At 66.5% G+C, this 115,343-nt stretch carries 96 protein-coding genes and 1 tRNA gene (2 of these 97 cut by a window edge); 28 read left to right on the top strand and 69 right to left on the bottom strand.

Features of this window, described 5'->3' with window-relative positions:
• Both AC6BOR_RS01950 and AC6BOR_RS01955 read left to right on the top strand, forming a co-directional pair.
• Nucleotides 1-400 carry the final stretch of a glutamate carboxypeptidase gene (locus tag AC6BOR_RS01950; RefSeq protein WP_498059548.1) on the top strand. The gene continues 830 nt to the left of window position 1, outside the view, so 400 of the gene's 1,230 nt are visible here — the last part of the coding sequence; the start codon falls outside the window, past its left edge; its stop codon occupies nt 398-400.
• A 34-nt stretch (nt 401-434) separates the two neighbouring features.
• A complete protein-coding gene (locus tag AC6BOR_RS01955) occupies nt 435-1,331 on the top strand; it encodes a DMT family transporter (protein WP_498059549.1) in 897 nt (298 codons plus the stop codon).
• Here the strand turns inward: AC6BOR_RS01955 and AC6BOR_RS01960 are convergent.
• The 12 genes from AC6BOR_RS01960 to rpsB form a co-directional block, all read right to left on the bottom strand.
• Nucleotides 1,300-1,737 (bottom strand): hypothetical protein, encoded by a 438-nt coding sequence (locus AC6BOR_RS01960; RefSeq protein WP_498059550.1) that lies wholly within the window; start codon nt 1,735-1,737, stop codon nt 1,300-1,302. The genes AC6BOR_RS01955 and AC6BOR_RS01960 overlap by 32 nt on opposite strands.
• A gap of 67 nt (nt 1,738-1,804) precedes the next feature.
• A complete protein-coding gene (gene fabZ / locus AC6BOR_RS01965; RefSeq protein ID WP_498059551.1) occupies nt 1,805-2,281 on the bottom strand; it encodes a 3-hydroxyacyl-ACP dehydratase FabZ in 477 nt (158 codons plus the stop codon).
• Complete coding sequence (locus AC6BOR_RS01970) at nt 2,281-2,889, bottom strand: OmpH/Skp family outer membrane protein (protein ID WP_498059552.1); 609 nt, start codon at nt 2,887-2,889, stop codon at nt 2,281-2,283. Before AC6BOR_RS01970 ends, fabZ begins: the two co-directional genes overlap by 1 nt.
• Entirely contained in the window at nt 2,889-5,465 is a 2,577-nt protein-coding gene (gene bamA, locus AC6BOR_RS01975) for an outer membrane protein assembly factor BamA (RefSeq protein ID WP_498059553.1), read from the bottom strand. Before bamA ends, AC6BOR_RS01970 begins: the two co-directional genes overlap by 1 nt.
• A 121-nt stretch (nt 5,466-5,586) precedes the next feature.
• Nucleotides 5,587-6,720 (bottom strand): RIP metalloprotease RseP, encoded by a 1,134-nt coding sequence (gene rseP, locus AC6BOR_RS01980; RefSeq protein WP_498060689.1) that lies wholly within the window; start codon nt 6,718-6,720, stop codon nt 5,587-5,589.
• Between the two features lie 11 nt (nt 6,721-6,731).
• The gene (locus AC6BOR_RS01985; RefSeq protein WP_498059554.1) at nt 6,732-7,892 is read right to left on the bottom strand and encodes a 1-deoxy-D-xylulose-5-phosphate reductoisomerase; all 1,161 of its coding nucleotides are present in this window, start codon (nt 7,890-7,892) and stop codon (nt 6,732-6,734) included.
• Complete coding sequence (locus AC6BOR_RS01990; RefSeq protein ID WP_498059555.1) at nt 7,889-8,686, bottom strand: phosphatidate cytidylyltransferase; 798 nt, start codon at nt 8,684-8,686, stop codon at nt 7,889-7,891. Before AC6BOR_RS01990 ends, AC6BOR_RS01985 begins: the two co-directional genes overlap by 4 nt.
• Nucleotides 8,686-9,420: an isoprenyl transferase gene (locus tag AC6BOR_RS01995; protein ID WP_498059556.1), complete on the bottom strand. Its 735-nt coding sequence runs from the start codon at nt 9,418-9,420 to the stop codon at nt 8,686-8,688. Before AC6BOR_RS01995 ends, AC6BOR_RS01990 begins: the two co-directional genes overlap by 1 nt.
• Nucleotides 9,417-9,986, bottom strand: a complete 570-nt coding sequence (gene frr, locus AC6BOR_RS02000; RefSeq protein WP_086116379.1) for a ribosome recycling factor — start codon at nt 9,984-9,986, stop codon at nt 9,417-9,419. Before frr ends, AC6BOR_RS01995 begins: the two co-directional genes overlap by 4 nt.
• Entirely contained in the window at nt 9,979-10,713 is a 735-nt protein-coding gene (gene pyrH, locus AC6BOR_RS02005) for a UMP kinase (protein WP_498059557.1), read from the bottom strand. Before pyrH ends, frr begins: the two co-directional genes overlap by 8 nt.
• 131 nt (nt 10,714-10,844) lie before the next feature.
• A complete protein-coding gene (gene tsf, locus AC6BOR_RS02010) occupies nt 10,845-11,771 on the bottom strand; it encodes a translation elongation factor Ts (protein ID WP_498059558.1) in 927 nt (308 codons plus the stop codon).
• 115 nt (nt 11,772-11,886) lie between these two features.
• The gene (gene rpsB / locus AC6BOR_RS02015; RefSeq protein WP_498059559.1) at nt 11,887-12,678 is read right to left on the bottom strand and encodes a 30S ribosomal protein S2; all 792 of its coding nucleotides are present in this window, start codon (nt 12,676-12,678) and stop codon (nt 11,887-11,889) included.
• A 191-nt stretch (nt 12,679-12,869) separates the two neighbouring features.
• Between rpsB and AC6BOR_RS02020 the strand changes: the two genes are divergently transcribed.
• Nucleotides 12,870-13,211 carry an ArsR/SmtB family transcription factor gene (locus AC6BOR_RS02020; protein ID WP_498059560.1) on the top strand — a complete coding sequence of 114 codons (342 nt, stop codon included), beginning with the start codon at nt 12,870-12,872 and terminating at the stop codon, nt 13,209-13,211.
• Nucleotides 13,201-13,671, top strand: coding sequence for an SRPBCC domain-containing protein (locus AC6BOR_RS02025; RefSeq protein ID WP_498059561.1), 471 nt, complete (start codon nt 13,201-13,203; stop codon nt 13,669-13,671). Before AC6BOR_RS02020 ends, AC6BOR_RS02025 begins: the two co-directional genes overlap by 11 nt.
• Nucleotides 13,672-13,674: 3 nt before the next feature.
• Here AC6BOR_RS02025 and AC6BOR_RS02030 read toward each other — a convergent pair whose 3' ends face one another.
• The 13 genes from AC6BOR_RS02030 to glmM all read right to left on the bottom strand — a co-directional run bounded on the left by AC6BOR_RS02030 (nt 13,675) and on the right by glmM (nt 26,971).
• Nucleotides 13,675-14,841, bottom strand: a complete 1,167-nt coding sequence (locus AC6BOR_RS02030; RefSeq protein ID WP_498059562.1) for a PQQ-dependent sugar dehydrogenase — start codon at nt 14,839-14,841, stop codon at nt 13,675-13,677.
• An 80-nt stretch (nt 14,842-14,921) separates the two neighbouring features.
• On the bottom strand, nt 14,922-15,425 hold the full coding sequence (locus tag AC6BOR_RS02035; protein ID WP_498059563.1) for a DUF1993 family protein: 504 nt from the start codon (nt 15,423-15,425) through the stop codon (nt 14,922-14,924).
• 332 nt (nt 15,426-15,757) lie between these two features.
• Nucleotides 15,758-17,200 (bottom strand): NAD(P)(+) transhydrogenase (Re/Si-specific) subunit beta, encoded by a 1,443-nt coding sequence (locus AC6BOR_RS02040; RefSeq protein ID WP_498059564.1) that lies wholly within the window; start codon nt 17,198-17,200, stop codon nt 15,758-15,760.
• Nucleotides 17,201-17,215: 15 nt separating this feature from the next.
• Entirely contained in the window at nt 17,216-17,527 is a 312-nt protein-coding gene (locus AC6BOR_RS02045; RefSeq protein ID WP_086116386.1) for a proton-translocating transhydrogenase family protein, read from the bottom strand.
• Between the two features lie 13 nt (nt 17,528-17,540).
• The gene (locus tag AC6BOR_RS02050) at nt 17,541-18,668 is read right to left on the bottom strand and encodes an NAD(P) transhydrogenase subunit alpha (RefSeq protein WP_498059565.1); all 1,128 of its coding nucleotides are present in this window, start codon (nt 18,666-18,668) and stop codon (nt 17,541-17,543) included.
• Between the two features lie 22 nt (nt 18,669-18,690).
• Nucleotides 18,691-18,816 carry an aa3-type cytochrome c oxidase subunit IV gene (locus tag AC6BOR_RS02055; RefSeq protein WP_498059566.1) on the bottom strand — a complete coding sequence of 42 codons (126 nt, stop codon included), beginning with the start codon at nt 18,814-18,816 and terminating at the stop codon, nt 18,691-18,693.
• A gap of 105 nt (nt 18,817-18,921) precedes the next feature.
• Nucleotides 18,922-19,914: a dihydropteroate synthase gene (folP, locus tag AC6BOR_RS02060; protein ID WP_498059567.1), complete on the bottom strand. Its 993-nt coding sequence runs from the start codon at nt 19,912-19,914 to the stop codon at nt 18,922-18,924.
• Nucleotides 19,908-21,935 carry a M13 family metallopeptidase gene (locus tag AC6BOR_RS02065; protein ID WP_498059568.1) on the bottom strand — a complete coding sequence of 676 codons (2,028 nt, stop codon included), beginning with the start codon at nt 21,933-21,935 and terminating at the stop codon, nt 19,908-19,910. Before AC6BOR_RS02065 ends, folP begins: the two co-directional genes overlap by 7 nt.
• Nucleotides 21,936-22,325: 390 nt before the next feature.
• Nucleotides 22,326-23,462, bottom strand: coding sequence for a site-specific DNA-methyltransferase (locus AC6BOR_RS02070; protein ID WP_498060690.1), 1,137 nt, complete (start codon nt 23,460-23,462; stop codon nt 22,326-22,328).
• Nucleotides 23,463-23,672: 210 nt separating this feature from the next.
• On the bottom strand, nt 23,673-24,242 hold the full coding sequence (gene rnhB, locus AC6BOR_RS02075; protein ID WP_498059569.1) for a ribonuclease HII: 570 nt from the start codon (nt 24,240-24,242) through the stop codon (nt 23,673-23,675).
• On the bottom strand, nt 24,239-25,408 hold the full coding sequence (thiD, locus tag AC6BOR_RS02080; RefSeq protein ID WP_498059570.1) for a bifunctional hydroxymethylpyrimidine kinase/phosphomethylpyrimidine kinase: 1,170 nt from the start codon (nt 25,406-25,408) through the stop codon (nt 24,239-24,241). The genes rnhB and thiD overlap by 4 nt, the downstream gene beginning before the upstream one ends.
• On the bottom strand, nt 25,398-25,625 hold the full coding sequence (locus AC6BOR_RS02085; RefSeq protein ID WP_498059571.1) for a DUF1272 domain-containing protein: 228 nt from the start codon (nt 25,623-25,625) through the stop codon (nt 25,398-25,400). The genes thiD and AC6BOR_RS02085 overlap by 11 nt, the downstream gene beginning before the upstream one ends.
• Complete coding sequence (glmM, locus tag AC6BOR_RS02090; RefSeq protein ID WP_498059572.1) at nt 25,625-26,971, bottom strand: phosphoglucosamine mutase; 1,347 nt, start codon at nt 26,969-26,971, stop codon at nt 25,625-25,627. The genes AC6BOR_RS02085 and glmM overlap by 1 nt, the downstream gene beginning before the upstream one ends.
• 47 nt (nt 26,972-27,018) lie before the next feature.
• On the opposite strand from glmM, the gene AC6BOR_RS02095 reads away from it, so the two are divergent.
• The 3 genes from AC6BOR_RS02095 (at nt 27,019) to AC6BOR_RS02105 (ending at nt 28,819) form a co-directional block, all read left to right on the top strand.
• Nucleotides 27,019-28,011 carry an aldo/keto reductase gene (locus AC6BOR_RS02095; RefSeq protein ID WP_498059573.1) on the top strand — a complete coding sequence of 331 codons (993 nt, stop codon included), beginning with the start codon at nt 27,019-27,021 and terminating at the stop codon, nt 28,009-28,011.
• 79 nt (nt 28,012-28,090) lie between these two features.
• Nucleotides 28,091-28,696: a bifunctional transcriptional activator/DNA repair enzyme AdaA gene (locus AC6BOR_RS02100; protein ID WP_498059574.1), complete on the top strand. Its 606-nt coding sequence runs from the start codon at nt 28,091-28,093 to the stop codon at nt 28,694-28,696.
• A 33-nt stretch (nt 28,697-28,729) separates the two neighbouring features.
• Nucleotides 28,730-28,819, top strand: a tRNA-Ser gene (locus AC6BOR_RS02105).
• Nucleotides 28,820-28,904: 85 nt separating this feature from the next.
• On the opposite strand, the gene AC6BOR_RS02110 is transcribed toward AC6BOR_RS02105, so the two are convergent.
• The 6 genes from AC6BOR_RS02110 to efp all read right to left on the bottom strand — a co-directional run bounded on the left by AC6BOR_RS02110 (nt 28,905) and on the right by efp (nt 57,261).
• Nucleotides 28,905-32,063 carry a CHAT domain-containing protein gene (locus AC6BOR_RS02110; protein WP_498059575.1) on the bottom strand — a complete coding sequence of 1,053 codons (3,159 nt, stop codon included), beginning with the start codon at nt 32,061-32,063 and terminating at the stop codon, nt 28,905-28,907.
• Nucleotides 32,063-52,099, bottom strand: a complete 20,037-nt coding sequence (locus tag AC6BOR_RS02115) for a beta strand repeat-containing protein (protein WP_498059576.1) — start codon at nt 52,097-52,099, stop codon at nt 32,063-32,065. Before AC6BOR_RS02115 ends, AC6BOR_RS02110 begins: the two co-directional genes overlap by 1 nt.
• A complete protein-coding gene (locus AC6BOR_RS02120) occupies nt 52,099-53,835 on the bottom strand; it encodes a ShlB/FhaC/HecB family hemolysin secretion/activation protein (protein WP_498059577.1) in 1,737 nt (578 codons plus the stop codon). Before AC6BOR_RS02120 ends, AC6BOR_RS02115 begins: the two co-directional genes overlap by 1 nt.
• Nucleotides 53,836-54,056: 221 nt before the next feature.
• The gene (katG, locus tag AC6BOR_RS02125) at nt 54,057-56,261 is read right to left on the bottom strand and encodes a catalase/peroxidase HPI (protein WP_498059579.1); all 2,205 of its coding nucleotides are present in this window, start codon (nt 56,259-56,261) and stop codon (nt 54,057-54,059) included.
• 93 nt (nt 56,262-56,354) lie between these two features.
• Nucleotides 56,355-56,702, bottom strand: a complete 348-nt coding sequence (locus AC6BOR_RS02130; protein ID WP_498059580.1) for a hypothetical protein — start codon at nt 56,700-56,702, stop codon at nt 56,355-56,357.
• A complete protein-coding gene (gene efp / locus AC6BOR_RS02135) occupies nt 56,689-57,261 on the bottom strand; it encodes an elongation factor P (RefSeq protein WP_086116401.1) in 573 nt (190 codons plus the stop codon). The genes AC6BOR_RS02130 and efp overlap by 14 nt, the downstream gene beginning before the upstream one ends.
• Nucleotides 57,262-57,340: 79 nt before the next feature.
• On the opposite strand from efp, the gene epmA reads away from it, so the two are divergent.
• A complete protein-coding gene (epmA, locus tag AC6BOR_RS02140; RefSeq protein WP_498059581.1) occupies nt 57,341-58,348 on the top strand; it encodes an EF-P lysine aminoacylase EpmA in 1,008 nt (335 codons plus the stop codon).
• On the opposite strand, the gene AC6BOR_RS02145 is transcribed toward epmA, so the two are convergent.
• The gene (locus AC6BOR_RS02145; protein WP_498059582.1) at nt 58,314-58,757 is read right to left on the bottom strand and encodes a hypothetical protein; all 444 of its coding nucleotides are present in this window, start codon (nt 58,755-58,757) and stop codon (nt 58,314-58,316) included. The genes epmA and AC6BOR_RS02145 overlap by 35 nt on opposite strands.
• 131 nt (nt 58,758-58,888) lie before the next feature.
• Here AC6BOR_RS02145 and AC6BOR_RS02150 point away from each other — a divergent pair, with 131 nt between their 5' ends.
• Together AC6BOR_RS02150 and AC6BOR_RS02155 are read left to right on the top strand one after the other, a co-directional pair.
• Nucleotides 58,889-59,710, top strand: coding sequence for a helix-turn-helix domain-containing protein (locus AC6BOR_RS02150; RefSeq protein WP_498059583.1), 822 nt, complete (start codon nt 58,889-58,891; stop codon nt 59,708-59,710).
• Between the two features lie 90 nt (nt 59,711-59,800).
• A complete protein-coding gene (locus tag AC6BOR_RS02155; RefSeq protein WP_094475147.1) occupies nt 59,801-60,583 on the top strand; it encodes a helix-turn-helix domain-containing protein in 783 nt (260 codons plus the stop codon).
• A gap of 136 nt (nt 60,584-60,719) precedes the next feature.
• On the opposite strand, the gene AC6BOR_RS02160 is transcribed toward AC6BOR_RS02155, so the two are convergent.
• The 11 genes from AC6BOR_RS02160 to AC6BOR_RS02210 all read right to left on the bottom strand — a co-directional run bounded on the left by AC6BOR_RS02160 (nt 60,720) and on the right by AC6BOR_RS02210 (nt 70,610).
• A complete protein-coding gene (locus tag AC6BOR_RS02160; RefSeq protein ID WP_498059584.1) occupies nt 60,720-61,676 on the bottom strand; it encodes a zinc-binding dehydrogenase in 957 nt (318 codons plus the stop codon).
• A gap of 10 nt (nt 61,677-61,686) precedes the next feature.
• Complete coding sequence (locus AC6BOR_RS02165) at nt 61,687-61,983, bottom strand: YciI family protein (RefSeq protein ID WP_498059585.1); 297 nt, start codon at nt 61,981-61,983, stop codon at nt 61,687-61,689.
• The gene (locus AC6BOR_RS02170) at nt 61,983-62,876 is read right to left on the bottom strand and encodes a hypothetical protein (protein WP_498059586.1); all 894 of its coding nucleotides are present in this window, start codon (nt 62,874-62,876) and stop codon (nt 61,983-61,985) included. The genes AC6BOR_RS02165 and AC6BOR_RS02170 overlap by 1 nt, the downstream gene beginning before the upstream one ends.
• On the bottom strand, nt 62,873-63,628 hold the full coding sequence (locus AC6BOR_RS02175; protein WP_498059587.1) for an enoyl-CoA hydratase/isomerase family protein: 756 nt from the start codon (nt 63,626-63,628) through the stop codon (nt 62,873-62,875). Before AC6BOR_RS02175 ends, AC6BOR_RS02170 begins: the two co-directional genes overlap by 4 nt.
• A 135-nt stretch (nt 63,629-63,763) precedes the next feature.
• On the bottom strand, nt 63,764-64,633 hold the full coding sequence (locus AC6BOR_RS02180; protein WP_498059588.1) for a polysaccharide deacetylase family protein: 870 nt from the start codon (nt 64,631-64,633) through the stop codon (nt 63,764-63,766).
• Nucleotides 64,633-65,430, bottom strand: a complete 798-nt coding sequence (locus AC6BOR_RS02185) for an SDR family NAD(P)-dependent oxidoreductase (protein ID WP_498059589.1) — start codon at nt 65,428-65,430, stop codon at nt 64,633-64,635. Before AC6BOR_RS02185 ends, AC6BOR_RS02180 begins: the two co-directional genes overlap by 1 nt.
• Nucleotides 65,430-65,735, bottom strand: a complete 306-nt coding sequence (locus AC6BOR_RS02190) for a RedY/HapK family protein (RefSeq protein WP_498059590.1) — start codon at nt 65,733-65,735, stop codon at nt 65,430-65,432. Before AC6BOR_RS02190 ends, AC6BOR_RS02185 begins: the two co-directional genes overlap by 1 nt.
• A 6-nt stretch (nt 65,736-65,741) precedes the next feature.
• The gene (locus tag AC6BOR_RS02195) at nt 65,742-66,881 is read right to left on the bottom strand and encodes an amidase (protein ID WP_498059591.1); all 1,140 of its coding nucleotides are present in this window, start codon (nt 66,879-66,881) and stop codon (nt 65,742-65,744) included.
• On the bottom strand, nt 66,878-68,233 hold the full coding sequence (locus AC6BOR_RS02200; protein WP_498059592.1) for a phenylacetate--CoA ligase family protein: 1,356 nt from the start codon (nt 68,231-68,233) through the stop codon (nt 66,878-66,880). Before AC6BOR_RS02200 ends, AC6BOR_RS02195 begins: the two co-directional genes overlap by 4 nt.
• Nucleotides 68,230-69,501: an MmgE/PrpD family protein gene (locus AC6BOR_RS02205; RefSeq protein WP_498059593.1), complete on the bottom strand. Its 1,272-nt coding sequence runs from the start codon at nt 69,499-69,501 to the stop codon at nt 68,230-68,232. Before AC6BOR_RS02205 ends, AC6BOR_RS02200 begins: the two co-directional genes overlap by 4 nt.
• 5 nt (nt 69,502-69,506) lie before the next feature.
• Nucleotides 69,507-70,610 (bottom strand): MmgE/PrpD family protein, encoded by a 1,104-nt coding sequence (locus AC6BOR_RS02210; protein ID WP_498059594.1) that lies wholly within the window; start codon nt 70,608-70,610, stop codon nt 69,507-69,509.
• A 170-nt stretch (nt 70,611-70,780) separates the two neighbouring features.
• On the opposite strand from AC6BOR_RS02210, the gene AC6BOR_RS02215 reads away from it, so the two are divergent.
• The gene (locus AC6BOR_RS02215; protein ID WP_086116839.1) at nt 70,781-71,524 is read left to right on the top strand and encodes a GntR family transcriptional regulator; all 744 of its coding nucleotides are present in this window, start codon (nt 70,781-70,783) and stop codon (nt 71,522-71,524) included.
• A 5-nt stretch (nt 71,525-71,529) separates the two neighbouring features.
• Here the strand turns inward: AC6BOR_RS02215 and AC6BOR_RS02220 are convergent, their stop codons facing one another.
• Genes AC6BOR_RS02220 through AC6BOR_RS02240 form a run of 5 tightly spaced genes read right to left on the bottom strand, consistent with a single transcriptional unit; the run spans nt 71,530 to nt 76,375 of the window.
• Entirely contained in the window at nt 71,530-72,615 is a 1,086-nt protein-coding gene (locus tag AC6BOR_RS02220) for a CaiB/BaiF CoA transferase family protein (protein ID WP_498059595.1), read from the bottom strand.
• 8 nt (nt 72,616-72,623) lie between these two features.
• Nucleotides 72,624-73,826 (bottom strand): CaiB/BaiF CoA transferase family protein, encoded by a 1,203-nt coding sequence (locus AC6BOR_RS02225; RefSeq protein WP_498059596.1) that lies wholly within the window; start codon nt 73,824-73,826, stop codon nt 72,624-72,626.
• A complete protein-coding gene (locus AC6BOR_RS02230) occupies nt 73,826-75,019 on the bottom strand; it encodes an acyl-CoA dehydrogenase family protein (protein ID WP_498059597.1) in 1,194 nt (397 codons plus the stop codon). Before AC6BOR_RS02230 ends, AC6BOR_RS02225 begins: the two co-directional genes overlap by 1 nt.
• Nucleotides 75,020-75,033: 14 nt before the next feature.
• Nucleotides 75,034-75,543, bottom strand: coding sequence for a MaoC family dehydratase (locus AC6BOR_RS02235; protein ID WP_086116417.1), 510 nt, complete (start codon nt 75,541-75,543; stop codon nt 75,034-75,036).
• Nucleotides 75,536-76,375 carry an HpcH/HpaI aldolase/citrate lyase family protein gene (locus AC6BOR_RS02240; protein WP_498059598.1) on the bottom strand — a complete coding sequence of 280 codons (840 nt, stop codon included), beginning with the start codon at nt 76,373-76,375 and terminating at the stop codon, nt 75,536-75,538. Before AC6BOR_RS02240 ends, AC6BOR_RS02235 begins: the two co-directional genes overlap by 8 nt.
• A gap of 137 nt (nt 76,376-76,512) precedes the next feature.
• Between AC6BOR_RS02240 and AC6BOR_RS02245 the strand changes: the two genes are divergently transcribed.
• Nucleotides 76,513-77,439: a DUF1838 family protein gene (locus AC6BOR_RS02245; RefSeq protein ID WP_498059599.1), complete on the top strand. Its 927-nt coding sequence runs from the start codon at nt 76,513-76,515 to the stop codon at nt 77,437-77,439.
• Nucleotides 77,440-77,506: 67 nt separating this feature from the next.
• On the opposite strand, the gene AC6BOR_RS02250 is transcribed toward AC6BOR_RS02245, so the two are convergent.
• Together AC6BOR_RS02250 and AC6BOR_RS02255 are read right to left on the bottom strand one after the other, a co-directional pair.
• Complete coding sequence (locus AC6BOR_RS02250) at nt 77,507-80,137, bottom strand: TonB-dependent receptor (protein WP_498059600.1); 2,631 nt, start codon at nt 80,135-80,137, stop codon at nt 77,507-77,509.
• 144 nt (nt 80,138-80,281) lie between these two features.
• Nucleotides 80,282-80,959, bottom strand: coding sequence for a hypothetical protein (locus AC6BOR_RS02255; RefSeq protein ID WP_498059601.1), 678 nt, complete (start codon nt 80,957-80,959; stop codon nt 80,282-80,284).
• Nucleotides 80,960-81,209: 250 nt separating this feature from the next.
• Here AC6BOR_RS02255 and AC6BOR_RS02260 point away from each other — a divergent pair, with 250 nt between their 5' ends.
• From AC6BOR_RS02260 to AC6BOR_RS02295, 8 genes are read left to right on the top strand one after another with little or no spacing between them, the layout of a single operon-like run.
• Nucleotides 81,210-83,726 carry a TonB-dependent receptor gene (locus tag AC6BOR_RS02260; protein ID WP_498059602.1) on the top strand — a complete coding sequence of 839 codons (2,517 nt, stop codon included), beginning with the start codon at nt 81,210-81,212 and terminating at the stop codon, nt 83,724-83,726.
• Nucleotides 83,727-83,731: 5 nt separating this feature from the next.
• On the top strand, nt 83,732-84,760 hold the full coding sequence (locus AC6BOR_RS02265; protein WP_498059603.1) for a hypothetical protein: 1,029 nt from the start codon (nt 83,732-83,734) through the stop codon (nt 84,758-84,760).
• Between the two features lie 4 nt (nt 84,761-84,764).
• The gene (locus AC6BOR_RS02270; protein ID WP_498059604.1) at nt 84,765-85,472 is read left to right on the top strand and encodes a hypothetical protein; all 708 of its coding nucleotides are present in this window, start codon (nt 84,765-84,767) and stop codon (nt 85,470-85,472) included.
• Nucleotides 85,469-86,701 carry an MFS transporter gene (locus AC6BOR_RS02275; RefSeq protein ID WP_498059605.1) on the top strand — a complete coding sequence of 411 codons (1,233 nt, stop codon included), beginning with the start codon at nt 85,469-85,471 and terminating at the stop codon, nt 86,699-86,701. The genes AC6BOR_RS02270 and AC6BOR_RS02275 overlap by 4 nt, the downstream gene beginning before the upstream one ends.
• Nucleotides 86,698-88,245: an FAD-binding oxidoreductase gene (locus tag AC6BOR_RS02280; RefSeq protein ID WP_498059606.1), complete on the top strand. Its 1,548-nt coding sequence runs from the start codon at nt 86,698-86,700 to the stop codon at nt 88,243-88,245. Before AC6BOR_RS02275 ends, AC6BOR_RS02280 begins: the two co-directional genes overlap by 4 nt.
• On the top strand, nt 88,242-89,288 hold the full coding sequence (locus AC6BOR_RS02285) for a nitrilase-related carbon-nitrogen hydrolase (protein WP_498059607.1): 1,047 nt from the start codon (nt 88,242-88,244) through the stop codon (nt 89,286-89,288). Before AC6BOR_RS02280 ends, AC6BOR_RS02285 begins: the two co-directional genes overlap by 4 nt.
• Complete coding sequence (locus AC6BOR_RS02290; protein ID WP_498059608.1) at nt 89,285-90,010, top strand: DUF3108 domain-containing protein; 726 nt, start codon at nt 89,285-89,287, stop codon at nt 90,008-90,010. Before AC6BOR_RS02285 ends, AC6BOR_RS02290 begins: the two co-directional genes overlap by 4 nt.
• A complete protein-coding gene (locus tag AC6BOR_RS02295) occupies nt 90,007-91,158 on the top strand; it encodes an FAD-dependent monooxygenase (protein ID WP_498059609.1) in 1,152 nt (383 codons plus the stop codon). Before AC6BOR_RS02290 ends, AC6BOR_RS02295 begins: the two co-directional genes overlap by 4 nt.
• A gap of 395 nt (nt 91,159-91,553) precedes the next feature.
• On the opposite strand, the gene AC6BOR_RS02300 is transcribed toward AC6BOR_RS02295, so the two are convergent.
• The 8 genes from AC6BOR_RS02300 to AC6BOR_RS02335 all read right to left on the bottom strand — a co-directional run bounded on the left by AC6BOR_RS02300 (nt 91,554) and on the right by AC6BOR_RS02335 (nt 98,024).
• Complete coding sequence (locus AC6BOR_RS02300; RefSeq protein WP_498059610.1) at nt 91,554-91,814, bottom strand: hypothetical protein; 261 nt, start codon at nt 91,812-91,814, stop codon at nt 91,554-91,556.
• Nucleotides 91,814-92,992: a class I SAM-dependent methyltransferase gene (locus tag AC6BOR_RS02305; RefSeq protein WP_498059611.1), complete on the bottom strand. Its 1,179-nt coding sequence runs from the start codon at nt 92,990-92,992 to the stop codon at nt 91,814-91,816. The genes AC6BOR_RS02300 and AC6BOR_RS02305 overlap by 1 nt, the downstream gene beginning before the upstream one ends.
• Nucleotides 92,989-93,459 (bottom strand): DUF1330 domain-containing protein, encoded by a 471-nt coding sequence (locus AC6BOR_RS02310; RefSeq protein ID WP_498059612.1) that lies wholly within the window; start codon nt 93,457-93,459, stop codon nt 92,989-92,991. The genes AC6BOR_RS02305 and AC6BOR_RS02310 overlap by 4 nt, the downstream gene beginning before the upstream one ends.
• Complete coding sequence (locus AC6BOR_RS02315) at nt 93,459-93,911, bottom strand: hypothetical protein (RefSeq protein WP_498059613.1); 453 nt, start codon at nt 93,909-93,911, stop codon at nt 93,459-93,461. Before AC6BOR_RS02315 ends, AC6BOR_RS02310 begins: the two co-directional genes overlap by 1 nt.
• Entirely contained in the window at nt 93,908-95,326 is a 1,419-nt protein-coding gene (locus AC6BOR_RS02320) for an aldehyde dehydrogenase family protein (RefSeq protein ID WP_498059614.1), read from the bottom strand. The genes AC6BOR_RS02315 and AC6BOR_RS02320 overlap by 4 nt, the downstream gene beginning before the upstream one ends.
• On the bottom strand, nt 95,323-96,240 hold the full coding sequence (locus tag AC6BOR_RS02325) for a polysaccharide deacetylase family protein (protein ID WP_498059615.1): 918 nt from the start codon (nt 96,238-96,240) through the stop codon (nt 95,323-95,325). Before AC6BOR_RS02325 ends, AC6BOR_RS02320 begins: the two co-directional genes overlap by 4 nt.
• A gap of 103 nt (nt 96,241-96,343) precedes the next feature.
• Nucleotides 96,344-97,210: a polysaccharide deacetylase family protein gene (locus tag AC6BOR_RS02330; RefSeq protein WP_498059616.1), complete on the bottom strand. Its 867-nt coding sequence runs from the start codon at nt 97,208-97,210 to the stop codon at nt 96,344-96,346.
• Between the two features lie 130 nt (nt 97,211-97,340).
• Nucleotides 97,341-98,024 carry an isochorismatase family protein gene (locus AC6BOR_RS02335; RefSeq protein ID WP_498059617.1) on the bottom strand — a complete coding sequence of 228 codons (684 nt, stop codon included), beginning with the start codon at nt 98,022-98,024 and terminating at the stop codon, nt 97,341-97,343.
• An 86-nt stretch (nt 98,025-98,110) separates the two neighbouring features.
• Between AC6BOR_RS02335 and AC6BOR_RS02340 the strand changes: the two genes are divergently transcribed.
• Genes AC6BOR_RS02340 through AC6BOR_RS02370 form a run of 7 tightly spaced genes read left to right on the top strand, consistent with a single transcriptional unit; the run spans nt 98,111 to nt 104,520 of the window.
• Complete coding sequence (locus AC6BOR_RS02340; RefSeq protein ID WP_498059618.1) at nt 98,111-99,475, top strand: alpha/beta hydrolase; 1,365 nt, start codon at nt 98,111-98,113, stop codon at nt 99,473-99,475.
• Nucleotides 99,462-99,944 carry a DUF3598 domain-containing protein gene (locus AC6BOR_RS02345; protein WP_498059619.1) on the top strand — a complete coding sequence of 161 codons (483 nt, stop codon included), beginning with the start codon at nt 99,462-99,464 and terminating at the stop codon, nt 99,942-99,944. Before AC6BOR_RS02340 ends, AC6BOR_RS02345 begins: the two co-directional genes overlap by 14 nt.
• Nucleotides 99,944-101,302: a 3-isopropylmalate dehydratase large subunit gene (locus AC6BOR_RS02350; protein ID WP_498059620.1), complete on the top strand. Its 1,359-nt coding sequence runs from the start codon at nt 99,944-99,946 to the stop codon at nt 101,300-101,302. Before AC6BOR_RS02345 ends, AC6BOR_RS02350 begins: the two co-directional genes overlap by 1 nt.
• Entirely contained in the window at nt 101,299-101,883 is a 585-nt protein-coding gene (leuD, locus tag AC6BOR_RS02355; protein ID WP_498059621.1) for a 3-isopropylmalate dehydratase small subunit, read from the top strand. Before AC6BOR_RS02350 ends, leuD begins: the two co-directional genes overlap by 4 nt.
• Nucleotides 101,880-102,791, top strand: coding sequence for a hydroxymethylglutaryl-CoA lyase (locus AC6BOR_RS02360; protein ID WP_498059622.1), 912 nt, complete (start codon nt 101,880-101,882; stop codon nt 102,789-102,791). The genes leuD and AC6BOR_RS02360 overlap by 4 nt, the downstream gene beginning before the upstream one ends.
• A complete protein-coding gene (locus AC6BOR_RS02365) occupies nt 102,788-103,969 on the top strand; it encodes a CaiB/BaiF CoA transferase family protein (RefSeq protein WP_498059623.1) in 1,182 nt (393 codons plus the stop codon). The genes AC6BOR_RS02360 and AC6BOR_RS02365 overlap by 4 nt, the downstream gene beginning before the upstream one ends.
• A complete protein-coding gene (locus tag AC6BOR_RS02370; protein WP_498059624.1) occupies nt 103,966-104,520 on the top strand; it encodes a VOC family protein in 555 nt (184 codons plus the stop codon). The genes AC6BOR_RS02365 and AC6BOR_RS02370 overlap by 4 nt, the downstream gene beginning before the upstream one ends.
• On the opposite strand, the gene AC6BOR_RS02375 is transcribed toward AC6BOR_RS02370, so the two are convergent.
• The 9 genes from AC6BOR_RS02375 to AC6BOR_RS02415 form a co-directional block, all read right to left on the bottom strand.
• Nucleotides 104,521-105,201 carry a hypothetical protein gene (locus AC6BOR_RS02375; RefSeq protein ID WP_086116440.1) on the bottom strand — a complete coding sequence of 227 codons (681 nt, stop codon included), beginning with the start codon at nt 105,199-105,201 and terminating at the stop codon, nt 104,521-104,523.
• A 42-nt stretch (nt 105,202-105,243) separates the two neighbouring features.
• Nucleotides 105,244-105,603, bottom strand: a complete 360-nt coding sequence (locus tag AC6BOR_RS02380) for a hypothetical protein (RefSeq protein ID WP_498059625.1) — start codon at nt 105,601-105,603, stop codon at nt 105,244-105,246.
• Complete coding sequence (locus AC6BOR_RS02385) at nt 105,600-106,811, bottom strand: class I SAM-dependent methyltransferase (protein ID WP_498059626.1); 1,212 nt, start codon at nt 106,809-106,811, stop codon at nt 105,600-105,602. The genes AC6BOR_RS02380 and AC6BOR_RS02385 overlap by 4 nt, the downstream gene beginning before the upstream one ends.
• A gap of 109 nt (nt 106,812-106,920) precedes the next feature.
• Complete coding sequence (locus AC6BOR_RS02390; RefSeq protein WP_498059627.1) at nt 106,921-107,727, bottom strand: alpha/beta fold hydrolase; 807 nt, start codon at nt 107,725-107,727, stop codon at nt 106,921-106,923.
• The gene (locus AC6BOR_RS02395; protein ID WP_498059628.1) at nt 107,724-108,272 is read right to left on the bottom strand and encodes a VOC family protein; all 549 of its coding nucleotides are present in this window, start codon (nt 108,270-108,272) and stop codon (nt 107,724-107,726) included. The genes AC6BOR_RS02390 and AC6BOR_RS02395 overlap by 4 nt, the downstream gene beginning before the upstream one ends.
• 25 nt (nt 108,273-108,297) lie before the next feature.
• Nucleotides 108,298-108,900: an NAD(P)H:quinone oxidoreductase gene (gene wrbA, locus AC6BOR_RS02400; protein ID WP_498059629.1), complete on the bottom strand. Its 603-nt coding sequence runs from the start codon at nt 108,898-108,900 to the stop codon at nt 108,298-108,300.
• 16 nt (nt 108,901-108,916) lie between these two features.
• Nucleotides 108,917-111,088 carry a TonB-dependent receptor gene (locus tag AC6BOR_RS02405; RefSeq protein ID WP_498059630.1) on the bottom strand — a complete coding sequence of 724 codons (2,172 nt, stop codon included), beginning with the start codon at nt 111,086-111,088 and terminating at the stop codon, nt 108,917-108,919.
• Between the two features lie 181 nt (nt 111,089-111,269).
• Nucleotides 111,270-112,067, bottom strand: coding sequence for an IclR family transcriptional regulator domain-containing protein (locus AC6BOR_RS02410; RefSeq protein WP_498059631.1), 798 nt, complete (start codon nt 112,065-112,067; stop codon nt 111,270-111,272).
• 36 nt (nt 112,068-112,103) lie between these two features.
• Nucleotides 112,104-113,258 (bottom strand): CaiB/BaiF CoA transferase family protein, encoded by a 1,155-nt coding sequence (locus AC6BOR_RS02415; RefSeq protein ID WP_498059632.1) that lies wholly within the window; start codon nt 113,256-113,258, stop codon nt 112,104-112,106.
• 231 nt (nt 113,259-113,489) lie between these two features.
• On the opposite strand from AC6BOR_RS02415, the gene AC6BOR_RS02420 reads away from it, so the two are divergent.
• On the top strand, nt 113,490-114,257 hold the full coding sequence (locus AC6BOR_RS02420; RefSeq protein ID WP_086116448.1) for a citryl-CoA lyase: 768 nt from the start codon (nt 113,490-113,492) through the stop codon (nt 114,255-114,257).
• A 414-nt stretch (nt 114,258-114,671) separates the two neighbouring features.
• Here the strand turns inward: AC6BOR_RS02420 and AC6BOR_RS02425 are convergent, their stop codons facing one another.
• Entirely contained in the window at nt 114,672-115,025 is a 354-nt protein-coding gene (locus tag AC6BOR_RS02425) for an endonuclease domain-containing protein (protein WP_498059633.1), read from the bottom strand.
• A 103-nt stretch (nt 115,026-115,128) separates the two neighbouring features.
• A protein-coding gene (locus AC6BOR_RS02430) for a cobalamin-independent methionine synthase II family protein (protein WP_498059634.1) crosses the window boundary here: on the bottom strand, nt 115,129-115,343 show its 3' end. 919 nt of this gene lie beyond the right edge of the window; only the last 215 of its 1,134 coding nucleotides appear in the window; the start codon falls outside the window, past its right edge; its stop codon occupies nt 115,129-115,131.

Here is a 115,343-nt window from a genome sequence, read left to right on the forward strand (position 1 = left end):
GTCGCTGATCGGCGATCTGCGCATCGTCGACATGGCCGAATTCGAGCCCTTCAAGCGGGCGCTGGGCCAGCGGCTGGCGGTGCCGTCACAGCCGGGCGCGGTGGTGAACTACGAGGTGCGGCTGAACCGACCGCCGTTCAATGTGACGCCGGCCAGCATGGCCCTGATCGAGGAAGCCCAGGCAACCTATGCCCGGCTCGGCCGCAAGCTGAAGCTGATGCCGCGCACCGGCGGCGGCACCGATGCTGCCTTTGCCGCCCTGGCCGGCGTGCCGGTGCTGGAGGCGCTGGGCCTGCCGGGCGCCGGCTATCACACCACCGATGCCGAATATGTCTATCTCGAAGCGGTGCCCTCGCGCCTCTATCTCGCCGCCAGCCTGATCCGCCGCCTGGGACGGTAGACGGCCCCGCCAGCCGCCGGTAAGGCTGGCCGCCATGTCTGGCCAGCCCCCTTCGCGCCTTTCGGCCATCATCCTCGTGCTGGCGGGGATTGGCGCGCTGTGCGTGCTCGACGCCTTTGCCAAATATCTGGCGCTGCGGCACGGCGCTGGCGTTGCCACCTTCGGCCGCTATGTCAGCGGCAGCATCATCGGCCTGGCCGTCTGGCAATGGCAGGGCCGGCCGTGGGTGGCGCCGGGTGGGCTGAAGCCCAATCTGGTGCGCGGCACGCTGATCGCGGCAATGGCCCTGGCCTTCTTCTGGTCAATCTCCAAACTGCCGATGGCGCTGGTCCTCACCCTCACCTTCGTCGGCCCGCTCACCGTGCCGTTCATGGCGGCGCTCTATCTGAAGGAACCGGTGCAGCCGCGCTATGTCGCGGCCGGTGTTGTCGGCTTTGTCGGCGTGCTGGTCACGGTTGGCGGCATGCCGGGCCTGTCGGGGGATCATCTGCTCGCCGCTGCCGCCGCGGTGTTTGCCGCCATCCTCTATGGCGCCAGTGCGGTGATCCTGCGCTCACGCGCCGCCGCCGATGGCGCAACCGTCATCACGCTGATCGCCGCCGTGGTGCCGATGCTCTGGCTGTCCCCCGTGCTGCTCACCCTGCCGGCGCTGCCGCCGATGGTGGATCTGGGCCTGATGATGGCCATGGGCCTGGCCGGCAACATCGGCGTGCAGCTGATGGCGCGCGGCTATGTCCATCTCGAAGCGCAGGTGTCGGCCGTGATGGAATATAGCGCCCTGCCCTGGGCTGCGCTGTTCGGCTGGCTGCTGTTTGACGAGGCGGTGGCCGCCACCACCTTGGCCGGCGCTGCCATCATTGCCGGCGCCTGCCTGTGGGCAGCGCGCGCACCCAAAGCGGTCAGCGCGACGCCGCCTGCGCCAGTTCCTTGAGGCACAGCGCCTTGGTCCGGCCCACCGCCGCCACATCGGGCAGCAGGTCCAGCGCCTCACGCACATCGGCCGCCGCTGCGACCGCGGCCGGCGCACCGCACACGGCCTGAACGCCCAGCACCGGGCCGCGGCGCACGTCCACCACCGCCAGCACTTCGGCCGGGGCGCGCGGCAGGGCGCCGGCAAGCGCAGCGGTCAATTCCGCGCCATGGGCGGCATCGGCACCGGCAGCCAGTTCGGGCGCCAGCGCGATCCAGTCGGCGGCGCCGGCCCTGATTCCTGCCATCACGCGCGGCCAGTCACCGCCCGCCACCAGCTGCTGCACGGCGGCACGCGGGTTCTGCGCCTGCACGCTTGCCGCGAACTGGCTGGCCGACAGGATGGAGGCAACAAGAAACGCGATCATCACGGCTGATCCCTTCCCCACCAATGTGGGGAGCCATCCGGCCGCCCGCAAGTGGCCGGACTGCCCATCAGGCCGGCGGATCGGCGATCATCGCGGTGAAGCTGGCTTCGGCCGCCAGCTTGCCGTCGATCTCGGCGCGGCCGCTGAACTTGGCGATGCGGCCACGGTCCTGCACCACCTCCACCTTCAGGTGCAGCAGGCAGCCCGGTTCCACGGGCGCGCGGAACTTGGCGTTCTCGATCGCCATGAAATAGACGAGCTTGTCGCCTGCATCCGGGTCTTTCGCCCGGGCGGTGTGGATGGCCAGCACGCCGGCCGTCTGCGCCAGCGCCTCCACGATCAGCACGCCGGGCATGATCGGGCGGGCCGGGAAATGGCCGGCAAAGAAGGGCTCGTTGATCGTCACCGCCTTGATGCCCGTGGCCGATTGACCGGGGATCATGTCGATCACCCGGTCAACCAGCAGCATCGGGAACCGGTGCGGCAACAACGCCATCACCGCCAGAACATCGGCGGTGCTGGCAGTGGCAGCCTCGCTGCTCATCACTTGCGCGGCGGAGCAGCAGCCGGGGCCGGAGCGGCAGGCGCCGGCGCAGCCGGGGCGGCCGGCGGGGTGATCGACACCTTGGGCAGTGCCTTGTCCAGGCGGGCCAGCACATCGGCGGTGATGTCCACGGCCGGGGTGTGCTGGATGGTCACGCGCTCGTCCATCGCCATGGTGGCGCCGCGTTCACGCATGATCTGGCCGATGATCGGCTGGGCCGCATCGTTGATCTGCTTGATGATCCACTGGCGCGACGCTTCGATTTCCTGCTGGCGCCGCTGCACTTCCTGTTCGGCTTGCTGCTGGCGGTTCTGGAAATCCTGCACCTTGGCCTGCCAGGCCTGGATGGCGGCCGGCGCGGCGCCCTGCTGCGGCTGGGTATCGCGCAGGGTCTTTTCCTCGGCGGTCAGGCTGGTGCGCAGCGTGTTGACACGGGCCTGCAGGGCATCGGCCTTCGGCTTCAGTTCCAGCGCGGCGGCCTTGGCAGCGGCCGAGGTGTCGATCATCTGGTTCTGGTCCACCAGCACGATCACGGCGGCGGGCAGCTGCTGGGCGGCGGCCGGAACGGCAACGCTGGCCAGCGCCAGGGCAATCAAGGTCTTCTTCATCAGAATGCGGTCCCTACGTTGAATTGGAACAATTGCGGGTCGTCGCCCGGTTGGGTGACGAGTGCCTTGGCAAGGTCAAAGCGGAACGGCCCGAACGGCGAATTCCAGTTGACCCCGATACCGACCGAAACGCGCGGCTTCGGCGTATTCCCCAGATATTCCTCGACAAAGCCCGAGGAGATGCCGTCGGTAGCAAGGCAGGGCGCCACCTGCCCATTGACGCGCGGCGCTGCCACTGTCGGCCCGTTCTGGCAGGTCAGGCTGGGCGCGCGCAGGCTCCAAAGCGCGCCGACATCGGCAAAGATCGACGGCCGCAGGCCCAGTTCGGACCCGGCCGAACCAATGGGGATGCGGATTTCGGCGCGCGCCAGATAATAAGCGCGGCCACCCAGCGCGTCATCCAGCGACTGGCGGCGATCGGTGTTGATCGTGCCATCCAGGTTCAGCGCCCGGCGCAACACGCGCGGACCAACGCCGCGGATGTTGAAGCCGCGGAACTGCGGCTGACCGAGGAAGAAGCGGTTGGTCAGGATCACGTCCTGCCCGGAATAGCCGGTCACATAACCGCCTTCGGCGCCAAGGTTGAGCACGAAGCCCGAACCGAACAGCGGGGTGAAATAATCATAGTTCGCCCGCGTCGTCAGGAACTTGATGCCGATGGGCACGCCGGCCAGATCCTGGCTGAAGGTGAAGCGCTGGCCCGCCGACGGCAGCCGGATGTTGTTCAGGCTGTTGAAGATCAGCGAGTAGCCGATGCTCGACACCGTGCGGTTGCCCAGCTGTTCGCACAGGAAGCGGCCGGCGCGCAGCGGATCGCAAACGCCGTTGGTGAAGAAGGTCGCCTGATCCAGGCCGATTTCTTCACGGCTGAGGCCATAGCGCAGCGAGGCCGCCCAGAATTCGGTGATCGAGAAGCCGGTGCGGACCTGGAAGCCGGTCGACACCTGGGTGTAGGTCGTGTCGCGCGTGTTGTTGCCGGTGAAACGGAACGAGCGGAAATCGCGGCGGAACACGTCAAAGCCCAGCGCCAGGTTGCGCCCGGCCAGATAGGGCTCCGTAAAGCCGGCCTCCAGCGAACGGGCAAAGCTGGAGATATTGCCCGACAGGCGGATTTCCTGGCCACGGCCGCGGAAGTTGCGCTGGCGCACACTGGCCGAGAAGATGAAGCGCTCGATGCTCGAAAAACCCGCCGACAGCTGCAGTTCGCCGGTCGGACGTTCCTGCACATTGGTCTCGAGGATGATGCGGTCAGGCGTGCTGCCCGGCTTCTGCTCGATGTCGAGCTTTTCCTGGAAATAGCCGAGGCCGAGCAGACGGTCCTTGGAGCGCTTGACCTTGATCGAGTTGAAGGCATCGCCTTCGACCAGGCGGAATTCGCGCCGGATCACATTGTCCTGCGTGATGGTGTTGCCGTTGATCGCCACCCGCTCCACGTAAACGCGCGGCACCTCCGCGACCTGGAAGGTGATGTTCATCTTCAGGTCGTCTTTGTTGCGCTCGAACTGCGGGCGCACATCGGCAAAGGCATAGCCCAACAGGCCGGCCGTCTCGGTCAGCGTCTCGACCGTGTTCTCGATCTTTTGCGCGTCATACCAATCACCTTCCTTGATGCGGATGATCGATTTGAATTCATTGGCCTTCACGTCGCGCAGCTGGCTGACCAGATCGACCTTGCCAAACTTGTAACGCTCGCCTTCCTCCACCACATAGGTGACGATGAAATCCTTCTTGTCCGGCGTCAGTTCGGCCACCACCGACGACACACGGAAATCGGCATAGCCCTGAGTCAGGTAGAATTGCCGCAGCTTCTGCTGGTCATAGGCCAGACGGTCAGGATCATAAGTGTCGTTGGACGTGAAGAAGCGCCAGGCGCGGGCCTGCTTGGAGGCCATCTGCTTGCGGATCTCGCCTTCCTTGAACTTGGCATTGCCCAGGATGTTGATCTGGCGGATCTTGGACTTGGCACCCTCGCTGATCTCGAACACCACGTCGACTCGGTTCTGCTCGAGTTGGATGATCTTGGGCTCGACACTGGCGGCAAAGCGGCCGCCACGGCGATAGAGTTCGAGAATGCGGGCCAGATCGGCGCGGGCCTTGGACCGGGTGAAGATCTGGCGCGGGGCAAGGCGGATTTCCTCGCGGATCTTCTCCTCCTTCACCCGCTTGGCGCCTTCGACGATGATCCGGTTGATCACCGGATTTTCCTTCACCTCGACAATCAGGGCGCCATTGTCATCACGGATGGTGGCATCGGCAAAGAGTTCGGAGGCATAGAGCGCCTTCAGCGCGGTATCGAGCGCGTCACGGTCATAGCGGTCGCCGATGGCGAGGTTGAGATAGGAGCGGACGGTTTCCGCCTCCAGACGCTCCGTGCCGCGCACGATCACCGATCGCACCACGCCGGCATTGGCGGCGGTGGCCGGCAATTCGCTCGCGTTGCGGCTTTCGGCGGCGCGGGCTTCGGCTTCGGCCGACGGGCGGGCCGGTTCGGCCATCGGGCGGCGCGGGCGCTGCTGCGCCACGGCCGGTGCGGCCAGCGCAGTGGTCAGCAACAACAGCGACAGCGGCCGGATCATCCCCGCCCTGCCCCTGCCCGGCTTGTCCTGCGCTGCTTGCATCAACCCCACCACTTTTCCTTACATCCCGTGCCCGCCGGTTCGTCCGGCGGTGCGCTTTCTTGGTCCGGCCGTCAGCCGATCATCCCAGCAGTCCAGACAGGCGGGCCCACAGGCCCACCGATCCGAAATCATGCCAGGTCAGCACGGCCATCAACGACATCAAAGCGGCAAAGCCCGACATGAAGGCCCATTGCTGCACCTTTTCTGCCAGTGGCTGCCGGCGGACGGCCTCGATGCCGTAAAGCAGAAGATGGCCGCCGTCCAGCGTGGGGATGGGCAACAGGTTGATGAAGCCGAGGTTGATCGAGAAGAAGGCCATGAAGGCAATCGCCGACACCAGGCCAAGGCTGGCCTGCTGGCCGGCGATCTGCGCCGTCTTCACCGGGCCGCCCATATCGGCCAGCGAGCGTTCACCCAGGATGACCTGGCGCAACGTGCGGCCGATGGTGGCGATGATGCTGCCGGTGTCCACCAGCGCCAGCCGGAACGCATCGACCAAACCAACATTGGCGATCACCTCGGCCGGGCGCACGATGCCCAGCTGGGGATGGCGGGTAACATTGCCGAAGCGGTCCACCGTCTCGACCATCTTCGGCACGACGCTGATATCGCGCGGCGCCCCGGCGCGCACGATGTTGAGCAGCACCGGCTTGCCAACGCCCGTCACCACCTCGGTCACGATATCCTCGAACCGCTCAACGCTGGTGCCGTTCACGCTCAGGATGCGGTCGCCTACCTGCAGGCCGGCAGCGGCGGCGGCACTGCCTTCCACCACCTTGTCCACCACCGGCGGTGAGGCCGGGTGGCCCAGCGCCAGGTTGAACCCGGCCAGGATCAGGATGGCAAAGACGAAATTGATCAGCGGCCCGGCCGCAACGATGATCGCCCGCTGCCACAGCGGCAGAAAGGCAAACAGCCCGCGGCGCTCCCGCTCCGGCAGCGCCATGATCGCCGGATCGATCTGGCTCACCTCGTTCATGTCGCCGACGAACTTGACATAGCCGCCCAGCGGAAGGGCGTTGACCCGCCAGCGCACACCGCGCTTGTCGGTCCAGCCAAACAATTCGCGGCCAAAGCCAACACCAAACGCCTCGATCCTGGTGTTGAACAGCCGACCCGCCAGATAATGGCCGCCTTCGTGCACCACCACCAGAACGGCGATCATCGCCACAAAGCTGGCGAGGGTGAACAGCAGGCCCGGCTGCTGCAGCATCGGCAGCGGGTTCATGCCGCCCGCCTGCGCACCAGGCCGCGCGCCACGTCGCGGGCGGCGGCATCCACCGCCACCACCTCTTCCAGCGTTTCAACCCGGCCCGATGGCACCATCGCCAATGTCTCCGCCACAATGGCGTCGATATCAAGGAAGCCGGCTTGCCCTTCGATGAACGCCGCCACGGCGATTTCGTTGGCGGCGTTCAGGATGCAGGGCGCGCTGCCGCCGGCCCGCATCGCAGACCAGGCCAGCGCCAGACAGGGAAAGCGTTCGAGATCAGGCTTTTCGAAGGTCAGCTGCGCGACCGCGGCAAAATCGAGCCGCTGCGCCGGCGTGGCAATCCGCTCCGGCCAGCCCATGGCATAGGCGATGGGGATGCGCATGTCAGGGCTGCCGAGCTGGGCCAGCACGCTGCCGTCATTATACTCCACCATCGAATGGATCACCGATTGCGGATGGATGATCACGTCCAGCTGATCGACCGACACCGGGAACAATTGCCCGGCCTCGATCAGCTCCAGCCCCTTGTTCATCAGGGTGGCGCTGTCGATGCTGATCTTGGCGCCCATGCTCCAGGTCGGGTGCTTGCAGGCATCCGCCACGCTCACCCCGCGCATCGCCTCGCGGCTGCGGCTGCGGAATGGGCCGCCGCTCGCGGTCAGGATCACCCGCTCCACCTGGGCCGGATCATTGTGCGGAAACACCTGGAAGATCGCGTTGTGCTCGCTGTCCACCGGCAGCAGCGTGGCGCCATGGGCCTTGGCTGCCGCGGTCACCACCGGGCCGGCGCAAACAAGGGTCTCCTTGTTGGCAATCCCGATCTGCGCCCCGCGCCGCACGGCGGCCATGGTCGGCGGCAGGCCGGCGGCGCCCACAATGGCGGTGATCACGATCTCGGCATCGCGGGCGGCGGCCTCCACCACCGCCTCCGGCCCGGCGCCGCTCTCGATACCGCTGCCGGCCAGCGCCTCCTTCAGCGCCTGCCCCAGCTGCGCATCGGCCACAGCGGCAAAGCGCGCGCCACAGGCCCGGGCCGCTTCGGCCAGCCGCACCACGTCGCTGCCGGCGGTCAACGCCTCCACCCGCCAGCGGCCGGGGTTGCGCGCCACCAGATCCAGCGCCTGGCTGCCCACCGAACCGGTGGCGCCCAAAATCGTCAGACTGCGCGTCATCCCGCCCACCCTGTCACAGCAAAAATTCCGGCCCCGGCCACCGCCACCGGCACCAGGCCATCCAGCCGGTCCATCACCCCGCCATGGCCGGGCAGGATCGTGCCTGAGTCCTTCACGCCGCAGCGGCGCTTCAGCCAGCTTTCATACAGATCACCCAGGATGGACAGGATGGCCAGCGGTACCGCCAGCATCGCCAGCCGCAGCGCGCCGGCCAAACCGGCATAGCCCGGCCACCACAGCATCAGCAGCAGCGACGCCGCCACCGCGCCCAGCAGGCCGCCAATGGCGCCGCTCCACGTCTTGTTCGGACTGATCGCCGGGGCCAGCTTGGGGCCGCCAATCGCCCGCCCGGTGAAATAGGCGACGATATCCGCGCCCCACACCACCAGCAACAGCAGCAACGTCGCCCATATGCCCCAGCCCTGCCCGCGCAGCCAAATGAGCGCGATGCCCGGCAGCCCACAATACAACAGACCGATCGCCGCCGGCCGCCCGGCCCCACGCGCCAGCTTGCCAGCCAGGATCATCACCATGCCGGCCGCACCGCCCAGCAGCATCAGGCCTTCATCCGGCTTTTGCAGCACGGCGGTGATCCACAGCATCAGCGCCAGCACAGCCAGACCAATGCGGCGCACGATCAGCGGCAACCGGTGCATCGCCGCCCATTCCGCCCACATCAGCAGCACCGCAACGGCCGCCAGCCCGGCAAAGGCGATGCCGCCCGCCCACAATGCCGCCACGGCCGTTGCCACCAGCGGGATGCCGGTGGCGATGCGTTTGCCCAGTTCGCCCATCAACGCCCGCCGAACCGGCGTTCGCGCCGGGCAAATTCAGCCAGCGCCGCACCCAGCGCCGCCGCATCGAAATCCGGCCAAAGCGTCTCGGTCACCAGGAATTCGGCATAGGCCGATTGCCAGAGCAGGAAGTTCGACAGGCGCAATTCGCCCGAAGTGCGCAGCACGGCATCGGGCAGCGGCCATTGCGCCGTGTCGAGCCGCGCCTCCAGCGCTTCGGCCGTCACATCGTCGGCGCTCAGGCGGCCGGCGGCAACATCCACGGCCAGGCCGCGCGCCGCGCGCACCAGTTCATCCTGCCCGCCATAGTTCAGCGCCATCACCAGCACCAAGCCCTGGTTGCCGGCCGTCCGTTCCCGCGCCCGCTCCAGCAGCGCCACCAGATCCGGCTTCAGCGCCCGCCAGTTGCCGATGAAATCCAGCCGCACGCCATTTCGGTGCAGATCGTCGATCTCGCTCTGCACATAATGTTTGAGCAGCCCCATCAGGTCGCTCACCTCGTCGGCCGGGCGCTTCCAGTTCTCGCTGGAAAAGGCATAGAGGGTGAGGACATCCAGCCCCAGCCCCGGCGCTGCCTCCACCACGCGGCGCACCGCCTCCACCCCGGCGCGGTGGCCGGCGATGCGCGGCAGCCGGCGCGCCTTGGCCCAACGGCCATTGCCATCCATGATGATCGCCAGATGCCGGCAACCACCGGCACCATCACCAGCCAACGGGGCGGCCGTCGCGCTCACTTGCCCAGGATTTCCTTTTCCTTGGCAGCGGTGGCGGCATCAATGTCCACCATCGCCTTGTCGGTGATCTTCTGCACATCGGCTTCGAGGCGCTTCTGCTCGTCCTGGCTGATCTTGCCCTTCTTCTCGGCGGCCTTCAGCGCCTCCATGCCGTCGCGGCGCACGTTGCGGGCGGCGATCTTGGCCTTTTCGGCATAGCTGCCAGCCAACTTCACCATCTCCTTGCGGCGCTCTTCCGTCATGTCCGGGATCGGCAGGCGCAGCGTCTGGCCATCGGTGATCGGGTTGAGGCCCAGGCCGGCCGAGCGGATCGCCTTTTCCACCGGCGTCACGTTGGAACGGTCCCACACCTGCACGGCCAGCATGCGCGGTTCCGGCACCGTCACGTTCGCCACCTGGTTCAAGGGCATCATGGAGCCATAGACCTCCACCTGCACCGTATCCAACAGGCTGGTGTTGGCGCGACCGGTGCGCAAAGACCCCAGATCATGCTTCAACGCTTCGATGGCGCCAGCGGTGCGGCGCTCCAGATCGGCCTTGAACGGGCCGGGCTCGAAATCAGCCATGTGCTTGTCCTTCCTCGGTTGCGCCAACCGTGGTGGAAACACCCTCGCCGGCCAGCACGCGGGCCAGGTTGCCGGGTTCACGGATGTTGAACACCACGATCGGGATATTGTTGTCACGGCACAGCGAGACGGCGGCCGCGTCCATCACCTTCAGATTGTCGGCCAGTACCCGGTCATAGCCGATGCGGTCGAAACGGATGGCAGCCGGGTTTGTCTTGGGATCGCTGTCATACACGCCATCCACGCTGGTGCCCTTCAACAGCGCATCGCATTTCATTTCCGAAGCGCGCAGCGCCGCCCCACTGTCGGTGGTGAAATAGGGATCACCCACGCCGGCGGCAAAGATCACCACCCGGCCCTTTTCCAGATGCCGTTCAGCCCGGCGCAGGATCACCGGCTCACACACCTTGTTCATTTCCACGGCCGATTGCACGCGGGTCGAAACGCCAATGGCTTCCAGCGCATCCTGCATGGCCAGCGCATTCATCACCGTGGCCAGCATGCCCATATAATCGGCGGTGGTGCGGTTCATGCCCTTGGCGGCGCCGGCCATGCCGCGAAAGATGTTGCCGCCGCCGATCACCAGGCAAATCTCGTGCCCGGCATCCTTGGCGGCCTTCACCTCGCCTGCCACGCGCGCCACGGTCGGCGGATCAATCCCGAACGATTGGTCGCCCATGGCGGCCTCGCCCGAAAGCTTCAACAGGATGCGTTTGAAACTGGCCATGGTCCCCCGATAATCCTGCCGTCTGCTGCCGCTAGGTCACTAGCGGCGCGCAGCCCCACTGCCAAGCGCCGCCGCGCAAAAAAGGCGGGCCAAGGTCACCCCCGGCCCGCCCCATTTGTTCAGCGCTGCAATTACAGGCCGGCGGCAGCAGCCACTTCGGCAGCGAAATCGCTCTGCTGCTTTTCGATGCCTTCGCCCAGCTGCATGCGCACAAAGCCCTTCAGCGTGATGGCGGTGCCGGCGGCCTTGGCGGCGGCGGCGACGACATCGGCAACCTTGGTCTTGCCGTCCATCACGAACAGCTGGTTCACCAGGGTCGATTCCTGGGCAAATTTGCGCACGCCGCCTTCGATCATCTTCTCGATGATTTCGGCCGGCTTGCCGCTGGTGGCAGCCTTTTCGCGGGCGATGGCGCGCTCACGCTCCACCAGGGCCGGGTCCAGGCCGGTTTCGTCCAGCGCCAGCGGGTTGGCGGCGGCGACATGCATGGCCAGCTGTTTGGCCAGCGGTTCCAGCACGTCGGCCGGGGCAGCCGATTCCAGGCCCACCAGCACACCGATGCGGCCGATGCCCGGCGCCACGGCGTTGTGGACATAGGCGGCAACCGTGCCCTGGCTCACTTCCAGGGTGGCGGTGCGGCGCAGGCTCTGCTGCTCACCGATGGTGGCGATGTTGGCGGTCAGCTTTTCCGCAACCGTGCCTTCGCCGCCCGGGAAGGGCATGGCGGCCAGCGCTTCGGCATCGGCGCCGCTGTCCAGCGCCAGGCCGGTCACGGTGCGCACGAACGCCTGGAAAATGTCGTTCTTGGCGACAAAGTCGGTTTCGCTGTTCACTTCGACAGCGGCGCCCTTCGTGCCATTCACGGCCACGCCCACCAGGCCTTCGGCGGCGGTGCGGCCGGCCTTCTTGGCAGCAGCGGCCAGGCCCTTGGCGCGCAGCCAATCGACGGCGGCTTCCATGTCGCCAGCGGTTTCGGCCAGCGCCTTCTTGCAATCCATCATGCCCGCGCCGGTCTTGTCGCGCAGGTCCTTCACCATGCTGGCGGTCACTTCAGCCATGGGATGCTCCTTTCAGGTTGAACTGGCGGGCCCATGCCGCGCCAGTGTGTAATCAGTGTGACAAGAGGCCGGATGCGCCTGCACCCGGCCTCCCGCGCATTGGGGGATGGAAGCCTCAGGCTTCCGGCTGGGCTTCTTCGGCCACCGAAGCGACCTCTTCAGCCAGATATTCCACCGGGGCTTCGTCCATCGCGCCCAGGTCCACGCCCATGTCGGCAGCGCGGCCCTGCTTGGCATCGATCACGGCATCGGCAATGGCGTTGACATAGAGCTGGATGGCCCGGCTGGCGTCGTCATTGCCCGGCACCGGGAAGGCGATGCCGCTGGGATCGGTGTTGGAATCGAGGATGGCCACAACCGGAATGCCCAGCACATTGGCTTCCTTGACGGCCAGCTCTTCCTTGTTGACGTCGATGATGAAGATCACGTCCGGCAGGCCGCCCATGTCGCGGATACCGCCCAGCGAGGCTTCGAACTTGTCGCGCTCGCGGGTCAGCTTCAGCACTTCCTTCTTGGTGAAGCCGGTGGTGTCGCCCGACAGGGTTTCTTCCAGCTGCTTGTACTTGCGGATCGAGCCCGAAATGGTCTTCCAGTTGGTGAGCATGCCGCCCAGCCAGCGATGGTTGACATAATGCTGGCCGCAGCGGCGGGCAGCTTCGGCGATCGGGTCCTGCGCCTGGCGCTTGGTGCCGACAAACAGCACCTTGCCGCCGTGCTGCACGGTGACGCGCACGAAATCCAGCGCGCGGGCAAACAGCGGCACGGTCTGCGACAGGTCGATGATGTGCACGCCATTGCGGTCACCAAAGATGTACGGCTTCATCTTCGGGTTCCAGCGATGGGTCTGGTGACCAAAATGGGCGCCGGCTTCAAGCAGTTGCGCCATGGTGACGACGGGAGCCGCCATAAATATCTACCTCCGGTTGGGCCGCCGCGGGGGAGTGGTCGGGAACGGATCCCGGCACCGGATATGTCCCCCCGCGTGGGGTTTTTGGAAGGCGCGCCATTAGCGGGCGCGCACCCGCCCGTCAAGTCACTGCGCGTGCCCCTTCCCCGCCCCCCTTGCAATGCCGCGCCATTCGCGCAATACTGAACCATATGGTTCACCATAGCCTCGATCACAGCTTCGCCGCCCTCGCCGATGCCACACGGCGCGGCATCCTTGCCCGCCTGGCCCAGGAGGATGCCTCCATCACCCGCCTCGCCAGCCAGTTCGACATGACGCTGACCGGCATGAAGAAGCATGTCGCCGTGCTGGAACGCGCCGGGCTGGTGACCACCCGGAAGGCCGGCCGGGTGCGCACCTGCACACTCGGCCGCAATGGCCTTGCCACCGAAGCCGCGTGGATCGCCGCCCAACGCGCCCTGTTCGAAGCCCGCTTCGCCGCGCTCGATACGCTGATCACCGAACTGCAGCAGGAGACCCAGCATGACCCATGACCAGGGCAGCACCCACGTGACCCGCCGCGGCGACCGCGAGCTCGTCGTGACCCGCCGCTTCGCCGGCCCGCCGGCCCTGCTGTTCCGCGCCTGGAGCGAGGCGGCCCTGTTCCGCCGCTGGTGGGTGCCGGCCTCGTTCACCGGCGCGCGCCTGGTTGATTGCGCCATGGATGCCCGCACCGGCGGCAGCTATCGCCTCGTCTATGGCACCGATGATGGCGCCGAAATGGCGTTCCACGGCCGCTATCTCGATGTCCTGCCCAACCAGCGCCTGGTCTGGACCAACGAGGAAGACAGCGACGGCGCCATCACCAGCGTGACCTTCATCGCAGACGGCGATGCCACGCTGGTGACGTTCAGCGAAACCTTTCCCAGCGCCGAGGCGCTGGAAGAGGCCATGCAGGGCAGTGCCGCCGCCCTGTCCGAACAGTTCGACCAACTCGCCGAACTGATTGCCTGAGCCTCACGGGGCCGGCGTCACCTTCAGCAGCTTGCCGTCGGCATCGTCGGTCACCAGGTAAAGCTCGCCGGCCGGGCCTTCCACCACGTCGCGGATGCGCTGCTTGCGGTCGGTGAGCAGCCGTTCTTCGCCCACCACCCGGTCATTCTTCAGCACCAGCCGCACCAGCGCCATGGAACGCAGACCGCCAATCAGGATATTGCCCTTATACTCCGGCATGGCCTTGCCGCTGTAGAAGACCATGCCCGACGGCGCGATCACCGGATCCCAATAATAGACCGGCTGTTCCATCCCGGCCTTCTGGGTGGCGTTGTCGCTGATCGGCTTGCCCGAATATTCCTCGCCATAGGTGATGCTGGGCCAGCCATAATCCTTGCCCTTGGCGATCAGGTTCAGCTCGTCGCCGCCCTGCGGCCCATGCTCCACTTCCCACACACGGCCCTTCTGGTCGATTGCCGCGCCCTGCACATTGCGGTTGCCATAGGTCCAGATTTCCGGCCGGGCGCCGGGCGTCTTCACGAAGGGATTGTCCTTGGGGATGGATCCATCGCGGTTCAGCCGGACGATCTTGCCGAGCAGGCTGTCCAGCTTCTGGGCCTGCATGCGGCCGGGCAGGATGGAGCGTTCGCCCAGCGTGATGATGATGCTGCCATCCTTGGGAAACAGCATGCGGCCGCCATAATGCTGGGTCGCGTCCAGCGTCGGCATCTGGCGGAAGATCACCTGCACATCGCGCATTTCGGCGCCCACCAGATGCCCGCGCGCCACCGCCGTGCCATTGCCGCCCTCACGCGGCTCGGCATAGCTCCAGTAAATCCAGCCATCGCCCGGATTGGCCAGGCCCAGCATGCCGCCCTGGTTGCGCGCGTCGGTCGCCGGCGTGCCGGTCACCGGCGTCTTGGTGCCATCGGCGCCCACGATGGTCAGCCGCCCGGCCGCCTTCTCGCTCACCAGGAAGCGCCCGCCCTCCAGCAGCGCCACCGCCCACGGCCGATTGAGCCCACGGGCCAGCTCGGTCACCTGCAGCCTGGTTTTCGAAACCACCCCTTCGGCGCGGGTCTGCCCGGCAAAGGCCGGCGACTTTTCCGGCACATTGGGCGGGCCCTGCACCACCGGGGCGGCAACGGCAGGGGCAGCGATCAGGGCGGCAAGCAGGATGGTGCGGGTCATGATGATCTCTCCTCGCCGCAGGCCATAACCTTCCTGCTCCCCTCCCTGCAAGGGAGGGGTCGGGGGAGGGTGTCTTCCGCTCACATCGCGATGCGCGGCCTGCCCATATAATCCATCTTGCCCAGCGCCACCCCGGCGTTGCGCAGGATGGCGTAGACCATGGAGGCGTGGAAATAGAAATTGGGCTGGCTGAAGCTCAGCAGGAAATCCTCCGATTTGAACGGCATCTTGCGCTCCCCAAACACGAACAATGTCGTGCCGCCGATGAAGCCCTCCATCTCGGCTTCGCTCACGCTGGCCAACGCTTCATCCGCTTCCCTGAGGGCCGCCGCGAAGGCCGCATAGCTCGCCTCCAGCGGCGCGCCGCCGGGGCTGAACTGGCCCACCCGCACCGCCGCAATCGCCCCGGCGCTGTGCATCGCCACCTGCTTCACCTGGAAGCCCAGCGGATACATGTCCGGCGCCAGCCGCGCCTCGGCCGGATCACAGGCGCCGGCGGCTTCCGCCTTGGCCAGAACCTGCAAGCAGCCGCCAATAATCTGGCGGCAAGACGGAACAAAGGCGGCGTGAAGCGAGATCGGCATGGCGGGCTCCCCTGTCTGTTTCAGGATTTGAGTGTGGCGCGGTTTTGGGAACGGGGCAAGCAACATCCTCCCCTCCAAGGGGAGGTGCCGAGCATCGCGAGGCGGAGGGGTGAGGCCAGGAGCGAACGTCGCCGGTCTGACCCAGCACGCGCGGCCGTCGGCGGAGCCGCCGAGTCCGCTTGGCGAGAGAGGTAGGAAGAAAGGAAGAGCGCGGCAAAGCCGCGCCGTCAGACGACACAAAAAAGGCGGCTTGAAAGCCGCCTTTTTCGGTCGCTGGCCGTGCTTGCGCGAGTCGGTGGATAGTGCTGCGCACTATCCACGCGCCGCGCTGCTCAATGCCCACCCCCATTCAGCCCCTTCACAATATTCTCCACCATCTTCTTCGCATCGGCCAGCAACATCATGGTGTTGTCCGCATAGAAGACCGGGTTGTCCACACCGGCATAGCCCACACCGCCCATGGAGCGCTTCACGAACAGCACGGTCTTGGCCTTCTCGACGTCCAGGATCGGCATGCCGTAAATCGGCGACGTCTTGTCGGTCTTGGCCAGCGGGTTGGTCACGTCGTTGGCGCCGATCACGAAGGCGACATCGCACTGGCCGAACTCGCTGTTGATGTCCTCCAGCTCGAACACCTCGTCATAGGGCACATTGGCTTCGGCCAGCAGCACGTTCATGTGGCCCGGCATGCGGCCGGCGACCGGGTGGATGGCGTATTTCACCGATACGCCTTCCTTCTTCAGCAGATCGCCCATCTCGCGCAGCGCGTGCTGCGCCTGGGAGACGGCCATGCCATAGCCCGGCACGATGATGACGCTTTCGGCATTCTGCATGATGAAGGCGGCATCGTCGGCGGAACCCGCCTTGTAGCTCTTGGCCGGGCCGCTGGCCTTGGGGCCACCGGCATCAGCCTCGGCACCAAAGCCGCCGGCGATCACGCTGATGAAGCTGCGGTTCATCGCCTTGCACATGATGTAGGAAAGGATCGCCCCCGACGAGCCGACCAGCGCACCGGTGATGATCATCGCGGTGTTCTGCAAGGTGAAGCCCATGGCCGCGGCCGCCCAGCCCGAATAGCTGTTCAGCATCGAGATCACCACCGGCATGTCCGCCCCGCCGATCGGGATGATCAGCGTGACGCCAATCAGGAACGACAAGCCCAGGATGATCCACAGCAGCGGCCCCTGCCCTGCAGCAGCGCCGGAGTCGGTGGCGAAGATGCCGGTCAGGATCAGGATGCCGGCCAGCACGCCCAAATTGAGCACATGGCGGCCCGGCAGCAGGATCGGCGAGCCCGACATGCGGCCCGACAGCTTCAAAAAGGCGATGATCGAGCCCGAGAAGGTGATCGCCCCGATGGCGACACCCAGGCCCATTTCCACCCGGCTCACGCCGAGGATCGCGCCAGCGGCATCGGTGATGCCAAAGGCGACCGGGTTCAGATAGGCGGCACAGCCCACCAGCACGGCGGCCATGCCCACCAGGCTGTGGAAGCCGGCGACCAGTTCCGGCATCGCCGTCATCTGGATGCGCTGGGCAATCACCCAGCCGATGCCGCCACCAATGGCGATGGCGCCGATGATCAGCGGCAGGCCGGTCGGGTGCAGGGCCAGCGTGGTGCCAACGGCGATCAGCATGCCGATCATGCCGTTGCGGTTGCCCGCCTGGGAGCTTTCCGGCGAGGACAGGCCGCGCAACGAGAGGATGAAGAGGACGCCCGAAACCAGATAGGCCAGAACGGCCCAGGCCGGGGTGGCGGCGACTGCGTGTTCCATGGTTTTGCCCCTGCCTTACTTCGAAGCCGCCGGCTTCTTGTCTTTCTTCTTGTACATGGCGAGCATGCGCCGCGTCACGGCAAAGCCGCCGAAGATGTTGATGCTGGCCAGCACCACACCCAACAGGCCCAGCCATTGCGATATGCCGCCGCCTTCGGTGATGGCCCCGGCCGCGGCCGCAATCAGCGCGCCCACGATGATCACCGATGAAATGGCGTTGGTCACCGCCATCAGCGGCGTGTGCAGCGCCGGCGTCACCGACCAAACGACATAATAGCCGACGAACACCGCCAGCACGAAGATCGACAGGATCGACAGGAAATCCATGGCGCGCGCCCCCTTAACCCAGCAGCCGTTCGTGGACGATTCTACCGCCCTCGGTCAGCTTGATGCCCTTCACGATGTCATCATCGGCGGGCCATTCGGCAGCCTTGGCCTCCTTGTTCCAGAAGGCCGAGATCATGTTGAAGAAGTTGCGGCTGAACAGCGCCGAGGCATCGGGCGCAATCCGGCTGGCCGGGTTGGAATGGCCGATGATTTTCACACCATGCACTTCCACCACCTGGCCGGCGACCGCGCCTTCGACGTTGCCGCCGCTGTCCACCGCAAGGTCAACCACCACGCTGCCTGGCCGCATGCTGGCCAGCTGCGCATCGGTGATCAGCCGCGGAGCCGGGCGGCCGGGGATCAGCGCCGTGGTGATGACGATATCCTGCTTGGCGATGTGGCTCGACACCAGTTCCGCCTGAGCGGCCTTGTACTCGTCGCTCATCTCGGTGGCATAACCACCGGCGCCCTCGCCCTCGATGCCCTTCACCTTGTCGACAAAGATCGCCTTGGCGCCCAGAGATTCAATCTGTTCCTTGGTGGCCGACCGCACGTCGGTGGCCGACACGACCGCGCCCAGGCGGCGGGCGGTGGCAATGGCCTGCAGGCCGGCAACACCCACACCCATGATGAACACGCGCGCGGCCGAAATGGTGCCGGCCGCCGTCATCATCATCGGGAAGGCGCGGCCATAGGCTTCGCCGGCATCGATCACCGCCTTGTAACCGGCGAGGTTCGACTGGCTGGACAGCACGTCCATCGATTGCGCCCGCGTCGTGCGCGGCATGAATTCCATGGCATAGGCGACCAGACCCGCCCCGGCATAGGCCTCGATCTTGGCGCGATCGTTGAAGGGGGACATGATGGCCGCCACGATGGTGCCGGCGGCAATGCCGGGCAGATCAGCGAGCTGCGGCGCCTGGATGCCCAGCACCATCTGCGCGCCGGCAATCACCTCGCTGCGCGATGCCACGGTCGCCCCGGCGGCGGCATAATCCGCATCGGAAATGCGCGCGCCAAAACCGGCGCCGCTTTCCACCGCCACGCTGGCGCCCAGCCCGATCAGCTTCTTCACCGTTTCCGGCGTCGCGCCGACGCGGCTTTCATTCGCCGCAATCTCTTTCAGCACCGCAATCTTCATGGCCGCCCCCTTGCCGCGTCAATCAGACCAGGAACACATAGAGCGCGACCACCACGGTGACGACAAAGATCGTCCCCCACTTGGCGGCGGCGGTGAAGCCCGAATAGGTCGATTTGTGACCGTCCATCGGATGATTGTTGCTGGCCATGGCTGGCAAAACCCTCAAAAATTGCGTGTTCACGTTGCACTGCCGCAAAGGCTGCGTTTCGCCTGTTAGCAGAGTATTCGCGGCTGTGAAGGGGCAGAAGCCCTCTCAGCCCAGACAGGGCTGCGCCGCCGCCCACAGCTTCAGGGCCTGCACGGTTTCCGGCACATCATGAACGCGCAGCATCTGCACGCCGGCACTGGCCCCGGCCAGCGCGATGGCAAGGCTGCCCGGCAGCCGCCGTTCCACCGGTTCATCAGCAGAAAGCTTGCTTATCAGGGACTTGCGGCTGGCCCCCAGCAGGATCGGCACCCCCAGCCCGTGCAGCAGTGCAAGGCCTTTCAGCAGCGCGACATTGTGGTTGACCCCTTTGCCAAAGCCGATGCCGGGATCGGCAATGATCCGCTCCCGCGCCACGCCGCCGGCCACCACTGCGGCAATCCGCCCCTCCAGCCAGTCAAACACATCCAGCAACGCATCATCATAATGCGGGGCCTGCTGCATCGTCTCCGGCGTGCCCTGGTGATGCATCAGCACCACCGGCGCCTGCGCGTCCGCCACCACGGCCAGCGCGCCGCGATCATGGCACAGCGCCGACACATCGTTGATCAGGCCCGCGCCAGCCCCCAAGGCTGCCCTCATCACCCCGGCCTTGCGCGTGTCGATGGACCAGGGGCAGCCGGCCAGCGCCGGAAACAGCCCTTCGATGCGCGCCAGTTCGTCCGCCACCGGCAGTTCGCGCGCGCCCGGCCGGGTGGATTCCCCGCCCACATCGATGATCGCCGCGCCATCGGCCAGCATGGCCTGCGCCACCGCGCCGGCCAGCGCCGGATCATCATGCCGGCCGCCATCGGAAAAACTGTCGGGCGTCACGTTCAAGATGCCCATCACCAGCGGCAACTGGCGATACCCCCAGCGCGCCAGCACCGGGCGCGGCGCGGTCAGCCGTGCCAGCCAGTCCGCCGGCACCTGTTCGGCGGCAATCATGCCTTCGCTGCCGGCGCGGGTCAGCACTTCGGCCCGCGCAAAGGAAAAGGGGCCGCCGGCCAGCGGCAGCCCCTCCCCTTGCGTCAGGATCGGGCGATAATAACGTCTTACCACACCTTGATCCGCTCTTCCGGCTTCAGATACAGCTTCTCGCCGGGCTTCACGTTGAACGCCTTGTACCACACATCGAGGTTGCGCACGACATAGGGGCGGAAGTGGCTGGCGGTGTGCGGATCGGTCACCAGCTGCTGCTGCAGCGCGGCGTCGCGATACTTGGTGCGCCAGCTCTGGGCAAAGGCCAGGAAGAAGCGCTGATCGCCGGTGAAGCCATCGATCACCTTGGCCTTCTTGCCCTTCAGGCTGCGCTGATAGGCATCATAGGCGATGGTCACGCCAGCAAGGTCAGCCATATTCTCGCCCAGCGTCAGCTGGCCGTTGATCTTCTTGCCCGGCAGCGGCTCATAGGCGCCATATTGCGCCACCACCTTGTCGGTGCCTTCCTTGAAGCGGGCCACATCGTCGGCAGTCCACCATTCGGCCAGGCGGCCGGTCTTGTCATATTTGCGGCCCTGGTCGTCGAAGTGGTGGGTGATTTCATGGCCGATCACGCCGCCGATCGCGCCATAGTTCACGGCATCATCGGCATTGGGATCAAAGAAGGGCGCCTGCAGGATCGCGGCCGGGAACACGATCTCGTTCCAGGTCGGATTGGCATAGGCGTTCACCGTCATCGGCGTCATGAACCACTCGCTGCGGTCCACCGGCTTGTTCAGCTTCTCCACATCGTCGTTGAATTCGAACTCGGCGAGGCGGCGGGCGTTGCCGATCATGTCGCCGCGCACGATGGTCAGCTTGGAATAATCGCGCCACTTGTCGGGATAACCGATCTTGGGCGTGAAGGCGGCCAGCTTCTCCCGCGCGGCAGCGCGGGTCTTCGGGTCCATCCAGGCCAGCTTGTCGAGCCGGGCGTCAAGCGCGGCGATGATGTTCTTCACCAGCTCGTCAATCTTGGCCTTGGCCGCCGGCGGGAAATATTCGGCGACATAAAGCTTGCCGATGGCCTCACCCAGCGCATTGGAGGTGAAATCCACCCCGCGCTTCCAGCGCGGCGCCTGCTCCGGCTGGCCACCCAGCGTCTTGTTGTACATGTCGAAGGTGGCATCGCCAAAGGCCTTGGGCAGGCCCGACGAGGCGCTGCGCAGGATCTGGAAGGCCATATAATCCTTCAGCACATTCAGATCGGCGCCATCGATGATCTTGGCAATCGCCTCCACCGAGCTCGGGGTGGAAATGATCACATCGCCCTGCACCGGAATGGTGCTGGCCTTGAAATAGGCGGCCCAGTCAAAGCCCGGAAAGCGCGTGCCCAGCTCGCCGACCGGCACCGGGTTGTAGGTCTTTTCGGCCTGGCGGCGCTCAACGCGGCTCCAGTGCACCTTGGCCAGCTGCATTTCCAGCGCAAAGATCCCATCGGCGCGGGCGGCGGCATTGTCATACCCGGCCAGGCCCAGCATGGTCGCGACATAGGCCTTGTACTTCACGCGCGCCGCGGCAAAGGCCGGGTTCTTCTCATCCAGATAATAATCCCGGTCGGGCAGGCCCAGGCCGCCCTGGCCGCCCTGCACGACAAAGCGATCCGGGTTCTTGCGATCCGGGCCGATGCCGAACTGGATCGGGCCACCCTGGCCCAGGCGGAGATAGCTGCCGATCAGTGCGGCATAGCCGGTCTTGTCCTTGATGGCGGCAACGGCATCCAGATCCGGCTTGATCGGCGCGATGCCCTTGGCCTCGATGGCGGCCTCATCCATGTAGGTGGCGAAATAATCGCCAACCTTCTGGGCCTCGCTGCCCGGCGCTGCATTGCTGGCCGCGGCCTTCTCGATGATGGTGCGCGTGCGCTCGCGGCTCAGATCCGAAAGCCCGCTGGACATGCCAAAGGCGGTCTTGTCGGCCGGGATCTGCAAGTTGGCGAAATATTTTCCGTTGGCATAGGCAACGAAATCGTCACCCGGCTTCACGCTGGTGTCCATGCCGGCGGTGTCGAAACCGAAACTGCCGATCTGCGGCTTGCTGTCGGCGGCCAGGGCCGGGGTGGCCAGCGCAATCAGGCTGGCAGAAATCAGGAAAACGCGCATCACTCACTCCCATCAATGCGGATGGGCAGTGTCCTATCCAGTCAACACGGGGGCCGCAAGGGGTGCGGCAGAATTGCTGTCATTTTGGCGCGGCCCGCCAGCTGGCACCGGAAACCAGACCCGCCACCACCGGCGCGCGGGCCGCGGTCACCGCCGCACCAACTGCGGTCACCGCGCGCGCAGTTGCGGGCACAAAACAGGGCGGTTTTGCCACGCCGGCACGGCCATCGACTCGTGCCCTGTCAGCCACGCAGCAAGCGATGCCCGACAAATACTATAATATTCAACGCGTTACCGGCCAACCTGTCCTACACAAGGCCAAAATGGCACAATGACCGGGTTCTTTCGCAATCAAAGCCGCAACCGCCGTGATCCGAAGGATACCAGGCGTCAAGCGCCCGCCGCAGTGGTCAGGCGGAACGCCTGACGCCTGGCATCCAGAGGTACCAACCGGCCATCGTCATCTTCGATGTGCCAGAAGGTCCAACCGTTGCAGCTAGGAAGCCCCTGGGCCGCCGCGCCCATCTGATGGATGGAGCCCGTGCGCCCGGCCATGTCCAGGCTGCCATCCGCGCGAACGCTGGCACCAACCCGGCGACCGGGACCCCACAGACGTGTGCCGGGGCGGACAAAGCCGCTCTCGACCAGGCTGCCAAACGGGATGCGCGGCTCCGCGCGCTTGCCTTCGCTGATCAGGGTCGCGCCGCCTTCCAGCGGCAGCAGCGCGGCGATGCGCTGTTCCGCCACGCGGGCATATTTTTCCTCACGCTCGATGCCGATCCAGCGCCGGCCGAGCAGTTTCGCCACCGCACCGGTCGTGCCGGTGCCAAAGAAGGGATCGAGCACCACATCGCCGGGCCGGGTGCAGGCCACCAGGATGCGATAGAGCAGCGCCTCGGGCTTCTGCGTCGGGTGCGCCTTGGCGCCGCCGTCCTTCAGCCGCTCGTTGCCGGTACAGATCGGGATCAACCAGTCCGACCGCATCTGCACATCCTCGTTCATCGCCTTCATGGCGTGATAGTTGAAGCAGTATCGGCTGCTCTCGCTCTTCGCCGCCCAGATCAGGGTTTCATGGGCATTGGTGAAGCGGGTGCCCTTGAAATTGGGCATCGGATTGGCCTTGCGCCACACGATGTCGTTCAGCAGCCAATAGCCTTCGTCCTGCAGCGCGGCGCCGACGCGGAAGATGTTGTGATAGGAACCAATGGTCCAGATCGCGCCATCCGGCTTCAGAAGGCGATGCGCCGCCTTCAGCCAGGCGCGGGTGAAGCGGTCATAGGCCGCGAAGCTCGAGAATTTGTCCCAATCATCATCCACCGCATCGACCTGGCTGCCATCGGGCCGGTGCAGATCGCCGCCCAGCTGCAGATTATAGGGCGGATCGGCAAAGATCAGATCGACACTGCCGGCCGGCAGCGCGTTCATCGCCTCGATACAGTCGCCGCGGATGATGCGGTTGGTGGCAAGCCTGGGCGCGGTCTTGCGGCCCGACAGGCCGGTTTCCACCAGCAGCCGTTCAGCATCCATCATGTCGGGGCTGCGAAACGCCTTCATCAAACCACTCCCTGTCCAACAGGTGATGGTGATGAGTCAGATGCGATTCGCCGTCAAGAATCATTTTGAATCAATGGGATTCCCTGATTCGCTCGGGAATGGAATCAAATCGGGAACAGGCACAATATCTGGAGTCCCACGGGGCCAGCAGGACTCAATCCCTAGTGGTGTGACTCAAAAGACTCAGTTGGAAAATTCCGCCAGCACCCGCTTCACCGGGGCAAAGCTGCGCCGGTGATGCAGTGTCGGGCCCAGGCTTTGTAACGCGCGCACATGATCGGCGGTGCCATAGCCCTGGTTGCGCGCCCAGCCATAGCCGGGGTGCTGGCCGTCCAGCTCGGCCATGATCCGGTCGCGCGTCACCTTGGCGATGATCGATGCCGCCGAAATCGCCGGCTCCAGCCCATCGCCGCCCACAATGGCCCGCGCCGGCCAGCGCCAGGGTGGCAGGCGGTTGCCATCCACCAGAACAAGATCAGGCACTTCGCCCAGCGCGTCGACCGCCCGCGTCATCGCCAGATGATTGGCCTGCAGGATGTTCAGCGCATCAATCTCGGCCACGCTGGCCTGCCCCACGCCGATCCGGCAATCGCTGGCCAGCAGCGCCGCAAACAGCGCCTCGCGCCGCTTGGCGCTCAATTTCTTGCTGTCATTCAAGCCACTTGGCACCGCCCCACGCAGGATGACAGCGGCCGCCACCACCGGCCCGGCCCAGGGTCCACGCCCGGCCTCATCCACCCCGGCAACGATCACACGCGCCAGGGCGGGAACCGCCGATCCTCGCCAGCATGATAAAGGCAGATGCTGTTTCCAGCCGGATCGCGCAGCCGCGCCTCGCGCCAGCGCCAATCCTCGTCACGCGGCAATTGTTCAAACCCCAGCCCGGCCGCCCGCAATTCGGCCACCCAGGCATCCAGCCGCAAGGATTCCAGATAGATGGTGGCACCCCCCACCGCCGCGCCATCAGCATGGATGGACAGGGTGACGCCATTGCCTGCCTCGAACCTTGCATAGCCATTGTCGGGGCTGTCCACGATCTGGCGCAGCCCCAGCAGACGGTAAAAGGCGACCGACGCGGCATAATCGCGGGCTGCCAGGGTGATCTGGTTCAGCACCGGGGCGAGCGCCGTCCCATCGTTGATCACCGCCTGATGCCCCATCGGGCCATGACCCGCCCCCAGGCCAGGGGCCGACAACATGGCCAGCCGCACAAAGGCCCGCGCCCGCCCCACCGCATCCGGAAGTGCCAGCCCCTGCCCCAGCCCGCAGGCCAGCGCCGCCGACAGGGTGCAGCCGGTGCCATGGGTGCTGCCACTGGCAATGCGCGCGCCGCTGAACGCCAGGTGGCCATGGCGCGTCACCAGCCAGTCGGTCAGCTCATCACCGTCCAGATGGCCCCCTTTTGCGAGCACGACGCGCGGCCCGGCGTTCAAAAGTTCCTGCGCGGCCAACAACATATCGGCCGCATCCGCCACCTCGGTTTCGGTCAGCGCCTCCAGCTCCGGCGCATTGGGGGTGATCACGCTGGCCAACGGCAGCAGGCGCTGCATCAGCGCCCACACCGCCTCTTCCTCGATCAGGGCGGCGCCGCCCTTGGCGATCATCACCGGATCCAGCACGATCGGCACGGTCACGCCGGCCAGGGCATCGGCCACGGCCGTGATCACCGCCTCGCTGCCCAGCATGCCGATCTTGATCGCATCCACGCCAATATCATCAATGCAGGCGCGGATCTGGCCGGCGACAATCTCCGGCGGCACGCCGTGGACGGCGGTCACACCACGCGTGTTCTGCACGGTGACCGCCGTCACCGCCGTCATGGCAAAGCCGCCCAGCGCGGTGATCGTCTTGATATCGGCCTGGATTCCGGCGCCGCCACCACTGTCGGACCCGGCAATGCAGAGGATTCTAGCGACCATGCTTGCGCTCCAGCGATGCCGGGAAACGCGCCAGGGCCGCCCCCACCCGCAACGGCCGCGGCTGCAGATCGCCACCGCAATTGGGGCAACGCCCGGCCAGCGGCCCGTCCGCACAATCGGCGCAAAAGCTGCACTCAAACGAACAGATGCGGGCGCCCGCCTGATCCGGCGGCAGATCCACCCCGCAGCGTTCGCAATCGGGGCGCATCGCCAGCATCAGGCCGCCGCCACCGCCGCACACACATCATCGACGACGCGGGCAACCAGCGCCTTGTCCTCGCCTTCGGCCATCACCCGAATCAACGGCTCGGTGCCGCTCTTGCGGATCAGCAGACGGCCGCTGCCAGCCAGTGCGGCTTCGGCCGCGGCAATGGCCGCCTTCACACTGGCGGTTTCCAGCGGCGCCCCACCCTTGAAGCGGACATTCTTCAGCAACTGCGGCAGCGGATCAAACTGGTGCAGCAACTCGCTCGCCGGCCTGCCCGTTGCCACCAGCGCGCTGAGCACCTGCAGCGCCGCCACCAGGCCATCGCCGGTGGTGGCATGATCAGAAAGGATGATGTGCCCCGATTGTTCGCCGCCCACGTTGCAGCCGGTGGTCCGCATCATTTCAAGCACGTGGCGATCGCCCACCGCGGCGCGGTGCAGGGCAACGCCCCGGCCGGCCAGGAACCGCTCCAGCCCCAGGTTGGACATCACGGTCGCCACCAGCGCCCCGCCCTTCAGCGTGCCGGCCTCCGCCGCGCGCGCGGCGATCAGGGCCATCAGCTGGTCCCCATCCACCACCTGGCCGCGTTCATCGACCACGATCAACCGGTCAGCATCGCCATCCAGCGCGATCCCGATATCGGCGCCGCTTTCAAGCACCTTCAGCTGCAGCGCCTTGGGGTGGGTGGAGCCGACAGAATCGTTGATGTTGAAGCCATCCGGCGCCACGCCCATGGCAGTCACCTCGGCGCCCAGTTCCCACAATGCCGCCGGCGCCACCTTGTAGGCCGCACCATGGGCGCAATCGACAACGATCTTCAGGCCATCGAGGCGCAGCTGTTCGGGAAAGGTCGCCTTGGCAAAATGGATATAGCGCCCTTGCGCATCGTCGATGCGCCGCGCCCGGCCGATGGCGCGCGGCTCGGCCAGCGCAATCTCCTCCTCCAGCAGCGCCTCGATCGCGGCCTCATCCTCGTCCGACAATTTATAGCCATCGGGGCCAAACAGCTTGATGCCATTGTCGTGAAACGGGTTGTGGCTCGCCGAAATCATCACGCCCAAATCGGCCCGCATCGACCGGGTGAGCATCGCCACCGCCGGGGTTGGCATCGGGCCGAGCAGCGTCACATCCATGCCCACGCTGGTGAACCCGGCGGTCAGCGCCGATTCCATCATATAGCCGGAAAGCCGCGTGTCCTTGCCGATCACCACCCGGTGAATATGCTGGCCGCGCAGGAAATGCCGCGCCGCGGCCTGGCCCACCTTCATGGCGAGGGCCGCCGTCATCGGCGTCTTGTTGGTCAGGCCCCGGATCCCATCCGTGCCGAAATAGCGGCGGCTTTGCTTGGCTGTCATGGCGACATGTCTTAGCGTGTGGCGCTGCCTATTGAAAGGATTGCGCCATGCACACCCGCCGGATCGGCCCGCTCACCGTCTCTGCCCTCGGTCTGGGCTGCATGGGCATGGCCGGCACCGCCGGCGCCGCCGCCATGTATGGCGCGGTCGATCGCGCCGAAGCGATCGCCACCATCCACCATGCCCTTGATATCGGCCTGAATTTCTTCGACACCGCCGAAATCTACGGCCCCTTCGCCAACGAGGAACTGCTGGCCGAAGCATTGGCCGGCCGCCGGCACCAGGCGGTGATCGCCACCAAATTCGGCTTCCGCATCGAAGGCGGCAAGGTCGCTGGCGTCAACAGCCAGCCCGCCCATATCCGCGCCGTCTGCGAAACCAGCCTCAAGCGGCTGAACAGCGATGTCATCGATCTGTTCTACCAGCACCGTGTCGATCCCGCCGTACCGATCGAGGATGTGGTCGGCACGCTGGCCGATCTGGTGCGCGAAGGCAAGATCCGCGCCATCGGCCTGTCCGAATGCTCAGCCGCCACGCTGCGCCGCGCCTGCGCGGTGGCGCCGGTTGCCGCCCTGCAGAGCGAATGGAGCCTGTGGGAACGCGATGTGGAGGCCGAAATCGCCCCCACCGCCCGCGAACTGGGGGTCAGCTTCGTGCCCTATTCCCCGCTTGGTCGCGGTTTCCTCACCGGCCAGGTGCCGCGCGCCGAAGATCTGCCGCCCAGCGATTATCGCCACCATGATCCGCGCTATCAGGGCGCCAATTATGATGCCAATCTGGCGGCCGTGGCCGTGGTGAAACAGGTTGCGGCCAATCACCAGGCCAGCCCGGCCCAGGTCGCCATTGCCTGGCTCCTGGCCAAGGGCGATGATGTCATCCCCATCCCCGGCTGCAAGCGCCGCGCCACCCTGATCGACACGGCCGGTGCCGCCAATCTGTCCCTCACACCAGCCGACATTGCAGCCCTGGATGCTGCCCTGCCCCACACATCGGGCGCGCGCTATGGCAGCAAGGCCGCATTGGCGATGACCCGGCTGTAAGAACGTCGCTGGCGGAAATCGGCCATGGTCTTCGCCTGGCCTCTGGCCGCCTGCGAGGGCTGGGCGTATCATTTCCGCCATGCACGCCCCTGCCTCGCCAACCGTTCACGGCCTCGATTTCGACACGATGAACGCCGCCCGTCTCGCCCGCGATCCGGCCTATGACGGGATGTTCTTCATCGCGGTCAAGACCACCGGCATCTATTGCCGCCCGGTCTGCCGCGTGCGGCCGCCGCTCACCCGCAACATCAGCTTCTTTCCCAGCGCTGCCGCCGCCGAGCGCGAAGGATACCGCCCCTGCCTCAAATGCCGGCCCGAATCTGCCCCCTTCTGCCCGGCCTGGAACGGCACCCGCACCACGGTCGAGCGCGCGTTGAAGCTCATCGATACCGGCGCGCTCGATGGCGAGGGCACGGTGGAGCAACTGGCGACGCGCTGCGGTGTCGGCGCTCGCCACCTCACCCGCCTGTTCCGCCAGCATATCGGCGCCTCCCCCATCGAAGTCGCCCAGACCCGCCGGGTGCAGCGCGCCATGCAGATGATCGCCCACACCGCCCTGCCGATGACCGAGATTGCCCACACCGCCGGCTTCGCCTCGCTGCGCCGCTTCAACGAGGTGATCGCCGCCCGCTATGGCCGCTCCCCCACCGAGTTGCGCAAGGTGCGCCCGCACAACGTGACTTGACCGCACCGCCTGTCAGCCACTAGGCCAAGCGCCGGACAGATGGCCGAGTGGTTTAAGGCAGCGGTCTTGAAAACCGCCGTGGGGGAAACCTCACCGTGGGTTCGAATCCCACTCTGTCCGCCAACCTGCCCAATCGCTGAACCCACGGATCATTGGTCTGGCGTGTGCCACGCCGGGGGGTTCGAATCACACCCTGTCTGCCACCACATCACTTGCCCGAACCCTGCCCTGACGGCAGCGACATCAGCGGCTTGGCGGCATCGCCCACAATCGCAAAGCCTGACCAGTAATAGGGGTGCGAGGTTTCGGGCACGTCCATCATCCGCACCTGCGATCGGCGCAGCGCCTCGCCAACGCTGATGCGGCCAACATCGCTGAACAGGCCGGTGATCAGCGTGCGCGTGGCGTCAAAGGCGTCGGGCACCGGCCAGTGGCTGGCAACCACGGCCCGGGCGCCGGCGCCGACAAAGGCGCGCACCAGGCCGTCGAGCGCGAAATTGCCGCCGGTGGTGATGCCGGCCTCGCGCGTGGCCGATGCGGTGGCGGCGCCGGCGGTGTCACAGGCGGACAGGATGATGGTATCGGCATCAAGGCTGAGGTCAAAAATCTCCCGGAACGACAGCAGCCCATCGGTGCCCGCCCCGCCAAAGCTGGTGAGCAGCGCCGGGCGTGCCGGGCATTCCGGGCGCGGCGCTGTCACCAGCCCGTGGGTGGCAAAGTGCAACACCTTGTAATTGCGCAAATCCTTGCGGCTCATCATCGCCGTGTCGGTGAAATCGCCCTGGGTCTGCACGGCCGAACCGGCCGATTTCAGCAGATCGGCGGCCAGGTTGAGTTCGGCCGGCGAAATCGGGTGCGCCCATTCCGCCAGCGGCCAATCGCACTCGTCGCGGGGCGGAAGTGGTGTCATCGGGGCCGGTGGCGGCGGCACAAGGGCGGCAACGGCCAGCACGGGCGATGATTTCTGGCCCTTGCCCTTTGGCGGGGCCGGCGGTGGCGGCGGTGGCAGCACCGGTGGCAAAGCCTGGGCCGGGATCGCATTCTCGCCCAGCCCCAGATAGGCGTTGCTGGCGCGGCTGGCGGCCAGTTTGCGCACATCGATGAAGGCGCGCGGGCTGGTGGCGGTGGACACGATCCGGTCACGCCCGAGCCAGGCCAGGCCACGCGTATCAAAGGCATCGGCATTGGGATCATCCTGCCGCGCCTGATAGGCGGAAAGGCCATCATCGGCGGTGATCAGCAGGTTGAATGGCAATTGCAGCAGCGCGCCATCGGGTTCGACGATCAGGTGGCGGCTGGCGAGAACGGCGGCATTGCCGGGCCCATCGGCCGGGCCCATCACCAGCTGATAGAGGCGGCGGGCGGCGGCGGCATCGAAGGGATAGGTGGTGGGCCGGCCATTTTCAAACACCACGATCGAATCGCGGATGGTCTTCACCAATTGTCCCATTTCACCGGCCGTTGCCGCCACCTTGTGGACGGAAGCGGTGTCACGCCCCACGACCAGCACATAGGATTGATCGCCCAGCACAATCTGCTTCAGATAGGCTTCATCACCCTTCAGCGTCTGTTGCAGGCTGGCCAGGGTGATGGCCCCGCCGGAGATGGAGCGGAAGCGCGGGTACTCGGCAAGCCGGGCCAGCACCGCCGTCTGATCCCGGCCCAGCGTGGCGACCTTGTCACGCAGCGCGGCAATCTGTTCCTGTTCCAGCGCATTGGGCGCCTCCACCTGCGCCAGCCGCTCCAGATCGGCCTGGGCACGGACCAGATCGCGCGACAGGGTAAGCGACTGGCGGAACAGGCCAGCGGCCTCATCGCTGCCGCCCGACAGTTCGCGCGCCAGCACTGCCTGGGTCTGTGCCACACCCGGTCGCACCAGGATCTGGGCCGCATCAAACAGATCAGCCGCCGCCCCGGCATCGCCACGGCTGGCCAGCAGCGCCAGCCAGGGTTCCAGCAGCGGGCCCAGCACCTGCCCTGCCCCCGGCGTGTCGGGCGCCGCCTTGACGACGGCGCGATACAGGGCTGCGGCCTGATCGGCCTGGCCCTGGCGGGCGAACAAGGCCGCCTGCCGCGCCTGCTGGGCGAGTAGCGCCGCCGATTGCGGCAGCTGCGCCGATGTGAGGGCCACGGCTTCGGCCATCGCAGCCAGCGCCGCCGGCCCTTGGCCATTGGCTTCGGCCACGCGCGACAATTCGCTGGCCACCCCGGCGCGCAGCCACAGGATGGACAGCACGCGGCCACCGCGCACCTGCGCCAGGGCCCGCTGCGCGCCGGCTAGCGCCGTTTGCGCCTTGGCCAGATCGCCACTCGCCGCGAGCGCGACGCCGCTGAGATAGAGCGCCTGGCCATCAAGGATGGTGGCGCGTTCTTCCGGTGACAGGCTGGAACTGCCGGAACCGAGGGCGCGCAGCGCGCTGTCATCCGTGTTCAAGCGCTGCGCCAGCGGCACATCGATATAGCCCTGGGCCAGGCGCTGCGTGTCGGTGGTGCCGATGTTGCCCGACACCGGCCTGGCAAGCGCTGCCAGCGCGGCTGCCGGCTGGCGCTGGTTCAATGCATGCTGGGCCAGCGCGTTGCGCACCAGCCGGCTGGCGATCGGATCGCTGCCATCCAGCACCTGCGTGGCACGGGCAAACAGGCGCTGGGCCTCGGCGAAACGGCTGAGATTGGACTGTTGCAGGCCCTGGTTGGCAAGATATTCGGCGCTGCGCGTGAAACCGGCGGCCCCGCGCCGGCTGCGCTCCACCAGCAGGTCGAAAAACTCCGCCGCCTCGGCAAAGCTGGCGGCATTGTTGCGCAGATAGGCCTCGGCCAGCGCCTGCCCCGGTTCCAGATTGCCGGCCTGGATGCGGGCAAAGGCGGCCGGATCACCGGCTTCGGTCGCGGCCACCTCCACCGTGCCCGCCACCACCGCATCGGCGATCAGGCTTTTCAGCCCCAGTTCCAGCGCCGAGCCATAGCCGGCAAGGCCATCGGCGATGAACAGCGTCTTGCCGCGTTGCAGCTGATAGCGCACCCGGCCAAGCCCTTCGACCGTGCAGCGGCTGACCATGGCGCCGGGCAGGCTGGCCAGGCTTGCAGCCGTTGGCGCCGGGCAGCCGGCCGGCAGCGCGGGTGCCGCCCCGCGCAAGGCATAGAGCGCACCCACCGGCTGGGCGGCATCGCGGCAGACGATGCGATAGGCCCGGTCAAACAGCCCCCGCGTGGCGGGATCGGCCACCTGCACCTGCGCGGTGCACAGCACGCCGGCATTGCCGATGCGGAAACTGTCGGCCAGGGCCAGGCTTTCGGCCTGTGCCGGCACGGGCATCCCCAGGCTGGTGCCGAGCAGCGCCGACAGGATCATGGGCAGATGGCGCGTCATCACTTCAGCCCTCCCGGGCGGCGCAGGCCGGTTGGCGGGCTTTCGGGCCACAGCGACGGGTTGCCGCCGCTGGTCACCGGATCGGTGCTGTCGGGATCGGCGAACAGCGGGCTGAAATCAATCAGCCGGTTGAGCAGGATAATCGGCAGTTTTTCGGCCGCCTCCTGCGCCTCCTCGCGGCGCTGTTCCTCTTCCGGCGTCAGCGCCTCGACATTGTTGACGATGCTCAGCACTGGCTGTTCGGTGCCTTCCGGCAACGTGCCGCGGCAGATGCCGCCGATGATGCAGAAATTGACCGAGCTGCTCGCCGTCAGGATGCTGGTGCCGGGGCTGAACTGCACGAGTTCGCGGGTATCACCGTTGGTGGCGAATGTGCCATCGGCCCGGCGGATGCGGCCGTGGATCACCATGTCGAGCAGGCCAGCGGTGCCGCCTTGGCCGGGGCTGTCGCCACCACGGCTGACCGTGAAGCTGCCAGCGGTGAAGCCCGCGCGTTCCAGATCGGTGCCGCCATTCTGGATCAGCAACTGGTCCCGCGCGGTCATGGCGATCGTGCCGGCGGCCAGCGTGCTGCCGGTTGCAGTGGCCGGTACCGCCTCCAGCGCTTCGTCCCTGGCATCGCCGGTCAGGGTGCCGGCAGCAAGTGCGTCCAACGTGGCACTGTCGGCCACCCAGATGCGCGGTGCCGAAAGCGCCAGCGTGCCAAGCGGATTGTCGGCACTGGCCCCCAGAAGGATGCTGCCCGCCCCGCGCACCACCTCGATCCGGCCATTGGCGGCAAGCGCCAGCCGGTTGCTGGCCCCGGCCTGGGCCATGGTGACGGCACCCGCCACACGGATATTGCCGCTGGCGCCAAAGCTGATGCCATCGCCGGTGCTGGCCGGCGCGATGGCAGGCAAGGCCAGCGTATCGAGCGTGAGATTGCCGCTGTTGATGGTCACACTGATGCGGCTGGCGCGCAGCGCTGCGAACTCGCCATTCGACAGGCTGTAGGTGCCGGCCGTGGTGACACCATTGCCGCCGACCACCATGGCCGTCGCGCCGCTGTCGGCCAGCAGGGCGACACGGGCGGCGGCGCTGCCGCCGATCGTGACATTCTGGCCAATCGCGATATTGCCCGACGTGATCGACACATCGTTGCTGGCGATATTGCCGTTCAACGTGGCATTGCCCGCCACCGACACCAGCGTGCTGGTGGGTGCCGTGATGGCCTGGGCGGTGAAGCTGCCAGTGGCCGCCGCGATGAAGCGGCCGGTGCTGGCCGGGCCGGTCAGTGTGATATCGCCCACCAGCCGCACCGGGGTGCTGGCCAGCAGCGCCGCGAACTGCGGATTGCCGGCCTGATCGAACGTGATCTGCGGTAGCATCTGGTGCGAGGCGATGTAGATGAAGCCGCTGGCCGAGGTGGTGAGCGCACCAGCCGTGATGCCGCCGGTGTCGAGCAGCACGATGCCGCCCGGCGCCGTGACATTGCCGGTGGTGACCCCCAGCGTGCCCGACAATGTGGCGCTGCCCGAGACATCGATGTTGCCGGTGCGCACCACGTCGGGCGACACGATATAGACATTGCCCGCCGCGCCGGCGAGCGGCCGCACCGTGCCGGCATCGATGCCGCCGGTGGTGATGCTGCTGCCAGCGTTCAGGAACACGGAATCTGCGGCAGACAGTCGGCCGGTGGCGATCAGGCCATCGGCGGTCAGGCGGATATCATCCTCGGCGCGCACATCGCCCAGGCGGATATTGCCGCCCTGCCCGGCCTGTTGGCCCGCGCGCCGCCGTGCCGTGAAGTTGAGCGTGCCGCCCACGGTGACAGTGCCGGCGCTGATATCGCCGTCGGTGCTCAGCGTCAGGCCGCCATCGGCGCTGATATCGCCCAGCGCCAGATCGGATGTGGCGGCGATGTCGAGGAAGCCCAGGCTGGTGGCGTTGACCACATCAACCCGGCTGCCACGGATGCGGGCACCGGTGACGACATTGATGCCATTGCGCGCCTGAAACAGCCCGGCCGTGGTCGCTTCGAACAGGCCGGTGCTGATGCTGCCGCCGATGATCACATCGCCCGGCACGGTGCCGGTGGCGGCGGCAAACACCGCGCTGTAATCGGGAACGCCGGCATTGAAGCGGATCAGGCCCGATTGGGCAAAATCGCCCAGCCGGGTGCGGCCGGTGCCAGGCGTCGCAATGGCCGCCGTGGTGATGGTGCCGCCCGACAGCAGCACCAGATCACGCCCGCTGGTCAGCGCACCGCTCGCCAGATTGCCGCTTGCCACCAGGCCGATATCGCCAACGCTGGTGACCGTGCCGACAGTGACCGTGCCGCCGGATACGAAGGCATCGCCGCGCCCACCGGTGACCGGATTGGCGGTGACGCTGATGGCGCCGGTGGTCAGCGCGCCGCCCGCGATCAGGCTCATGCGCGCGGCGCTGCTGGCACTGGCGAGGTTGAGCGCCGCATCGGTGGTGATACGCAGCTCGCCCGTGCCGGCATTGACCGCGCCCAGCGCAGCGCTGGCGGTGGTGATGGCCACGCCGGAACCGGCCGTGATGGCCTGGCCGTTGAAGGTGCCCGTGGCAGCCGCGATGAAGCGGCCGGTGCTGGCCGGGCCGGTCAGGGTGATATCGCCCACCAGCCGCACCGGGGTGCTGGCCAACAGCGCGGCAAACTGCGGATTGCCGGACTGATCAAACGTGATTTGCGGCAGCTGGTCGTGCGCGGCGATATAGATGAAACCGTTGGCGGAGGTGGTGAGGGCACCGGCCGTGATGCCGCCGGTATCGAGCAGCACGATGCCGCCCGGCGCCGTGACATTGCCGGTGGCAACCCCCAGCGTGCCCGACAGGATGGCACTGCCGGCCGCGTTGACATTGCCGGTCTGCACCAACCCCGGGGAGGCAATGGCGACATTGCCAGCCGCACCGGCAAGCGGCTGCACCGTGCCGGCATCGATGGCGCCGGTGGTGATGTTGCCGCCGGCCGCGAGCAGAACCGAATCCGCCGCCGAAAGCGCACCTGTGGTGATGCTGCCGGCTGCATCCAGCCGGATATCATCATTGGCCCGCACCGCGGTGAGGCTGATATTGCCTGGCCCCGCCTGCTGGCCGCTGCCGGCGCGCGCCGTGAGCGAGAGCGTGCCGCCAACCGTCAGCGCCCCGATGCCGATATTGCCATTGGCCGCCAGGCTGAAGCCACCAAGCGTCGTGATGGCGCCCAGCGTGAGATCGGAACCACTGGCCAGCTCCAGGAAGCCGCCGCTGCCGATGTTGACCACATCAAGCGCCCCGCCCGACAGGCGGGCACCGGTGATGACGGCAATATCGGATTGCGCCCGCAGCAGGCCGCTGGCACTGGCATCGAGCAGGCCGGTGCTGATGCTGCCGTTGATGGTGATGGCACCGGCCGGGCTGGTGTTGGCCGCTGCAAACAGGCCGGCATAACTGGGCACGCCGCTGGCAAGGCTGATCAGGCTGGCCTGGCTTGCAGCCCCCAGCCGGGTGCGGCCGGTGGCGGGCGTGACGATGGCACCAGTGCCGATGCTGGTGCCAGCCAGCAACACCAGATCGCGCCCGCTGGTCAGCGCGCCGCTGCTCAGCGCGCCCGTGGCCACCAGCCCGATATCGCCGGCGGCGCTGACATTGCCAACCGCGACGCTGCTGCCCGACACATAGGCATCTCCCCGCGCGCCCGCGATCGGGTTGGTGGTGGCGACCGTGATGGCCCCGGTGGAAACCGCACCGCCGGCGATCAGGCTCAACCGGTCAGCGCTGCTGACATTGGTGAGGGCCAGATTGCCCTGCGTGGTGATCCGCAGTTCGCCGCCCGCAACTACGCTGCCCAGCACCGCGCTGTCGGCCGAGATGCTGGCCTGGCCAAGCGCGGCGAAGGCGCCGGACAGATCGAACAGGCCAGCGGTGGCGATCTTGGCCCGGCCGGCGCTGATCGATGCCGCCGAAAGCCGGCTGGTGAACGGCTGGGCAGCCGCCGCCAGCAACGCGGCATAATCGGGCGCGCCGCTGGCAAAGCTGATCAGGCTGCGCTGGCTGGCATCGCCAACAAACAAGGTGCCGGTGGCCGTCACATCGCCCAGCAGCACCGGGCCCGTGGCGAGCAGGATGGCATCGCGGCCGGCCGCAATGCTGCCGACACTGATGCCGGCCAGGCCGACAATGCCGACATCGCCGGCGCTGGCCAGCGTGCCGGTCACCAGATTGCCGTTGGCGCGCACATAGATGTCGGTGGGCTGCAGCGGGGCGGGATTGACCAGCCCGGCATCAAGCGCGCCCAGGGTGGCGGTGCCATCGGCGGTCACCTGCAGGCGGCCGCCGCTGCTGATGCTGCCCCCCTGAACATTGCCCAGCGCCGAAATGCTGGTGGCGGTGCCGGAACGCAGCGCGGTGAAGCGCACATCCAGCGCGGCAAGGCTGAGGCTGGTGCCGGCGGTGAGGCTGGCGACGTTGATATTGCCGGTCGGACCGGCGTTGAGCTCAATCACGCCGCTGCCGTTGGTGGTGCTGGCCAGATCGATCAGGCTGCTGCTGTTGATGCGCAGGGTAGCAGCGGAAATATTGCCGCCTGCCCCGGCCGTGCTGCCAAGGCCATTGACCACCGGGCCCGCCGCGCTGACCAGCAAGGTGCCGCCAACCGCGATGGCGCCGCCATCGTTCAGGCCAAGGCTGTCACGCGACACCATGCTGGCATCGCCGGCAATCTCGATCCGCGAACCGGTGGTGGCAATCAGGCCGCCGCGTGGCGCAGTGCCGGGGGCAAAGCTGCCCGCCGCACTGCTGTTCAGGCTGCCCAGCTGCAACAGGCTGGCATCGCGGGCGACAATCGCCGTCACGCCGGGCCGGCCGGCGCCGCCGTTCGGATCAAAGCCGTCGCTCTGGCTGATCAGCGCGCCATTGATCGCCAGCTGGCCTGCCCCGGCATTGCTGGCAGCGCCTGCGATCACCGCAATATTGCCGCCAAAGCCAGCCGCCGGCGTGCCTGTCAAACCACCAAAGCCACCGCCATTGCCATTGGCGCTGGCGGTCACATCGCCGCCGATCGCAATGCCGGCGCTCAGGCTGGTGATGGCGATGGTGCCACCACTGCCATTGCCATGCGCGGCACTGCCGCCGCCCTGCTGCCGGCTCTGGCCGTCGCCGCCATTGCCATCGGCCGAAAGCTGCAACGCAGCGCTGGTGATGCGCGCATTGCTGCCAAAGGCATCGATGCTGATGTCGCCGCCCTGCCCGGCCCCGGCGGTGATGCCGTTGCCGCCCTGTGCGACCGCTTCCAGGCTGGCGCTGCCCTGCAGCACCAGGCTGGCCAGGCCATCGGCCTGCACCAGCACGGAACCGCCAGTGCCGGCCCCGCCGGTGGCACCGGCGCCGCCAATGCCGCGGGCGCGCAGGCTGATCGGGCTTTCGCTCGCGGCACGGCCATCGATGGCGATGCGGGCGTTGCCGGATTGGGCAACCACCTCCACATCGCCGCCCTGCCCATCGCCGCCGCGGCCCGTGATGGCCGCACCGCCCACGCCTGCAGCCGTGAGACCAACGCCAATGGTGCCGCCAGTGGCGACAAGGCTGAGGTTGCCGCCGGCGAAGGTCAGCAGCTGCGACCGGCCACCCTGGCCGGCACCCCCATTGCCGCTGCCAAGCGCGCTGCCGCCCTCGCCGGTGGCCGAAAGATTGCCAAGGTTGCCCGCCGCAATGCCACCGCCGGCGCTGGCTTCCAGCGTGATGCTGCCGCCCTGGCCGGCGCCGCCGTTGCCAACGCCAAAGCCATCGCCGCCAACACCGCGCGCCCGGCTGATCTCGATCGCGCCCAGCGTGATGCCCCCGGCATTTTCGGCGCGGATCTCCGCCGTGCCGCCGCGGCCAAAGCCGCCATCGCCGGCATCGCCACTGCCGCCCATACCTTCGGCGCGAAACAGGGCCAGCTTGGCGCCGCCACCGATCTGGCCGTCGGCATCGGCAATCAGGCGCACCGAACCGCCAAAGCCGGACCCACCGGCACGGCCAGCCGCGCCCCGGCCATCGGCCTGCAGCGCCAGCGGCGCCTGCAGCGCCATGATCGCACTGTCGCGCACGCGCAGCATGACCGAACCGCCAAAGCCGAGGCCGCCATTGCCCGCCAACCCGGCCCCGCCCGTCGCACTGGCAGAGGCATCGAGGCCGGTGAGGCTGAGCGCGCTGCCCACGCCATCGGCGCCGACAAAGATGGTGCCGCCATAGGCCGAGCCGCCCGCCGTGCCGCCGAGCCCGCCCTCGGCCTCCGCCAACAGGCCGAGGCTGGCCGTGGCGGTGATCTGGCCGCCATCGCTGGCCGCCACATTCAGGATCCCGGCACTGGCACTGCCGCCCTGGCCATCGGCCCTGCCACCCAGCACGCTGACCGAGGCGGTGACCACACCGCCAAGATCAAGCCGGCCGGCCGATTGCGCCAGAAGATTGACCACCCCGCCATTGGCCGAGCCGCCATTGTCGCCCAACCCGCCAAGGCCCTGCGCCGAAACCGATGCACTGCCGCCAAGCTGGAGCTGGCCGGCTTCGGCGATGATCTGGGCGGTGCCGCCGTTGCCAGCGCCGCCCTGCCTTGTTTCACCATCAAGCCGGCCGCCGCCGCTGCCGCTGGCATCGAGCACCACGGCGCCGCCGATGCCAATCACACCGGTGCCGGCATCATTGGGCCGGTTTGGCTGGCGCACGCTTTCGATAATCGCCGTGCCGCCAAAGCCGGTGCCGCCCAGGCTGCCACCCAGCCCGCCGGAGCCGCCGGCATTGGCGGTCAGGCTGGCAAGGCTGCTGCTGCCCGCCTGGCCATTGGCGGCGTTGGGCCGCGATTGCAGCTTGACCGAACCGCCCAGGCCGTCCCCGCCCCGAGCACGCAGCGCCCCCTGGCCGGCATCCAGCCCGGCGATGCCGCCTTCGGCAGTGGCGTTCAGCACGACATCGCCGCCGCTGAACGCACCGCCATCATTGCGCAGCAGCAGCGTGCCGCCCTGGGCCCCGCCGCCATTGCCGCCAACGCCGCCGCCAGCCTGGGCATTGCCGCCGGTGCCGCCGGTGGCATTGGCCGACAGCGTGATCGAGCCGGCCACGAACTGCCCGGTGCTGCCAGCCGAGCTGCTGACCAGCCCGACCAGGATGCTGCCGCCCTGGGCCGCGCCGCCCGCACCGCCGGAGGCGCCAAAGCTGCCAGAGCCACCTGTGGCGTTGGCCGCAACCTCGATATCGGCGGTTTCGATCCGCGCCGAACCGGCACTGCCGGTCAATTCCACAGTGCCGCCGGTGGCCACGCCGCCGGCCGAACCGGGGCCGCTGCTGGTGATCAACAGGGCCGAACCGCCGTCGGCACTGGCTGCGACACTGATCGTTCCCGCCAGCAAGGCCGCCGGGTTGGCATCGCTGCCGGCATTCAGCCGCAACAGCGCCGAACCTGCCTGCGCCGCGCCGCCAGTTCCGGCCGTGCCATTGCCGCCGACCGCCCCCACGTCCAGGAACAGGCTGCCGGCAACCGAAGTGCCGCCTCCGGTCTGGGCGAACTGCGCCGTGCCGGCCGTGGCATTGCCGCCACTGCTGCCATTGGCGCCGGTGGCGCGGGCGATCAGGTTCAGACCGGCACCGATATTGGCCAGGCTGCCGGTGTTGGTAAAGCGCGCGGTGCCGCCGGTCACACTGGTTCCACCGTCGGGCTGGGCAGAGGCCTCCGCCAGCAGAATCACCGACCCGAGTGTCGTCAGGCTCGCGCCGCCATCCAGGCTGATTTCCGCCAGGCTGCCGACGGTCCCCGCACCGCCAAAGCCATCCGCGTCCAACTCGATCTCACGACTGGACAGGCTGGCAGCGCTGCCGCTGACCAGCAGCCGCGATGTGCCGGCAATGCCGGCGCCCCGGGTGGCGCCATTGCCGCCGAAACCGGTCGTCGAAACATAAAGATAATTGCCAAGGCTGAGGCGCGAGGCGCCCGAAATGCTGACTGTGGCAGTCCCGCCGGTGCCGGTGCTGCCCACGCCGTTGGCACGAGCGCCGCCGAAACCGCCAGAATTGAGATAGACATCGCTTGCCACGATCTGGCCGCCAGTCATCGCCAGTTCGGTGCTGCCACCTTGTGACGGGCCGCCTTCCCCAACGATCTGGCCGGCAGCGCCAAGCTGGATATAGGATTGCGCTGTGACATCGCCGGCCGTCTGCAGCCGCACGCTGCCGCCCAGCGCCGAACCGCCAAAGCTGCCGCTGCCGCCAAAGCCGACCGCGCTGGCATCCAGGTTGATGTAACTGCCGCCATCAATGCTGGCGCCACTGGCCAGCTGCACATCAATGCCGCCGCCGCGCAATTGGTTGCCGGCGGCCGCCAGACCGCGTGCGCCGGCATTGCCATCCAGCGCGCCACCAACCGACAGGGCACCACCGGTCAGCGTGCCAATGATGTTGCCGCCACGCGATGCGCCTTCAAAACCGGAAGCGCCAAGAGACAGATCGCCATCCACCCGCAGTCGCCCGCCGCTGTTGGCAAGGTTAATCGTGCCGCCCTGCCCGGCAGCATTGAGATTGGCGTTGCCCGACGTGCCGCCGGTGGCATCCGCCCCGGCATAAAGATTGGCAGCCAGCGAAAACTGGTTGCTGTTGGCCAGCGTGATGATGCCGCCAGTGGCGCTGCCACCAGCCTGCGAAACGCTGCCGCCACCACGGGCATCGGCCATCAACCGCATCTGTGCGTTCGATGGGCTGATGATGGCCAACGTGGCCGCCGTGCCGGTGGTTTCCAGTATGGCGATGCCGCCGGTTGCGCTGCCGCCCGTGGTGGTGCTGCCATCACCGCCCGTGGCCGATGTGAGCATCACCGGCGTGTTGCCGCCGGTGTTGATGGTGGCGCTGCCCGCCACCGAAAGGCGGGCGGTGCCGCCGTTGGCGCGGCCGCCGGTGGCGCCCGAACCGGCCCCGGCCGTCGCCTCCAACCGGAACTCGCCATTGATGCTGGCCGTGGCACCACTGGCGACCACCAGGCTCGCAAGGCCGCCATTGGCATTGCCGCCGGTGCCACCGGTGCGGTTGCCGCCGCCGGCCCCTGCCGTGAGCGCCAGGCCGGCGCTGCTGAAGCTACCCCCGGTCAGGGAAACAACCAGGCTGCCGCCCACGGCATTGCCGCCTTCGAACCCGTTGCTGACATATTGCGCGCCGGCATCCACCCCAAGGCCGGTGCCGCCAATCTCCACCGTGCCGGCCGAGGTCATCAGGAAACTGCCGCCCTGCGCGGTGAGGGCATAGGCCGGCTGGCCGACCAGGCTGCGCAGATTGCCGAACAATCCGCCCACCGATTGCAGGCGGCCGGCGCTGCCCACCGCAATGGAAAGATTGCCGCCGCGCGACTGGGCCGCAGGCAGTGTCACTTCGGTGAAGACATTGGCCGCCAGATCAGCCCGGCCACCAATCAAAAGGCTGCCATTGGCCAGCAGCGACAGATCACCACCGCGCCCGACGGTGCCGCCGCCTTCGGCAGTGAGCGTCAGATTGCCGACGAGATCAAGCGTGCCGGCCAGCACCTCCACCGCCAGCGTGCCGCCCCGGCCATCGCCGCGTGTCGCCGCCGGCGTGATGCCAGCATTGCCGTTCAGCAACAGATTGCCGTCCAGATCGGCACGGCCGCCGCTGATGCCCACCCGCGCAGTGCCGGCCGTGACACTGCCGCTTTGCGCGCCGCCACCGGCGCTGCCATCCACCCGCAGCGTCGCATCACCAGCAATGCCCAGCGTGCCGCTGCTGCTGAGCAGCGCCACCCCGCCGGTGGCCGATCCACCCTGGCCTGTGCTGTTGCCCGAACCGCCCTGGCCCTGCGCGATCAGATTGACCGCACCACCAATCTGCAGGCTGGCATCGTTCACAATCTGGCTGGTGCCGCCCACGCCATTGCCGCCGCGGCTGTTGCCCGCCCCGCCGGTGCCAAAGCTGGACAGGCTGGCGCTGGTGCCGATGCGCGCGCTGCCGCCACTGACCAGCAGTTCGGCCGTCCCGCCAGTGCCGGTGCCGCCAATGCCGGCCGCGGATCCCGCCGTGGAACGGGCGCGCAAATTGATCGACGTGCCAACATCCAGCGAGCCGGCCGCGTTCCGGATGCGTGCCGTGCCGCCCTGGCCATTGCCGCCCGAACCGCTGCTGGTGTTGCCATCGGCCAGCAACTGGATATCGCGGGTGAGGATCAGCGTGCCGCCTCCACCCTGGCGATCGGCGGTCAACCGCACTTCGGCCACGCCACCCAGCGCGGAAACGCCGCCGAAGCTGTCTGCCTCCATGCTCATATAGTCGATCGAGAGCCGCGTGCCGGCGCCATTGACGGTGAGGATGGAACTGCCACCAATCCCCGCCCCCAGGATCGATCCGCTGCCGCCAAAGCCGCTGGCCTGCATGAACAGGCTTCGGCTGATGCTGGCCTGCGCCCCGCCGGCCACGGTGAAATCGATACTGCCACCCTGGCCCTGGCTTCCGGCCGTGCCGCTGCGATCGCCGCCAAAGCCCGGCACCACCAGATTGACATCGCGGGTGGTCATGCTGCCAGCCAGGATGGCCAGCGTGGCGCCGCCGCCGGTGGCGTTGCCGCCCTGCCCGCTGTAGCTGGCGGTGGCGTCCAGCAGGATTTCGTTGGTGGCGGTCAGCGTCCCGCGCGAGGTGATGTCGGTCGTGCCGCCGGTCACCGTGCCGCCGGGATTGCCGGCCCCGCCGTTGGCAAAGCCGCTGGCATCGACATAGAGCCGGTTGCCGGCCAAGAGGCTGGCGCCCGCGTCAAGGCGCAACGCCGCGCTGCCGCCCTGGATCTGGTTGGCGCCGCGCGCCGTGCCATTGGCCTCTGCCCGGATTTCGATGATGTTGCCCGCCTGCAGGCCCCCGCCACTGCCGGCAATGGCCGCGCTGCCGCCACCGGCACTTCCGTTGCTGCCGTCCGCCGTGAGCGTGAGGTTGCGGCCGACATCGGCCAGCCCGCCCGAATAGCTGAAACTGGCGGTGCCGCCGACGCCGCGGCCGATCAGATCGGCGCTGCCACCGGTGCCGCCACGACCATTGGCCAAGAGGTTCAGCGATCCGGCGATGGCCAGGATATTGCCGTTCACACCGCTGGCGGTGCCGCCCGTGCCGGTGCCGCCCAACAGGCCGCCGTTGCCGCCGATGCCGCCGGCATCCACCGTGACCTCGCCCGTGCTGGGGCCCAGCACGCGCAACTCCCCACTCGCCCCAACGCTCGACAGGCTGGCATCACCGCCAATGGCATTGCCGCCGCTGCCCGATGATCCGGTGCCGCCCGAGGCGACCGCCAGAATTTGCACCGTGCCGGTGGGGGTGATGCTGGCCACGCCAGACGCGGCAAACCGGGCCGTGCCGGCGCTGGCATTGCCGCCATTGCCGGCACCAAAGCCGCCCGACGCGCTGCCATCCAGACGCACCGCGCCCATGATCGCAACGGTGGCCGGCGCGGCCGAGATCAGGCTGGCGATCCCGCCCACGGCGTTGCCGCCATTGCCGTTGAGGTTGCTGCCGCCGGCCGCCCCGGCATTGAGCAGCAGGCCATTGCTGGCAAAGCTGCCGCCATTCACCGCAACCGAAAGATTGCCGCCCACAGCCAGGCCGCCCTCGAAATTCGGCCCGTCAAAGCCGGCCGCCCCCTGCACGGCCAGGCCGGTGCCGCCCAGCACCACCGTGCCCGACGAGGTCAGGCTGAACAGGCCGGCCTGCGCCGAAAGGCCGGTATCGGTCTGCGCCAGAATGGCATCCACATTGGCCGACAGACCCGCTGCGGCATTGAGTTCACCAAGGCTGCCGACGCTGATCATCACATTGCCGGCGCTGCTCTGCATGCCGCCGCCGGTGGCCGGATCAACCGCATTGGCCACCAGGCTGATGGCCCCGCCAACCAGCACCCGGCCGCCGGCATTCAGGGCCTGATTGCCGCTGCGTGCCACCACGCCGTCGCCGGTGGAATTGGCGGTGAGCGCACCGGCCACATCTAACGTGCCGGCCTGCACATCCACCCCGATGCGGCCGCCGCTGCCGTTGCCGCGCGCACTGCCGCCCGCCACCACGGCCCGCGTGTCGATGGTCAGCGCCCCGCCGGCATCCAGCAACCCGCCGCTGAGCAGCAGATCAACCGCCCCGCCGCTGGCATTGCCGCTGAGCGGCCCGCCGCCGCTGGTGGCACCTGCCGAAAGATTGACATTGCCCGGCAAAGTCAGCGAGCCGCTGCTGGCCACAAACACGGTGCCGCCATCTGCGCGGCCACCTTGCAGATTGCCGCTGCCGCCCTCCGCGACCGCCGTGATGTCCAGCGCGCCGGGCAGGCTGAGGCTGCCGCCGATGCTCAGAATCGCCGTGCCGCCCGTCGCCGCACCGCCATTGGCGCTGCCGCTGCCGCCATAGGCACTGGCATCTGGCCCGATCAGACTGCTGGTTGATCCGGTCACCGTCATGCTGCCGCCGGTCAGCACCGAAAGCGAGGCGCTGCCACCGGTGGCGGCGCCGCCGTCACCATCGGCGCCGCTGCCGCCAAAGGCCGCCGCGCTGATCAGGAAGTTCGGCAAACTGCCATTGTTGATGTTGGTGGTAACAGCCGATTGCAACTGCACCGATCCACCCTGGGCCTGGCCACCCGTGAGACCGCTGCCGGCAAAGGCCATTGCATCCAGCGAAACACCGCCATTGATGGTGGCCGTCGCCCCCGACAGCACAACCATCACCGCCGTGCCACCGCGAGCGCTGCCACCAATGCCGTCGAAATCGTCACCGGCGGTCGCACTGACGTTGAAGTCAACGTCGGTGGTTACAAAACTGCCGCCAGTGATATTGGCCGCGATGGTGCCCGCGATCGCGTCACCACCGGTCTGGCCGAACGGCACATATTCGGCACTGGCATCCACTGCCAGCCCGACACCGCCGAGAGTCAGCGTGCCGGCCGAGACCAGGTCAAAGCTGCCGCCGCGCAAGGTGATGCCCGGGTTCGCCACCGTGGAGCGGGCACGCACCAGCGCGACCAGGCCACCAGACGCCTCCAGCTGGCCGCCGCTGGCAACGCTGACGGAAATGCCGCCGCCCTGCGCTGTGCTGGACGCGTCTTCCATGCTGGTGGTGCCGCGGGCCAGCAGATCAAGCTCTCCGCTGATCAAGGTGGCGCCGGCGCTCGACAGACCGATGGTACCGCCTCGCCCGATGCGGCCAATGCCGATGGCGTTCATCACCACGGCATTGCCGATCTGAACGGTGCCGGCATTGGCGCTGAAATTCACGATGCCGCCCTGCCCAGTGCCGCGATTGTTGGCGGCCACCACAGTGCCGCTGGCCAGCATGTCGAGCCGGCCGGAAATCGTCGCTGTGCCGCCCGTCTGCACAAAGCTGACCGAACCGCCTGTGGCATCGCCGGTGCTGTCACCGCTGCCGCTGGTGGCACTGGCCGTGATGATGGCATCACCGGGCAGTTGCAAAACACCGGCATTGGCCAGGCTGGCAGTGCCGCCCGTGGCGCTGCCGCCGCTGTTCTGGCCGGCGCCGGCCGTTGCGCTGGCATCAACACGCAGACCGCCGGGAAGCGACAAGGCTGCCGCTCCAGCAACGGCCGCCGTGCCGCCGCGCGCATTGCCGCCATCGAGGCCGCTGCCGCCGCTGCCGCCGGCCGTGACGGCGATTTCGGGCGTTCCAGCAGAGGTGATGCTGATGCGTCCCGTGCTGCCGGTGCCGGTCAGGCCGGCCTGGCCGCCTTGGCCAATGCCGCCGGCACCGGCATTGCTGTTGCCGCCCACGCCATCGGCGCGCAGCTGGAAACCGCCGCTGCCCAGGGCAATGTTGAGGGTGCCGCCGGCCGAGATGCCGGCAATCCCGCCGGTGCCATTGCCGGCCAGGCCGCCATCGCCGGCGCCGCCGATGCCGATGGCCGAAACCTGCACCGGCCCGTTGATCGTGGCCGTGGCGGCGCTGCCCAAGGTCAGGCCTGCGCTGCCGCCGGTGCCATTGCCGCTGATGTCGCCAGACCGGACACCGCCGCGCCCCTCGGCCAGCAGGATCAGCCCGGCGCTGGTCAGGCTGCCGCTGGTGATGCCCAGCGTGGCGGTGCCGCCCGTCGCGTTGCGGCCCACCACATTGTCGAACCGGGCACTGCTGTCGACGGTGATGTCGCCGCCGATATTGAGGGTGCCGGCGCTGCTGGCCATGATGGTGCCGCCGCTGTTGGCCATGTCTGGGTTGCTGGCGTTGGTTGCGGCATCGGCATAGAGCCGCAACCAACTGCCCACCTGCAACTGGCCGCTGCTGCCCACGGTCAGATCGATGCTGCCGCCCTGTCCCGCCGCCGTTGTGCTGCCCGAAAGGCTGGCAGCCGCGGCTGATGCGGTGAGCGCGCCCGTCACCTGCAACAGGCCATTGCTGGTGATGGTAAGGCCGCCGCCGGTGGCAAGATCGCCGCTGCCCCGCCCGCGCAGTTCCAGATCCCCGGTAACGGAAAGCGTGCCGCCGTTGACGATCACATCGGCCTGGCCGCCGAGGCCATTGCCCTGCACCACCTTGTTGAGCACATTGGCATCGCTGTTCAGCGCGACATTGCCTCCAAAGCTGGTCGTGCCGGCATTGACGGTCAGATTGGTGGTGCCACCGGTGGCGCTGCCGGTGCTGTCCCCATTGCCGGTGGTGGCATTGGCCAGCAGCAGCACGCCGCCCGGCAGGGCGAAATTGCCACTGTTGATGATGCTGGCGCTGCCGCCAGTGGCACTGCCGCCCTCGCCGCTGGCATCACCGCCGATGGCCTGGACTTCCAGTTGCAACTGGCCGGTGCCGCTGGCCAGGTGGCTGAAGCTGCCGCCGCTGCTGGTTGTCAGGCTGATGCTGCCGCCAGTGGCGCCGCCGCCCTGCGACAGGCCGGTGCCGCCGGTCGCGGTTGCCCGCAGTTGGAAACCGCTGTCCGCCGTGTCGAGCGACATGGTGCCGGCATTGCTGATGCTGATGCTGCCGCCCACCGCCTTGCCGCCAATCCCGTCAAAGGCCTGGCCGCCGCTGGCATTGGCCTGCAGATTGACTTCGCCATTGACGGTGAAATTCACGCCGGCTGCCGTCGCGATTGACAGGGTGCCGCCGGTGACCAGCGCACCATCGCCGCTGCTGTGCGGGCCACCGCTGGCATTGCCGGTGAAAAACAGGCCATTGCTGACGCTGAAACTGCCGGAGCGCACATCGATGGCAAGGCTGCCGGCCGTGGCGGTGCCGCCCTGATCGGAAAAGCTGGCCGAGGAATAGAAGTCGATCGCGCCGCCCACCGAAACCGTGCCGCGGCTGATCCAGCTGAACTGGCCGCCCTGCGACAGCAGGCCGGTGTTGCTGCTTTCCATGTCGGTATCGACATAGGCGGTGAAGGTGCCGCCAACTGTGAAGCTGGACGTGTCGGCCGTGGCAATGTTGATCTGGCCGCCCTGGAACTGCGCCCCGTCACGATCGCTGTCGGAGAACACATCATTCCACAGCGTGAGATCGCCGGTGATTTCCAGCGCGCCGCCCGTGCTGGTGATGCCGGTGGTGCCGCTGCGGGCGATATGGCCATCCACCTCGTGGAACAGGTCCAGCGCGCCGTCGAACTTGATGCGGCTGCCGGGCCCATAGCTGAGGTCGATGCTGCCGCCGGTGCCGTTGCCGGAATCAATCACGCCGCTGAACACCGGATCAACCCCGCCATAGGCCAGATTGTCGATGCTGGTGGTGCCGCTGAAATCGATGGTGCCGCCGGTGGCGGTGACCGAAACCGCGCCGCCCAGCGCGTTGCCGGGGGTCAGGCTGCTGTCTCCGGCATTGGCTTGCGCACCGATGCGGATCTGGTTGATGGCCGAACCAAGGTTGAGCGACCCGCCACTGTTGCTGATGCTGACGGATCCGCCCTGCGCATTGCCGCCGGCCAGGGTGGTGCCGCCATGCCCGGCCTGTGCCATCGAGAAGAGCTGCAAGCGGCCGACGCCATCGCGGATGCTGGTGGTGCCGGCGTTGTTGATCTGGATGCGGCCGCCGGTGGCGCTGCCGCTGTTGGGCGCACCAGCGCCATCGACAATGCCGCCGACATTGAAATTGAGCACAGTGAGCGTGTTGGCCAGTGTGAGCGTGCCGCCTGCCGCGGTTGCCACATCGATAAGGCCGCCAACGGCATTGCCAATGCCGGCCCGGCCGAACCCGGCGCCGGTCTGCGCCACCGCCAGCAGCTGCAGGCCAATGCCGGTCAGATCAAGGCTGCCGCCCAACGACTGCACGGCCGTGCGCACCGTGCCGCCGGTGGCATTGCCGAAATAACCGCTGGCCGACAGGAAGCCGCCGGCAATGCTGGCCGAACCGCCATTGAGCAGCACTTCGACCAGCCCGCCGGTGCCGTTGCCGCTGGGCCCAAGATTGGCCGCATCACCCCGGCCGACGCCATCGGCGACCAGATTGGCCGCGCCGCTGGCATTGAAGCTGCCCTGGTTGGCCAGCAGCCGCACCGTGCCGCCGGTGCCATTGCCGCCAGAGGCAAGATCATTTGCCGTCACACCGCCGGTGCCTGTTGCATCCGCCGTGATGCTGCCAACGGTGAAGCTGCCAACATTGGCAACCACCGGCCCGCCGTCATGCTGGGCCAGCTTGATTTCGATGGTGCCGCCGGTGCCATTGCCGGCATTGGCCAGGCTGGCGCCGCCGGTGGCCGTCGCCACGGCGCCGAGCGAGCCGATGGTCACATTGGTGGGGCTGCCCGACACGAAATGCGGTGTCGCCAGCACGGTGATGCTGCCGCCCACCGCATTGCCGCCGGGGCCGGAATTCTGCTCGCCTTCCGCCGATCCACCCTGGACCGCAACGTTCAGTTCGGCCTTGGTGACGGCAACCGTGCCGCCACGGCCCAGCAGCACGATGCGGCCGCCACTGGCATCGCCGCCCCTGCCGCCGTCCACCCCGCCGTCAAACGTGCCGGTGTTCCCGCCAATGCTTTGCGCATTGACGATCAGATCGCCCAGAATTGCCGCTGCGGCGTTCGTGGTGGGTGAAAATGGCCCGCTCGACAGGCCGACATTGATGAAGCCGCCGGTCGCGGCACCGCCGCTGCCCAGAACGCCGGTATCGGTGCCACCCCCCTGGCCACCAAAGGCCCGGTTGTTGATGAATGTGCTGCCAAACTCCAACCGGGCGCGGCCGGCATTGGCAATGATCTGAACGCCTGTCTGGCTGCCAAACGCATTGGCACTGCCGCCGGTGCCGCCGGTGCCGGCCAGCGAAAACCCGCCCTCACCGCCGGTGGCGTCGGCATTGATGACGATCTGGTTGGCCTGCAGCCGCCCTGCCGTGCCGGTGCCGGCCGGGTCGCCGCGCACCAGCACGCGCGCTGCTCCGATGATTGCGTCACCGCCATTGCCGCCATTGCCGCTGCTCGACAGATTGGCGTTGCCGCCATTGGCACCAGCATTGATGGTGATATTGTTGCCGGGCGCCGTCAGTTCGGCGTCGATAAGCGTGAGGGTCGCTTCGGCGCCGGTGGCATTGCCACCCGTCATCCCGTCCCCACCGCGCGTGTTGGCATCGATCAACACGCCATTGGCCGTGTGCGGGCGTGAGCGCAGATCGATGCGCACAGCCCCGCCGCTGGCCGCGCCGCCGGCGCCCGTCTGGCCAAAGCCGCCTTCGGTCTGGGCGCCCAGCGTCAACTGGCCAACGATGAACAGGCCGGGATCGGTGCCAGTGCCGGCATTGTTGTAGCGCAGAAACACCGCCGGCTGCTGACCCAGATTGTCATTGCTGCCATTGGCCGCCCCGCCCACGGCGCCACTGCCGCCAAAGGCATCGGCCCGCAGATCGACATTGCCGTTCACCGAAAGGCTGCCAGCGTTCAGCAGCACCCGGCTGCTGCCACTGAGCGCTGCGCCGCCATTGCCGCCATTGGTGCCGCTGCCGGCGAACGCGCTGGCATTCAGCATCAGATCCGTGCTGAACAACAAGTTGGATGTGCCCTGCGCGTCGATGACAGCCTGACCGCCAGTCGCGCTCGCCCCATCCAGCGCGCCCCCGGTCACCGCGCCGCTGGCGCGGGCGCCAGCCTGGATGGTGGAAGTGGTGCTGACGGAAACCGCGATGCCGTTGCTGCTGCTGTTGGTGAGCAACTGGGCCGTGCCGCCGCGATAGATGATGCCGCCATCGCCAATGCTGCCGCTCGCCTGCGCACTGAGCTGGAAATTGTTCGACAGCAGCCGCGCGCCATCGCGCACATCGATGGTGGCAGTGCCGGCCTGGATCGTTCCGCCACCCGTTTGCAGGCTCACACTGCGCTGCCCGCCGCTGGCGAAGGCGTCGCTGTTGACCAGCACGGATCCGGCCATCTCCAGCGAACTGCCCAAGGTCGCCCGCGCATCGCCGCCGGTGGCGTTGCCCGTCTGCTGGCCATCGGCACCGAGAAGGCTGATGGCACCCGCATTGATAGCGATATTGCCGTTCACGGCATCGCCGCGGATGTCGATCGTGCTGCCCGGATCCACCTGCACGCTGGCCGAACCGCCCGCCGCATTGCCGCTGCGCCCGGCCGCCGAAGCACCGCCCAGACCCGTCGCCGAAACCAGGATGCTGTTGGCCTGCAGGAAGCTGTTGCCGCTGGCATAAACCTGCGCCGTGCCGCCCGTGCCGGTGCCGCCCTGCTGGCCAACGCCGCTTGCTGCATCCCCGCGCCCATCGGCCCGCGCCGTGATGCTGCCCAGCACCGCCAGCGTGCCGCCGCCGGTGGCCGTGATGTTGGCAATGCCGGCCGTGCGGTTGGCGCCATTGCTGCCGTTGAACAGGGTGGAGGCATCGGCGGTGATGCTGCCCGTCACTTCCAGCAACTGCCCCTGCGCCGCGCCGATGCTGGCCCGCGATCCGCCATAGACATCAAGGTTGCGCGCCACATCCAGCGTGCCACTCGATGCAAAGGCCTGCCCGATATCGCGGGACACGAGGGTGGTGTTGGACGTGAGCGTCACCCCATCCAGGGTCACCGTCACCTGGCCGGGCCCGGCCGCCGAGGTGCCCAGATCATAGGCCGTCAGCCCTTCGCCGGCCGCGCTCGCCTTGATATTCTTCCCCCCCGACAGCACGATGGCATTGCCGTCCACATCCACGGCATCGGCGATGCTGAACCCGATCTGTTGCGAGCCCGTGAGCAGCAGCGTGATCGCATCATTCTTCGGCACCGCCATCATGTAGATGCGGTGATAATCCCCGTTCACCGAATTGCCGGATGGCCCGGTGATGCTGCCATTCACCGTGTTGGTGCCACCGGCGGCCGAACCGATATTGGCCGTGATGTCGAACAGGCCGCCGTTCAGCGTGAAGCTGACATCTTCGGCCATCACCAGCGCTGCCGAGCCGTTGACCTGGATGGCGCCGCCCATGTCCACCCGCGGCGCCACCGCGATCACATAGCTGTTGTTGCCGGTCGCGTTCATCTGCGCGCCGTTCTGGATATAGATGAACGACTGGCTGTCTGCTGCGCCTCTCAGCTGAAAACTGTTGCCGCCCGGCATGAAATCACCGCCGCCGGCCGCCCCCACCGGATCATTGGTGGTGAGCAGCAGGCTGCCAACATTGAAGCGCGCGGTGTTGGAAACCAGCAGGCCCGACGGCGCATAGAACCAGATGCTGCCGCCGGCATCGCTGTTGACCGTGCCCAGCAGGCCGACCGCGCGCGACGGATCGGCGGTGAGAATGCGGTTGAGCACCGTGTAACTGCCGATGCTGGAACCGGCCTGGAAGGTGGCCGTGTTGCCCGTCGGCAGAAAGGCGATGGTGCCGCCACCAATGCCATTGTCATCGGGGGTCCAATTGATGGTCACCTGGCTGCTGTTGACCTGCAAGGTCTCACTGCCGGTGCCGATGAAACGGTTCACCGATCCGCGGATGACATCGGGCGTGCCCAGAAAGGCCTGCGCCCGCACCTGCTGCGGCTGCAGGGCCAGCATGGCCGCCAGCACGCTGGGCGATGCCGCCAGCGCCAGCCGGGTGCGCGCCGAATGGCCCGTGGATGCCCGCGCCGGGGCGCTTTCGTCAAACAGACGCATCAGCGGGTCCTCCACGGCAATAGGCGGGTGGTGAGGGTGAGCAGCAGGCGCACATCGCCGGCGCGCACCGGCCCGGCATCCTTCAGCGCCACGGCGCCGCCCAGATCGAGCCGCGCCCGGTCCGACAGGATGAAGCGCCCGCCACCGCCGGCGGAAACCAGGCTGACCGGGTTGGGCAGGGCCGGCCCCACCCCGCGTGACCAGGCCCAGCCGGCATCGGCAAACACATAGGGTTGCACCGCCAGCTTCCAGTCTTCCGACAGGGTGATGGCATCATGGCGCAGTTCCAGCGAGACGGCCGCGCCATCATCGCCGGTCAGCACACCGGGCTCATAGCCACGGCCCACCGTATAATTGCCCAGGGCAAAGCGTTCGAAGCCATAGACGCCGCCACTGGCCAGCTGGGCGCGCGGCTGCAGCACGGCGGTCAGCGTCTTGCCCATGCGCAGTTCCGCCTGGCCGGTGAAGCGCACCACGGTGGCCGTGGGGCTGCCGGTGATCAGGCTGGGCGGCACCACGCCGGCCCGGCCGCAGGCACGCAGGTCGCGGGTACAATCCAGTGTCGCGCCCAGCATGTCGATGCCTTGCCGAACCTCCAGATTGGCGCCCAGCCGCCAGGCGCTGGTACCACCGGGCCCGCGCCCGCGCAGATCCTGCCATTCGCCGTCCAGCCTGAGATAGGCCACCCTGACCTGATCGCGCGACAGCGGCGCCGCATTGAAGCTGACCCGCTGGTTGACCAGATCAAGCCCGCCGCGCGCCATCACGCTGGCCGCCTGCGACCGCCGCAACGGGTAACTCAACTCCAGATTGGCAAAGAACACCCGCGCTTCCACCGGCGGCACCGTCGGCCCCAGATCGGGCCGGGTCCAGGCCTGGGTCACCCGGCCGCCCAACCGCAGACCCTCGCCGCCGATGGCAAAATCATGCCCGGCCTGCAGCACATGCTGTTCACGGAAATCGGGCGTCGCGTAATAGGAAACGAAGCTGTGATCCCCCAGCCCAGTCAGACCGTTGAACTGCAGGCGCATCTGGCCTCCGAACGGCCCGGTCTGTGACGGCGCCAGATTGGTCACCACCAGATCGGCTTCCACCGCGCGGCGACGCACCGAAACCTCGCCCACCATCTCGCCGGGCGCGCCGCCTGCCGGCTTCAGCTGGAGCCGCACATCCATGCCCGGCAAATCGCGCGCCAGCAGCAGATAGCGCTCCGCCGCCACCCGGTTGAACACCTCCCCGGTCACCAGCTTGTTCAGATAGCGGGCGATCTGCGCCTCGTTGCGGCCGGCATCGCCGCGCACCCGCACCGCGGTCAGCCGGGCATAAAGCACTTCAAACCGCACCACGCCGCCTTCGATGCGCTGCGCCGGCACCTGCACGGCGGCAACATAACCACGGCGCCTGAGATCGGTCGCCACCGCATCGCGAATCTCGCACAGCACCGAAACCGGCAGCGGCTTGCCGACCAGCGGTTTCCAGTGGCGTTCCAGTTCGGCCGCCGGGACCGGCCCCAGATTGTTGAACTGCGCCTGCGACAAGGTCAGGCTGATATTGGCATAGGCCGGATCGGCCAGCGCGCACGGGCTGCGTTCGATATCGCCGTCAACGATCAGGCGGCTGGGCTGGTTCTGCTGCAGGCGCCGGCTGGGATCGATTTCCTCCCGGGTCGGTGCCCCGGTCACACCCACCTGGGCCAGCGCCGGCGCGGCAGCCGTCATGGCCGATGCCAGCAACATGCCGGTTCGCCACAAGCCAAGCCCTGCGCCATGCCCGCGCCGGTGCGTCATTGCCATTCCCCCAAAAGCGTGCCCGCGACCCTGTTTGTTAGGTTCATCCTAGCCGATGGTTGCAGCCCAAGGCCAGCAACTTGTTGTGGCTGCGCTCATGCCGGGCACAGGAAAACGGGCGGCGCCAGCGCTGGCACCGCCCGTATGTGAATGGTCAATTTCGGCTTTGTTTACCGGCCGTTGTTCATCACCTTGGTCCACGCCCGGGCGAAATCGGCCACCATCTGCTTGTGGCCATCGGCAGCGCCATACACCTCGGCCACGGCGCGCAATTCGCTGTGGCTGCCGAACAGCAGATCCACCGGGCTGGCGGTCCACTTCTTCGCGCCCGTGCTGCGGTCGACGCCGTCATACAGGCCGTCGGTCGCCGCCTTCTGCCACTTGGTCTCCATGCCGAGCAGGTTGACGAACCAGTCGTTGCTCAGCACGCCGACACGGGTTGTGAACACGCCCACCTGGGAACCGCCGGCGTTGCCGCCCAGCACGCGCAGGCCGCCCACCAGCACGGTCATTTCCGGCACCGTCACGCCCAGCAGATGCGCGCGGTCCACCATGGCCTGGGTCGGGTTATAGGGGCTGTCCGGCGTCCAGTGGTTGCGGAAACCATCGGCCTTGGGCTCCAGCGCATTGAAGCTGGCCACATCGGTCTGCGCCTGTGTCGCATCGGTGCGGCCCGGCGTGAAGGCCAGGGTGACGGGCACGCCGGCATCGGCCGCAGCCTTTTCCACCGCGGCATTGCCGGCCAGCACGATCATGTCGGCCAGGCTGATCTTGCGACCACCGGGGGCGGCAGCATTGAAATCACCCTGCACCTTGGCCAAGACCGGCAGCACCTTGGCCAGTTCTGCCGGCGCGTTCACCGCCCAGTCCTTCTGCGGGGCCAGTGCCAGCCGGCCGCCGTTGGTGCCGCCGCGCATGTCGGTCCCGCGATAGCTGGCCGCCGCCGCCCAGGCGGTGCGCACCAGTTCCGGCACCGAAAGGCCGCTGGCCAGCACCCTGGCCTTCAGATCGGCCACATCGGCATCGATCACCAGCGGGTGGGTCACGGCAGGCACCGGATCCTGCCAGCTCAACACCTCTTTCGGCACATCAGCGCCGACATAACGGGTGCGCGGACCCATGTCGCGGTGGGTCAGCTTGAACCAGGCGCGGGCAAAGGCATCTTCGAACGCCTTGGGATTCTTCAGCCAGCCCTTGGTGATCTTGCCATAGGCCGGGTCCATGCGCAGCGCGAGGTCGGTCGTGAACATGATCGGCGCGTGATACACGCCGTCCCGGTGCGCATCGGGCACGAACTTCACATCCTTGGCGTTCTTCGGCTCCCACTGGATGGCGCCAGCCGGGCTCTTGGTCTGCACCCAGTCATAGGCATAGAGATTTTCCAGATACTGCATCGTCCACTGGGTCGGGTTGGCGCTCCACGCGCCTTCCAGGCCAGAGGTGATGGTATCGGCGCCCTTGCCGGCGCCATGCTTGTTCTCCCAGCCAAAGCCTTGCTTTTCCAACGCTTCGCCAGCGGGTGCGGCGCCCACATTGGTCGCGCTGGCGGCGCCATGCGCCTTGCCGAACGTGTGGCCACCAGCGATCAGCGCGGCGGTTTCCTCGTCATTCATCGCCATGCGGCCAAAGGTTTCGCGGATGTCCTTCGCCGCCAGCAGCGGATCAGGCACACCGTTCGGCCCTTCCGGGTTCACATAGATCAGGCCCATCTGCACGGCGGCCAGCGGGTTGGCCAGCTTGCGCCCTTCCGAATAGCGCTTGTCGTCCAGGAACTTGTTTTCCGGACCCCAGTACACTTTGTCGGCTTCCCAATCGTCGGTGCGGCCACCGGCAAAGCCAAACGGCTTGAAACCCATGGTTTCCAGGGAGACATTGCCGGCCAGCACCATCAGGTCGGCCCAGCTCAACGCACGGCCATATTTGGCCTTCACCGGCCACAAGAGTCGGCGGGCCTTGTCGAGATTGCCGTTGTCTGGCCAGCTGTTCAGCGGTTCAAAGCGCATCTGGCCGCCACCGGCACCGCCACGGCCATCGCCGATGCGATAGGTGCCGGCCGAGTGCCAGGCCATGCGGATGAAGAACGGGCCATAATTGCCATAATCGGCCGGCCACCAGGGCTGGCTGGTGGTCAGCACCTTGGCGATATCGGCCTTCACCGCCTTCAGATCGAGCTTGGAGAATTCGGCGGCATAGTCGAAACCGGCGCCATAGGGGTTGGATGCGGCCTGCTGGCTGCGCAGCGGCGACAGATCAACCAGTTCCGGCCACCAGAATTGTGGGGACGTGTTGGCGGTTTGCGCAGCCGCGCTGGTGGAAAGGCCGGCGGCCATCCCGGCCACGGCCAGGGCGACGATCGATGCGATGGTACGCGACATATATTGGCTCCCTGTGACGACATCCGGGTTTCCCCGATGTCCGCAGGCTAAGCCGCAGGGGTTGCAATCAGGAAATTGATTGTCCTGCCCGCTTCAATCGATTTTTTTCACAAGCCAATCGGCCAGCCACCACAGTGGCAGCGCGATGATCGTGCCCGGCACGGCCATGCGGGCGGCGATCCAGGCAAACAGGAACACGTCGGCACCAGCCAGGCCGAGCAGCACGAACAACCCGAAGGACAGCGCTGCCCAGCTTGCTGCCAGCAGGATGGGGCGCGTCCACCACGCCCGCCAGCCGATCAACCGCCCCAATGCCCACGCGCCGCCGAACACGAGCGCACCCAGCCCCACGACCGGGCCAAATGAAAAGGGGAAGGACAGCACGTCGCCATCCTTCCCCGATTTCAGGCCGATGCCAAGCGGCGGATCAATCCTTGGCACGCTCCACATAGGAGGAATCTTCAGTGTTGATGACGATGCGCGTGCCCACTTCGATGTGCGGCGGCACCATCACGCGGGCGCCCGATTCCACCGTGGCCGGCTTGTAGCTCGACGACGCGGTCTGGCCCTTCACCACCGGCTCGGTCGCGATGATTTCCATGGTCACGCGGGTCGGCAGGCTGATGGTGATGGCCTTGCCGTCAAACATCAGGATCTTGCACTCGGCATTTTCCTGCAGGAACACGATGCCATCGCCGATCATGTCTTCCTTCAGGCTGATCTGCTCATAGCTCTCGTTGTTGATGAAGATATATTCGTCCCCATCCTTGTAGAGATAATTGTGGCTGACTTCCTCGACGAACGCCCGCTCCAGGCTGTCGGTGGTCTTCACCGTGATCACCGTCTTCACGCCATCGGCAATGCGGCGCATGTCGATCGTGGTGGTCGGCGTGCCCTTGCCGGGGCGGAAGGTCTCGGCCTTCAGCACGACATAGAGCTGGCCATCCTCATGCTCGATGACCTGACCCTTGCGGAAATTGCTCGCGATGTCCTTGACCATGTGATCCCCTATGCGCCAACGCGCCAAAATGCTGCCCGCCGTTAGGGCATCGCGCCGCACAAGTTCAAGGGAAATCATCGTGGCCCGCCCCTTCTGGCACAGCGACATCCATCTCGACCGCAAGCCGTTCCTTGTCGGCCGCAATCGCATCAAGGCCGCCCTGCGCCACTGGTTCGCCGCCGAAGGCTTCACCGAGGTGGAATGCGGCGCCGTCCAGATCAGCCCCGGCAACGAGACGCATCTGCACGGCTTTCCAGTGGCCTGGCGGCCCGATGGCGGCGCGGAGCAGACGCTCTATCTCCACACCAGCCCGGAATTTGCCGCCAAGAAACTGCTGGCTGCGGGCGAGACGCAAATTGTCGATTTCGCCCGCGTCTGGCGCAATGGCGAACAGGGCCCGCTGCACGCGCCCGAATTCACCATGGTCGAATGGTATCGCGCCCAGGCGGACTGGACGGCCGTGATCGCCGATACGTGGGCGCTCGCCCGCACGGCGCAGGCCGCCGGCACCGGCCCTTTGCGCTGGCGCGGGCGCACATGCGATGCCATGGCCGAACCCGAACTGCTCAGCTGCGCCGATGCCTTCCAGCGCCATGCCGGCATCGATCTCGCCGCCTGCCTGGATGACCGTGACGCGCTCGCCGCCGCCGCCGGCCTGCGCCCCCGCCCCGACGACACATGGAGCGACATCTTCAGCCGCATCATCGTGACCATCGAGCCCAAGCTGGGCGACGGCCGCCTCACCTTCCTCACCCACTATCCCGTGTGCGAAGCCGCCCTCGCCCGCCCCTGCGCGGATGATCCGCGCTGGGCCGAACGCTTCGAGGCCTATGCCTGCGGGGTCGAACTGGCCAACGGCTTTGGCGAACTCACCGATCCAGCCGAACAGCGCCGCCGCTTCGAGGCCGACATGGACGAGAAGCAGCGCCTCTACGGCCGGCGCTATCCCATCGACGAGGATTTCATCGCGGCGCTTGGCGCAATGCCGCCGGCCAGCGGCGTCGCCCTGGGCTTTGACCGCCTGGCCCTGCTGGCGCTGGGCGGCACCGACATCAGGCAGGTGATCTGGACGCCGTTTCCCGGCTGAAAAACCCCAGCTTCAACGCCGGCACCAGGAACTGGATCAGAAACAGCGTGTTGGCGATGGCATTGCCGGGCAGCCCGGTCGCCAACGACAACGCGCTGTCCACCACAAACCAGCCGGCCACGCCCCAGCCCAGCGCGCGCCACACCCGCACATCGGCACCCACCGCGCGATACACCGCGATCAGCGACACGCCCCAGCCAAACATCAACCCGCCCATCACCCCAAGTGTGCTGCGCATACCCGGCGCATCAAACGCGCCGGCATCCAGCTGCCCGGCGCTGACCAGCCAATAATAAAGCCCGGCCGCGGCATCGGCGCCCGCCAGCCCGCCGGCTGCAAACAACAGGCCAAAGCCCGCAACCTGCCAGCACCAGAGATGCAGTGCCTGTCCCCAAAAACCACGTGTCATGGCCACCTCCTGCGATTGCCAGCAAAGGCTGCAGCAGCTTGCAATGGCCGGCAATTACCCGGCGGATAGGCCGGCCAGTCCCAATTTATTTGGGATGGACGCCGCCAGCCCCCGCCTGTCACAACAGCGGCATGACAGCGATGGAGCATGCACGCGGCGGCATCGATGGCCTCAACCCGGCCGAGATTGAGGTGCTGCGCCTGCTCGCCGCCGGCCACACCATCAAGAGCATCGCCGCCCGCCTTGGCCGCACCGAGTCCGCCATCAACGAACGCCTGCGCTCCGCCCGCCGCAAGACCGGCATCGGCAGCAGCCGCGAACTTGCCCGCCTGCTCGAAGCCCAGGAAATCTGGGACAGGAAAATCGATCTTCTTCCCCCATCCGCCCCGGCCAACGATGGCCTGCCACCCGCATCCAGCGGGTCTGGCTGGACCAAAGGGAAGATCGCCATGTTGTTTGCCCTGCCCGCCGCCGCCGCCGGCCTGTTCCTGGCCGCCGCTGCCACCACCCCGCCCGCCGCGCCCCCGGCGGCCACCATCACCCCCGCCCGCCATTCGCCGCTGGCCGGCAACTGGGCGCTCGATGTCGCCCGCATCCCGGCCGAAGAGCGACCGGCCCGCGTCGGCATCCGCTTCCACCACCAGCCCGATGGCCGCTGGACGACCCTGGTGGAGGTCGTCACCCCCGATGGCGCCAGCGTCCACGCCGAATCCACCGCCGCCACCGATGGCGTGCCCGTGCCCGTCACCGGCACCATGGCCAATATCGACACGGTCGCCCTGCGCCAGCCGGCGGCCAACACACTGGTGATGACCCTGGGCAAGAACGGCGCCCCCGTCTCCACCCGCGTCTATACCGTGGCCAAGGACGGCAAATCGATGACCGAAACCATCGTCTGGGCCGGCGGCACGCTGCCAAAGCTGGAAACCACCCACTTCATCCGCGCCGATTGACGGGCCGGCATGCGCGGCGAGGGTTCACATCATCGCCGCGCTTACCTTGCTGGTCATTGCCCTGCCGCGCATCGGTGGCATGATGCCGCCATGGCTACCCGTCCCGACCTTTCCGATCCCGGCCCTTTCGCCACGGCGCTGAAAGCCGCCCGCGCCAGCCGGCGGGTCAGCCAGCTCGCCCTGTCCCTCGATGCCGGGGTCAGCGCCCGTCACCTTTCCTTCCTCGAATCCGGCCGGGCCAGCCCCAGCCGGGAGATGGTGGTCACCCTCGCCGAAGCACTGGCCCTGCCGCTGGCGCAGCGCAACCATCTGCTCAATGCCGCCGGCTTTGCCTCGGCCTATCCGGCCTCCCCACTCTCATCCGAAGCCATCGCGCCGTTCCGCGAGATATTGCAGACGATGATGGCCAACCACGCCCCCTTCCCGGCGCTGCTATGTGACCGGCACTGGAATGTGCTGGAAGCCAGCCCTTCGGCCGCGGCCATGCTGGCGCCCTTCCTGGATGGCTGGTCGGGCCCGCCCAATGTCTTCCGCCTCACCGCCTGCCACCCACGTGCGCCCGAATTCATCGCCAACCTGCCCCAGGTGCTGCACGAAAGCCTGGAGCGGCTGGCGCTGGAACAATCGCTGTCGGGCGATGATCCGGTGCTGGCCGATCTCATCGCCGTCACCCGCGCCGCCGCCGCCCGCCACCCCTATCGCACCCGCAGCCGCTCGCCCGTGCTGCCGGTCAGCTATCGCGGGCCGAACGGGCTCCTCAGCTTCCTGTCCATCGTCGCCCAATGCGGCACATCAGAGGATGTGACCGTGCGCGATCTGCGGCTGGAACTGCTCTTCCCTGCCGATGCGGCGACGCGGGCGGCATTTGCCTGACCACTTCGTCCGCTCAGCCCCCTCCGCCTCGCGTTGCTCGGCACCTCCCCCAGAGGGGGGAGGATGACAGCTCCTCCCCCTCTGGGGGAGGTGGCAGCCGCAGGCTGACGGAGGGGGCCCGCCCGCCAACGCCCCCTCAAATCCCAACCACGCACTTCCCCTCAATGCGCCCGGCCCCCATCGCCGCAAAGGCCGCCTTCACCTCGCCCAGCGGCACCGCCAGCCCGATGTGCGGCCGCATGTGAACGGCGCGCGCATCAATCTCGCGCATGTGCCGGGCGCCGGCCGCCGGGTCCTGCCGGCCCTGCTCGCCGGCGCGCACGCCGACCAGCTCGATCTCTTTCAACAGCAGGCGGTTCAGCTGCACCGCATCGCCGCGCCCGCCGACAAAGCCGATGATGGCATAGCGCCCGCCGCGCCGCAGGCACTTGACCAGCGGCAGCACCAGCGGGCCCGCCACGGGATCGAACACCAGATCAATATCCCGGTGCGGAATGACAGGCGCCGCCCGGTCCACCAGCAGCCCCTCATGCGCCCCAGCCGCCTGCGCCAGCGCCAGCCGCGCACTCGAGGACGCCACCGCCACCACGTGCGCGCCCAGGTGCACGGCCAGCTGCACCGCTGCCAGCCCCATGCCGCCACCGGCGCCCGTCACCAGCACCCGCTCGCCGGCCTTGAGCCGCCCGCGCTCCACCAGCCCCACCCAGGCGGTCAGCGCCCCAACGGTGAAGGCGGCAGCCTCGGCCATGGTCAGCCCCGCCGGCACGGCCCGCAAGCCGCGCGCCGGCAGCGTGATGCGCTCCGCCACCAGCCCGCTGCGCGCGCCCAGCATCACATCGCGGCCCACCCATTGCTCAGCCCCCGGCCCCGCGGCCAGCACCGTGCCGGTGCCCTCGGTGCCCGGGATGAACGGCAGGTCGGGTTTGTACTGATACCCGCCCTGCAGCATCAGAAAATCGGGGAAGTTCAGGCTGGCATGGCGCACCGCCACCAGCACTTCGCCCGGGCCCGGCGGCGGCGGTTCCGGCCAGTCGTCGTGCAACGACAAGCCCGACAGATCGGGTGACAATTGGGTGCAAACGGCAGCGCGCATGCCGCCGTTATCAGCCCTGTTTCCAGGCTGCGCCACCCACCCAAGTGCCAGCTGCGGCGCGAAACTCCTCGATGATCACGTCGCTCCACACGCCGGCCGCGCCATAGGGATCGGCCAGGATGAAGGCCCGGGCATCCGCTTCATCCGCCGCCTCGATCACCAGCAGCGATCCCGATGGCACCAGCGGCCCGGCCACGCGATAGCGCGCCATATGCGCCTCCACATGCGCCAGATGCGCGGCCAGATGCAGTTGCCTGAGCGGCCCTGCCCCATCCGCATCCATGCAGCGCACGGCAAACAGCGGCATCAGCCCACCTCCACCAGTTCCAGCAGCTCGCCCGCCGGGCCGATCACGCAGCCGGCGCGGCGCCCGTCATACAATGGGCCGTCACGGCGCACCGGCGGGCTGATCCAGGCCACATTGCAGGCATCCAGGTCCGCCATCGCCAGCGTCACCAGCGCATTGCCCGGCGGCAACATGCCGTCATGGCGCGGGCGCACGCTGGTTTGCGGCGGATAATCATCCACCTCCACGATCGGCATGCGGCCCTTGCCCACCATCTGCAGCGCGGTGATGAAATCATCCGGCAAGCCAAAGGCGGTGTTGATCATCTGATAGGGCAATTCAAACACCGGCCCCAGATCAAGATCGAGCCGGTTGGCATACCAGCGGCAGGTGGCGGCCCGGTCGGGCGTCGCCAGGATGACGATGAAGATATGATCGGTGATGCTGGCCGCCTTGGGCAGGTCCAGCGTGTCCATGTTGGCAAACACCTGGTTCAGGTAGATCATCTCCTGCCCCGGCCCCAACGCCTGCATCGGCACAAAGGCGTCCATGCCCGGCAGCTGCTTGGGTTCGCCCACGATGGTGAAACCGCTGCCGGCCAGCCGGTCGGGCCAGCCGAACACATCCTGCACGGTCAATTCAAACGCCCCCCAGCCGAAACTGGTGGTCGGCCTGAACCCAGCCACATCGGGCTGCTCCACCAGCCGGAACCAGCAGGGCGCACCGCTTTTCGGCCGCAACACCGCGTGGTCGCGGCCGGCACTGGCCGGGCAGCCCCAAGACGCCGCCAGGTCGGCCGGCAGCGGGCCCTGGTGCAGCAGTTCAAGCTGCAGCGTGCCCTGATAGGCGGCAAGGCCAGCCGCCAGATCGGGCACGACCGACACGCCGCCCAGGATGGTGCCATGCGGGATCATGCGCCAAACTCCGGTTTGCGCTTTTCAACGAACGCCGTGGTGCCCTCGGCAAAATCGGCACCGGTGAAGGCAGCGGCAAAGATCGCCAGCGTCTCGACATCGTCCGTCACCTGGCCATCCAGCACCCGGCGCACAAAGCCCTTGATCGCCCGGCTCGAATGGCGGGAGGCGGCGAGGATGGCGTTCACGAAGCCATCGGGCGCATCGGCCACCGCCTCGATCAGGCCAATCGCCTGTGCCTCGGCCGCATCGATCAGCGCGCCGGTGAACAGCAGCCGCTTGGCCTGCCCCGGCCCGACCAGATCAACCAGCAATTTCACATCATGCAGCGGATAGACGAGGCCCAGCTTGGCCGGCGTGATACCAAAGCGCGCGGCCGGCGTTGCCACCCTCAGATCACAGGCCATCGCCAGCCCGCAGCCACCACCCACCGCATCACCTTCAACAAAGGCGATGGTGGGCAGCGGAAAGCGCGCCAGATCATGCTGCGCCCGGTTGATCGCCGCCTGGTTGGCGGCGCGCCATTCGGAATCATCCTTGTTGGCGAGCAGCTCGGCGATATCGGCCCCGGCGCAAAAGGCACTGCCCGGCGTCGCCGATTGCAGGATCAGCAGCTTCACCGCCGGATCGGCCGCCGCCTCTTCGAGCAGGCGCGGCAGCTCGGCCCACATGGCTTGCGTGAAGCTGTTGCGCTTGGCCGCCCGGTCAATCAGCAGCCGGGCGACGGGGCCATCAAGTTCAAGCCTGATCATGCAAGGGTCCTCCCCAAACTTGTTTGGGGAGGTGGCGCCGAAGGCGACGGAGGGGCCGTTGCCACAGGAACCCCGCCGCCTCGCTGCACTCGGCACCTCCCCAAACAAGTTTGGGGAGGAACAGTTGGTCCCCCCTCATGCCGGCTTCACCTTGGCAAAATGCCGGGCGATCTCGTGCCGCGTCGTCACCCACACGCCATCGTGCTTTCGGACATGGCGGAAAAATTCCTCCAGCGCCCAGATGCGCCCCGGCCGGCCGATGATGCGCAGGTGCAGGCCCAGGCTCATCATCTTGGGATTGCCCTCGACGCCTTCGCGATAGACCTGGTCAAAATTGCGCTTGGCATAGGCCAGCCATTGCTCCGGCCCCATCGCCGGGTCGGTCCACATCTTCATGTCATTGTTGTCGAGCTGGTAAGGCACGATCACCATCGGCCGTTCCGGCACGGTCGCCTTGTCCCAGAACGGCACATCGCCGCTGTAATCATCCATGTGATAATCAAACCCCGCCTCGATCAGCAGGCGGCGGGTGTGATCGGTGTGGAAATAGCGGGAGAGCCAGCCATAGGGCCTGACCCCGCAGCTGCGCTGGATGGATTCGACGGCCTTGCCGATGAATTCGCGTTCCGCCTCCTCGTTCAACTTGAACTGGTGAACCCAGCGCCAGCCATGGCTCACCGGTTCATGGCCCAGTTCCACGATCGCTTCGGCCAACTGCGGATGGTTTTCGAGGGACAGGGCAGCAACCGTCCAGCTTGCCTTGATGTCGAAGGCCTTCAGCAGCTTGACCACGCGCGGGGCGCCGGCCTTGATGCCATAGAGATAATTGCTCTCATTGCCATAATTGCGGATCGGCGCCTTGATGAAGATGCCCAGTTCGTCAACCGGCTCCATCCCCTTGTCGCCACGCGCCACCGTCTGTTCGGAGCCTTCCTCGACATTGACGACAACACTGAGGGCCATCTTCGCCCCACCCGGCCAATCGATGCGTTCCTCGGCCAACATCAGTGCATCTCCTCCCCGCCCGAGACGTTTAGCGCCTCGCCGGTGATGTAGAAGGCGTCATCACTGGCGAGAAACGCGCAGGCCGCCGCCGTGTCGCCCGGCAAGCCGGGCCGGCCCATCGGGTTCTTCGCCGCCATGTTGGCGAGATAGGCCTCCACCGTCGGAAAACCGAGCAGTTTCGAGAAATATTCATTCTGCATCGCGCCCAGACCGGTGGTGACATGGTTGGGGCACACGGCGTTGACCGTGATGCCATGCGCGCCCAGCTCCACCGCGGTCGCCCGGGTCAGGCCGATCATGCCATGCTTGGAGCTGACATAGGCTGGCAGATGCGGAAAGCCGGTCTTGGCGGCCTGGCTGGCGATGTTGATGATGCGGCCACCCTTTCCGGCGGCAATCATCGCCTTCGCGGCGGCCTGCGTGCAATAGAATGCGCCCGACAGGTTGACGGCAATCACCTTCGCCCAGTCGGCCGGATCGACCTCCAGCATGGGCTTCATCATGAAGCCGATGCCGGCATTGTTGACGAAAATATCGACGGCGCCGAATTCGGCCACCACCTGATCGACCAGTGCCACGCACTGCGCGGAATCGGACACGTCGCATGCAATTGCGGCCACCTTGACGCCACGCGCGGCAAGGTCGGTGGCCACATTTTGCGCCTCGGCATCGATGCTGATATCCGACACGACGCAATTGGCGCCCTCATCGGCAAAGCGCCGCAATATGCCCTGGCCCAGGCCCTTCTCCTTGCCCGACCCGGTGACCACGATGGTCTTGCCGGCGAAACGGCCCATCACAAATCCTCCGTCAGGATGAAGCAGGGATTGTCGGTGAACTGGCCAAAAGCGGCGGCCACCTTCTGGAATTCCGGGTTCGAAACATCGGCAACAAATGCATCCATCCCCTTGATATCAATCACCTCGATATAGTCATAGGGCGGCGCCGCTTCCGATCCGAACAGCCCGGTGGCGCGGTGGACGGTGAAGCTGTTGACACTGCCCAGCGCGTTGACACCGGGAATGTCGGTGCCGCATGCCCAGGCTTCATAGGCTTGCGCGGAGGCGCCCGGCTTCAGATTGAACAGGCAGATGATGCGCATGTCGGGTCACTCCCCTCTTGGCGGCTTGTATTGATTGAGCGCGCTATCCAAGTGACGCGCAAGGGAAATCAGCCGGCGCTCGGCTTTCGGCGGGCCGACCAGCTGCACCGAAACCGGCAGGCCATCGTCACTCCAGCCCGATGGCAGCGCGATGGCTGGCAAGCCGGCGATATTGGCCAACCCGGTGAAATCGGCCTGGTTCACTGGTGCCCGTGTGCCATGGGCAAAGGCCGCTTGCGGCGCCGTGGGCATCAGCAGCACGCCATCATCGCCAAGTGCCTCAATCAGCGTGGCTTTTACCGCGGCCAGCAAGTCCGGATTGGCCGGCACCGGCTCCAGCGCATCCAGGATGAAGCGCAATTCGGCCGAAGCGCTGGCCCGGTGCGGCCCCAGTTCGCCGATCAGATAGCGCACCGACCCGGCCAGCGCGGCAATGCGGATGGCACTGGTATCGGCCGGCAGCCTGAGCCCTGAGACCGGCAGATCAATCGCCGCACATGCCGCCCTGTAGCCCGCCAGCACCGCCGGTTCGCAAGCCACACCGGCCAGATCATCCAGCAAAATCAATCGACTGAACTGTCCATCGCTGCCACCACTGCCGATCACGTCCCAGGCGCGTTCGATCAGATCCAGATCGCGCGCCAGCGGCCCGATACAGTCCAGCGCCGGATCGAGATACAACAACCCATCCTCGCTGACGGCGCCGTGCGTGGGTTTCAGGCCATAGACCCCGCAATAGGCCGCAGGCAGCCGGATGCTGCCCAGCGTGTCAGTGCCCAGCGCCAGATCAACCAGACCCGCGGCCACCGCCGCGCCGCTGCCGCCCGACGATCCACCCGGCGTATACCCCATGCGGTGCGGATTGTGGGTGCGGCCATAAAATGCGTTGTCAGTGGTCGCCCCCAGCGCCGCCTCGTGCATATTGAGGCTGCCAACGATGCTCGCCCCGGCGCGGCGCAATTGCGCAACAACTTCAGCATCCTGGGCCGCGATATTGTCGCGCAGAAGGCCCATCCCGCCGGTGTGCGGCAGGCCGGCGACAGCGATGTTGGATTTCACCCCGACCCGAACATCGGCCAATGGCCCTGCCCCGCCACCAGGGTCAGCCGCCCGGTCAACGATGGCATTCCAGGGGTCGTGGCTCACAGCCCCCTCCGGTCAATCAGGCGGATCGGCTTTTGCCGCACATCGATCTGGGTGTCGGCCGCGGTGGCGCCAGGGGCACACAGCGCAACCTCCACCTCCACCCCCAGCCCGCGGCGCAGCAGCTCGCGCAGCGCCGCCACATCGCTGCCGCCACGGCTCTCGATCGTCACCAGCATAGTGTCCCGCCCCGTCGCATCGCGGGTGAGCATGCAGACATACTCCCCGGTCAGATCGCTGCGGTTCTCGATCAGGGCGGCAATGGCGTGCGGGAAGATGTTGATTCCGCGCAACTTCACCATGTTGTCGCTGCGCCCTTTGAAGCCGGCGATGCGGCGGAAGGCGATTTCGCCCTGGCCGGCCAACTCGTGGGTGATGTCGTGGGTGTTGAAGCGGATGCAGGGCGCGATATCGTCCTTGAACAGGCAGGTCACCACCATGTCGCCGGTCTCGCCAAACGCCACCGGCTGGCCACTCTCCACATCCAGCAATTCCAGATATTGCGCGTCCTCCCAGACATAGAGGCCGTTGCGATCCGGCCCTTCGCCGGCAATCGTGCCGGTGTCCCCCACGCCATACCAGTCATAGGCCTTGGCGCCATGCCAGGCCGCCTCGGTCGCGGCACGATCCTCGGTGCCCAGATGGCCGATGATCATCCGCAACTTGATGCGATCAAACAGTTTTTCGGCTTCCGCCACCTCGGCCAGCTTGCGGACATAATCGACAAAGCCAACCATCACCGTCACGCCGAAATCGGCCATCAGATTGACCTGGGCAGCGCTGCGCGTCTCGATCCCGGTGCCGGCCGACAGGAACAGCGCGTTGGTAAAATGAGTCACCGCCTCGCGGATATAATGGCCGCCATTGATCATGCCGTGGCCATAGACCGACTGCACCACATCCGATGGCTGCAGCCCCATCCAGCGATACATGCGGCCCACCAGCAAATTGGTGACTTCGCGCCCCTTGGGGCCAAACATCAGCGGCTGCGGCCGGCCGGTGGTGCCGCTGGTGGTATGGAACACCACGGGATCAGCACCCCGCCCATCGAAATCGCCATAGGGCGGGTGGGCGTTGACCGAGGCCATCAGGTCCGTCTTGTCATACACCGGCAGCTTGGTGATATCGTCCAACCCCCTGATATCGCCCGGCTCGATCCCCTTGGCGCCCCACATTCGCTGATAAAAGGGGATCTGCCAGCCTCGCGCCATCAACCGGGCAAATTGCGCCTCTTGCAGGCCGCGCAATTCATCGCGGCTGATCCGGCGATAGCGGCGGGTGAAATCATCGCCCACCGGATAATCGGCGAGCAACTGCCTGATGTCGACACACTCGAAATAGCTGCGCTGGCTCATGTCGGGTCCGTGAAATAGCCAAGAGGATTGTCGAAAATGCGGGGATCGGCGGACGGGCTGGCCAATTCGCGGGCGAGATCCAGCTTGGCCGCGGTCTGCGCCGGGGTCAGTGGAGCCGCCGGGCTGCCCAGCGTTGCGGGAATGGCAAGCCGCTCGCGCCGGCCACCCCCAAAGATTAACGTGATCGCCTGCGGAAACAAGGCATTGGGGTCGGGATTGCCATCATCCATCAACGCAACCCGGTCGGCAAAGGCCAGCAACGCCGGATCGGCAAACTGCTGGGGCGTGAAACACCGCGGATCGATCCGGCCATCGCGCAGCATCAGGCCGGCGAGGAACGGCAGGCACAGCCTTGCCCAGCTTGGCGTCATGTCTGCTGTCATCGCCCGGCCCACCAGGCGGCGGATCAGCGGCGGGCAGGCCAATTCCACCCCCACCACATCCTGGCCGGCAAAATCGGCGAGGGCGCCCAGCGCGGCATGGCTGGCCCGGCCCGAGGGATAGGGCTTCACGCTGAGTTCGGCGATGCGCCAGCGCTGGCCCAGATCAGCGACAAGCGCGGCGCTGTCACCATCATCGATCAGCCGGAAATAGCCAAAGGGCCCATCGATCACATCGGCAGGTGCCGGAAAGCCAGCCCCGGCCAGATCACTGGCGATGATAGCGGCGCGCGCGGCATTGGCGATCTGGAACGGCAAGGCCAGACTGCCTTCCACATGCGCCTGCATGGTGCCGGCAACGCTGGAATAGGCAAGGCCCAGGGCCGGCAGCAGCGGCGCCCCATCGATGCGCGCCACGGCGAGGGCTGCCCCCATCACACCAGCCGTTGCGGGGCGGAAAAAGCGCAGCGGCGATATGGCGGCATCGCCAAGACCGGCAGCCACCTCCACGCCCACGGCAAGCGCCGCCAGCGCCCGATCGGGATCGCAGCCCCCGCGCCGATCGATCGCAGCACCCAGCGCCGCGGTCACCACGCTCATCGCATGCACCACCGCCGGTTCATGCACCGCATCCCATTCCAGGCAGTGGATGCGATAGGCGTTCACAAAGGCGGCTGCGGCGGCCGGCAGCCGCTCTGCCGTGCCGATCAGCCGCGCGTCATGGCCCTGCCCCATGGCACGCGCCACGGCGAGGATGGCCGCCGCCCCCGGTGCGTCGTGGGCCGCAGCCCCCACCGCCAGCGTATCGGCGAGGAAATGTCGGGCGATGGCCACCACATCGGCTGGTATCCGATGCTCGGCATCAGCAAATTCGATCAGGCGGCTCACCGCGTTCACGCCGTCCACTCGGTCAACATGGCGATCACTGCGCCCACATCATCGCCATCCAGCACCAGAGCCGCCGCGCGATCCGCCTCAGACGCTGGCAGCCCGCCCCATGCTGCCAGCATGGCCAGTTTGCCGGTCAGGCCCTCCACATCCAGCGGCCGTTCCGGATCGCCCAGCGTGTCGACGCGTTCCAGCCCGTTCAGTCGGGCTCCGAAATGCGCCGGATAGCGCGAAGTGATCGCCTGGCATTCCGCCACCGTCACCTGGGCGCGCAGATCGGCCAGTTCGGCAATCGCAGACAGGGTGAAGTCGGCAGGGGTGGCCAGCCGCCCGGCCGCGATCACGGCCACCGAATGCTGCAGGCTGAACTTGGCCTCGAGTTCCGTGGCCGGATGCGGCCGATCGCAAAAGCGCAGCGCATCGGCATAGGTTTCCACCCGGAACGGCGGCTTGAGTGCATTGGCCGCGCGCAGGGCCAGGGCACAATCGATCACCGGATGGGCGTGGCGACAAGCGGCCCATGGCTTGATACTCACTGCGGCGATGCGCCAAGCACCGGCGTCGGGCAGCGGGCCCGGCGATTGGGTCATCGCCGCAAACAAGCCCTGCGGCCCTTCCAGGATGCCAGCCGGCCCGGTGAAGCCGGCCCGCGCCGCCCGTGCGCACCACAGGCCCTCCAGCGCGGCGCGGGTGACATGCAGTTGCTTCGTCATCACATCATCATGGCGCATGTGCCACAGCCCGCCCGCCATGGATGCGGCATGGCCGAGCGCACTGACGGTTTCCCGGTCCCCAAGGCCAAAGATACTTGCCGCAGCCGCCGCAGCGCCAATCCCGCCGGCCGTGCTGGTCGGGTGCCACAGGCTGTAATGATGCACGTCCAGCATCATGCCGATGGCAATCATCACCTCATATCCGCGCACGGCACCGGCCAGCAGCGCGGCCATGCCGGCGCCCGTCTCCCGCGCCGCACTCAGCGCCGCAGGCCAGATCACAGGGCCGGGGTGGAGCAGCGCCTGGCGGTGGACATCATCCATCTCCAGCACATTGCCCAGATAGGCAACACGCTCCAGCACGTCTGGCCCGGCCCGGCGGGCGGCGTCAGCCACGGGGTCCAGACGTGCCCCCGCGACACAGGCAACCCAGTCCAGCAGGTGCAACCGTGCGCGCTTTTCCTCGCTTTCCGCCACCGGGCGCGCTAAAGTCCGGACAAGTTGGGTCAGCAGGGCATCGCTCATGCCGACACCTGGGCTGAGGGCGGGAGCAATCGTTGAACGACATGGCGACCAAGGTTCGCGGGCAAGCGGCGCCGCGCTACCTGCAATTGGCGGCCGAACTGCGCGCCGACATATTGGCCGGCCGCTTTGGTGCGGAGCAGCCATTTCCCACCGAAAGCGAATTGTGCTCGGCCCATGGTGTGTCGCGTTTCACCGTGCGTGAAGCGCTTCGCCGGCTGCAGAATGAAGGGCTTATCGCCCGCCGCCGCGGGTCGGGAACCGTGGTGCAGCCGGCCGGCGCCCGCGGCGGCGCCCTGCACCAGCCGCTCAGCAACGTCGGCGAAATCCTGCAATATGCGCGCGACACGCGGGTCACCTACCAACCGGCCGGCACCGGGCCGCTGCCGGCCTGGCTGGCGACCAGCACCGGCTTGCCCGCCAGCGGCGCCTGGACGCTCGTGCACGGGGTGCGCACCACCGCTGATGGTGATCAGCCGATTGCCGCCACGATTGCCTATTTCCACGAACTTCTGGGCGACGCGCCGGCGCGGCTTGATCTTGCCGCCGGCACCCTGTTCAGCCAGATCGAAGCGCTGTCGGGCGTCTCCGTTGGCCAGGTCACCCAGGATATCCAGGCGGTGATCGCCAGCGCCGAGGTGGCCCGGCAACTGGGCATCAAGCGGGGTGCGGCCGTGCTGCGCATCATCCGCTGCTACCGCGATGCGCAGGGGCGGGTGTTCGAAATTTCGGTCAGCCATCACCCCGGCGACCGCTTCGCCTATTCGATGCACATCGACGTCGAATAGGCGCATCAGCCCTGCCCCAATCCGGGCACGCTGCCGGGTGTCCATTCCTCCCCGGCAAAGCGGATGGCCGGCGCGATATGATGGCGGCCATCGGCCTCCACGATCAGGCCGCGCTCCGCCACATGCGGCTGGGCAAAGGCTTCGGCGAAATCCAGCACCGGGGCATAGGCCACGTCGAGATTGTGCATGAACCGGTCCCAATCATCGCGGCTGCGGGTGCGGAAGGTTTCGCGCAAAAAGGCGATCAACGGGGCCTGCGCGGGCCCGGCATCGGCTTCGGCAAGCGGGATGAGATCGGGTCGACCCAGCGCCGTGAGCAGGCTGCGCGCAAACTTGATCTCGCGCCCGCCCAGCACGATGTGGCGGCCATCGGCGCATGCATAGACATTGTAGAAACCAGCCCCGCCCAGCGAGCGTTGCGCCGCAGAGCTTGGCGCCTCCCCACCGGCCAGCGCGCTGCCAGCGATGTGGGCGCACCAGGGCAACAGGCTGTCGAACATGGCGATATCCAGATAATCGCCCTGTCCGCTCTTTTCGCGCCCGATCAGCGCCATCAACACCGCGGCCAGCCCGGTCAGGCCGGCGGCGACATCGGCGGCCGGCACGCCCGGCACCACGGGCGGGCTGCCATCACCGGCATCATTCACACTGATGAAGCCTGCCATGGCCTGCACCGCCATGTCATGGGCCGGATGCTGGGCCAACGCCCCCTGCTGGCCAAAGGCCGAGATGGAGCAATAGACGATGCGCGGATTGAGGCTGCGCACATCTTCCCAGCCAAAGCCCAAACGCGCCATCACGCCGGGGCGAAAACCTTCGACGAACACATCGGCATTGCGGATCAGGTCGCGCAGCTCCGCCTTGCCGGCCTCGCTCTTCAGATCGATCACCCGGCTTTGCTTGCCGCGGTTGAGATTGGCGAACCAGATGCTCTGGCCATTTTCAAACGGCGCCTGCGCACGGGCAGGATCGCCAGCGGCCGGCTCCACCTTGATCACCTCGGCTCCCTGATCGGCCATCATCACAGTCAGCATCGGGCCGGGCAGGAACTGCGAAAGGTCAACAACGCGGATGCCGGAAAGCTTGCCCATCGCCGGTCTCACACGATCCCGGCGCGTTTCAGATCGGCCACCTCGTCGGCCTCCAGGCCAAGATCGGCCAGGATGGCATCGGTGTCGGCCCCCAGCAGCGGCGCGGGCCGGTTGGGCAGGCGCTCACCGCCGATGCGGATCGGGTTGGCCAGCACCTGCATGCCCGGCCGGTCGGGGTGATCAACACTGTCGCGCATGCCTGTGCGCTGCAGCCAGGGATTGTCCAGCGCCTGATCCAGGCCATAGACCGGTGCCACCGGCACATGCCCGGCCAGCAGAGCCTGCCAATGGGCCATCGGCTGCGATTGGAAAATCACGTCCAGCGCGGCGGTCAGCGCCTCGCGGTTGGCCAGCCGGCTCTTGTTGCTGGCAAAGCGCGGATCGCTGGCCAGGTCGGGATGGCCGATCCGCTCGACCATGATCGTCCAGAATTTCGGCAGCTGGCACATCACGAACATCCAGCCATCCGCCGCCTTGAACATCTGGCTGGGCGTGGCGGTGGGATGGGCGCTGCGCGGGGTGCGTTCCGTCACATCGCCTTCGTTCATGTACCACAAGGCCGGATAGCTGGTCTGGTGCACGGCCGCCGACAGAAGATCGGTATCGACATCGCAGCCAACACCGCTGCGCTGCGCATCCACCAGCGCCGCCAGCAGGCCGATGGCATGGATGGTGCCGGTGATGAAATCCACCATCGACAGGCCCATGCGCTGCGGCTCACCGCCCGGATCGCCGGTCAACAGGCAATAACCCGCCTCGGCCTGCATCAGATAGTCATAGCCCGGCCAGCGCGCCCGTTCATTGTCGCGGCCATAGGCCGACAGGTGGGCACACACGATGGCGGGGTTTACGTCCCTCAGCGCGTCATAGGTCAGCCCCAGCCGCGCCGGCAGATCACCGCGCATATTGTTTGCCACCGCGTGCGCCGTGCCGGCCAGCTTACGAAAGATGGCCTGGCCTTCTGGCGCATTCAGATCCAGCGTCAGGCTGCGCTTGTTGAGGTTGAAGGCCTGAAAATACAGGCTTTCGCCCTCGCGCAGATAATGCGGCCCCACCGCGCGCGCCGTGTCCCCGCCCTTGCCCGGCGGGCCGGGCGGTTCGATCTTGATCACATCGGCGCCCAACTGGGCCAAGAACATGCTGCCATAGGGGCCGGCGCCATATTGTTCGGCGCTGATGATCCGGAAGCCTGAGAGCGGAAGATGGGGCATCAGGCCGGGTTCATCTTCAGCCACTGCTTGGCAATGATCATCCGCTGCATCTCGTTGGTGCCCTCGCCAATGCACATCAGCAGCGAATCCCGGTAATAACGCTCGATGTCATACTCCTTGCTGTAGGAGTAGCCGCCATAGATGCGCATTGCCTCCTGGCTGTTTTCCACCGCCGCCTCGCTGGCGAAATATTTGGCCATGCCGGCTTCCATGTCGCAGCGGTCGCCCCGGTCATAGGCTTCGGCGGCATCCAGCGTCAGCAGCCGGGCGGCGCGGGCGCGGGTCACCATCTCGCCCAGCTTCAACTGGATGGCCTGATGCTCGGCGATCGGCTTGCCCATGGTGTGACGTTCCTGGGCATATTGGGTGGCCAGCCTGAGCGAGCCTTCCGAAAGGCCAACCCCGCGCGCCGCCACATTGATGCGGCCCAGTTCCAGGCCGCCGGTGGCCTGGAAAAAGCCCTGGCCTTCCACCCCACCGATCAATTGATCGGCCGGGATGCGATAATCTTGGAACACCAGTTCGGCGCTGTCGATCGACTTGTAACCCAGCTTGTCGAACTTCTTGCCGGTGGTGAAGCCGTCGCGCTTGTCGGCGATGAACAGGCTCATCCCCTTGTAACGCGGGCTGGCATCGGGATCAGTCTTGACCAGCAGGGCAAAGCAGCTGCCGTTCAGGGCATTGGAAATCCAGGTCTTGGTGCCATTGATCACATAATGGTCGCCATCGCGGCGGGCCACGGTGCGGATCGCCTGCAGATCCGTGCCGGCGTTGGGCTCGGTCAGCGCCAGGCCACCACGGATTTCGCCACTGGCAAAGCGCGGCAGCCACTTGGCCTTCTGCTCCGGCGTGCCAAAACGCTCCACGGCGGCGGCCATGATCAGGTGGGAATTGAAAATGCCGGTGATCGCCATCCAGTAACTGGAGATCTTCATCACGATCTTGGCATAGGTCGTCGCCGGCAGCCCAAGCCCGCCATATTGCTGGCCGATGGTGGCGCCAAACAGGCCCATCTCGGCCATTTCGGCCACCAGCTCGGCCGGCCAGATATCGTTGTGATCATGGTGCATCACCACCGGGATCACCCGGCGCTCCAGCCAGCGATCGATCGCATCCAGAAAGGCGGCTTCCTCGGCCGGATCGATGGTGCGGCCCTGATCGGCCATCAGGTCAAGCTTGGGGGCGGTTGCCATCTCAGGTCTCCTGATCAATCGTCCACCGGGCCGCAGCCGCGCTTCCACACCAGCATGGTGCGATTGAATGTGCAGACCACGTCGCCGTGCTGGTTCTTGCCGATGGTGCGCACGGTCACGATGCCCTGCTCCGGCCGGCTGCTCGACTCGCGCTTGTCCAGCACTTCGCTCTCGGCATAGAGGGTGTCGCCACAAAACAGCGGGTGGGTCAGGCGGATATTGTCCCACCCCAGATTGGCCACCGCCTTCTGGCTGATGTCGGAAACGCTCATCCCCACCATCAACGCAACGGTGAGCGGCGAGCACACCAACGGTTTGCCAAACTCTGTCTTCTTGGCGAATTCATAATCGAAGTGGGCCGGGTGGGTGTTCATCGTCAACAGCGTGAACCACACATTGTCGGTGTCGGTGATCGTCCGGCCCGGGCGATGTTCATAAACATGCCCGACCACGAAATCCTCGAACGCGCGGCCAAACACCTCGCGGAACCGGCCCGGGGCCACTTCCTTCACACCGTCACGCATGATGCATTCTGTCCTTCGCGTCGAGTATCGCCTGGTATCGGCGGATGATGGGCGCTTCCAGCATGCGCCCCTTGAACCGGATCGCCTGGCCGCCGCCCTCGGCATAGACGGCCATGGCCTCGGCCGCCTCTGCCACTTCCACCGGGGTCGGCGCAAAGGCGGCGTGGATATGTGCCAGTTGGGCCGGGTGGATGGCGGCCTTGGCGGCAAAGCCCAGCGCGCGGGCGCGGCGGGTTTCGGCCGTCAAGCCTTCGGCATCGTCCAGCCCGATGAACGGCACGTCGATGGCCGGCACCCTGGCCTCGGCTGCCGCCAGGATGAACTGCCCGCGGGCCACCGCCAGCGGCTCCCACGCCAGCGCCACGCCCAGCTCGGCCGAAAAATCGCCCCCGCCAAACATCAGCGCCACAACGTGGCGCACACAGCCAATCGCGTGGGCCGCGCGCAGACCGGCCGGGGTCTCGATCAACGGGATCAGGCCGGGGCAGCGGCTGCCCAACGCATTGGCGACAATCCGCACTTCAACGGGACTTTCCACCATCGGCACCAGCAGCAGCGGCGGCAACACCGCCGCCTCCCCCAATGCCGCCAGATCGGCAATGCCGGCAGCGGTGGTGATGGCGTTGATGCGCAGTGCCCAGCCGGCCAGTGTGCCGCTTTCCGCCGCCGCGCCAAATTCCGCCAACGCCGCGCTGCGCGCCGCCACCTTGTCGGCCTGCGGCACGGCATCTTCCAGATCGATCACGGTCACCCCTGCCCCGGCGGCAATCGCCTTGCCAAACCGGTCCGGCCGGTGGCCCGGCACGAACAACAGGCTTTGCGCGGTGAACACGGCGGTGAACTAGCCCCTGTCTTATGTGGACAAAACGCTTGAATCGCGCCGGCCCTGTGGAATGCGGCTTCACAATTTGTCCGGACAACTCTAATGTCAAGGGATAAGCATCAGGGGTTCAGAACGGGAGTGGGAAAATGACACGAAGCATTCGGACTGCGGCGATTTGCGCCACGGCGATCGCGGCCCTGGCCGCTGGCCCTGCCCTGGCGCAAGGCAAGGGGAAGACCGCAAAGGCGCGGCTGCTGGATCCGGCGGTGGCCGAAGATGCGCTGGAAATTTCCAAGCGGGTGCAATGTGGTGAAGCCGACGGCAAACCCGGCGTCTATCATTGGAGCGGCAAGGTCTACAGCCGGGTGGCCGGCGAGCCGGACCGGCTGCTGTTCAAGGCGGAAGGCATGAACATCCGCACCTGCACCACGGTCGATGATCCGGTGCGGGGCAAGGGCTGGCGCCTCGTCAGCCGCGAACTGCTGCTCTATCTTGATCCCAAGACCGGCGAGGTGGTGCGCCAGTGGGACAATCCCTGGACGGGCGAAAAGCTGGACGTGCTGCACATCGCCAATGATCCGGTGAACCAGTCGCCGCAATTCCCCAAATCGGCCAGCGGCACGCCCTATTCCATCCCCACGCTGCGCCGCGAAGGCCGCTGGTTCTTCATGCCGTTCGAAGCGCCGCTGTTCTACACGAACCCGTTGCAGGGCGAGTATCAGGATTGGGTGGGCGGCAAGTATCACGCCATGGAAATCTTTGATTTCGCCTTTGATGCGGACGAGATGCTGGATACGAAAAATCCCACCGCCTATCCGACGGTGAGCTGGGTGCGGATTTCCGATTTCCTGCCGTGGATGAAGATGCGTGGCCGCCAGGGCCAGCTGGTGTTCAACGCCATGGGCAACAAGCTCAAGAGCGCTGACGAGCTGCCGGCCGTGCTGAAGGCCGAGATTGCCGCCAACTATCCCATCTATGCCGCGCCGCCGCCAGTGGATGACAAGCGGCCCAATGAAACCAGCTGGACTGTTTTCAAGAAGTGGGTGGACGCGAAGAAGCCTACGGCAAAGTAAAGCCCAAGCAAGAAAAAGGAAGGGCGCCATCGCCGATTACGATGGCGCCCTTCCTTGTTGGCGCTGATCAAAAGTTCAAACGCGCTTCCAGACCGAAGGTGCGACCCTTCCGGAGATTGGCGAAGAAGCCGCGCGGCGTCCCGGTCTCGATCTGCGCAGGTGAGCCGTTGAAGGTGACACTGCTCGCTGCCGGCAGGCCCGTGGTGCCGGCACCATAGCGCAGGTCGAACCAGCGGGTGGCCAGGGTGATGGCATCTTCGTTCAGCAGGTTGCGACCGAATGCCGTGATCTGGACGCGGCCAAACCGATACCCAATACGCGCATTGAGCAGGAATGCTTCAGGCGCATAAGCGAAATTGTCTGTCTGGATGAACTTCTTGTCTTCGAAGCTCCAATTGACGTTGAACAGCGCAGCCTGATCGTTTCCGACTGGCAGTTCATAGTTGACGCCGCCGTTCAGGATCCACTGGGAACCAAGCGGGAACCGCTTGCCGGCAATGCTGCACAGCGGTAGCGCGCTTGCTGGCGGATTGCGCGTGTCGAAATTGGGGCGGATGCCCCCCGAGTTCAGGATGAACAGATCGGCATCACAGCCCTTTGTGAAGCGCGCATCGGTATAGCTGATGTTGAGATTGACAGTCAGGCCGCGGGTCGGCGCCGCAACCATGTCGATTTCAAACCCCTTCGTCCGCCCATCGCCCTGGTTGGTGACGATAGACGTGATCGCCCCCGTGCCATTGGGATTGGGAATGGCCGTCGTCAGCTGCACGTTGGTGAGGTCGTTGACATAGCCGGCGATCCCAACCTGCAGGCGATTGTCAAACGCGCTGAACTTGGCACCGAACTCGAAGCTGGTGGCCTTCTCCGGCAGATAGCGGATGAAATCCTGCCCGGTCTGGGTGGTTGCGGTCACGCCGGCGCCGCCGTTGAAGCCACCCGGTTTGCGGCCCGTCGCAAAGATCCCATAAAAGAGCGTGCCACCCGGCGTGGTATAGTTGACCGTGATCCGCGGATCGGTCGATTTTTCAAACAGTTCCGGTCGGCAATTGGCAGTGGTGTGAGCCCCGAACGCCGTCGTCTGGCCGGCGAAACCAGCACAGAAAAGTGGCGGTGCGGACAGGTCCAACTGGCGCTTGCGCTCTTCCATGTAACGCAGTTCGCCGCTGATCTCGAAGCCCTTGAACGGCTCAACAGTCACCGCCCCAAACAGGGCCCAGTTTTCCAACCAATTCTGCGCCGATCCGGTGGTGCCGAGTGCCTCACCGCCGGTTGGGTTGGCGAACGTGAGGTCGCGGGTATCTTGCTTCTGCTTGAAATAATAAGCGCCAACCAAGCCGCGCACTGGCGCATCTTGCGGGCTGGACAGGCGCACTTCCTGGCTGACGTCCCACGTATCGTCACGGTTGGAGTTGGCAAAGATCGGTTCGGTCGTCAGCGGATTGGGAATCGACCCGCCAATCGCCGGGTTGGTGTTGAAATAGGCGAAGGCATCGGAATGGTCGCTGTCGGTGCCGAACAGATTGATGTTGTCGCGGTACTGGGTCAGCGACGTGAAGGTCCAGCCAGAGCCGCCGATGTTCCAATCAAGCACCTGGCTGACCAGCCACTGGTTGTTGCGGATACCGTCGAAGGCCGTGCCATCAAACGTGCCGGAAATTGCTGCCGTATTGAACGATGGCGGGATGAAGCTGCCAGCCGGGATCGTCAGCGCCATCGGATCGATGTTGAGCCTGATCCCATTGGGCTGTGCCTGGATGGGACCGCAATAATATTGATTGTCATTGGTCGACGGACCGAGCGGATTGGCAGCAAATGGCAAGGCGGAAGAACGCGTGCGATACCGAGCCGAACGGAAACCCGTGAAGCAATTGTTGGCAGCAGCGCCCTGCAGGAACAGCGGCAAGGCACCATCGCGATCCGCCTGATACTGGAAGCGCTGGCGCACCTTCAGATCGCTGCCGTTGCCACCCCAATCAAGCAGCACATAACCGCTGGCCGTCTTTTCCTGGCCCACTTTCCGGCCGGTCAACTGGTTCACATACTGCCCGCCATATTCGAAGTAACGGCCACCAACCCGGAAGCCGAGCGTACCTGGAATAATCTGGCCGGACACCGACCCGGCAGCCTGGAACTCACCATATTCCGCCGCAGAAAGCCTGGCATTGACGCTGAGGTCTTCAGTTGCGCCCTTGGTGATGAAATTGATCGCGCCGGCATAGGTGTTCCGCCCATAAAGCGCCGATTGCGGCCCCTTGATGATTTCAACACGTTCCAGCGATTCCGGGTCGAACCCCTGAATGTCGCCCTGATAGTAAATGCCGTCCACGAAGTAGGCGGCGCCAGTTTCAACCCCGAACTGCACATTGGCCAGCACGTTGGACTGGCCGCGAATCACCGGCCGGTCGGACGAACGGCCAAAGGCCTGCGAGAAGCTGATGCCGGTGGCCTGCTTGGCAAAATCATCGATACTGTTCATGCCAAGTTGCTGAATTTTCTCGGCGGTGACCACCGAGACAGCGATCGGGGCGGAACTGAGCGTTTCGCTGGTCTTGCGGGCGGTCACAACGATTTCCGCCAGGCCGCCATCATCTTGCGCCGCATCGGCAATCGCGGGCGCTGCGGTCTGGGCAGAAGCGGCTGCCGGCGTGAGCAACGTCGCTGCAAGCAACATGGACCGCTTCATCGCATTCATCATCATGATCTCCCCGTCGCTGCAGGCACCCCCAGTGCCTTCAAGATGGCGGAAGACAATCATTGCGACGAATAATTTGTCCAGACAAATCGGCTAGAGACACCTTGTTGTCCGGACAAATCCAACAATGTGTTGCCGACGCGCAACGCCTCAACCGAAGGGTTTCACCACACCAAGCCATGAGGTCAGGACGAGAAGCATATAGGTCAGCGTGACCCAGCGTCGGGTCTTGTCCATCGTGGCCCGCAACGGCACTTCGGTGGCGTCGCTAGACCCGGTCTGCAGAAGGGCGAGCAATTGAGGCCCCACGGGTTTGAAGCTGAAATCGATCATGATGGCTGCAACGAAGATCAGTCCGAACAGCAGCGCCTTCCACGCCAGCCAGCCAACCGCAATGGGGTGACCGGTGAACAGCGACTCCGCACCAAGCACTAGATAGAAGACAGCCAGTATCCACCTGATCCAGCCCTCGATGCGACGATTGCGCGCAGCTCTGGGAGTCTGGTCATGCCAATGTGCATCCCAGACCAGCCACAGCCACACAGCCCCGATGGCCCAGGCCATTGCGACCAGGGCCAGCGGCACATCCCACCAACCGCCGGCGAGTGACACGGTGAGCGAAAGCGGCACCATCAACGCCCAGGCCGTGCGGGGCGTCATATCAACGAGTACCAGCAACTTCAGCAAAGCAAGCCGTTGATCGAGCGTGTAATCATGCCGCTTGCGGAAATGCTGCCCGAGCAGGAAGACGCCGACATCGGCCCCGAGCCAAAGCACAAACAGCAGCAGGTGCACATACACCAGGGTGGGATAGATCAGATCGGTCATCCAGCGGTGCCCCTACCCTGGCGGCAGTGGCCCATGTGCCACAGCGCATCTGAAATGGATGCCCCGAGCCATTGCATACGTCAATTGTCCGGACAAATGACGGCCTGCGGCTTGACAAGGCCGAACCTGTCCGGACAACTTGCGCCGACCTGCCGGCAGGCGGCAGGCGCTGGCGCACAGGGAGGGTGCGGCGGCTGGAAGGCGGGGTGAACTGGCCGGGGCGGTCCCGGCCAAGCATGGGGAACATCACATGAGCATGGCAGCGTTTGTTTCCGGTATGGGTCTATCCAGCCGCGTCGCACTTGTAACCGCACTGGCAGTTGCGGGCTCCGCCCCGGCGCTGGCCCAGGCAGCCAAGTCTGACACAATTGTGGAAGACAGCGGCGCCGTGGAAGATATCGTGGTGACGGCCCAGCGTCGGCGCGAGCGTGCGCAGGACGTGCCGATCGCAATCACGGCCTTTTCCGCCGAGACCCTCGCAGCGCGCGGCATCGCCAACACGCTTGATGTCACCCAATTTGTTCCCAACCTTGTTGGCCTGAACAACACGGGCCTTGGTACCGCGAACGCATATTATCTACGTGGGATCGGCAACACCGAATCCATTGCCACCTTCGATCCGCCGGTCGGTACCTATATCGACGACATCTACATCAGCCGCCAGAATGCCAACAATTTCACCCTGTTCGACGTCGAACGGCTCGAAGTTCTGCGCGGGCCGCAGGGCACGCTGTTTGGCCGCAACACCACCGGTGGCGCGATCAGCGTTGTCATGCGCCAGCCTGGCGAAGAGCTCGGTGGTTATGCCGAAGCGGGCTATGGCGCCTATAATGCCAAGCTGTTGCGGGCTGGGATCGATCTGCCGGCTGGCGAGAATTTCGGCTTCAAGCTTTCGGGCTATTGGCAGGAAGACGACGGCTATGTCCGCAACACCGTGACCAACGAGCGGTCCAACAACAACAATGGCTGGGGCCTGCGCCTGGGCGCGCGCGCCAAGCTGACCGACAACCTGTCGTGGACCGGCAGCTACACGCACACCTTCGCTGATGCCACCAACGTGCTGAATTTCGATTGCAACCCGGCCAATCCGACCCAGTGTGATGGCCGATTTGCGACGGGCGGCCTGCGGCGCGCGAACGATTTCGGTGGCCGCTTTGTCGGGCCAAAGGATGATTTCGGCAATTTCAACAAGGTCCGGATGGACCTGCTCACCTCCAACTTCGCGGTGGAGCTGGGCGATAATATCAACCTGAACGTCATCACCGGCTGGCTGGATATGAGCCAGAAGTTCGCGCTCGACTTCGCAGACGGGCGTGGTCTGCCATCCTTGTCCAACCCCAATCCGGCGGTGCGCAGCTTCACGCCGGGCGGCTTCGTGATCGCCAATGATGGCCGCCATCGCCAGTTCACCCAGGAAGTGAAATTGTCGGGCAGCGCAATGGACGGCGTGCTGTCCTATGTTGCTGGCATCTATTATTTCAAAGAAACCAACACCACCGACTTTGGCGACCTGTTCAACGTCGGCGCTTCCGGCCCGGTGGGCGTGCCCTTGATCCTGGCAGACCGCACGCTGCGCAACACCACCGAAGCCTGGGCCGGTTATGCCCAGGTTGATGTGAAGCCGATCGAAGCATTCACCTTCACGGTTGGTGTGCGCTATACCGATGAAGAAAAGACCTTCTCGATCCGCGACAACCGCGCCAGCTGCAACGATGGCAGCATTGAAGCGACCTGCCTGGACAACAGCAACCTCAGGGCGCCGAATGGCCGCGCGATCCCGGCCAGCCAGCGCACCAAGCTGTGGACGCCGCGCTTTGCGATGAGTTGGAAGGCAACAGACGACATCATGCTGTTTGCAAGCGCCACCAACGGCTTCAAGTCGGGCGGTTGGAACGCGCGCGGTACGGCGGCGTCCGAACTGCTGCCCTTTGGCCCGGAAAAGGCCTGGACCTATGAAACCGGGTTCAAGGCCGATCTGTTTGACAAGAAGCTGCGCTTCAACCTGACCGCCTTCATCCTGGACGTGAGCGGGCTGCAGACCCCTTCGGCCTTTGTGCGGCCCAACGGCTCCATCGCCTTCCTGACGCGCAACTTTGCCGATTATCTGAACAAGGGGATCGAAGCCGAATTCACCGCCCGTCCGACCGAGGCACTGACCCTGTTTGGCTCGGTTGGCTACATGGATGATCATTACAAGCTCCCGGCCAACGCGCCAGCGTTTGATGAGTATAACTTCCAGTCGGTTGCGGGCCAGCAGGCGGCCTGCTTGCAACAGCTGGCGGCCGGACGTGTGGCGCTTGGCGCGACGGCGGAAGTGGCAGCGGCATGCGGTGTCGGCATTGTGGCGCCCAATGGCACCATTGCCCAGCCGGTGCGCAGCCCGGCCTGGACCATGGCGATTGGCACGACTTATGAAATCAAGGCAACGGACAAGATCTCCCTGATCCCGTCGGTCAACGCCAACTGGCGGTCGTCCAGCGAGGTTGGCACCAGCCAGGTCAGCTTCTTCAACCAGGGATTCACCAGCGCTGGCGGCGTCGTCTACCCGGCCAACACAGCCTACCGTGGTGATTTCATCCGCGGTTCGTTCAGCAAGGCGCGCTGGATCGCCAACGCCAGCCTGACGCTGAAATCCACCGATGGCTGGCAGGTGCTGGTGGAATGCCGCAACTGCTTCGATCAGGAAGCGGTGGAATCGAGCCTGGCCAACCACAGCTATCTCAATCCGCCGCGCACCTGGGCGATCAGGGCCAAGTACAGCTTCTGATTGTCATGCGCGCCGCCATCGGCCTGATGGTCGCTGCTCTCCCGGCCAGCCCTGTGCTGGCCGGGTATGCGCAAGACCATGGCGTTGCGCCCTGGACCGAAGCGGTGGTCAGCGTGAGCGACGTCAAACCCTTTGCCCGCCTGCTGGGCGGCATTGGGGGCTGGCGACAGTTGGCGCGGGGACGGCTATCGGCGGCAGAATTGGCCTATTGGCAACTGCCGGCCACGGCATCGGCGCGATTCCAGCTGTGGTGCGCGCCGAAAAGCAGCACCGGCTGCCTGCGCTTCGTGACGTTCAAGGGCGTGGCGCAGCAGCCGATCCGGCTTGGAGCCAGGGCCTGGGATCCGGGCGGCATCTATTCGATCATGATGCGCTCGGATGATCTGCCGCGACTGTTTGATGCCGCAATCAAGGCGGGGTGGTGGGCCGAGAGCCCGGTCATCCGGTTCAATTTCGGCGGTTCCGACCTGAGGAATGTCGTGCTCACCGGCCCGCACGGCGTGAATTTCGCCGTGTATCAACGGCTTTCACCGCCGTTCACCGATTTCCACCTTGGCCTCATCAGCCAGGGCTTCAATTCCATGCGCATGGTCGAAAGCCGGCCGCGGGCCCGGGATTTCTATGCTCAGAAGCTGGGTTTCGGCCTGGTGTTCGATGGGGATGGCACCAACGCGATTGGCACCGCGCCCGAACCCTCCAACTTTGGCATCCCGCTAAACTACACGCTGAAGGCGTTGCGGGCGGCGGCGGCGTTGTCGCCAACGCCGGGCGAAACCGGGCGGGTGGAAATGATGCAAATCACCGAATTTGCCGGAATCCCGCAGGGGGCCCGGGCCCGGGCACCAAACCTTGGCATCCTGTCGGTCCGTTATCCGGTGCAAGATCTGGCCGGTTATCGTGCTGCGCTCGCCAAACAGGGCATTGCGCCGGTGCAGTCGGCAGATGCGGTTCCAATAGAAGGGCTTGGCACGACCGATCTTTTCGCGGTGACCGATCCGGATGGCAGCCTGACCGAGTTTTACCATGCCCGCTGAATTCATGCCCCTGCCCCACCGGCACGGCCGCATTGCCTATCGCAGCGCCTCCACCCACGCCTTGTGGGGAATCGAGGATTTCAGCATCACGCGCCAGGCAGATGGCGGCCGCACGCTGATGGTGGAATGCCAGATGCGCCATGGCGCGGAGGATGTGACGCGGTTCACCACGTTGGCGGTGGATGCCGATCTGCAGCCGGTGGAGGCCCATGTCCGCATCCTGAACCATGGCAGGCCCACTGGCAGCGGCTGGTTCCGCTTCACCGAGAGCGAGGCGGAAGGCGAGACCGCCACTGAGGCGGAGGGGCGCCTGTCGCAGCGCAAACCGATCACCCGCCCCATGCGCGGCTTTGGTATCCACGCCTTGATCGGCGATGGCTGGCTGGCCGCCAGCTTTCCCTTCGACAAGGGGCCAGGCCACACCCACTTCTGGGGCCCCAGCCTGCTGCACAGCCTGCACCATTTCGGGGCGACCGGCCCGATGCTGGTCACCTCCACCTCCGGCCTTCGCTATGAAGCGCGGGAGACGGTGGCCGTGCCAGCTGGCCGCTTTGACTGCCATCGCCTGTCATTTCAGGGCATGACAAACAACCACCCGCCCTACACGATGTGGATCAGCGCCGACGATGAGAAGCTCTATGTGAAGGGTCTCGTCGCCGGCTACATGGATGGGCTGTTCCAGCTCGAAACCCTGGATGGGAATGCCGCGTGAGCCAAGCAAGATCAGAGTTTTCCGCCGGCTGGAAGGTGCTGACCGCCGGAATGCTGGGCGTGATGTGCGGGGCCTCGCCACTGCCGTTCAACACCATCGGTTTCGTGCTCGGCCCGCTGCACGACGAATTTGGCTGGAGCTTTGCCACCATCTCGGCCGGGGTCACCACCTTTGGGATCACCGCCGGCCTGCTGGCTCCCGTCATTGGCGCGGCCGTTGACCGATTTGGGGTTCGCCGGATCGCACTGGGCTCACTCCTGGCCTTTGCCCTGGTGTTTGCTGCCATTGGCTTGATCCCTGGGTCGCTGGTGGCCTGGTTCGGCCTGTGGTTCCTCATCGGCCTGGTCGGCATGGGTTCCACCCCTGTCACCTGGAGCCGGGCGATCAACATGTGGTTCTATCGCAGCCGCGGGCTGGCGTTGGGTCTGTTACTGGTGGGCACCAGCCTGGCGGCCCTGATCGTGCCCAAGGTGGCGGTGTGGGCCATTGGCACCTGGGGCTGGCGCGGCATGTATCCGGTGGTGGCGCTGTTCCCGCTGCTGCTCGCCCTGCCGCTGGGCCTCGCCTGGTTTCGCGAACCGACGGCGGCGGAAACGCCGGCCGAGATCACTGCCAGCGGCGGCCTTGTGGGCGTGACCTTTGCCGAAGCCGCGAAGGACCGGCGGTTCTGGACGATCTGGATTTCGATCGCGCTGGTGGCGCTGGCCTATGGCGGCGCCCATATCCACATGCCGGAAATCATCAAGCAGCACGGCCTGACCGCCGCTGATGGCGCCGGCATCATGGGCATGATCGGTATCGCGCTGCTGTCGGGCCGCATCGTCACCGGCTGGCTGCTTGATCGCATCTGGGCGCCATTTGTCTGCCTGCCGATCCTGTCCATCCCGGCGCTGGCCTGCTGGTGGCTGATGGGCAATGGCACCGATCAGACGATGGTGTGGGTTTCGGCCTTTCTGCTCGGCTTTGCTGCCGGGGCGGAGTCCGACCTGATCGCCTATCTGGCCAGCCGCTATTTCGGGATGGCGCATTATGGCAAGATCTATGGCATGCTCTACATGCCGTTCGGCATATTTTCGGCAATCTCGCCCGTGCTTTACGGCCGCATCCGCGACACCACCGGCAGTTATGACCAGATGCTGATGGCCGCGACCTTCCTGTTTGTTGCCGGGGCGCTGCTGCTGCTGACGCTGGGCCGTTACCCCGTTTTTGGCGCCAGGGAGGCCGCATGACGACCGCCACGCTTGTTCGTGACAGCCTGCTGGGCGGCACGGTGCCGCCGGAAACCTTGCTGACCGATGCGGCCAGCCTGTCGCTGTTTGCCCATGATGTCTATGCCGCCGGGCCACAGCCATTGGCCGTGTTCCGGCCGCAGACGGTGGAGCAACTGGCCGCCGGCATTGCCGCGGCCACAGCCCAGGGCATTGCCATCGTGCCGCGCGGCGGCGGCATGAGCTACACCGGCGGCTATCTGTCCTCCACGCCGCGCTTCATCCTGGTCGACACCGGCGGGCTGGACCGCATCGTCGCGCTGAATGAGGCAGACATGACGGTGACGGTGGAGGCCGGGGTCACCTGGGATGCGCTGCGCCGCTTCCTGCAGCCCAAGGGCTATCGCGTGCGCTGCTGGGGCACGTTGTCGGGCATCAACGCCACCGTGGGCGGCGGCATGAGCCAGAATGGCGTGTTCTGGGGTGCCGGCAACGGCACGGTGGTGGACAGTGCGCTCAGCCTGGATGTCGTGCTGGCCGATGGCCGCATCGTTGCCACCGGCAGCGATTTCTTCCGGCCCTATGGCCCCGATGTCACCGGGCTGTTTGCCGCCGATTGCGGGGCCTTTGGCGTGAAGGCGCGCGCGACGCTGCGGCTGGTGAAGGAAGGCCGCTGTGCCTATGGCAGCTATGCCTTTGACAGCGCAGCGCAAATCCTGACGGCGATGGCCGGCATCGCCCGCGAAGGCCTGGCGGCCGAGAATTTCGGGTTCGACCCGTTCCTGCAGAGCCAGCGCATGAAGCGCGAAAGCCTGACCAGCGACGCCAAGAGCCTTGTCACCATGATGAAGGCGCAAGGCAGCCTGCTGAAGGGCTTGAAGGAAGGTGCCAAGGTGGCACTGGCCGGGCGCGGCTTCCTGGATGGCGTGCCCTTCTCCCTCCACTGCATCGCCGAGCGCCGCCGCGAAGCCGAGGCGGAGGCCGACATGGCCGAGATCAGCCGGATCGTGGAAGCCGCCGGCGGCAAGGCGGTGGAGAACAGCATCCCCAAGATCCTGCGGGCCAATCCGTTCCCGCCCGTCAATTCCATGGTGGGCCCCAATGGTGAACGCTGGGTGCCGGTGCATGGATTTCTGCCGCATTCCCAGCTGGTTGCCGGATGGGATGCGGTGCAGGCCATTTACGCCGCCCATGCCGATGCCATGGCCCGGCTGGGGGTCGAGGCCGGTGCCATGCTGGCCGCTGTCAGCCCGCAGGCCTGCCTGATCGAGCCGGTGTTCTTCTGGCCCGAAGCGCTGAACCCGCTGCACCGCCATGCCGTGGAGGCTGGCCATCTCGCCAACCTGAAGGGCTTTGCGCCCAACCCTGAGGCGAGCGCGCTGGTGCACCAGCTGCGCGCCGAGATCATCGCGGCATTCCAGCGGCTTGGTGCCATCCATCTGCAGATCGCCCGCACCTATCCGCTGAAAGCCAGCCATGATCCGGCCATCTGGGCCTTGCTGACCGCGATGAAGCGGCAGCTTGATCCCAGGAATCTGATGAACCCCGGGAGTTTGGGCCTGTGACGCCATACACCGCCGTTGCCTTGCAGTTGACGGCGCAGAGCGTCGAGCAGGCGGCCGATCCGCGCGCCCAGATCATGGCGCAGATCGCCGGCCTGGAGGGCAAGATCCGTTCGGCACGGATTTTCATCGAGCAATATGGCGGCTCGCCGGTGAAGCTGGCGGTGCTGCCGGAATATCTCTTCACCTCCTATCCCGGCCGGATTTCCATTCCGGATTTTGCCAAACGCGCCGGTTTTGCCGCCGAAGGGCCGGAATATCAGGCGCTTGGCGGCATTGCCGAGCGGCTGGGGCTGTTCATCGCCGGCAATGCCTATGAGACAGACAAGGCCTTTCCGGACTTTTATTTCCAGACCAGCTTCATCGTGGCGCCAACGGGCCAGGTCATCCTGCGCTATCGCCGGCTCCTTTCGATGTTTGCGCCCAGCCCGCATGATGTGATCGACCGCTATGTCGATGCTTATGGGCCGGATGCGCTGTTTCCGGTGGCCGAGACCGAGATTGGCCGGCTGGCGGCGATTGCGTCGGAAGAAATCCTCTATCCCGAGATTGCCCGTTGCCTGGCCTTCAAGGGTGCGGAGCTGTTCTGCCATTCCAGTTCCGAAATCGGATCGCCGCTGGCCACCGCCAAGGATATCGCCAAGCGGGCCCGGGCCTTTGAAAATGCCGCCTATGTGGTTTCGGCCAACACCGCCGGCATCGCGGGTTCAGCGCTGCCGTTGATGAGTGCGGATGGCAACAGCCAGATCGTTGCCCCCAGCGGCAAACTGCTGGCGCAATCGGGCAGCGGGGAGACGTTCACCGCCTTTGCCGAGATCGACATTGGCCATTTGCGCGAGCAGCGCCGGCAGCCGGCGATGGTGAACAGCCTGGCGCGGCAGCGGCCGGGCCTGTTTGCGCCGGCCTATCAGGCGGCCGCCGCGACCTTCCAAGCCGGCAATATGATGCTGGGCCCGGACGGCAAACCGCAGGTGCCGGAGCGTGAGCAGTTCGTGAAGATGCAGCGCGAAGTCATTGAAAAATTGGCGAGGGCAGGTGTGATATGAAGCATCGCACGGTATCGGGAACCATCCGATACACCAGCATGAAGCCCGGCATGGAGGGCATGGAGCGCGGCCGCGAGACCTTCAAGTTCACCCATCATGGTGATGGCAGCGTGATCCTGCGCGCCAGTTGCGAGATCGAGGAGCCTGATCCGACCGTGCTGCGCGAGGTGATCTATCACCTGGGACCGGGCATGGTGCCGCTGAACCTGCATGTCCATCTGACCGTGGGCGATGCCTATATGGGCAGCGGCTGGATGCGGCATGATCCCGCCACCGGCCGGCTGGAGTGCGAGAGCGAGAGCCCGTCGCTGGGGCGGATTTCGCAGGTTCGGCCCGCCGATGGGGCGTTTGATGCCTTTGGCACCCACCCGGTGGTGGGCGATGGCTATCTGGCGCGCGCCATGGATGTTGGCCGCGGGCCGCACCGGCGGCTGATGCGGGTGTTCCTGCCCTCCCCCGATCATCGCGGGGCGACGCCGCCGTTGATAGCGGAAGTGAAGATCAACCTGGAATATGTTGGCGAAGAACAGAAAACAGTTGCGGCCGGCACGTTCCAGTGCCGGCATTTCCGCTTTGTTGACGACAGCGCCGACGGCATGGGGGGCAAGACCCACCCGGATTATGATATCTGGGTGACCGCCGATGACGATTGCATCCTCGTTTATGGCAGCATCGACGGTTACATGATGAACCGGTACGAACTTTTTGAATTGAAACGATGATTTTGATCATCGGCGCCGGTTTGGGCGGGCTGGTCACCGCCATAGCCCTGGCCCGCGCCGGCCTGCCGGTGGCGGTGTTTGAGGCGGCCGGCGCCTTGAAGGAAACCGGCGCGGGCCTCACCCTGGGCCGCGGCGCCCAGCATGTGTTTCGCGATCTGGGCCTGCAAGGCGATGTCGCGGCCCGCGCCTGTCCGGCCGGCAGCCTGCCCTTCCTGCACTGGCGCAGCGCGCGGCTGCTGATGGGTGCGCCCGATCCCGGCGATGGCAGGCCGGATGATGGCGAGGCCGATATCGTGCGCCACATGTATCGCGCCGATCTGCAGGCGGTGCTGGTCGATCATGCCGCGCGCCTGGGGGTGGCGATCCACACCGGCAAGCGGCTGAGCGGGCTGGATCAGGATGGCGATGGCGTCACCGCCCGCTTTGGCGATGACAGCATTGTGCGCGCCAGCCTGCTGGTGGGCGCCGATGGCGTGCGCTCGGCGGTGCGGGCGATCCTGCATCCGGGCGATGCGCCGCGCTTCACCGGCCATGTCGCCTATCGTTTTCTGGTGCCGCGCGCCGCCGCCGCGCCGTTCATGGGCCAGGGCCGCAGTGCCATCTTCATCGGCCCCCGCCGCACCTTCAACCGCTACACGATGCAGGGCGGCGATGTGGTGAACTGCGCGGGCCTGGCTGAAACCGGGGAGGCCGTGCCCGAAGGCTGGTCGCTGCCGGCCAGTATTGCCGAGGTGGCGGCGGCGTTTCCTGGCTGGCACGGCGATGTGACCGGCCTGATCGCGCAGGCCCAATCCATCATCAAATGGGGCCTGTATGACCGCACGCCGCTGCCCCGCTGGAGTCAGGGCCGGGTGACCCTGCTGGGCGATGCGGCGCATGCCATGCTGCCGTTTCTGGGCATGGGCGCGGCGATGGCGATCGAGGATGGCTGGGCGCTGGCGCGCTGCCTGGCGCTGGAGCCGGATGTGGGCCAGGCGCTGGACCGCTATGAGGCGGCGCGGCGCGAGCGCTGCGAGACGATGCAGGCGATGTCGCGCCGGCAGGGCGAGATGACCCAGGCGATGGACCCGGACGCGCTGGTGCCGGGGGCGGTGCCGATGGCCAACCAGGCGTTGATGGGCTTTGATCCTGTGGCGGCGGGGGTTTAGGCGGGCGGGGATGGCGCAGGGCCCCTCCGTCACGCTTCGCGTGCCACCTCCCCAAACGAGTCTGGGGAGGATTTTTTTGGATTTTCAAGGAGCGGGGTCAGTGTCGCATTTTGGTGGGGTGTAGGACAGAATTGCAGTTAGAATGCTGATATTGCTTGTGTTTCTGTGAGTCCCGGTCGGGCTGGTGGCGTGATTGTGGGATTCGGCGCGGTTGGGGCGTGGCGGAAGTGGCCAATTTCGTGGCCGATTTCGGGGTGGTGGTGACCGCGTTTTGCGCGCTGGTGACCGCAGCTTGGCGGCGGTGGTGACCGCGTTTGGGGTGTGGGTGACCGATTTGGGGCGGCCCCTCCGCCGGCTTCGCCGCCACCTCCCCATCCTGCGGCTGGGGAGGAGCGTCAGGCGCCGCGGATGGGGGCGAAGATGCGGGTGATGAAGGCCTGGAGTTTGGCGTCGCGGTCTGCCGGTGGTGCGCCCTTGGCCTCTTCCAATGCCAGGAGGCGTTCTTCCTGCACCCAGAGTTCCTGGGCCATGTTCATCACCACGGCGACAAAACGGTCCATGGCGGGATCGGCGAAGAAGCGGGCGTTGCCGGTCTCGTCATAGAGGCCGGGCGGGGTGTCGTCGGGGCCCAAGTCTCCTTTGTGCGTTTCGCTCATCACCGTTTCCACGCGCCAAAGCCGAACCACATCACGCCTTCGGCCAGCCGGCCGGTGGTGGCCTGGCCCACGGCCTCGGCGGCTTCGCTGGCGACCAGATCGGCGATGGCCCGTTCGCCATAAATGCCGATGGAGGGCACGACAAACTGGAAGCAATCGGCAGCGGCAAAGCCGGCCTTCATGCAATTTTCTTGCGGGATTTCATCGCGATAGCCCTTGTAATAGGGCTCCTCATTATACCATGAGTCCCAATCGAGGTAGAAACCGTCAAAGGCGCTCATTTCGGCGTTGGGCGGCAATTCCATGTGCAGCATCAGGCCGCCGGGGCGCAGCACGCGATACGCCTCGGCCAGGGCGGCGGCGCGTTGTTTCTTCGACAATTCGTGCAGGAACATCGAGGACCAGACGAGATCGAAGCTGGCATCGGGATAGTCGAGCTTGTCGGCACACATTTGCACGAACTGCACATCCTGGCCCTGCATGGCAGCGCGGGCCGCGCCATAGACGAGGCCGCCGGGCGCGGCATCGATGGCGATCACCTCGGCCCCGGGATAGGTCTGTTTCCACGGCAGCGTGTTGTGGCCGATGGTGGTGCCGGTATCGAGGATGCGGGTGGGCGAAAATTCCGGATATTTCAGCGCGATGTAACGGCTCATCGACAGGCCGATATCATCGAGATTGGCGCCCATCAGGCCCATGGAGAAGACCGCCAGGCCGCGATCATAGACGGCGCCGGCCTCCACGCTGTCCCCGCCGCGGGTGTAGCTGCCGGGCATCAGATGCACCTCGATGGCGCCGACATTCTTCGGCACGGCGAGCGCGGGGTTGAGCTGGACCTTGCCGCCGGCCGCATTGGCGGCAGCGGCGAGCCGGTCGGCCTCGCGCTCCACGCTGTCGGCCACGCTGGCCCACACCATCTTCTGGGCCTGCACACGCATGGCGGAATAGATGTTGAAGGCCGGATCGCCGCGCAGCGCCTTGTGCGCCTCTGCGCTCGTCTGCGGCGGGCGGCCGTGGGCGCGTGCGAAGGCGGGGGCAGCGCGCCGGTCGTAAGCGGCCTTCATGTCGGCGGCGAGATCGTTGAGGATGAGGCTGCGGATGCCGGAGACGAAGCGGCCACGCGCAGCTTCCTCCGCGGTCAAGTCCGGCTTCATGCCGTGCTGCAGCTCGACGCTCATGGTTTTGCCCCCTCCACCTGTGCAATCCCCTCGGCGCTGAACGGCGTCTTGTACGCATTGTCACCCACCTTGCCGATCATGTCAGCCCGCAAGGGCGCTTCGGGATAGACTGTGACAATATAATCGCCGGCCGACGGGTTCAGCCGCAGCGGCTTGATCTTTTCCTGATATTCCTTGGAGAACCAGAAGGCGCGGGCGTTGGCCATGCAGGGGAAGCGCACGATCAGGTTGACATAGCCCTTGGGGGCATCGCCCTCGAAGATCGCCTGCGGGAAGGCCAGATTGACATAATAGCCGCCGAGTTTCTGATACAGGCCACTGTCGGCGATGGCCTTGCCATAGGCGAGCATGCGCGCCCGGTCGTGGGTGGGGCCGGAAACGATCATGATCACCGGCGCGTTGCAGGCCGGGGCCGGTGCGGGCTGGGCCGCCGCCGCTTGCGCCATCAGCATCAGGGCGGTGAGCATCAGGGTCTCTCCTCGTTGCACAGGGTCCATTTCCACGGCGCGCCGTTCTGGAACCATTGCCAGGTGCGCGCGCGGGTGCGCCGGTCAGCGGCGAGCGCGATCATCTCGATATAATAGGCATCGGCCACGTCGCGGCGGTCGAGCCGGAGCATCAGCACATCCTCCGCCGTCTGCCAGCCATAGCCGGCGAAGCGGTCAGTTTCCCAATGCAGCCGGTCGCCCACCAGCGTGCCGCCGAACGCATAGGTGGCGGTGCGGCCGTCTTCCCATTCCAGCCAATTGTGCTGGACATAGTGGAACGGGCCACTGTCCGGAAATTCGCACCAGGTTTTCACCCGGCGGGCGTCGAGCAACTGGCCGTCCGCCGAAAAATCGCGATACCAGCCCTGCCAATGGCCTTCGTGCAGCAACATGGCGGGCATGGCGGCAGCAAGGGCGGCGCGTTTGCTCATGCGCCGCGCTCCGCATAGGCCGCCAGCGGCAGCGGCTGGCCGGTCTGGATGATCAGCGCCTGTTTGCGGAAGAAGCGCAGCAGGCCTTCATCGCCCATGCGGCTGGGGCCGAGCCCGCTCAATTTCTGGGACGAGTTGGTGGCATCCCAGACCATGGAGGTGAGCGCGCCATCGTTGATCGAGATGGCGCCGGCTTCGAGCCGCGCCGCCACCGCTTCGGCCTCGCTTTGCGGCCCGACCACGGCGGCGGACAGGCCATAGACGCTGGCGTTGGCCATGGTGATGGCATCATCCACGCAGTCATAGATGGTGACCGGGATGACCGGGCCGAAGGTCTCTTCCGCCATCACCGCCATGTCCGCCGTCACATCCACCAGCACGGTGGGGCGCATATACCAACCGCCGCCCAATTGTTCGGGCTTGCCGCCGGCGAGCAGGCGGGCGCCGCGGGCCAGCGCGTCGTCAATCTGGGCGCCGACCTTTTCGGCCTGGGCGGCCAGGATGAACGGACCGAGTTCGCCGACATTTATGTCGGGCCAGTTGGGCCGCACCTCGGCCGCGCGGGCGGTGAGTTCGGCGAGGAAGGGTTCAGCGAGGGTGCGCGGCACATAGACCCGCTCGATCGACTGGCAGGCCTGGCCGGTGGCGACCACGCTGGCGCGCAGGGCGAGGCGGGCGGCGGCAGCCGGATCGGCACCGGGCAGGATGATCATCGGATCCTTGCCGCCCAGTTCCAGATTGGCCGGGATCAGCGCGCGGGCGGCGGCTTCAGCGACCTTGCGCCCCGTCGCGGTGGAGCCGGTGAAGCAGACATAGTCCACCGCGCCGATCAGCGCCTGGCCGGTTTCGGCTCCGCCCAGCACATAGGCGAAGATGGCGGCGAGTTCCGGCACCTCGGCAATGGCGACCTGCATGGGGACGACAAAGCGCGGGGTGACTTCGGAGGGTTTCACCAACGCGGCGCAGCCGGCCATCAGCGCCGGGATGGCATCGATGTGGGAGAGGACGACGGGGAAATTCCACGGCGCAATCGCCCCGAACAGCGGATAGGCGATGTGGCGGCCCTTGAGCAGGATGCCGGGCACGGCGCTGGGGGTTTCGCCGCCGTCGAGCCCGGCCATCAACTGCTGGCCGCGGGCGGCCCAGCGGCGGATGGTGCGCGGCAGCCCCTCCACCTCGATGCGGGAGACGACGTGGCGGCCGGTGTCGATGGTGAGCGCGGCGATGATAGCCTCAGCATGGCGCTCCACGGCCTGGGCGAAGCGTTCCAGCACGGCGGCGCGGCCGGCCGGCCCCAGCGCTGCCCAGGCCGGCTGGGCAGCGCGCAGGCGGGCAGCGACGGCGCCCACCTCGGCCGGGCCGGCGGGGGTGATTTCATGATCCAGTTCGCCGGTGCGGGGGTTGCGGATTTTCATGGCCGCTCCTGCGCGGTGAACTGGTCAACGATCTGCGCGCCGGTGGCGAACCAGCATTCGGGCCGCGCCGCCAGCCGGGCCAGCAGCCGTTCGAAGGCGGCGATGCGATAGGGCAGGCCCATGATATAGGGGGTGACATGGATGGGCAGCATGCGCCCGGCCCCGGTGGCAGCGGCTTCGGCGGCGAGCCAGTCGAAGGCGTCTTCCATGCTTTGCGCCCAGCTGTCGGCCGATTGCTGCTGCACGGCGATGATCTGCCGGTCAGACAATTCGTGGTTCAGGGCCAAGTTGATGAGGCCGTTGTTGAAGCGATAGGGCAGTTCGTCATTCACCCAGTCGCAGGCGTAGCGATAGCCGGCCTCCACCAGCAGATCGGCTGTGTGAAAGCTCTGGCTGCGGGCGATGGAGAGCCAGCCATCGGGCTGCACCCCGCAGGCGGCGAGCCGGTCGCGGGCGGCATGGATGAGGGCGCGTTCATCCTCGACGGCCAGGGTGGAGTCGATGGTGCCGTTCATGTCGGTGCTGTGCGCGATCAGCTCGTGCCCGCCGGCCTGCACCGCAGCGAGCAGTTCGGGATTGCGCTCCGCCACGGCCGCGTTGGTGGCGAAGCTGGCCGGGGCGTTTGCGGCGGCCAGCGCCTCGAGGAAACGCCAGGCGCCGACGCGGTTGCCATAGTCACGCGCGGTGAAATGGCGGAAATCGGGATAGGCCGTCTGCATGTGGCCGGGGGCGCGGAATGGCTTGTCGGTGGGGGTGATCGGGAAGAATTCGAGGGAGACGCAGACCCAGACGGCAACGCTGCCGGTGGGCCAGCGCAGCGGCGGGCGCTGGTGCAGGGCTGACCAGGGGTAGAGATCATGGTCGTAGCCGTGGCGGCGGTGGGGGTAGTGGAGATAGGCGGGATCGAGCGCCATCAGAACCTCCGCCGCCGAAGGATCGCGGTCAGGCCGTGCGCGCCCCCTCCGCCTCCCTCCGGTCGGCACCTCCCCCAGAGGGGGAGGATCATTTGGGTGGCGATCATGGCTGCAGCTCCTGCCAGGCGTCAACGATCTGGCTGGCGGTGGCGATCCAGGCGCGGCCGTCGGCGGCGATGTGGCGAAGCGCCTGTTCGAACGGGCCGATGCGGTGCGGCTGGCCGATGAGATAGGCGTGCAGCGGAATGCACATCACGCTGCCGGGTTCCTGCGCCAGACGTTCGAACTGGCGGATCAGCGTGTCGGCATAGTCCCGGCCCGACATGTTGTAGACGAAGAAGCCATAATGATCGTTCACCTCCAGGCTGTAGGGGATGGAAACGAGGCGGCCGCTTCGTGTGTGGACCGGCAGCACCTGATCATCATGGTAGAGATCGCAGGTGTAGCTGAGGCCATATTCGGCGATCAGATCGAGCGTGCGCGGCGTGTGGGTGAGCGCCGGGGCCAGCCAGCCGCGGATGGTCTGGCCGGTGGCCGCGCGCACCGTGGCGATGCTATCTTCGATGATGGCGCGTTCCTGTTCCTCTGCCATGTCATAGGCATAGCGGGTGTTGTAGATGCCGTGGCTGAAGAATTCCCAGCCGCGTTCATTGGCATCGGCAACCACCTCCGGGTGATGCTGGCACAGCGCGACGGAGAGCGAGACGGAGCCGGGGAAGCCGTGTTTCGTCATCACATCGGCCATGCGCCAGTGCGAGACGCGGTTGGAATGATCGCGGTGCGAAAAGCCGACGACATCGGGGTGCGGCCGGGCCCAGGCCTTGCGGCGCGGGTGCGGCGGCGGGTCGATCTCGTAATATTCCAGATTGGGCGCGACCCAGACGGCGACCGTCTCGCCGCCGGGCCAGGTGAAGCGGCGGCGGCTGGGCGCCGGGTTGTAGAGGCCGGGATCGGCGGCGTTCTCGATCACCGGCGGGTCCTCCCCAAACTTGTTTGGGGAGGTGCCGAGCGACGCGAGGCGGAGGGGCCTTCGCCCGCTGCCCCTCCGTCGCCTTCGGCGCCACCTCCCCAAACAAGTTTGGGGAGGATCGTCTCGCTCATCATGGCTGCGCCTCCAGCCAGTCGATCACCGCCTGCACCGGTTCGACATCAGCATATTTCAGCTGCAGATCCGTGAGATTGGCGAAGTGGTAGCTTTCGTGCTTGTCGGCACAGGTTTCGATGGGAACGATGGTGCGATAGCCATGGGACAGGGCATCGACCGCCGTGGCGCGGACGCAGCCCGATGTGGAGCCGCCGGTGACCACAACCGTGTCGACCTTGTGCCAGACGAGATAGCTGGCCAGCGGCGTTTCGAAAAAGGCGCTCGGCATGCGCTTGGTATATTCAAGGTCATCCGGGCCGATGATCACGCGCGGATCATAGGCATGGCGCTCGCTGTCATATTTGATGTTCTGCAAACTGTCGGGCGTGTTGGTGCGGGTGCCCCACACGCCGGCATCGGCGGCATCGGCCTTGTAGGCGACGCGCGTCCAGATCACCGGCATGCCGCGCGTCCGGGCCAGCGCACTGATATGATTGACATGGTCGATCTGGCGCGGGTCCGTCTCATAGGCGGTGGCGAAGGCGGCGATGTCGGTATAGGCGCGCTGGAAATCGACGTTGATGATGGCGAGCTTGTGGCCGAATCCGAACTTGCGGCGGGCCGGATTGGCCATCACCTCCTCGAAAATTGCCTTCGCCGTGCGGCCATCGCTGACCATGCGGGTGCCCTTCACGGTCATCCCCGTCCCTCCTGATTCCTCTTGGTGCAACCTGCCGTGCAAGAAAAAGCTTGTCGAGGGGAATTTGTCCGGACAAATTGGCGCTGATGATCAGCCGCCATTTCATTGATGTGACGAATGCCGATGGCAGCCGGCGGCGCGTGCATTATCGCCGCTGCGGGCGCGGCCAGCCGTTGCTGATGGTGCACCAAAGCCCGCGTTCGTCGGCAGAATATGCGGGGCTGATGGCGCAATGGGGCCAGTATTTCACCTGCATCGCACCCGACACGCCGGGCTTTGGCCAATCCGATCCCCTGCCCGGCAGCCCCGAAATTGCCGATTTCGCCGATGGGCTGGTGGCGTTGATGGACGCGCTGGGGCTGGAGCGTTGCCCGGCCTATGGCTTTCATTCCGGCGGCATCATCCTGGTCACCGCGCTGAAACGGCATCCGCAGCGCTTCACTGGGCTGGCGGTGGGCGGCTATGCGATCTGGACGCCGCAGGAGATGGCGATTTTCGGCGAATCCTATCTGCCGCCGTTCCAGCCCACGGCCTATGGCGAGCATCTGACCTGGCTGTGGAACCGCATGCTGGAACAGAGCTGGTTCTTCCCCTGGTTTGATGTGCGGGGCCAAGCGCGGCTGCCGGGCGCCCATGCCGATGTGGCGCGGGTGGACCAGGCGGTGCGCGAGATGCTGGAGGCTGGCGATGCCTATCGCGCCGGCTATGGCGCGGTGCTGCGTGCGCCGCGCGATATTCCGCCGGCCGATGCGGATGTGCCGCCGGTGCTGATTTCGGCCTATGCCGGCGATCCGCTGCAGGCGCATATTGATCGGCTGGGTGCCCTGCCGGCCGGCTGGCGGGCCGACAAGGTCGAGACGCCGGCCGATCACCAGCGGGTGAGCCTCGATTGGCTGCTGGGCCTGCCGCCGGTGGCCGATGTGGCGCTGCGCGAGGCGGCGGATGCCGGCTTTGCCCGGGTGGTGACGGCGGATTTTGATGGGCTGGTGCATTGGCGCGGGCCGGTGGGCGCGACGGCGCGCGTGGCTGCCCCCGGCCGCGCCATCAGCCTGTTTGCCGGCGCCGGCATCGATGCGCCCGGCCACGGCCTGTCGGATGACTGGACGGGCGGCAGCGGGCGGGCGGCCTGGGATGCGGTGCTGGCCGAGGTGGCGCGGCAGCGCGGCTTTGCCGGCCTGGCGTTCGAAGCCCCCGCCCCGGGCGATCCGGCCTTGCTCTACCCCGATCTCACCCCAGACCGCTTTGGCAGCCACCTGGCCCGCGCCTGGAGCGCCGTGCGTGCCGGCTGTTTTTTCCGGCCGTGGCACATCGCCAGCGCGGCCACTGCCATCCCCTTTGATGCTGCCGCCATCACGCCCGAACGGCTGGCGGCGGCGCATCTTGCCCTGTTGCAGGCCCGTTCGGCCCGCGCCTTCCACACCGCCACTGGAGACCAAGATGGGAATTCGTGAAGACATGCCGCTGCTGGCCCGCCACGAGGGCGTGTGGGACGGCACATATACTTATTACAACGCCGCCGGCGAAAAGGTGGACGAGCACAAGAGCCGGCTGTTCTGCCGCCTTCTGGGCGATGACAGCCCGACGCCCTATCACCAGACCAACCATTACAGCTGGCCCGACGGCCGCACCGAAATCCGCGATTTTCCCGCCGCCTATCGCGACAAGCGCGTGTGGTGGGACAATGAACTGATCAAGGGCAGCGCCTGGGAGGTGGGGCAGGATGATCACAGCCGATCGGTGATGCTGTTCTGGGAACGCACCGGCGACCCGACGCTCTATCTGTATGAAATGATCCAGCTTTCCGATTGCGGCACCAAGCGCTGCCGCACCTGGCACTGGATCCGGGGCGGCCAGCTGGAAACCCGCACCGCCATCCAGGAAAGCCTGGTGACGAAGGACTGGCAGAGCCTGGAGCCCTGATGCCGACGCTGGTGGACAAGATCTGGGACCATCACCGGGCGGCGACCACGCCCGGTGGTGCCGATCTGATCGCCATTGATCGCATCTTCCTGCACGAACGGACCGGGGCGGCCGCGCTGAAATCCATGGCGGCGGCCGGCCGGCGCGTGCGTGATCCGGCCCGCGTGTTCGTGGGCATGGATCATATCGTCGACACCCGCCCCGGCCGATCTGACCAGACGCTGATGCCGGGCGGCCAGGGCTTCATCAGCGAAACGCGCGCCGCCGCGCACGCCGCCGGGCTGGCCATCTTTGATGTGACCGATCCCGATCAGGGCATCGTCCATGTCATTTCCCCGGAACTGGGCATCGTGCTGCCGGGCTGCACGCTGGTGGCGCCGGACAGTCACACCTGCACGCAGGGCGCCTTTGGCGCGCTGGCCTGGGGCATCGGCAGCAGCGAGGCCGAACATGCGATGGTGACGGGCACGCTGCGCCTGACCCGGCCGAAGACGATGCGCATCCGGCTGGACGGCCGGCTGGCGGCCGGGGTGACGGCCAAGGATCTGGCGCTCGCGTTGCTGGCGCGCTTTGGTGCCGGCGGCGGGGCCGGGCATGCGGTGGAATATGCCGGCGCTGCGGTGGCTGCGATGGACATGGAGGCACGGCAGACGCTGTGCAACATGGCAACCGAATTTGCTGCCTTCACCGGCATCATCGCGCCCGATGAGGCAGCGTTTGCCGCGCTGGCCGGCCGGCGTTATGCGCCTGCGGCCTTTGACGCGCCCTGGTGGCAATCGCTGCACAGCGATGCGGATGCGCGGTTCGATGCCGAGTTGGCGCTGGATGCCGGCCAGGTGGCGCCGATGGTGAGTTGGGGCACCAGCCCCGAGCACAGCATCGCCATCGATGCCGCGCTGCCGGCCGGCCCGGCGCGGGCGCATGATTATATCGGGCTGGCGCCCGGTGCGCCGATTGCCGGCACGCCGATTGATGTGGCCTTCATCGGCAGTTGCACCAACAGCCGGCTTTCCGATCTCAGGCGCGCCGCCGCGCTGCTGAAGGGGCGGCGGATTGCACCGGGCATCAAAAAGGCACTGGTGGTGCCGGGCAGCAGCGCGGTGAAGCGGGCGGCCGAAGCCGAAGGGCTGCATGCGGTTTTTCAGGCCGCCGGCTTTGAATGGCGGGAAAGCGGCTGTTCCTTGTGTTTCTATGCCGGCGGCGAAGGCTTTCCGCCGGGCAGCCGCACAATCAGCAGCACCAACCGCAACTTCGAAGGCCGCCAGGGCCCCGGCATCCGCACCCATATCGCCAGCCCCGAAACCGTGGTGGCCAGTGCCTTGGCCGGGGTGATTGCCGATCCCAGGATGTTGGCATGACGCCGTTCACCGCCCTCACCTCGGTCGCCATTCCGCTGGCTCGCAACAATGTCGACACCGATGCCATCATCCCCAGCCGCGAAATGCGCTCCACCGGGCGCACCGGCCTTGCCGACGGGCTGTTTGCGCCCTGGCGGTATCTGGACGTGGATGCGCGGGTGCCGGATCCGGCCTTTCCGCTGAACGATCCGCGCGCGGCGGGCGCGCAAATCCTGCTGGGCGGCGAGAATTTCGGCTGTGGTTCGAGCCGCGAACATGCGGTGTGGGCGTTGGCCGAATGGGGCATCAGGGCGGTGATCGCGCCCAGTTTTGCCCCCATTTTCAAGGCCAATGCCTTGCGCAACGGGCTGTTGCCGGTGGAATTGCCGGTGGCGGATTGGGCCTGGGCCACGCTGCACATCGATCTGGCGGCGCAGACGGTGAACGGGGTGGGCTTTGCCATAGATGCCGAAGCGAAGCTGATGCTGCTGGAAGGACTGGACGCGATTGCGCTGACGCTGAAAGCGCGGGGTGCGATTGATGCGTGGGAGGCGGCGGACCGGGGGGTGCGGCCGTGGGTGTATCTGGAAGCAATGCGATGATCCTCGTATCCGAAGTGGGCCCGCGTGACGGGTTGCAGTCGATCAGCCGGGTCATGCCGCTGGCGGCGAAGAAGGCGTGGATTGCGGCGGAGGCGGCGGCCGGCGTGCGCGAGATTGAGGTGGGCAGTTTCGTGCCGCCCAGCCTGCTGCCGCAGATGGCCGACACCGCCGAACTGGTGGAATTTGCGCGGACCATTGCGGGCCTGAACGTCGTGGCGCTGGTGCCCAATGCCAAGGGTGCGGCGCGGGCGGTGGCGGCGGGGGTGCACGGCATGTCGATCCCCTTTTCGATGAGCGAGACGCACAGTTTGAAGAATGTGCGCAAATCCCATGCCGAAATGATCGACGAGATTGGCGCGGTGGCGGCCATCGCGCGCGCGGCCGGCGTGCATTTTGCCGTGGGGCTTTCAACGGCATTCGGCTGCACCATGGAAGGCGCGGTGCCGCAGGATCGGGTGGTGCGGCTGGCGGTGGCGGCGGCCGAGGCCGGGGCGGCGGAGTTCAGCCTGTCGGACACGACGGGCTATGCCGATCCGGCCCAGGTGAAGCGGCTGGTGCGCGCCGTGCGGGCCGAGGTGGGGGAGCGGCTGACGACGCTGCACCTGCACAACACACGCGGGCTGGGCCTGGCCAATGCGCTGGCCGGGCTGGAAGAAGGGATCACCACGCTCGATGCTTCCCTGGGCGGGCTCGGCGGTTGCCCATTCGCGCCGGGGGCTTCGGGCAATCTGGTGACCGAGGATCTGGTGCTGATGCTGAACAGCATGGGGCTGGAGACCGGGATTGATCTGGAAAAGCTGATCGCGGTGCGGGCGATCCTGGCCGAGGCGCTGCCCGGTGAGCCGCTCTATGGCTTCACGCCAGACGCTGGCCCGATGCTGGATTATCACGAAAGGCTGGCGAAATGACGCCCCCCACCCCGCTGGCTGGCCTGAAGGTCATCGAATTCACCCATATGGTGATGGGCCCCACGGTGGGGCATATCCTGGCCGGGCTGGGCGCCGATGTGGTGCGGGTGGAGCCGCTGGGCGGGGACCAGACGCGGCGGCTGCTGGGATCGGGCGCCGGCTATTACCCGATGTACAACCGCGGCAAGCGCAGCATCTGCCTTGATCTGAAATCGGACGATGGCCTTGCCGTGGCGCGCGATCTGATTGCCAGCGCTGATGTTCTGGTGGAGAATTTCCGCCCCGGCGCGCTCGATCGGCTGGGGCTGGGCTATGAGGCGATGGCGGCCGGCAACCCCGGCCTGATCTATTGCAGCGAGAAGGGTTTCCTGCCCGGCCCTTATGAGCAGCGCACCGCGCTGGACGAGGTGGCGCAGATGATGGGCGGCCTTGCCTATATGACCGGGCCGCCGGGCCGGCCGCTGCGGGCCGGGGCCAGCGTGATCGATGTGACCGGCGGCATGTTTGGCGTGATCGGCATCCTTTCGGCCCTGCACGAACGCAGCGCCACCGGGCGCGGGCAGAAGGTGGTGGCCAGCCTGTTTGAAACCACCGCCTATCTGGTGGGCCAGCATATGGCGCAATTTGCCGTGACCGGGAAACCCGCCGCGCCGATGCCGGCCCGGGTTTCGGCCTGGGCGATTTACGACGTGTTCGAGACCAAGGATGAGCCGCTCTTCATCGGCGTGGTAACCGACGCGCTGTGGGAAAAATTCTGCGCGCTGTTCGGGCTGGACGCGCTGTGGGCGGATGAAACGCTGCGCAAGAACAACAGCCGGGTGCTGGCGCGCGACCGCATCCTGCCGGTGATCCGCAGCATCGTGGCGGGCATGACGCGGGCCGAGGTGGTGGCAAAGCTGGATGGCACCGGCATGCCCTTTGCGCCGATTGGCAAGCCGGAGGAGCTGTTTGACGATCCCCATCTGGCCAGCGGGGGCCTGGAGCCGGTGACGCTGGACGATGGCCGCCAGACCATGCTGCCAACCATTCCGCTGGAGCTGTCCGGCGGCCGGCCCGGCGCCCCTCAGCACTTGGCCAAGGCCGGGGAGCACAGCCGCGCCGTGCTCGCGGGGCTGGGATATGATGCAGACAGGATCGCCGCCCTGATCGCCAGCGGTGCCGTGGAGGAAAGCCGATGAAACGCATGATCATTGCCCTTGGCCTGATGGCTGCTGCCGCCACGGCGCAAACGGCGCCGGGGGTGGACAAGCCCAAGGAGCGGCTGCCCACCGATGTGCGCCGTGCCACCATCATCGTGCGCGACATGGAGGCGAGCCTGAAGCTGTATCGCGACGTGGTGGGGATGCAGGTGAATTATGACACGGTAGTGGAAACCAGCGGTGTTGCCCTACCCGCCGGCCCGCCGGGCGCCAAGGCGCGGCTGGTGCTGCTGAACAGCAATGACCCCTGGGTGGGCTGGATCGGCCTGATGCAGTGGGTAAAGCCGACGTTGAAGGCCAAGCCGTACCCCAAGCGCATGGGGCCGGGCGGCGTGGTGCTGGTGATGAACACCGATGATGTGGAAGGCCGCTGCAAGGCGGCCAAGGCCGTGCCGGGGGTGCATTTCACGTCCGAACCGCGGCTGCAGATCTATCCGGGGCGGAACGGCGGGCCGGAGATAAGGGTGATGGGCTGCAACTTCTTTGATCCGGATGGCGTGCTGGTGGAGATGAACCAGATTTTGAAGTGATCAGAAGGGCTTCACCGTGCCGAGGAAGCAGATGCCGGAGATGGTGATCCAATAGACATAGGCCATCATCCGGCCCCAGCCGATCTCGCGGGTGAGGGCGGCTTCCTCGGCCGGGTTGGGGCCCATGGCGAGGCGGCGGAAGCGCACGGTCCAGGCGCGCATGATGAAGCGCAGGCCAAGGCCGATGCACAGGGCAAAGCCATAGAGGCTGAGCTTGGTGGCGTACCAGCGGTTGCCTTCCCCGGCTTCGAGCGGGCCGTGGCCAAGCAGGCTGCCGATCCCGACGATGAAGATCAGCGGGATGAGGATGAAGCGGACATATTCATCGATCTTGGTGAGGCGGATGCCGGTATCGGTTTCGCGGGTGAAGAAGGCCGCCCAGCACAGTGCCATCCAGGCCCCGACCGCCAGCCACATGGCGGTGAGATACCCACCGCCATAAGGTTGCAGGCCATAGATATGGCCCATGTGCAGACCGAGCGGCAGCAGCAGGATGATGCCGGTGCGGGCCAGGATATCGATGCGGTAGGCGGTTTCCATGTGCCGGCGCCGTTCATCCAATGACAGGCGCGGGTTGGTGACATTGTAGCTGGTCTGGAACACGCCCCATTCGCCGCCAAGCCAATAGACCATGGCAATGATGTGCAGCCAGCGCAGCACCAGCACCGGTTCGATGTCCATCGCCTCTCCCCCCTTCGTCGAGACGGGCGCGTGACGCGCGCCTTATTCCTTCGACAATTTCTCCACCCAATCCATGATCGGCGGATCCGGGTTGGCCATGGCTTCGACCTCTTGCGCGAAGCCGCGCATGACGCGGGCGATATAGGCGCGGGTGGACTCGCCGCGTTCCTCGCCGGCTATGCGGTCGGGCATATAGGCCTCGATATCGGCGCGGTTGAGGCCGCCCTTGGCCTCCAGCAGCCGTTCCACCGTGTCCAGCCGTTCGCGCAGCACGCTGACTTCGGCGACCAGCGCCATGGACAGCGACAGCAGGCGATCAACGGCAGGATCGTCGAAATAGGCCGGGCGGCGGCCCTTGGGGCGGGCGCCGGCGCGGGCGATCCAGTCAACTCCCTCCGTCATGCTGCCAGCTCCTGCGCAGCAGGCTTCCAGGCGCCATAGGCGTTCCACACCGCGGCACGGCCATAATCCTCCTGCTCATCGGTTTCGGCGGCCGGGAAGATGCTGCGATCAACCACGGCGCGGACGCCGACGACGAACTGGCTTTCCAGCGGGAAGCCGGCGCGGGCCATCACCTGCTTCAGATCCTGGCCGTGCATCGCGCTCCAGAACGGCTCGTTGTTGTTGAACGCATCCCAGTCGCGCATGAACTGTTCGAACAGCGGCATGGCATCCGAATATTGCGGCTGTTCGATGTGGAGGATGAGGCCGCCGGGCTTGAGCACGCGGTGGCATTCGGCCAGCAGTTTCGGCATCGCCCGGGCCGACAGTTCGTGCAGGAACATCGTCGTCTGCACCCAATCGAAATGATTGTCGGGGAAGCGCGACAGATCTTCGCCATTGGCCTGGACGAACTTGATGTTCTTCGCGCCCAGCCCGGCGGCGCGCGCCGCGCCATAGCGCAGGGAGGCGGCTGCAGTGTCGATGGCGATCACCTCGGCTTCCGGATAGGCCAGCGCGATCGGCACGGCGTTGTGGCCAACCGTGGCGCCGACATCGAGGATGCGCTGCGGCTGCCAGCCGGGGCGTTCCTTCCTGGCCCAGGCCACCACCGCCTGGCCGCCGCCATCGTTGAGGCCGCCCAGCGCGCCGCCGGTGGTGGCAAAGATGCCGACATCATAATTGGCCCCGGCCGACACATCGCCGGGCCGTTCCTCGCTGTGATAACCGCCGGGCTGGCAATGAATGTCCACCGCAGTCTGATATTCGGGCTGCTGAATGCTGGGATCGAGTTCAAGCTGGCCCGAATGCTCGTTGAACTGGCGGGCGAGCGCATCAAGCTCGTCAAGCTGGCGCAGCACGGTGGCGCGGCCGTTGTGCTGGCGCATCTCCATCGAATTGCGCTTGAGCGCGCTCCACATGCGGTGGAATGGGTCCTGGTTCATGGCATCGCGGATTTCATAGCGATGTTCGGGATCGCGGCCATGTTCGGCGCGGAAGGCCGGCAGCACGCGGGTATCATAGGCGAGCCGGTTCCCCGGCCCCAGCGTGCCCGACAGATAGCGGTTCAGGTGGGTGAGGAAGTTGAACCGCGCCGCCTCGTCATGGTTGGTGCGTGCCAGCATCGGGTGGCGGGTGAGCGCGGTGTAGGGCGGTGGCAGATCAGACATCGCGGGCAAGCTCCACAAGTTGTCCGGACAAATGGCCACGCAGCTGCATCCAAGTCAAGCTGCGGGAAATCCCGGATGCGCGGCCATGCTGCCGCAGCGGTGGCCCACGTCAAGTGAGGGCGGCGATCAGCGCGGCGTTGGTGGCCTCGGCCGCGTCCATCGGGGCGAGATGGCCACCACCGGGGACGAGGGCGTGGGCAAAGCCGGCCCGGCCCAGCATGGCGGCGACCGCGCGGCGCCACGGCGTGTCATCCGCCCCGGCCAGCGCGGTGGCAGGCGCGGTGATGCGGGCAATGTCAGAAAGGGTGACCCGCAGCGGCCGGCCGGGTGCGACCAGATCACGGCCATCATAGCGGGCCAGCATGGTGGCCATGGCGGCGCGCACTTCCGGGCGACCGGCGGTGAGCGGGTGTGCCAGCCAGAAGGCGCGCAGATCAGCCATGCGCCCGGCGCGGGCAAGATCGGCCATATGGGCCAGCGGCAGCGCATCGGGCGGAGCTGGCAGATCGGCATCGATCGGCGCACCGATCACCACCAGCCGGTCCAGCCCGGCCGGGCGCTGGGCCGCGTGGGCCAGCGCCACCTTGCCGCCCTGGGACAAGCCGACGAGATGATAGCGCCCGAGGCCGAGCGCGGTGACGACGCGGCTGATGTCAGCCGGCTCTTCGGCCAGATCGGGCGGGGCGGTGGCGTCGCCACAGCCGCGGCGATCAAGGGCGATGAGCGTGAAACGGCTGGCCAGCGGGCGCTGGCCGCGCCATTGCCGCCGGTCCAGCGTCCAGCCGTGGAGCAGGATGATGGCCGGCCCCTGCCCCGCCACTTCGGCGACCAGTTCGCCCCCCGGCACGGGGATGCGGTGCAGGCGGCTGCCGGCGAAGGCGCCGTCCATCGCCGTGGACGGCGCCGGCTGGATCACGCGGCCGAGCGGAAATTGTTGTTGTTGGTGTGATCGCCGGCCAGCCAGCGCTTCAGTTCGGCATGGGCGTTGGCGCGGCGCTGGGCGTCGAGCGCGGGATCAAGCGCTTCGGGTGCATCATAGGTGAATTCGAGGATCATGCCGTTGGGATCGGTGACATAGACCGAGCGGCAATAGCCATGTTCCAGCACATAGGTGGCCGGTTCCGTGATGCCGGCGGCCTTGATGCGGGCTTCCAGCGCTTCCTGCGTGTCCTTGTCGACATGCAGGGCGATGTGGATGAACGGGCTCGACGGGATTTCCGGGCCAAATTCGGCCTGGTCAGCCGGATCGGCGAACTGGAAAAAGGCCAGGCACGAGCCATCGTTCAGCTCGAAAAAGACGTGGCAATAAGTGCGCAGCTTGCCGAACAGCTCGTCGGCTTCCGTCCAGGTCGCGATCAGCGGCAGGCCGATCACATCCTCGTAAAAGGCGCGCGTGGCCTCCAGGTCCCTGGTGACATAGGCGGTGTGGTGCAGGCGGTTGGGACGGCGGGTGATGGTCATGATGCTCTCCTCCCCCAAAGGATAATCAACCAAACAGCTTCTTCGCAATCTCGGCGGTGTGGCGGCCCTGGAAGCGGGCGCCGTCAAGTTCGTTGGTGGACGGCTGGCGGCTGCCATCGCCGGCGGCCAGCGTCGAGGCGCCATAGGGCGTGCCGCCGCTGATTTCGGTCATGATCGAATTGCCGGCAAAGCTGTAGGGCAGGCCAACGATGATCATGCCATGGTGCAACAACGTGGTGTGGATGCTGGTGAGCGTGGTTTCCTGGCCGCCATGCTGGCTGGCGGTGGCGACAAAGGCGCCGCCCAGCTTGCCGATCAGCGCACCCTTGGCCCACAGGCCGCCCGTTTGATCGAGGAAGTTGCGCATCTGGGCCGCCATGTTGCCGAAGCGGGTGGGCGTACCGATGATGATGGCGTCATAATCGGCGAGTTCGTTCGGATCGGCGATCGCGGCCGCCTGCTCCGTCTTGTAGAAGAAGGCCGCGGCGGTGTCGGCGGGCACCAGTTCGGGCACCCGCTTCACCACGGCTTCGACGCCATCGACGCTGGCCGCGCCCTCGGCCACGGCGTTGGCCATGGCCTCCACATGCCCCCAGGAGGAGTAATAGAGGACGAGAACGCGGGCCATTGTTCGTGCCTTTCGATCAGAAGTTGAAGCTGGCTTCGATGCCATAGCGGCGCGGGCGCGCCTTGAACACGAAGCCACCGGGCGAGAATTCGGCGTTGTAGATGCTGTTGGTGAGGTTCTGGCTGAAGGCCGTCACGCTCCACTTGTTGGTGGAGACGCCAAGGCGGGCATCAATGATGTCCACCGGGTTGCGGCTGGTGGAGTTTTCGACATCCCACCAAGTGCGCCCGGTGCGGCGATAATCGACGCGCGCGTTGAGGTTCAGATCCTCGGTGAGCGGCCGGACATAGTTGATGCCGGCATTCAAGGTGTAGCGGCTGATCAGCGGCAGTTCGTTGCCGATGCGGCGGGCGTCGGCGAAGCGCTTGATGTTGCTGTCAGTATAGCCAAGGCCAAAGTTGATATCGAGGCCCTTCATCGGCCGCAGATTGGCTTCCAGTTCAAAGCCCTTGATCTGCGCCAGCGGCACGTTGCCGAGGTTTTGCGTGGAGTTGGCGGCCAGGAAGACGAAGAAATAGCTGTTTTCGGTGCGGGTCGAGAATGCGGCCGCGTTGAAGGTCAGCAGCTTGTCATCGGTCTGCGTCTTGGCGCCGACTTCCCAGGTTTCGGCCACTTCGGCGTTGAAGATATCGCCGACGCCGACGATGCCATTGCCGGCCGCCACGGCGCCAACACCGGTCTGGTTGAAGCCGCCCGAGCGGAAACCACGGCTCCAGCCGCCATAGAGGGTGATATTGTCCACCGGCTTGTAGGTCAGGGTGAACTTGGGCTGCCAGCTCTGGAAGCTGCGCTTGCGCACATCGCCGCTGCGGCCCTGCGGGAAGCCGGGCACGTTGGGCAGGAAGGCGGTGGGGGTGAGCGTGGTGTTTTCGCGGGTGTCGCGGTCATAGCGCAGCGAGGCATCGACGCGCAGCTGCTCGTTCACCTTCCAGCTGGTGTTGGCGAACAGCGCCCAGGCGAAGTTATCCTGACTGTCGGACAGGAAGCTGAACTGCGGGTTGCGCGGATCGGTCGACGGGGTGCGGAACACCGGGAACACGCCCTGGCCGGTATCGATCATGTTGCCGGTGGAAATGAAGCGCTTGGTGCCGACCATGTAGGAGCCGACGATGAACTGCAGCGGCTTGTCGGCCGGCGATTCATAACGCAGCTCGTTCGACCAGGCGTCCACTTCGAGGAACTGGCTCTGGTTGAGGTCGAAGCCAAAGAACTGGAAGAAGAGGGAATCCCGGATCGGCAGGAAGTTGAAGGCGTCGCCGGTCAGCACTTCGGTCAACCGGTCATAGCTGAAGACGTTCTGGACGGTGCCGAAATCGCCGCTGTATTTGACCTTCAGCGCGGCGTTCCACATCTCGCGGTCGTTCTGGCCGCGGTTGTTGACCCGCACCGGCAGCGAGGTGTCGTTCACATCGTTGACGATGTTGAAATAAAGCGCCTGGGTCTGCAGGTTGGAATAGGCGACGCGCAGATCGACATCGAGGCCGGCGGTGGGGTTCCACAGCAGATTGCCGCGCAAGTTCAGATCCTTGATCGGATCGGCCTTTTCGTTGAGGAACGTGTTGCGGATGAAACCATCGGTGTCATACCAGCTGCCCGACAGGCGGAATTTCAGATTTTCGGCGACCGGGCCGGAAACATTGCCGCGCACATAATAGCCAAAGCCATTGTCCACCCCGGCGGTGATCTTGCCGCTGAGCTCATCGGTGGGGGCCTTGGAGCGGATGATGATGGCGCCGCCGATGGCGTTGCGGCCATAGAGGCCGCCCTGCGGGCCCTTCAGCACTTCGATCTGTTCGATGTCGAACAGTTCCTGGTTGAATTGGGCCGGGTTCACCTGCTGGATGCCATCAACGATGACGGCCACCGACGGTTCCGAATTGCGGGCCTGGGTGATGCCGCGGATGATGACGAAGGCGTTGCCGGCGTTCTGGGTTTCAACCAGGTTGACGTTGCTGGTCAGGCCGATGAAGTCACCCGGCCGCTCGATCCCGGCAGACTGGATGGTGGCGCTGGTGAAGGCGGCCACGGCGGCCGGCGTGTTCTGCAGCGTGTCGGCGCGGCGGGTGGCGGTGACGATGATCTCGCCCTCGTCCTTCGGCGCTTCGGCGGTCTGGGCGAAGGCCGGCAGCGCGACCAGGGCGGAGGTGGCCAACAGGCGGGCCGCGTGACGGGCGAAATTCATCTGCATCTTGTGCCTCCCCAATGCTGGGGCGTGGCCTTCCCGCGCCACGCCCGGCCCGAGACGGGCCTTGACCATCGGCGATAGCGTTTCGGCATGCGAAGTCAAGTTCGATATGCGAAGTTTGCGCGCGCAGATGCCGCACCCCGGCGGCTGTTGGGCGTGTCCTACAGGTGGAAAATGGGGACAGTCAGCGGGCGAGCGAACGGGCCAGCATCGGCGTGCGGCGCAATTCCGCCTCGATCTGGCCGGCGGCATCGCGCAGCAGCGGCAGCCGCGTGCGCACCAGTTCATCCTGGCTGATGCGCGTGGTGCTGGTGGAGCAGTTGATCGCAGCCACCACCACGCCTTGCGCATCGCGCACCGGCACCGCGACCGACACGATGCCATAATCCAGCTCGTCGAGCGCGCTGTCGTACTGGCGGTCGCGCACCAGCGCCAGGCGGGCGCGCAGGGCGGCCGGATCGGTCACCGTCCGCTCCGTCATGCGGGCCAGCGGACCGGCGGCCAGCAATTCCTCTACCACAACATCGGCGGCGTAGGACAGCAGCACCTTGCCCATCGAGGTGGCATGCAGCGGAAAGCGGGTGCCCACCCCTGCCCCCAGCCGGATGCGGCGGTTGCTGGGCACATGGACAAGATAGAGGATTTCCCGCCCCGAGCGCACGGCGAGGCTGACCGAATCCCCGGTCGCTTCGGCCAGCGCCTGCAGCGGCGGCACCGCGACGCTCTCGACATTCATCGAGGAGAGATAGGCCGAGCCGAAGGCCAGCACTTCGGGTGTGAGGAGGAAGCGCCGGCCATCCTGGCGGATATAGCCCAGCGCCACCAGCGTGTTGAGGCAGCGGCGGGCCACTGCCGGCGGCAGATCGGTGGCGGCCGCCACTTCGGACAGGGCCATTTCCGGGCGCGTCGCGTCAAAGGCGCGCAGCACCTTCAGCCCCCGTTCCAGCGTCGAGAGATATTCCGGATCCTTGTCCGCACCCATCGCCTTGGTGTGGCAGGCTTTGGCGGGCGCGGTCAACTATTCTGCCGCTTCGGCACGGCGGCCGAGGATGGCGGCATTGTCCTGCCCGAGCAGCGGCGGCGCGGTGACGGTGAGATTGCGTTGCCCATCGAAGGAAATCGGCGAGCGGATGGTGCGGAATTCGCCCATCGGGCCGGGGGCGGAGACCTGGAGCTGCAGATGGCGGGCTTGGTCATGCTCCAGCACCTCCACCGTGGTGGCGACGGGGGCGGAGGGCACTTCGAGAGTGCGCAGCCGGGCCAGCCAGTCGGCGCGCGGGCGGGTGGCGAAGATCGGCGCCAGATGCGCCACCACATCCTCATAATGGGCGATGCGGGCATCGCGGCTGGCAAAGGCCGGCAGCGCCAGCATGTCGGGCTGTTCCACGGCCTGGGCCAGATTTTCCCAGAATTTCGGCGGTGAGCTCATGTGCAGGGCCAGCCACAGGCCGTCGCTGCACTGGAACACATAGGATTGCGACACGTGCGGGCGGCTATAGGCATCCATCACCTGGCCGGCGGCAAAAAGATGCGTGAAATCATCAAGGTTGAAGTGAGCCATCGCCTCGAACATCGAGGTTTCAACGAGCCGCCCCTGCCCCGTGGCGGTACGCTGGAACAGGGCGGCGAGCACGCCCTGCGCGGTATAAAAGCCGGTCATGGCATCGGCGATGGCCGGGCCGACGACGCGCGGGTGCACGGGATTGACCAGCAGGCGCAGGAAGCCCGACGCGGCCTGGGCCACGGTGTCAAAGGCCGGCCGGTCGGCATCGGGGCCGCTGCTGCCAAAGCCGGAGATGCTGGCATAGACGAGGCGCGGGTTGAGGGCGTGCAGCCGTTCCCAGTCCACCCCGAGTTTCTTCGCCACGCCGGGGCGGAAATTCTGGATGAACACATCGGCATCGCGGGCCAACGCATCGAAGGCGGCCAGATCTTCGGGCTGGCGCGTATCCAGCGTGATCGACTGCTTGTTGCGGTTATAGGTTTGAAAATGCGGGGAATAAAGCGTGCCCTTGTAGGCGCGGAAGGGATCGCCGCTGCCGGGCTGTTCCACCTTGATCACCCGGGCGCCGAGATCGGCGAGCAGCATGCCGGCACAGGGCCCGGTGATGAACGTGCCCATTTCCAGCACGGTCACACCCGCCAGCGGCAGCGCGGCCTGTTCAGCTTGCATCACCCATCCTCCCACCTGCGAAAACCCGTGCAAACGTGGCCGCAACCGGTGCCGCCGTGCCCGCACGATGGCGCACGGTGACCGCAGCCTGCGCGCCGGTGACCGCACATCGGTTGCGGGTGACCGCGCGTGGGCCACACTGCCCGGCAGGCCCTGCGGCCAGCTTGCCCTCCCTATTCTTTTCGCATATCGAAGGCAAGTTCGTATTTCGAAATATTGAGGAGCCCACCCATGCGCATCGGCAAGCAGGATGCCCCCTTCACCGCCATCTGCACATCCGATACCCACCAGATCAAGGTGCGCGGCCAGGATCTGACCGGCGAGATCATCGGCAACACCGATTTCACCACCTATTTCTGGATGCTGGTGACCGGCCAGGTGCCGAGCGAGACGCAGAAATTCTTCGCCAACGCCGTGCTGTGCGCCATTGCCGAACATGGCCTGGTGCCATCGGTGGTGGCCGCGCGCATGACCTATGCCGCCGCGCCCGAGGCCTTCCACGGCGCTGTGGCCGCCGGCCTGTTGGGCTGCGGCAGCGTGGTGCTGGGATCGGCCGAGGTGGCCGGGCGGTTCCTGGCGCAGGTGGTGGAAGCCGTGGCAGCGGGGGGCGATGCCGAAGCCGCGGTGCGGGCGCTGCGCGCCGAGAAAAAGGCCATCCCCGGCTTTGGCCATCCCCAGCACAGCGAAGGCGACCCGCGCGCCAACCTGCTGCTGAAGCTGGCAGCCGAGCATGGCGTGGAGGGCGCCCACATCAAGGCGCTGCGCGACGTGCAGGCCGCCCTGCCCGCCGTGCTGGGCCGACCGCTGCCGATCAACGTGAATGGCGCGATCCCGGCGGTGATGCTCGATGTCGGCTTCCCGCTGGCCGCACTGAAGGGCATTTCTCTGCTGGCCCGCACCGCCAGCCTGATCGGCCATCTGCAGGAAGAAACCGAGCGGCCGATCGGTTTCATCATGAGCGGCGCGGCGGCGGCGGCGATTGGTTATGACGGGCCGTGAGGCGCGGGCGCTGAGGGTAGAGCGGTCGTTTCGACGGGCGACACCCCTCCGTCGCCCTGCGGGCGCCACCTCCCCTTGCAGGGGAGGATGAGGGCTTCTGCTGCGCGGGGGAGGGTCTGGGCGTGTCCATCCTCCCCTTTGAGGGGAGGTGCCGAGCGGGAGCGAGGCGGAGGGGTTCTGGCGGCGAGGGCGGAGCGGCGGATTGCACGGGCGACACCCCTCCGTCGCCCTGCGGGCGCCACCTCCCCTTGCAGGGGAGGATGTGGGTGGGTTCATCCTCCCCTTTGAGGGGAGGTGCCGAGCGCAGTGAGGCGGAGGGGTTCTGGTAGCGAGGGCGGAGCAGTGGTTTCCACGGGCGACACCCCTCCGTCGCCTTCGGCGCCACCTCCCCTTGCAGGGGAGGATGTGGTTGGCTCATGGCTCGCGGGTGGTGGCGGGGATGCGGGTGATGACGGCGTCGCGATCTGCCAGCACGTCGCGGGCGGGGATGCGCAGGGTGAGGACGCCGTGGGTGGCAAGCCAGGCATCGCGCGCCTGATCATGCTGCCATTGCGCGGCGTTGTTATGGCTGTCGCCGTCGATTTCCACCGCCAGGCGATGGGCGGGGCAATAGAAATCCACAATATAGGGGCCGGCCGGGTGCTGGCGGCGGAAGCGCAGGCCGCCCGGCCGCTGCCGCAGCGCTTGCCAAAGTTTGACTTCGGGCAGGGTCAGGCTGCGGCGGAGTTGGCGGGCCTTGCGCTGGGTGGATGGCGGGCCATGCAGCATGGGGGGAGGTTGGCAGCGCTGGCGTGCCGGCGCAAGGGCGCGTGGGCCGGGCCTTACCCCTCTGTCGCCCTGCGGGCGCCACCTCCCCTTGCAGGGGAGGATGTCAGGGCCAGAATTGCTTTGTCGCGATTGCAGCGCCTTCGGCCATGGCGGCCATCTTGGCCCAGACCACGTCAGGGTCCACCCCGCCCGAGCCGGCGTGGATGGAGAAGCCGCAATCGATGCCGGCCATGACATTGTCGCGGCCGACGAGATGGGCGTAGCGGGCGATGCGCTGGGCGATCAGGCCGGGGTGTTCGATATAGGGGCTCTGGCATT

Source organism: Sandarakinorhabdus sp. FBCC-B8862 (genome assembly GCF_059745315.1).

Coding starts and splice junctions, on each gene's coding strand:
- AC6BOR_RS01955 (WP_498059549.1), top strand. CDS start 435: ATGTCTGGCCAGCCCCCTTCGCGCCTTTCGGCCATCATCCTCGTGCTG.
- AC6BOR_RS01960 (WP_498059550.1), bottom strand. CDS start 1,737: ATGATCGCGTTTCTTGTTGCCTCCATCCTGTCGGCCAGCCAGTTCGCG.
- fabZ (WP_498059551.1), bottom strand. CDS start 2,281: ATGAGCAGCGAGGCTGCCACTGCCAGCACCGCCGATGTTCTGGCGGTG.
- AC6BOR_RS01970 (WP_498059552.1), bottom strand. CDS start 2,889: ATGAAGAAGACCTTGATTGCCCTGGCGCTGGCCAGCGTTGCCGTTCCG.
- bamA (WP_498059553.1), bottom strand. CDS start 5,465: ATGATCCGGCCGCTGTCGCTGTTGTTGCTGACCACTGCGCTGGCCGCA.
- rseP (WP_498060689.1), bottom strand. CDS start 6,720: ATGCTGCAGCAGCCGGGCCTGCTGTTCACCCTCGCCAGCTTTGTGGCG.
- AC6BOR_RS01985 (WP_498059554.1), bottom strand. CDS start 7,892: ATGACGCGCAGTCTGACGATTTTGGGCGCCACCGGTTCGGTGGGCAGC.
- AC6BOR_RS01990 (WP_498059555.1), bottom strand. CDS start 8,686: ATGGGCGAACTGGGCAAACGCATCGCCACCGGCATCCCGCTGGTGGCA.
- frr (WP_086116379.1), bottom strand. CDS start 9,986: ATGGCTGATTTCGAGCCCGGCCCGTTCAAGGCCGATCTGGAGCGCCGC.
- pyrH (WP_498059557.1), bottom strand. CDS start 10,713: ATGGCCAGTTTCAAACGCATCCTGTTGAAGCTTTCGGGCGAGGCCGCC.
- tsf (WP_498059558.1), bottom strand. CDS start 11,771: ATGGCTGAAGTGACCGCCAGCATGGTGAAGGACCTGCGCGACAAGACC.
- rpsB (WP_498059559.1), bottom strand. CDS start 12,678: ATGGCGGCTCCCGTCGTCACCATGGCGCAACTGCTTGAAGCCGGCGCC.
- AC6BOR_RS02020 (WP_498059560.1), top strand. CDS start 12,870: ATGGTTCACCATAGCCTCGATCACAGCTTCGCCGCCCTCGCCGATGCC.
- AC6BOR_RS02025 (WP_498059561.1), top strand. CDS start 13,201: ATGACCCATGACCAGGGCAGCACCCACGTGACCCGCCGCGGCGACCGC.
- AC6BOR_RS02030 (WP_498059562.1), bottom strand. CDS start 14,841: ATGACCCGCACCATCCTGCTTGCCGCCCTGATCGCTGCCCCTGCCGTT.
- AC6BOR_RS02035 (WP_498059563.1), bottom strand. CDS start 15,425: ATGCCGATCTCGCTTCACGCCGCCTTTGTTCCGTCTTGCCGCCAGATT.
- AC6BOR_RS02040 (WP_498059564.1), bottom strand. CDS start 17,200: ATGGAACACGCAGTCGCCGCCACCCCGGCCTGGGCCGTTCTGGCCTAT.
- AC6BOR_RS02045 (WP_086116386.1), bottom strand. CDS start 17,527: ATGGATTTCCTGTCGATCCTGTCGATCTTCGTGCTGGCGGTGTTCGTC.
- AC6BOR_RS02050 (WP_498059565.1), bottom strand. CDS start 18,668: ATGAAGATTGCGGTGCTGAAAGAGATTGCGGCGAATGAAAGCCGCGTC.
- AC6BOR_RS02055 (WP_498059566.1), bottom strand. CDS start 18,816: ATGGCCAGCAACAATCATCCGATGGACGGTCACAAATCGACCTATTCG.
- AC6BOR_RS02065 (WP_498059568.1), bottom strand. CDS start 21,935: ATGCGCGTTTTCCTGATTTCTGCCAGCCTGATTGCGCTGGCCACCCCG.
- AC6BOR_RS02070 (WP_498060690.1), bottom strand. CDS start 23,462: ATGGATGCTGAACGGCTGCTGGTGGAAACCGGCCTGTCGGGCCGCAAG.
- thiD (WP_498059570.1), bottom strand. CDS start 25,408: ATGGTCGCTAGAATCCTCTGCATTGCCGGGTCCGACAGTGGTGGCGGC.
- AC6BOR_RS02085 (WP_498059571.1), bottom strand. CDS start 25,625: ATGCTGGCGATGCGCCCCGATTGCGAACGCTGCGGGGTGGATCTGCCG.
- glmM (WP_498059572.1), bottom strand. CDS start 26,971: ATGACAGCCAAGCAAAGCCGCCGCTATTTCGGCACGGATGGGATCCGG.
- AC6BOR_RS02095 (WP_498059573.1), top strand. CDS start 27,019: ATGCACACCCGCCGGATCGGCCCGCTCACCGTCTCTGCCCTCGGTCTG.
- AC6BOR_RS02100 (WP_498059574.1), top strand. CDS start 28,091: ATGCACGCCCCTGCCTCGCCAACCGTTCACGGCCTCGATTTCGACACG.
- AC6BOR_RS02110 (WP_498059575.1), bottom strand. CDS start 32,063: ATGACGCGCCATCTGCCCATGATCCTGTCGGCGCTGCTCGGCACCAGC.
- AC6BOR_RS02115 (WP_498059576.1), bottom strand. CDS start 52,099: ATGCGTCTGTTTGACGAAAGCGCCCCGGCGCGGGCATCCACGGGCCAT.
- AC6BOR_RS02120 (WP_498059577.1), bottom strand. CDS start 53,835: ATGTTGCTGGCATCGGCCATGACGGCTGCCGCGCCGGCGCTGGCCCAG.
- katG (WP_498059579.1), bottom strand. CDS start 56,261: ATGTCGCGTACCATCGCATCGATCGTCGCCCTGGCCGTGGCCGGGATG.
- efp (WP_086116401.1), bottom strand. CDS start 57,261: ATGGTCAAGGACATCGCGAGCAATTTCCGCAAGGGTCAGGTCATCGAG.
- AC6BOR_RS02145 (WP_498059582.1), bottom strand. CDS start 58,757: ATGACACGTGGTTTTTGGGGACAGGCACTGCATCTCTGGTGCTGGCAG.
- AC6BOR_RS02150 (WP_498059583.1), top strand. CDS start 58,889: ATGACAGCGATGGAGCATGCACGCGGCGGCATCGATGGCCTCAACCCG.
- AC6BOR_RS02155 (WP_094475147.1), top strand. CDS start 59,801: ATGGCTACCCGTCCCGACCTTTCCGATCCCGGCCCTTTCGCCACGGCG.
- AC6BOR_RS02160 (WP_498059584.1), bottom strand. CDS start 61,676: ATGCGCGCTGCCGTTTGCACCCAATTGTCACCCGATCTGTCGGGCTTG.
- AC6BOR_RS02165 (WP_498059585.1), bottom strand. CDS start 61,983: ATGCCGCTGTTTGCCGTGCGCTGCATGGATGCGGATGGGGCAGGGCCG.
- AC6BOR_RS02170 (WP_498059586.1), bottom strand. CDS start 62,876: ATGATCCCGCATGGCACCATCCTGGGCGGCGTGTCGGTCGTGCCCGAT.
- AC6BOR_RS02175 (WP_498059587.1), bottom strand. CDS start 63,628: ATGATCAGGCTTGAACTTGATGGCCCCGTCGCCCGGCTGCTGATTGAC.
- AC6BOR_RS02180 (WP_498059588.1), bottom strand. CDS start 64,633: ATGTTGGCCGAGGAACGCATCGATTGGCCGGGTGGGGCGAAGATGGCC.
- AC6BOR_RS02185 (WP_498059589.1), bottom strand. CDS start 65,430: ATGGGCCGTTTCGCCGGCAAGACCATCGTGGTCACCGGGTCGGGCAAG.
- AC6BOR_RS02190 (WP_498059590.1), bottom strand. CDS start 65,735: ATGCGCATCATCTGCCTGTTCAATCTGAAGCCGGGCGCCTCCGCGCAA.
- AC6BOR_RS02200 (WP_498059592.1), bottom strand. CDS start 68,233: ATGAGCCAGCGCAGCTATTTCGAGTGTGTCGACATCAGGCAGTTGCTC.
- AC6BOR_RS02215 (WP_086116839.1), top strand. CDS start 70,781: ATGGCGACCAAGGTTCGCGGGCAAGCGGCGCCGCGCTACCTGCAATTG.
- AC6BOR_RS02220 (WP_498059595.1), bottom strand. CDS start 72,615: ATGGGCAAGCTTTCCGGCATCCGCGTTGTTGACCTTTCGCAGTTCCTG.
- AC6BOR_RS02225 (WP_498059596.1), bottom strand. CDS start 73,826: ATGCCCCATCTTCCGCTCTCAGGCTTCCGGATCATCAGCGCCGAACAA.
- AC6BOR_RS02230 (WP_498059597.1), bottom strand. CDS start 75,019: ATGGCAACCGCCCCCAAGCTTGACCTGATGGCCGATCAGGGCCGCACC.
- AC6BOR_RS02235 (WP_086116417.1), bottom strand. CDS start 75,543: ATGCGTGACGGTGTGAAGGAAGTGGCCCCGGGCCGGTTCCGCGAGGTG.
- AC6BOR_RS02245 (WP_498059599.1), top strand. CDS start 76,513: ATGACACGAAGCATTCGGACTGCGGCGATTTGCGCCACGGCGATCGCG.
- AC6BOR_RS02250 (WP_498059600.1), bottom strand. CDS start 80,137: ATGATGATGAATGCGATGAAGCGGTCCATGTTGCTTGCAGCGACGTTG.
- AC6BOR_RS02255 (WP_498059601.1), bottom strand. CDS start 80,959: ATGACCGATCTGATCTATCCCACCCTGGTGTATGTGCACCTGCTGCTG.
- AC6BOR_RS02260 (WP_498059602.1), top strand. CDS start 81,210: ATGAGCATGGCAGCGTTTGTTTCCGGTATGGGTCTATCCAGCCGCGTC.
- AC6BOR_RS02265 (WP_498059603.1), top strand. CDS start 83,732: ATGCGCGCCGCCATCGGCCTGATGGTCGCTGCTCTCCCGGCCAGCCCT.
- AC6BOR_RS02270 (WP_498059604.1), top strand. CDS start 84,765: ATGCCCCTGCCCCACCGGCACGGCCGCATTGCCTATCGCAGCGCCTCC.
- AC6BOR_RS02280 (WP_498059606.1), top strand. CDS start 86,698: ATGACGACCGCCACGCTTGTTCGTGACAGCCTGCTGGGCGGCACGGTG.
- AC6BOR_RS02290 (WP_498059608.1), top strand. CDS start 89,285: ATGAAGCATCGCACGGTATCGGGAACCATCCGATACACCAGCATGAAG.
- AC6BOR_RS02295 (WP_498059609.1), top strand. CDS start 90,007: ATGATTTTGATCATCGGCGCCGGTTTGGGCGGGCTGGTCACCGCCATA.
- AC6BOR_RS02300 (WP_498059610.1), bottom strand. CDS start 91,814: ATGAGCGAAACGCACAAAGGAGACTTGGGCCCCGACGACACCCCGCCC.
- AC6BOR_RS02305 (WP_498059611.1), bottom strand. CDS start 92,992: ATGAGCGTCGAGCTGCAGCACGGCATGAAGCCGGACTTGACCGCGGAG.
- AC6BOR_RS02310 (WP_498059612.1), bottom strand. CDS start 93,459: ATGCTCACCGCCCTGATGCTGATGGCGCAAGCGGCGGCGGCCCAGCCC.
- AC6BOR_RS02315 (WP_498059613.1), bottom strand. CDS start 93,911: ATGAGCAAACGCGCCGCCCTTGCTGCCGCCATGCCCGCCATGTTGCTG.
- AC6BOR_RS02320 (WP_498059614.1), bottom strand. CDS start 95,326: ATGAAAATCCGCAACCCCCGCACCGGCGAACTGGATCATGAAATCACC.
- AC6BOR_RS02325 (WP_498059615.1), bottom strand. CDS start 96,240: ATGGCGCTCGATCCCGCCTATCTCCACTACCCCCACCGCCGCCACGGC.
- AC6BOR_RS02335 (WP_498059617.1), bottom strand. CDS start 98,024: ATGACCGTGAAGGGCACCCGCATGGTCAGCGATGGCCGCACGGCGAAG.
- AC6BOR_RS02340 (WP_498059618.1), top strand. CDS start 98,111: ATGATCAGCCGCCATTTCATTGATGTGACGAATGCCGATGGCAGCCGG.
- AC6BOR_RS02345 (WP_498059619.1), top strand. CDS start 99,462: ATGGGAATTCGTGAAGACATGCCGCTGCTGGCCCGCCACGAGGGCGTG.
- AC6BOR_RS02350 (WP_498059620.1), top strand. CDS start 99,944: ATGCCGACGCTGGTGGACAAGATCTGGGACCATCACCGGGCGGCGACC.
- leuD (WP_498059621.1), top strand. CDS start 101,299: ATGACGCCGTTCACCGCCCTCACCTCGGTCGCCATTCCGCTGGCTCGC.
- AC6BOR_RS02360 (WP_498059622.1), top strand. CDS start 101,880: ATGATCCTCGTATCCGAAGTGGGCCCGCGTGACGGGTTGCAGTCGATC.
- AC6BOR_RS02365 (WP_498059623.1), top strand. CDS start 102,788: ATGACGCCCCCCACCCCGCTGGCTGGCCTGAAGGTCATCGAATTCACC.
- AC6BOR_RS02370 (WP_498059624.1), top strand. CDS start 103,966: ATGAAACGCATGATCATTGCCCTTGGCCTGATGGCTGCTGCCGCCACG.
- AC6BOR_RS02375 (WP_086116440.1), bottom strand. CDS start 105,201: ATGGACATCGAACCGGTGCTGGTGCTGCGCTGGCTGCACATCATTGCC.
- AC6BOR_RS02380 (WP_498059625.1), bottom strand. CDS start 105,603: ATGACGGAGGGAGTTGACTGGATCGCCCGCGCCGGCGCCCGCCCCAAG.
- AC6BOR_RS02385 (WP_498059626.1), bottom strand. CDS start 106,811: ATGTCTGATCTGCCACCGCCCTACACCGCGCTCACCCGCCACCCGATG.
- AC6BOR_RS02395 (WP_498059628.1), bottom strand. CDS start 108,272: ATGACCATCACCCGCCGTCCCAACCGCCTGCACCACACCGCCTATGTC.
- wrbA (WP_498059629.1), bottom strand. CDS start 108,900: ATGGCCCGCGTTCTCGTCCTCTATTACTCCTCCTGGGGGCATGTGGAG.
- AC6BOR_RS02405 (WP_498059630.1), bottom strand. CDS start 111,088: ATGCAGATGAATTTCGCCCGTCACGCGGCCCGCCTGTTGGCCACCTCC.
- AC6BOR_RS02410 (WP_498059631.1), bottom strand. CDS start 112,067: ATGGGTGCGGACAAGGATCCGGAATATCTCTCGACGCTGGAACGGGGG.
- AC6BOR_RS02415 (WP_498059632.1), bottom strand. CDS start 113,258: ATGCAAGCTGAACAGGCCGCGCTGCCGCTGGCGGGTGTGACCGTGCTG.
- AC6BOR_RS02420 (WP_086116448.1), top strand. CDS start 113,490: ATGCGCATCGGCAAGCAGGATGCCCCCTTCACCGCCATCTGCACATCC.
- AC6BOR_RS02425 (WP_498059633.1), bottom strand. CDS start 115,025: ATGCTGCATGGCCCGCCATCCACCCAGCGCAAGGCCCGCCAACTCCGC.